We start from the raw sequence: 115,343 nt of genomic DNA, 5'->3' as shown, positions 1-115,343 counted from the left end.
TCCTCTCGTTCTGGTGTGGCCGGGGGTAGTTCGTTCAGGCATCACCGACGATGGGAAGCGATCGGCCGCGGTCGCGATACGTCGCTCGGCGGTAATCGTCGGTGATTGGGTTGTGCTCTTCTAGTTCCGTTGAGTTGTCGTTCGGTGGCTACGCGTGATCGTCACGAAGGGGCGCTGGGAACCAGGGTGTCCGACGAGTCGTCGGCGGCTCCTTCTTTGGTTGCCCGGTCCTTGGTTGGCCGGTCCTTGGTTGGCCGGTCCTTGTTTGGTAGGTCTTTGGTTGGCGGGTCTTTGCTGGCCTGGCCCTGACTTGCATCCTCGGTGGTGTCCCTGTCGACGGCGCCGGACTCACGCAACAGCGCAATCTCGGCCTCGAAGTCCGCGACCGACGCGAATGATCGGTAGACACTGGCGAACCGGAGGTAGGCGACGGAGTCCAGAGCGCGAAGCGGCCCAAGAATCGCCAGCCCGACTTCGTTACTGGGCACCTCGGCCGCACCACTTGCACGAACGGTGTCTTCTACCTGCTCCGCAAGTAGCGCAAGCTGGTCCTCGCCTACTGGGCGGCCCTGACAGGCACGCCGGACGCCACTGATGACTTTGTCCCGGCTGAACGGTTCGGAGACGCCGGAGCGTTTGACGACGGCGAGCATCGCCTCTTCCAGCGTCGTAAATCGCCGTCCGCATCCCTGGCAGGATCTGCGGCGCTTGATCGACTGGCCGTCGTCGACCTCACGAGAGTCGGTCACACGGGAGTCTGAGTGCCGGCAGTATGGGCAACGCATGGCACAACTCCCTTCAACCATTAGCCCTGGCCGACGTCGGCCTGGGGACAATTTGCGGATAACTGTGGGATTGGTTGTGGACGACCGGTGTACGAATCGTGGACAACCCACCCCAACCTGTGGATGAAACACATCCATGTAACTACTATATGTTGTGGTATCAGGTTAAGCCCACCATAGGGAGGTTGCAAGTACTTTGAGCCGAATTCATGAAAGTCGCCGGAACTAGCCGGCTTGGGTCGGGCAACAAACCTCAGTACGCGGGCACGATCAGGTAGTCGCCGGCCGGCAGTGGCGCGTCGACAGACCCACTCAGGCCATTCGCGGCCCGGATGAGCGCGACCAGGTCGGCGCGGTGGGCCGGCGCGGCAAATCGTGAGGCGATGCTGCCCACAGTGTCGCCGGGTTTGACCAGAACTTCCTGAGTCGCCGCCACCGGCGCCGTGCCCGCGCCGCTTGCGTTAACTAGCGCCGACGCGCCGGCGATCACAGTCGCGATGAGCACCATCACCGCGATATGCCCACGCACAGTGAGCCGCGCCCGTCTGGCGGCTCGCGTGACGGGGCGGACGTCTGCGGCCACCGGAATCATCGTCGACTCGAGGTTGCGGGCTGCCTGCGCCTCCACACGAGCACCCAACACCTCCACTCGAGCACCCAAACCAACGTGCGTCTCGGCAGCTAACTGCACATCAGACCGACCGCCAAGTGGCACGGCGAATCGGCTGACCCGACGCGATCTCGCATCTGCCCGGCAAGTTGATACGACAGACGGAACCAACGGTGGCAACTCCTCGCCGGCCGCGTCATCGACGCCGGACCCACGAGCGGACTCGACGCGCGAGCTTGGCGGCGTCGACTCATCCAATCGCGATACTGAGTCAGCCGAGCCGCCCAAACGTCGCAAGCCGAACTTGGCCAGCGCACCGGAGACTTCCTCCCGACCGCCAGACCGCGTAGACAGACCGATCGCAGGAGCCGGCGGCTCGACACGAACCTTCGCCCGGGAGAACGACCCGAACGAAGCTCGATGACCGACCGCAGCTCCTCGTCGGACATCCGGCTGAGCGCGGCTCGCGCGATCGGCGCGCTCTTCAGCGCCGCTACCGACCACGTCGCCGTCCTCAGAAAGGGCGAACATTTCGGCCTGCGCGGGCCGTGCGGCCGCAGCGCGGCCCGACTTGCGGTTACGGTGTGGACCGTTGCGATGTGCCTTCGTGGTTTGCATAGTCATTGCTTACTCCTCGGGGCCGACAATTCTGGACGAGTGCGCGCGGACGGCCCATGGACCCTGCCAACGCGGCCTATCCACAACCGGTCGGAACGCTTGCATCCGCACGTAGTACGGGTGTACTATCGAACCTGCGTACTAAGTTATACACACACAAAATCAGAATGTCGATAGGTTTCGGCGAGTCGCACGTACATTAGTTCGAATCGTTACGTAGAGTCATTGAGCACGCAAGCACGGAGAGGCCGCCAGTTCAAACAGGCGGCAAGCAGACACCGACGGTACGCACACACAGACGGTAAGCACACAGTCAGGCAGCTCATACAGAAGTCCCGCGGAGTGAGAGGTTCACATGCCCAGCAAAAAGGTCAACTCAACAGACAAGAGCGCGACCACTAAACGCGCGACAGGCGTGGGCGGCGAGAAGGCCGACGATGCCACAACCGGTGCGCGGAAGGCTGTCGCCGGCGCGAGCGCGAAAACATCGACGAAGCCGGCCGCTAAGCGAGCGGCTAAACGCGCCGCCCCGAAGGCGACTGCCGACGGCGCGAAGTCTGAAGGCACCGTCCATCAGTTCCCCGAGGCGCCGGACGAGAGTGGGCTCACGGTCCGGCAGCGCAAAGTGATGGACGTGATTCGCGCGTCAGTCCGCACTCGCGGCTATCCGCCAAGCGTGCGTGAGATCGGTGAGGCTGTCGGCCTCGCGTCCCCGTCCTCGGTCGCTCATCAGTTGCGCGCGTTGCAGTCGAAGGGATTTCTGCGCCGTGACGCCAATCGTCCCCGCGCGGTCGACATCCGCACGCCCGCGCAGGCTGCGGGCGATGCCGCGGTCATTCCCCGCTATGACGCCCGGTTCCCGACACCCTCGTTCGTGCCGGTCGTCGGACGCATCGCCGCTGGTGGCCCGATCCTGGCCGAGCAGGCGGTCGAAGACGTGTTCCCGCTGCCTAAGGAACTGGTCGGCGACGGCACCCTGTTCTTACTCAAGGTCGTTGGCGAGTCGATGATTGATGCGGCGATTTGCGACGGTGACTGGGTCGTGGTGCGTCAGCAGCCCGACGCCAACCAGGGCGACATTGTGGCGGCGATGATTGACGGCGAGGCAACGGTCAAGACGTACCGGCGGACCGACGGACATACCTGGCTTGTCCCGCACAACAAGGCGTTCGAGCCCATCAACGGCGACGACGCAGCGATTCTCGGCCGCGTCGTATCGGTCCTGCGTCGGGTCTAGTCGCCGTGACGAGGCTTGCGCAGGCGTATGGCGACGAGCAATACGCCTGCGCAAGCTAGCAAGATCGCACCGATCACGACGTACGGCAACACGTCGTTGCGGGCAGGTACACGGGCGTCGTCACCGACGGCGACCTGCCGACTAGCGACTGCGTCTCCTGGGGTCGTCGTCACCGGCAACACGCTGAGTGTGGCGTTTTGCCCCTCGCCGAATAGGTAGATGTCATTTGTCTGTGGCGCGAACGCGATTGCCTCGCCCTGCGGAGATGGCGGAAGCGGTATGACTGTCGCCTTCTTGCCGACGAGTGTGCCCGCGATGTCGGGGCTGTCGAGGTCCCAGATATACGCGTCGGTGTACGTGCGGAGCGCGATCAGTGTGTCATCTGCAGAAGCGGCGGCCCCGGTCACGAGTCGTGAGCCGAGCCATCCCACCGGTCCACCAGGAGTATCGGTCTTGTCGATCCGCAGGTCCCCGACCTTGTCCAGCGGCTGCGGCATGTCGGTTGCACCGGGGGCGATGTCCACCGGCTCGGAGCTGCGATAGACGCCGCTGAGACCGGTCAGACTCTTCGTGACAATCACGATGCGTCCGTCCGACTGCACGAACAGCGACTCGGCGTCGTGGGCGCCGTCGGGATAGCGAAAGCGGCGGATCTGCGCGAGGCTGGGATCCGCGGGATCCACTAGTTCGAGCGCGACGCTGTCACGGACGGCGTTATTGTCGCCGATGTCGGCGACGTACAGAAGCCCATTCGGACCGCGTGCTAGGTCTTCGGTGTCACGCGGATCGATCGCCACCACCGAGACCGCGGTCGTCTGGCACTCTTGGTCGAGGTGGAATACCTCGACCTGATCGCCGCTGTCATTGATGATGTCGTAGCCGTCGGGCCGCACGAGCAGGCCGCTGCCTTCGACGATTCGCGAATCAGTGACCGTGCAGACGTCAGTACCAGCGGCGTACGCCGGGGCCGCGGCCGCAGCAGGAACACCGAGCAGCGTGCCCGCCGTAGCGGCAATGAGCGACATCGTCACTCGTGAGGCACCGCGCACCCATCTCCTAATGCGCCTGTCTCCTAGTGTTCATCGACCGGTGACCGGCCGAGCCACTTTGCGACGGTCGCGGCTAACCCGGTCTCGAACCAATCCTCGACCCGCCGCCCCATTTTCGTAACGCTGGCCCGCCGTGCGATCCATAGCAGCACGATGCCCACGCTTGCGCCGGCGATAATGTCGCTGAGCCAGTGATAGTTCATGAACAGCACGGCAAAAGCAGCGATGATCGGCCCGGCGATCGCATATATACAGACCACCCGTCGTACCCATACTGTTGCTATGTAGTCGACGGCGATCCAGGCACCGATGCTGCTCAGCAAAATAGCGTTCGCTTGATGTCCGGATGGATAGGAATCGTTATAGCCGACGGCATGCAGCAGATCTCCGCGCGGATCGGTCGGAAACGTCCGCGCGATAAGGAACTTCGAGGTGTAGATGGCGGCACTCAGTAGCGCCACACCGAGTGCCAGACGCACGAACGGAACAAAGTTGCGAGACTTCACCGCGATGACGATGCACAGCACGAGAATCCACACCAGATTGGTCGCCCGGCCACCCGTCTGACTGAGCACGTACCCGATGGCACTGCCCACGGCAGAATCGCGTAGGCCGACAGTCCGAATCCAACCAGCGAGGACTCCGTCAAAGTGCCGCAGTAAGCCGTCCGCGAGCACGTCGGCGGTAACGAGCGCGAACAGGACCGTGCAGGCTATCGCCAGCCAGCGCGCCGGATACCACGCGCGGTCCGCGGTGGGCCATTGGCTGACCGGAACACGGCGCGGGTCGTCGGCGTCGGGTGTACGGGTCACGGCGAACAGCCTACGCGGGGGCGCGCTCTAGGTCGCCGTACCTCACAGGCCACGCGCGTCGGGTGCGCTCAGCGAGCGAAGGCCTCGAGCGTGGCAGCGACTTGCGGGTAAGCGCGGCCGGTCAGCGCCGTACCGTCTGGCAGGTATTCGGTCGTGGCGATGTCCGCCTCATCATGCAGCCGGGCGACCAGATCGCCGCGCTCGTACGGAATGAGGACGTCGAAATCGATCCGTGGACGCGGCAGCGCGGTCTCGATCGCGAGAAGCAGTTTGTCGATACCCATACCGGTCACGGCGGAGACCGCAATGCTTCCCGGCAAGGATCGCTCGAGACGCTCAATCGCCTCGGGGTCGGCCGCATCGGCCTTGTTAATGACCATGAGCTCGGGAACGTCCTTGGCGCCGATCTGCGCGAAGACCTCACGAACCGCGCTGATCTGCCCTTCCGGGTCCGGATCGGCTCCGTCGACCACGTGCAGCACCAGGTCCGCCGATTCGACTTCTTCCAGGGACGAGCGAAACGCCTCGACCAGCTGATGCGGCAGCGAACGGACAAACCCGACGGTGTCCGCGATCGTGTATTCACGACCGTCAGCGGTCTCTGCGCGCCGCACGGTCGGGTCAAGCGTCGCGAACAGTGCGTTTTCGACCAGCACTCCCGCTCCGGTAAGCCGGTTGAGCAGGGTCGACTTGCCCGCGTTGGTGTAACCGGCGATCACCACGGCGGCGGCATGACTTCGCTGGCGGGAGGCTCGTTTAGTGTCACGGCTCGTCTTCATCGCGGCAATCTCGCGGCGCAACTTGGCGATTCGCTGGTGAATCCGTCGCCGGTCGAGCTCGATCTTGGTCTCACCGGGCCCGCGGCCACCGATACCGCCGCCTTCGGCGCCGACCCGCCCGCCGGCCTGACGCGACATCGACTCACCCCAGCCGCGAAGACGCGGCAAGAGATACTGCAGCTGCGCAAGCTCCACCTGCGACTTACCTTCCCGGCTCTTGGCGTGCTGAGCGAAGATGTCCAGGATCAAGGCGATCCGATCGATGACTTTCACCTTGACGACGCCCTCGAGAGCGGTGCGTTGGGACGGCGACAGCTCATCGTCGCAGATGACCGTATCCGCACCGGTCGCGCGGACGATGTCGGCGAGCTCTCGGGCCTTGCCCGAGCCGAGGTACGTCGCCGGGTCCGGGTTGGTGCGTCGCTGGATCACGCCATCGAGCACTTCCGAGCCGGCCGTCTCGGCCAAGGCGGCGAGCTCTTTGAGTGAGTTCTCCGCCGCCCGCGGGCTCCCGGTGAGATCGAGCCCTGCCAGCACGACGCGCTCCAGGCGCAACTGGCGGTACTCGACCTCGGTGACGTCTTCGAGTTCGGTCGACAGTCCGGAGACTCGGCGCAGCGACTGACGGTCCTCGAGGTCGTAGCCACCGGTGTCGTTTCGTGGCGCGGCCCCGGTGGCATGCTTGTTCGTGGTCGGGTCGATCGTTCGGTTGGTTTGCGTCATCGTCTTCCTATGATCCCACGTCCGCTCGGTAACCGCATCTGAGTTTGATCGCCCACCCACCGAAACCGATCCGGCGCTCAGAATCAGCTTCATGCCCCGACCCGGGGCACGCGTCGCGTGGTCGACGATCCGTTAGCGGCCGCGCAGCAGAACCGTAGACCCTTCCGCAACGATCTCGGCCGGTCCGGTCAGCAGCACCGTCGCGGGACTTACGGCGGTGAGCAGCCGTCCCCCGGGTACGTCGACGATGACCGTGCCTTCGGTCTTGCCGGCATTCGCGAGTGTGGCGTACGCGACCGCGCAGATGCCGGTTCCACACGAACGCGTCTCACCGACACCTCGTTCGTAGACGCGCATCCGCACATGCGCGTCGGTCTCCGACGCCCCCGGGACCTGCTCGAAGAACTCGAGGTTGACTCCCTCCGGGAAGAACGACGCGTCGTACGACGGTGCGCGGGACAGATCGAGACCCGCGACCGCGGCCGGCTCCCCGGAGAGGTCGCAGGCTAGGTGCGGGTTGCCCATCGACACCGCACGCCCGGCGTACTCGGCCTTCGAGTCAAAGGCACGAACGGTGGCCGCCGACGTTCCGAGATCTTCCGCCGGGCCCATGTCAACGGTGATGCGGCCATCCACGCCGAAGCTGACCAGCTTGACGCCGGACCGGGTGATGACCGGTAGGTCGGCGGAGTCGACGAAGCCGAGCCGTTGCAGGTAGCGGGCAAATACGCGTACGCCGTTGCCGCACATCTGCGCCACCGACCCATCGGCGTTGCGATAGTCCATAAACCACTCGGCGTCCTGGACATCCGGCACTCCGGTCTGCTCGTCGGTCTCAGCGCTGCGTCGTACGACCCGGATCACACCGTCGCCGCCGATTCCGGCATGCCGGTCGCACAGCAGGCGTACGTCGGCCTCGGTCAAGGTCAGTCGGCCGTCGGGATCGGGGATCAGCACGAAGTCGTTCTCGGTGCCATGACCTTTCGCGAAGTCGACAGCGAGCTGGGTCGAGGCGGTGTCTATTGGTTGCTGGGCCACTGGTTAATCGTACTCAGCACGCGCTCGGGTAGCGCCTGTTCGGCCGCGTCGCACCAGTGGATCCGCGAGTCGCGGCGAAACCATGCGCGTTGTTTACGGGCAAACCGCCGGGTCGCACTAATCGTCTGCTCGATAGCCTCGGCCTCGGTCAGTTCGCCAGACAGCAGCCGCAGGACCTGCTGATACCCCAGTGCCTTGCTCGCGGTCCGCGTCGCCGACAACCCGTCGGCCTCAAGGGCGCGCACCTCCTCGACGAAGCCCTGCTCCCACATCCGGCACACGCGCAACGCAATCCGGTCGGCAAGGTCCGCCCGGTCCAGCCCGATCTGGACGGCCCGGTAATGCTCAGTGTTCGTCTTCTCATCGGCGGGCAGCTGCGCCTCGAACGGCGCCCCGGTGATCTCTATGACCTCGAGGGCGCGCACGATCCGGCGACCGTTGGTGGAAAGAATACGTTCGGCGGCAGCCGGGTCGAGCCGAACGAGTCGGCGATGCAGCGCGAACGTGCCTTGTTCGCGCAGCTCCGCCTCAAGCCGCGCGCGCACCTCGGGATCGGTGCCAGGGAAATCGAGGTCGTCGATCACCGCCTTGATGTAGAGCCCCGATCCGCCCACGAGCATCGGGATGCGCGACCGCGACCGAATCGCGTCGACGCAGTCACGGGCGCGGGCCTGGTAGTCCGCGACCGTCACCGCGTGCCCGATCGGCCACATGTCGAGTAAGTGGTGCACGATGCCGCGGCGCTGGCCCAGCGGTTGCTTCGCCGTGCCGATGTCCATTCCTCGATAGACCTGCATCGAGTCGGCGTTGATGATCTCCACCGCCTCGGGGCCGCCGAGCAACTCGGCCACATCGAGCGCGAGATCGGTCTTTCCTGACGCCGTCGGCCCGGCGATGACGATGACCTCCGCACTCTGCACGCTCATATCGACACCACCGCCAATTACCTGACTCCCGTTCCGGCTCAACACATCCGCCGGTCACGATAGTCGTCACCGCTGCGCAGACCGCGACCGCGCCAGTCGCGACACCACTCCCCGAGCCGACCCACCGCAACGTGCGCACTCGCACAGTGTGAGAATTACCAAACCGAGCCGAGGGCGGCGCAGGCGCATAACCTGTCGGTCTGCCATCGGGACTTAGCAAATGTCGTACGCCGGAGGTCTCATCGCAATGGTTGCCAGCAACGAGTGGGGTCGTGTCGATGACGACGGCACCGTCTACGTGCGGACTGCCGAGGGTGAGCGCGTGGTGGGGTCGTGGCAGGCCGGCGCGCCCGAAGAGGGCCTCGCGCTGTACACCCGCAAGTACGACGACCTCGCCACCGAGGTGAGCTTGCTCGCGAGCCGTCTCGAGTCCGGTGCCGGCAACCCGCAGCACACCGCAGAGCTCGCGACCCAGATGCGCGCCTCGCTTGCCGACGCCGCCGTGATCGGTGATCTCGGCGCACTGGACAAGCAACTCGGTGAACTGCTTGAGAAGACCTCCGTAAAAAAGGAAGAAGTCGCCGCCGCCAAGGCACAGGCACGCGCGGATGCGGTTGCCGCCAAAGAGGCGCTCGCCGCCGAGGCCGAGCAGCTCTCGACCAGCACCCAATGGAAGGCGAGCGGCGACCGGCTGCGCGCGATCATCGAAGAATGGAAGGCGATCAAGGGCGTCGACCGCAAGACCGACGACGTTCTGTGGAAGCGTTTCAGTAGCGCCCGCGATGCCTTCAGCAAGGCCCGTGGGTCGCACTTCGCCCAGCTGGACAAGCAACGCGAGGCTGCCAAAGAAGTCAAGCTAAAGATCGTCGCAGAAGCCGAGGAACTTTCCACCTCGACCGACTGGGGCCCGACCGCATCGAAGATGAAGTCGCTGATGAGCGACTGGAAGGCGGCCGGTCGCGCGCCACGCGACAGCGAAGACAACCTCTGGGGGCAGTTCCGTGCCGCGCAGGACAAGTTCTTCGCTGCTCGCAGCGCCGTGTTCGACGTACGGGACTCCGAACAGCTCGACAACAAGAAAGCCAAGGAGCAGCTGCTCGACTCGGCCGACAAGATCGACCCCGCGAACAGCCTGGAGGAGGCGAAGTCCGCGCTTCGAGATCTCCAGGACAAATGGGAACAGATCGGGCACGTGCCGCGCGAGGCGATGCGTCCATTGGAAGATCGGCTCAAAAAGGTCGAACGACGAGTACGCGATGCCGAGGACGCAGAATGGAAACGGTCCGCTGCCGAGTCCAACCCGATTCTGCTGAATATGCGCGAGGCGGTGACCAAGGCCGAGACCGCGCTGAGTAAAGCCGAGGCGGCCGGTAACGCCAAGAAGATCGACGAGGCCCGGCAGGCTCTCGACGCACGCCGCGAGTGGCTCGCCGAGGCCGAGAAGTCGGTCCAGAGCTAGGTCGCGCGCCGCACGGTCGGCATCGCGAGAAAGACACCCTTCTCAACGGGCGCATTGTGCCGCGCTTCGTGCGCGTCCCCGCCCCGCGTACGCCGGTGAGTCAGCACGTCGCCGTCTGCGACAAGATGGTGCGGTGCGGCCTGCGTGATCCTGGTCGTGATGACGTCACCGGGGCGGACGGCACCGTCGACTCGCGGGCCGATCGGGGTGAAGTGCACCAGGCGGCCATCGCGTCCACGCCCGCTCATCCGGTCGGTGGCCTTGTCCTTACGTCCTTCACCGTCGGCAACCAGCACCTCGGTCTCGGTGCCGATGAGGTTCTTGCCGAGGTCCCACGAGATCTGATTTTGCAGCTTGACCAGTCGTTCATACCGCTCTTGGACGACTTCTTTGGGCAGTTGATCGTCCATGGTCGCTGCCGGCGTACCGGGCCGGGGCGAGTACTGGAAGGTGAATGCGGTGGCAAACTGTGACTGCTCGACGACGTCGAGCGTCTGCTGGAAGTCCTCTTCGGTCTCACCGGGGAATCCGACGATGATGTCCGTTGTCAGCGCCGCGTCGGGCATCGCTTCGCGGACCTTTCGGACGATCGAGAGATAGCGATCGGGTCGGTAGGAACGGCGCATCGCGCGCAATACCCTCGCCGAGCCGGACTGCAGCGGCATATGCAGCTGATGGCAGACGTTGGCGGTGGTGGCCATGGCCTCGATAACGTCGTCGGTGAAGTCCCGCGGATGTGGTGAGGTGAAGCGGACACGCTCGAGCCCGTCGATTTGACCGCACGACTTGAGCAGCTGAGAAAACGCCGTGCGTTCCCCGAATGACACGCCGTACGAATTCACATTTTGGCCGAGCAACGTAACTTCGAGCGCGCCGTCTGCGACGAGTGCTTGTACCTCGGCGAGGACATCGCCCGGTCGGCGGTCCTTCTCCCGGCCACGAAGGGCCGGCACGATGCAGAAGGTACAGGTGTTGTTGCAGCCGACCGAGATCGATACCCATCCGGCATACGCCGCATCCCGCTTCGCCGGCAGCGCCGATGGGAACTCTTCGAGCGCCTCGAGGATCTCTACCTGGGCCTCTTGGTTGTGCCGAGCACGGTCGAGCAATGTGGGCAGCGATCCGACGTTGTGGGTGCCGAACACCACGTCGACGTACGGCGCCTTGTCCACGATGGTAGAGCGGTCCTTCTGGGCGAGACAGCCACCGACCGCGATCTGCAAGTCGGGGTTGGCGCGCTTCACCGGTGCGAGGTGACTGAGATTGCCGTAGAGCTTGTTGTCCGCGTTTTCCCGGACCGCACACGTGTTGAACACGATCAGGTCCGGCTCTTCGTCCTCCAACGCGCTGCGATAACCAGAGGCCTCGAGTACGCCGGCCAGCCGCTCGGAGTCGTGCACATTCATCTGGCAGCCGTAGGTCTTGATCTGATAGCGACGTCCGGCGCCACCGTTGCGAGGCGCGTGATCGGTGGCAGGAGCCGTCTGAGAATCGCTGGGCAATGAAGTCATATCCCATCAATGGTAAGGCGTCCGTCCGCGTGTCGCGGCGTCGGCTCACGGTCGATTCTCAGCACCGTGCCTTTACGATAGACACATGCTGAAGCGGATCGCGATTATGCTCGTCTGTTTCGGCTTCGTCCTCGCCGGATGCGCCGGCACGCAGTCGCCGCAGAAGTTCAGCAAGCCCAGCGATCACCCGCCCAAGTTCGCCGCCGGTACGACGATGGCCGCGCTGCAAACGGCCAAGAACATCCGGATCGGCGTCAAATTCGACCAGCCCAACCTTGGCTATATGAGCCCGGGTGCGAAGGTTCCCTCCGGCTTCGATATCGAGATCGCGAAGATCATCGCGGCGCACCTCGGGCTGGACGCCGGACAGATCACCTGGGTGAAGACCGATTCGGCGGACCGCGAGAAGTACCTCACCGGTAACACCGTCGACATCGTGGTCGCGAGCTATTCGATGACCCCGCAGCGGCAGTCGGTCGTCGGGCAGGCCGGGCCGTACCTCGTCACCGGTCAGCAGATCATGGTCCGCAAGGACGACGCGGACATCGATACCGCGCAAGACCTCAAGGACCGGAAGGTCTGCACCGTCGCGGGCTCGTCGTCGACCGAGCTGATCGTGAAGAAGTTCCACGCCGACCCGTGGCCGAGCGACTCGTATGCGAAATGCGTCGACGCACTGCTCGACGGTGAAGTGGAGGCGGTCAGTACCGACGGCGCGGTGTTGATGGGCTTCCTGATCAACCACGTCGACGAGGTCAAGATCGTCGGCGAACCGTTCACCACCGAGCGCTACGGTATCGGCTACAAACACGGCGACAAGGCGATGTGCGAGTTTCTGACCAAGACCCTGCTCGCGTCGTACAAGGACGGCACGTGGAGCTCGGCCTTCGAGACGACTCTCGGCAAGACCGGCGTGGAGGCACCCACACCGGCGCAGCCGGACAAGTGCCAGAGCTAGTGCGCGACCTCGGTCGCGCGTGACTCGCGTACGACGGTGACACGGATCTGACCCGGATAGGTCAGCTCGTCCTCGATCTGGGCCGCGACCTCGCGGGCCAGCGTATGCGAGGCTACGTCGTCGACGATCTCGGGTTTCACCATGACCCGCACCTCGCGACCGGCCTGCATCGCGAAGACCTTTTCCACGCCCGGCTTCTGGGCGGCGATTTGCTCGATGCGTTCGAGGCGCTTGACGTAGGCCTCGACGCTCTCGCGGCGGGCGCCTGGGCGTCCGCCGGAGCACGAGTCGGAGGCCTGGGTGAGTACGGCCTCGATTGTCTCGGGCTGCACCTCGTTGTGGTGTGCCTCTATCGCGTGAACCACCTCGGGTGCTTCACCGTACTTGCGGGCGAGCTCCGCACCGATGATCGCGTGGCTTCCCTCGACCTCGTGGGTGAGCGCCTTGCCGATGTCATGCAGGAACGCGCCTCGTTTGACTAGTTCGGTCGGCACGCCAAGCTCCGCGGCCATCGCCGCGGCGATGTGCGCGGTTTCGACCAGATGCAACAGCACGTTTTGGCCGTACGACGTGCGGTAGCGCAGCCGGCCGAGAAGCGACACGATCTCTGGGTGCACGTGGTCGATGCCGACCTCCAGAAGGGCGTCCTCCGCCGCGCGCTGGCAGAGCGCATCGACCTCGATCTTGCTGCGTTCGTACGCCTCTTCGATACGATGCGGATGGATACGCCCGTCCATCACCAGCTTGGACAGCGTGAGCCGGCCGATCTCGCGGCGCACCGGGTCGAAGCAGGACAGCAGTACCGCCTCGGGGGTGTCGTCGATGATCAGGTTGACCCCGGTCGTCGTCTCGAACGAGCGAATGTTGCGGCCCTCACGACCGATGATCCTGCCCTTCATGTCCTCGCTGGGCAGGTGCATCACCGCCACGACGCTCTCCGCGGTCTGTTCGCTGGCGACCCGCGCAATCGCGTCGGCGACGATGATCTTGGCTCGATCGTCGGCGCCCTTGCGTGCCTCGGTCTCGATATCACGAGCCAGGATCGCGCTCTCCCGTCGGATCTGGGCCTCCTGCTGTGCGATCAGCTCGGATTTCGCGGCCTCGGCAGTGAGGCCGGCGATGCGTTCCAGTTCCGAGCTCAGGCCCGACTCGCGGTCCGCGAGTTCGCTCTCCTGCGCGCGTAGCCGTTCGTCACCAGCGGCAAGCTCGAGCTCGCGGGACTCAACCCGGCGCGCCTCGGTGTCGAGGCGTTCTTCACGCTCGGCCAGCCGGCTCTCGCGGCGTTCGGCGTCGACCAGCACGTTGCGGGAGCGCTCGAGGATGCGCTCGGCCTCGCGTTCGGTGTCCTTGCGGCTCGAGAGCAGCATCTCGCTGATGTCCAGCTCGGCCTGGCGCCGCGCAGAGTCTGTCTCGGCATTGATCTCGTTGCGGATGCGCTGCGCGGCCGCGCGGGTCTGCTGGGCCTCGCGCAGCGCCGCGTTACGGATGGCCGTGAGCTCCTGCTCGAGCTCGTCGCGCACCTGATCACGCACCTCGTCTTCTAGTTCGGCGCGGATTCGGTCGCGGGTATGGGTATCGAACTCGTCGGTGACTTGTCGGCGCGCGGTGCGACGGGCCTCGACAAGCGCGGCGGCCTTGGCCTCGTTGCGTCCGGCGCGGCGGCCCTGCTCGTATCCGGCGGCGTGACCTTCTTCGAGACCGGTGGCTCGGCCTTCTGAGAGGATCTCCTCGCGTGCGGCGGCGTCCGTACCGGTAGCCGCCGACGTCGCGGCAGAAGGTGCGACGGCGGGCTGTGGATCGGCGCGACGATCGATTGAGCGCAAAATGCGGTGACCGGTCAGCACGACGGCGACAATGAGAATCACGACCGCGAGTATGAGCACGATGCCCAGTAAGAGTGGCATGTTGCATGCTCCTTCGGTCGATGTAGTGGAACCGAAGAACGCACTGAATAGGGCTAAACCGGCCTCGCGCCCAGGTTGCGCCGTGATGTGGCGGCCCCGGAACGCGGGTACGCCACCGGAATCCTCATCGGTTTAACGAGTCGGTCGGTGCAACTAAAGCTTGCGCGGTAACGGGTAACGCGGATGCGGTTGGTGATGCGGGTTGGTGATGGTGTCAGTACGTCGCCTCATGCTCAGGCAACGAGTTCAGAAGTTCAGTTGGCGGGTTATGTCGGTGGTGACGTCATGCAGTTCAGGTGTATTCAGTCGCGTTCAAGCGGTTATGACTGAGATTATGTCGCCTTACCGCTGGGGTCAAGCAAGGAACGCCTCACGGTGCGTCGCCGGGAGCAGTGTCATCCATAGCGGTGTCATCCATGGCGGTGCCATCCGTAGCATCCCGCAGCGCCTCGTCGACCGCGGCGTAACTGAGTCCGGCGGGGTAGCCACGCCGGGCCAGCATGCCGACTAGCCGGCGCCGCAGACCCTCTTCGTCCTGACGAACCCGGGCTGGGGCGCCACGCAGTTTCGCGCTCGCAAGCTGATAGGCGCGCGCCCGCTCATGGGCGCCGTCGATTTGCTCGAGCGCCTCGTCGATGAGGTCCCGGTCGACGCCTTTTCGTTCGAGCTCGAAGCGCAGCGCGGTACGCGATGATCCACGATTCCGGTGCCGATCCTCGACCCACATCATGGCGAACTGCCGATCGTCGACGTATCTGAGCTCGGTCAGCCGGGCCAGCACCCGCCGAATCGAGTCGTCGGGGTAGCCCTTTCCTTGCATCGCGGTCCGCAGCTCATGCGAGGTGCGCGCCATCGCGGTCAGCTTACGCAGACAGAACTCGGTCCCTAACGCGTCGAGCCGCGCCGGTTCGGTGGGGAGCCCCGGCGGTTCCGCACCGGACGGGCGCGACCGACCGCGACGCGCCCCTACTGCACCGGTAGCCATAGATTGTGACCTCCTAGAAGTCGACTGGCGCCGGCGCTACGTCGTCTTCCTCGAGCGACGGAACGAGGCCCAGCTTCTCTTTGAGTCGCTTCTCGATCTCATTAGTCAGGTCCGGGTTGTCGCGCAGGAAGTTACGGACGTTTTCCTTGCCCTGACCGAGCTGGTCGCCCTCGTAGGTGTACCAGGCACCGGACTTGCGAATGATGGAGTGCTCGACGCCCATGTCGATCAGCGAGCCTTCACGGCTAATGCCGCGACCGTAGACGATGTCGAATTCGGCCTGTTTGAACGGCGCGGCCATCTTGTTTTTAACGATCTTGGCGCGCGTACGGTTGGCGACCGCCTCACCACCATCCTTGAGCGTCTCGATGCGGCGTACGTCGATGCGGACCGAGGCGTAGAACTTCAGCGCCTTGCCGCCGCTCGTCGTCTCCGGCGACCCGAACATCACGCCGATCTTCTCGCGCAACTGGTTGATGAAGATTGCTGTCGTGCCAGACGTGCTCAGCGCGCCGGTGATCTTGCGCAGCGCCTGACTCATCAATCTGGCCTGCAGGCCGACGTGGCTGTCGCCCATGTCGCCCTCGATTTCTGCGCGCGGCACGAGTGCGGCGACCGAGTCGATGACCAACACATCAATACTCCCCGACCGGATCAGCACATCGGCGATCTCGAGAGCCTGCTCGCCGGTGTCCGGCTGCGCTACGAGCAGCGCGTCGGTGTCGACCCCGAGGTTTTTGGCGTATTCCGGGTCGAGCGCGTGCTCCGCGTCGATGAACGCCGCGATGCCGCCGGCGGCCTGCGCGTTGGCGACCGCGTGCAGCGCCACCGTGGTCTTCCCCGAGGACTCCGGGCCGTAGATCTCCACGACGCGGCCACGCGGCAGTCCGCCAATGCCGAGCGCGGCATCCAGCGCCAGCGAGCCGGTCGGGATGACCTCTGCCGGCGCACGAGTCTCGTCGCCCAATCGCATAATTGAGCCTTTGCCGAACGACTTGTCGATGTGAGCGAGCGCGGTTTCGAGAGCCTTCTCGCGGTCTATTCCAGCCATGGGTCTCACCTTCGGGTGCTGCGGTCCACGCGATCGCGGACCTTGTTTGGGGTTCATGTGTGATGTTGTCGAATCTGTGAGTGCGGTCTTACTGAGACGGTAAAGCGTAGGACCGACATTTTGGAGGATGTGCGTACCGCGGTGGATAACCACCGGAGTTACCCACAACTGTAGACGTACACTTGTTCGACGTACAGTTCTAGTGTAAGCGACACGCCGGAAACTTCGCTTTTTCCTCGCGCCGCGCCTGGGTCAGGTCAGCGAACGCGGCACATCGAAGGCCGCACAGACCGCGCGCCACACGACCTTGGGGTCGACGCCGTCATCGATTGCGCGCTGGATGGTCCGATCGCCGAGCGCCGAGAGGACGTGGTCGTGGGCGACAGAAGATGCGTAGACGACGCCAAAATGCGCTTCCATCCGCTCCCAGAAGTCTGTCAGGCGCACGAGTTCGCTTCCTACCAATCATTCGAATGATGCCGACCGACTGATGTTAATCGTCTTCGGCGCGTTCAGGTAACCGGGCGACGAGCCGATGACTGAAGGTCAGACAGCCTGCGGCGTGTCACGGCGGAGGCCGAGCACGAGTGCGACGATCAGCGGGACCGTGAAGAACGCGGCCACCACCGACAGTGCGCCATACCCCCACTGCGCGACAATGACACCGGACGCCGACGCCGCCAGCGCTGCGGCAAGCCCCATCGTCAAATCACTGGCACCCTGGACCGATGGCCGGTCGGTGTCACTGGTCGAGTTCGAGACCAGCAGCGATCCGCTGACCATCGAGGCCGACCAGCCGAACCCCAGCAGAAACAGCCCCACCGCAAGCTGCGCGGTCGCCGAGTCTGCCGCCGTGCCAGCACACGCGCACGCCGCGAGTAACAGCACCGCGCCGAGCATCGCGATCCAGCGCGCGCCGATCCGGTCGGTCAGCCAGCCGAAGACCGGCGAGAACGCGTACATGCCGAACACGTGCCCCGAGATCACGAACCCTACGGCCGCGAGCCCATGGCCGGCGTGCCCGATGTGCACCGGCGTCATCACCATCACCGAGACCATGGCGGCGTGCGCGCCGACGACGGCGAGCAGCCCGATCCGGCCATCGACGGACTTCCAGAGCACCCGTAGCGCGGCGATGACGCCCATCGACTTCGACGCCGGCCGTGCGACGTCGGCAATGGTGGCCACTCGGTGCCGCGCCGCCACGACGTGCAAGGGATCTGGCCGAAGTCGTACGACGACGAGCAAGGCGCCGAGCAGGAAGAACGGCACCGAGACGAGGAACGGTCCGGCGTACGGCGGCAGTCCCAGCCCGACCGCGAGGTGCGAGGTCGGTTCGGCCAGGTTCGGCCCGACGATCCCGCCGGCGGTGACCGCGAAGAGCATCATCGACATGGTGCGTCCCCGGTTGTTCGCGGTCGCGAGGTCGGTGCCGGCGAAGCGTGCCTGCAGGCTCGCGGCCGAACCGGCGCCGAACACAAACATCCCGATCAACGCGATTGCCGCAAGACCGAGGCCCGCACCGATGATGACCAGTACGCCGCCACCGGCGGCGTAAATATAGGTCGAGGCCAGCGACACCCTGCGGCCGTACCGTATGGCGAGCCGGGCCGCCGGTACCGCGACCAGCGCGCCGCCGAGCGTCGAAGCCGCCTGGGCGAAACCAGCCGCGGACTCCGATCCGGTGGTGTATTCGAGGATGAGACCGCCCATCGCGATCCCTGCCGCGACGGCGATCGCGCCAAGGATCTGGCTGATGAACAGCGTCCCGAGAGTGTTGCGCTGGACGGCTGCCTCGTCGTACGCCGCCTCAATCGACACCACGTCGGATGCCACTGGGCGCTGCTTAGACACCGAGCGACCGGCCCACGATCTCTTTCATGATTTCGTTGGTTCCGGCGTAGATCGGCTGGACCCTGGCATCGAGGAAGAACTGGGAGATCGGGTATTCGGTCATGTAACCGTAGCCACCGTGCAACTGTAGGCAACGGTCCGCGACCCGCTTCTGCAAATCGGTCGTCCACCACTTCCCCGCCGACGCGTCGACCGCGGTGTATTCGCCGTCGTTGTGGGAGCGGATCGCCTCGTTGAGAAAGACGCGCGCGATCTGGATCTCGGTGGCCATCTCGGCGAGTTCGAACCGGGTGTTCTGGAACGAACCGATCGGCTGCCCGAATGCGTGCCGCGACTTCGCATAGTCAAGCGTGAGCTCAAGCATCCGCTCGCTCGAGGCGACCGCGGCGACGGCCACGGTGAGCCGTTCCTGCGGGAGGTTGTTCATCAGGTGCACGAAGCCGCGGTCGAGCTCACCGAGGAGGTTTTCCTGCGGCACTCGGACATTATCGAAGAACAGTTCGGCGGTGTCCTGTGCCTTGAGACCGACCTTGTCCAAGTTGCGCCCACGCGAGAAGCCGGGCGTGTCGCGTTCGACCACGATCAGGCTCAGCGCCTTCGATCCGGACGCTTCTTCGTTGGTGCGTGCGACGACGATGACGAGGTCGGACAGGATGCCATTGGTAATGAAGATCTTCGACCCGTTGATGACGAAGTCGGTGCCATCGCGTTTCGCGGTCGTCCGCACGGCCTGCAGGTCGCTTCCAGTGCCCGGCTCCGTCATCGCGATGGCAGTGATCAGATCGCCCGAGCAGAACCCGGGAAGCCACCGCTTCTTTTGCTCCGCCGTACCGAGATGCAGAAGGTACGGCGCGACCACGTCGTTGTGCAGCGTCAGGCCGAGCCCGGTGACCCCGGCCCGGTTAACCTCCTCGCCCACCACGGCGTTGAAGCGGAAGTCGACCTGTCCACCGCCGCCGAACTCCTCCGGCACATCGGTGCCTAGAAGTCCGGCGCTACCAGCGGCCCGCCATACCTCGCGGTCGACCTGTCCGTCCTTGGCCCATTGGGCATGAAACGGTACGGCGTTCTTCTCCAGGAAGGTGCGGACGGTGTCACGGAACGCGTCGTGCTCGGATTCGTAGAGGTTCTGTTTCACGGCTTTCTCTTCCACTTCGCTTGAGGAGGGCCAGCCACCACGCTGGGACCGAAACGTTCGCGGGCAACGTTTCGGTGATCATCGCAGAAGACTCGGATACGCTGCACCGCGACTCCGGCAAGAGCGCAGGCCGATCGTCGCCGAGATCAGAAAAGTGCGCAGTCCACCTTCCGTTCATATGCCGCTTCTACGGTGATCGGATGAACGCGCAGCGTTGGACGGGTCTTGGCTTCGGTGTCGCAGTGCACGTCGCCAGGTTTGGAGTGATCGTCCTCGGACTAGCGGTGGCGCCCGCCCTCGGCATCGGCGGTTGGTACCAGGGCTTGTTCGTGAACGCGCTGTGCTCGCTCTTTGCCGCTGGCCTTGTCACCTATCGTCGGCTCTGGAGGAAGATCGGTCGGGTTCAACGAAGAGCTGACCAGCCGCGGCGTCGTGCTCGAGCGGATGCGCCGCAGCTTCGGCGTGTACTCGTCCGTTGCCGTCACTGCAGCGCTATTCGGGTTGCAACACCTCTCGGCAACGCCGGCGTGTCCCCCAGTGGCGCGGGCTGCGTCACGGCTCCTGCTTCCATTTCGGCTGAGGAGGGGGCCAGCCTCCGCGCGGTGCCGAAGCGTCCGCGGGAGACGTTTCGGTGTCCATCGCAGAAGACTCCGGTACGCCGGACGCCGACGCCGGCTCGTGCTGGAGACCTCGCTTCTGCTCCGCGACTTCGTATGTCGTGGTTCGCTCGTTCGGATCATCCTCGGGGAGCGGCCACTTTGCCAACCCGTCGCGCGGTTCAACGGCGGTCGGTTCAACGGCGGTCGGTTCAACGACTGGCGATTCAATGGCGGGCGCTGCCGCGCTGGGTATATCAGTCACGGGTGTTTCCCCGTAGCGCGGGACGGACTGCTCCGCAGGCGGTTGCGCATAGGTTGGCTGAACCGATCCGTAGGACGCGCCAGAATCTATCGGGCCGGTGGGACCGGTCCCGCCGATCGGGCCTGATGAGGTCTCGAACGCCGAGGCCGCCGGGTGCGCGGCATTCTTCCTAGTTCTGCGCCATCGGAGCAGGCCAAACAGCACCGCGCCGATGATGAGCAGCCCGAGTACGACCGCGCCGATGATGATCCAGTTCGTCGAGTTCGCGTCCTTGTGCTTACTCGCAGTGCTCGCCGACTTGTCCGTAGCGGACGGCGCCGGCGCCGCCGAGGCGTAGGTCGCGGTCAGGTCGTTGGCCTTCAGCGGTTCGACTGTCCAGGTGATCGCGTTGTCCGCGACGGTGCCGTTGGTGTCACCGATCGTGCCGGGGAGGTTGAGCTTGACCGTCGCAGTGACGTTCTTAGCCAGGAGGGCTTTCTGCGCTTCGGTGCCGGCATCGAAGGTGAGGTCGAAGCTGGCAGCGAACGTTACGGTATCGCCGTCGCGGGTGAACACCAGCGCGCCGCCACGGTCTCCGAGCGGAGTGAACGCCGCCGCCTCCTTGAACGTGGCCCGTTTGTACTCGATCTTGTATCCGACCTTCGTGCCGTCCGAGTAAGGACTCACGACAATCGAGTCGGTGTCACTGACCGGCTTGGGAAACTCGATCTTGTTGGACGTGGCAGAACCGGGCGCACCCGACGGGAGCGGCGCCGGCGTCGGCAGTACCTCAACGCCGCCCACTGGCTTGGTTTCCCGGGTCAGGATCACGGTGCCAGACACCCGGTCTTCCTTGGAGACCGTGACGTCCGCGCTGTAGTTCAGACAGCCGCTGAGCAGTATCACGATGAGCGCGGCGACGGTGGCGAGCACCGCCCGGCGAGCGCGCACTGCTGTCGACGCCCGGGATGCCGGGCACACGGGGTTCACTCGTCCATCACTGTGCATTGCGCTACGACGTAACCAAGCCCCACTTTGGCTCCCCTCCCGGCCATCGAATCCGGCTCGGTTCACGAACCGATCGACACAGGCGGCGCAGGATCTTGTCGGGGCCGTGCGGTTGGATAGATGCTGAGGTCCGGCCAGTACGCCGAGACGCCCGCGCGCATGTAGCAAGGAGTTCCAGATCGTTGGACGCCAGCACCCGATGAACGCCGAACCAACCGGCGCGAACGCCGATACCGCACGGGCCGATTCCGAGTACGCCGCCCGTGTACTCGGCAGGTTCGCGGAGCCGACTCGTGAGTGGTTCGGTGCCGCGTTCGATGCTCCCACTCCGGCGCAGCTCGGTGCGTGGGACGCCATCGCAACAGACGCGCATGCCCTCGTCGTGGCACCGACCGGATCGGGCAAAACATTGGCAGCCTTTCTGTCCGCGCTCGACACAATCTCCCGTACGCCGATCCCCGAAAATCGCCAGCACCGATGTTCGGTGCTCTACATCAGCCCGCTGAAAGCGCTCGCCGTCGACGTCGAGCGCAACCTGCGGGCGCCGCTGAGCGGTATCCACAACGCCGCCCGCCGGCTCGGTCTCCCGGACCGACAGATCAACGTCAGCTCGCGTACGTCGGACACCAGTCCGGCGCAGCGTCGTACGTTCGCGCGCACTCCAGGGGACATTCTTGTCACGACGCCGGAGTCGCTGTTCCTGCTGCTGACAAGTGCTGCGCGCGAGGCATTGCGCGGGGTGCAAACGGTCATCATCGATGAGATTCACGCGATGGCAGGCACCAAGCGGGGATCGCATCTCGCGCTCTCCCTCGAGCGCCTCGACGAGTTGCTCGAACGTCCTGCGCAACGGATCGGGCTGTCGGCAACGGTCCGCCCGATCGACAAGGTCGCCGGTTTCCTGTCTGGCACCGGCACCGCGCGAGAGACCATCGTCGTCGCGCCCGCGTCCGAGAAGCAGGTCGACCTCGACGTCGTCGTACCGGTCGAGGACCTGTCCGACCTGACCGATCAGCGCGGCCCGGACGGCGAGCTAGCGCGCTCGATCTGGCCCGCTGTCGACGAACGGATCTACCAGCTGGTCCGCGATCACCGCTCGACCATCGTCTTCACCAACTCCCGGCGTACCGCCGAACGACTGACGTCCCGCCTTAACGAACTCGCGGACGAACACGCACAGACGGACTCGCAGTCAACGGAAACCGGCGCCGTGAGGTCACGGACGCAGGCGGAAATGCGGATGCCGGCGGAAATGATGGCTCAGGCCGGTGTTGGACGACCGGCGGTCGAAGGCGCCGTGATCGCACGCGCCCACCACGGATCGGTGTCCCGCGAACAGCGCACCATCACCGAGGAGGGCCTCAAGCAAGGCACCCTCCCCGCAGTGGTCGCGACCAGCAGCCTCGAGCTCGGGATCGACATGGGCGCCGTCGACCTCGTGGTCCAGGTCGAGTCACCCCCATCGGTCGCGGCCGGCCTGCAGCGTGTCGGGCGAGCAGGTCATCACGTTGGCGCCGCGAGCAAGGGAGTCTTCTTTCCTAAGCATCGCGGCGATCTCGTGACCACCACCGTCGTCGCCTCGCATATGGCACGCGGCGACATCGAGGCCCTGCAGATCCCACAAAACCCACTCGACGTGCTGGCTCAACACATCATCGCGATGCTCGCCATGCGGCCGTATGACGTAGCCGAGCTGACCGCTCTGATCCATCGCGCCGCGCCGTACGCCCACCTTCCAGAATCCGCACTGCACGGCGTCCTTGACATGCTGTCCGGCCGCTACCCCTCCGATGACTTCGCACAGCTGCGTCCGCGGATCGTGTGGGACCGGCACACCGACACCCTCACCGCGCGTCCCGGCGCGCAACGACTGGCGGTCATTAGCGGCGGCACAATCCCCGATCGCGGCCTGTTCGGCGTCTTCATCGCCGGAGGTGATGACGAGCGCGGCGGCCGACGCGTCGGTGAGCTCGACGAGGAGATGGTCTACGAGTCGAGAGTCGGCGACATCTTCCTGCTCGGCTCGTCGTCGTGGCGGATCACCGAGATCACCCATGACCGGGTTCTTGTCGTACCGGCGCCCGGCATGCCCGGCAAGATGCCCTTCTGGACCGGCGAGCAGCAGGGCCGTCCGCTCGAGCTGGGTCGCTCGATCGGTGAGTTCGTGCGGACCTACTCTGGGCTCGACTCCGAGTCTGGCGACACGCTGGCCCGTGAGTCTGGCCTCGACGACTACGGCGTACGCAACCTGCGTGACTACCTCGACCAACAACGCGACGCGACCGGCGTACTCCCCACCGACCGCCAGATCGTCTTCGAACGGTTCCGTGACGAGTTGGGCGACTGGCGGGTCGTCGTACACTCCCCCTTCGGTGACCAGGTCAATGCGCCGTGGTCGCTGATCATCCGTGCGCGGCTGGCCGAACGGTACGGCGTCGACGCGCAGGCCGTGCACGCCGACGACGGGATCGTGCTGCGCATCCCGGACACTGCGGACGAACCGCCCACGGCCGAGCTGCTCGCGATCGACCCGGACGAGGTCACCGACCTGGTGACCGCACAGATCAGCACATCGGCGCTTTTTGCCTCACGCTTCCGCGAATGCGCTTCTCGCGCCCTCCTACTGCCGCGCCGCGATCCGGGCAAGCGATCGCCGTTATGGCAGCAACGGCAACGAGCCGCACAGCTGCTCACCGTCGCATCGCGCTACCCGGACTTCCCGATCATCCTGGAGACGGTGCGCGAGTGCCTGCAGGATGTGTACGACGTACCGGGGCTGGTCGAGATCATGACCTCGATCCGGTCTCGCTCGATCCGGGTCACCGAGGTTGAGACGCCGAGGGCATCACCGTTCGCCCAGTCGCTGCTCTTCGGCTACCTGGCGGCGTTCATCTACCAAGAAGACCTGCCGATGGCCGAACGCCGGGCCGGCGCGCTGTCACTGGATATCGGGCTGCTGCGCGAGCTGCTCGGTCACGCCGAGCTGCGCGAGCTGTTGGATGCCGACGCGATGCACGAGGTCGAACTGCGCCTACAGCGGCTGGACCCGGAGCGGCCGCTGCGCGATGCCGAGGATCTCGCCGACGCGCTGCGGCTGCTGGGTGATCTGTCTGACGAGCAGATCGCTCGGCGAGGAGGCGAGCCATCGTGGGCCAAGTCGCTGCGTGATGCCCGCCGGGCCGTCGGCGTACGCGTCGCCGGCGAGGACCGGTGGATCGCCATCGAGGATGCCGGTCGCTACCGTGACGCGCTCGGGGTCGCGTTGCCGGTCGGCGTACCGGAAGCATTCACGGTGCCGCTCGACGATCCGCTGGGCGAGCTCGTTGGCCGCTACGCCCGCACTCACGGGCCGTTTGGTTTCGCCGAAGTAGCGAGCCGGTTTGGGCTAGGCACGGCGATCGCACGCGTGGCACTGGACCGACTCACCGCCGAGGGGCGACTGTCGGCAGGGGAATTCCGCCCGGGCGGCACCGGATCCGAGTGGTGCGATGTGGAGGTTCTCAGGCTGATCCGGCGCCGATCACTCGCGGCAATTCGAGCCGAGGTCGAGCCGGTAACCACGAGCCGCTTCGCGACATTCCTGCAGTCCTGGCATGGGATCGGCGACGTCCACCGCGGTAGTGATGGTCTGTACGCCGTTATCGAGCAGTTGGCGGGGGCCCCGCTGGTCGCCAGCGCATTGGAGACGCTGATCCTGCCCAGTCGGGTGCGTGACTACTCGCCCGCGATGCTCGATGAGCTCACCAGCCAGGGCGAGGTCGGCTGGTGCGGTGCCGGCGGGCTGCCAGGTGGTGACGGTCTGATCCGGCTCACGACCGCGGAGCTGGCACCGATTCTGCCGCTGCCGTCGCACGACTCATCGCCGCTCGCCGACGCCGTACTCGCTGCACTCCCCGGCGGCCAGGCGATGTTTTTCCGGCCGTTATCCGACTACGTGGGCAGAACCCTCGGCACGCTCATCGAAGATCGGGTGCTGATCGAGCAACTGTGGCAGCTGGTCTGGGACGGCCTGCTCACTAACGACACGATCGCCCCACTGCGTTACCTGCTCAGCGCCGGCGGGACGACCCGCGCTGATCGTCCCGCTCGCGGATCGCGCTCCCGTGGCCGACCCGGGCGGATGGGCCGCGCACGTATGCCGTCAGTGTCCGGTCCGCCCACCGTCACGGGCCGATGGTCCCGCGTCCAGCGCGAGGAGCTCGAGCCGACGGCTCGAGCTCAACTGCTCGCGGACGTACTGTTGGACCGATACGGCGTACTGACCCGCGGATCGGTGCAAGCCGAAGGTATCGCTGGCGGGTTCGGCGGTCTGTATCCGTTGCTCGCCGAATATGAGGACTCTGGGCGGGCTCGCCGCGGCTACTTCATCGATCGGCTCGGCGCGGCCCAGTTCGCGACGCCCGGCGCGGTCGACCGGCTGCGCGCCGAGTCGCCATCCCGCCAGCCAGCGGCGTGCGTCGTACTGGCCGCAACCGATCCCGCGCAGCCGTACGGCGCGGCGCTGTCGTGGCCCGAGCGCGTCGATGCGGACCGAACGCGGGCGGGTCATCGCCCCGGGCGCAAGGCCGGCGCTGTCGTCGCGATCGTCGGAGGAGACGCGGTGATCTATGTCGAGCGCGGTGGCAAGACATTGCTCAGTTTCACCAGGGATGAGGAAGCACTTGCCCGCGCCGCCTCCGCGATAGCGGACGCCGTACGGTCCGGCGCGCTCGGCAAACTCGTCGTGGAACGTACCGACGGCGCGAGTGTGCATGGCGGCGGACCGCTCGCGACGGCGCTCGAGTCGGCGGGTTTTCGACTCACCCCACGTGGGCTGAGGCTGCGGGGCTGAGGTTCTTCCACCGGCCGATCTCCGTCACGGTCGGCGACTTCGGTCTAGAGGGCGGCGTGGATACGTTCGGCGTACTGCTCGGCCTCGCCGTCGGCGTACTTCGTGCGCGGCCAGAAGAACCCTCGCAGGCCGTCGCCCTTCGTGCGCGGTACGACGTGCGTGTGCAGATGCGCAACGCTCTGACTGACGACGTTGTTGACGGCGACGAACGTGCCTTGTGCTCCGAGCCCTGCCGTGATGGCGCGGGTGATCCCTTGCACACTAGCGAAGTACGGCGCGAGCAGGCGTTCAGGAAGCTCCGGCAGGGTGACGACATGCTCACGCGGGACCACCAACGTGTGGCCTTTGAATACCGGTCGACGATCAAGAAAAGCGACCGTGTCGGCAGTCTCGGCCACGATCAGTGCCGGCGCCGTACCCTCGATAATCGCGCAGAAGGGGCAGTCGTTATCCATCCGACCATCACACCATGCCGCGCACACCTCGCCCCGACCGTCCGGACCGGACGCACGGCAGGGCGAGACGGATGAGCGGACATTTGTGACGGATCGCCGGCCATTCGTGACGGATCGCGGGGCGTTCTCCGAGTGCGTACGGGCGGTACAGGTACCCTTATTGCGAGCCGTGACTGGCGCATTCATAAGGTGGGTCCGACCACCGGGGAGCGGCTCCGAACGACCGCCGCGCGCCTGGGTGCCCACCGACTCGAAACCCTGGAGGCGCACCGTGCCTGAGAACACCTCAAGTAACGCCAACGTTCAGTCCTTTGATGCCGAGGCAGCCTCGACCGCCTACCGCAGCGCGCTCGCTGTCATCGAGGCAGTCGAACCCAACATCGCCGGCGCGATCCGCAGCGAACTCGCCGACCAGCGCGCATCCCTCAAGCTGATTGCCAGCGAAAACTACGCCTCCCCCGCCGTGTTGCTCACGATGGGCAACTGGCTGTCGGATAAGTACGCCGAGGGCACCATCGGCCACCGCTTCTATGCCGCCTGTCAGAACATCGACACTGTCGAACAGCTAGCGGCCGATCACGCGAAGGCGCTGTTCAATGCGCCGCACGCCTACGTCCAGCCGCACTCCGGCATCGACGCCAACCTAGTCGCTTTCTGGGCGATTCTCGCGCAACGCATCGAGTCCCCGGCCCTGGCCGAGGCCGGCGCTAAACACGTCAACGACCTGTCCGAAGACGACTGGCAGTCGCTGCGCAAAGCGCTCGGCGACCAGCGGGCGCTGGGCATGTCGCTGGATGCCGGTGGGCATCTCACCCACGGATTCCGTCCCAACATCAGCGGCAAGATGTTTCATCAGTCCTCCTACGGCACCGACCCCGAGACGGGTCTGCTGGACTACGACGCCGTACGGGCGACCGCCCGCGAGTTCAAGCCTCTGATACTCATCGCCGGCTACTCGGCGTACCCCCGGCGCGTCAATTTCGCCAAGATGCGCGAAATCGCCGATGAAGTCGGCGCCACCCTGATGGTCGACATGGCGCATTTCGCCGGGCTCGTTGCCGGCAAGGTCTTCACCGGAGACTTCGATCCGGTACCGCACGCGCACGTGACCACAACGACCAACCACAAGTCGCTGCGCGGACCGCGCGGCGGCATGGTGCTGTGCCAGCCCGAGTACGCCGATGCCGTCGATCGTGGCTGCCCGATGGTCTTGGGTGGGCCACTCGGACAGGTAATGGCCGCCAAGGCCGTCGCTCTTGCCGAGGCCCGGCAACCGGCGTTTCACACCTACGCCCAAAATGTCGCGGACAACGCCACCGCCTTGGCGGACGGCCTGTCGCGGCGCGGCGTCAATCTCGTCACCGGCGGTACCGATAACCATTTGTGCCTGCTCGATGTCACCTCGTTCGGCCTGACCGGTCGACAGGCGGAGTCGGCGCTGCTGGACTCGGGCATTGTCACTAACCGCAACGCGATTCCTCGCGACCCGAACGGCGCCTGGTACACGTCCGGCGTACGTATCGGTACTCCTGCGCTGACCTCGCGTGGCTTCGATGCTGCCGAGTTCGACCGGGTCGCCGAGCTAATCGTCGACGTACTGTCGGCCACTACCCCGACCGCCGCGCCGTCGGGTGGTACGTCGAAGGCCAAGTACGTGCTGGCCGAGGGTGTCGCGGCCAAGACGCATGCCGCTGCCGACGAGTTGCTGGATGCGAACCCGCTCTACCCGGGCCTCGACCTCAACTGAGCTAAGACTCTTGCCCGGTCGGCTTACGTTTGGGCTTCTGGCGGGACGCCTTCGGCGGGCCGTACGACGGCGGCAGACTCGCGTCGGCCCCCGGGTCGACGGTGGCGCGCGAGTCGGGCCGCGCGGGGCGCGAGTCGAGCTGGGCGTGATTAGCCGACGGGTTAGAGACTTCGCGAAGACCCTCTGCCAGCGCGTGCAGGCCGTCTGCGGCGTCACGTGCCTTGGCGGCCGGGGTGATCTCGGGGGCGCTGCTATCCAACTCGGCGACGACAGACGCGGCGCCGGCGACCAGCCGTTCGTGCGCACTGACACCGTCCTCGAGCCGCTGGACGATTTTGTCCAACGAGGCACGGATGCCCCCAGACTCGTCGAGCTCGGTGCCGTCGGTAGCGCCGCTCTCAGCAAGAGTGCGTTCGAGCAGGACAGCACGCCGCGCCTGCCGTTCGAGCGACTGTTCGGACTCCCGGGCTATGGCGCTGATGTCGGGGGCGATCTCGCGCAGGTCCGGCAGCAGCTGTTGTAGCAGTCGGCGCTGCGCTCGAAGCTTACGGATCGGCTGGTACGCCGCAGAGTTCTTCGGCGGCAGCGACTGTGGCGCCTCTTCGCGCTCCTCGTATGACGGTACGTCGATCGACACCGGCGAGAGCTTTTCCTCTAGCGCGTCCGCGCGTTTGCCCGTCTTGCGTGCACGGGTGCCGGTCAGCCCTGCCCCGGTACCGAGCGCGACCGCTCCCACCCCCATCGGGATCGCTAGTGCCGCCTGACCGTCGTTGACCGCCGCGGCCGCACCCCCGGCGAACCCGATGGTGCACAACCCAAAAAGACCGCTCGCGGCGATCTGGCGGACTCGCTGGTGACGCAGTCGCCGGACCGGACGCATCCGAATTCGCTCGTTGCGACCGGTACGTCGTTCGTTGATCGACTCCGTCGTCGCCTTGACCGACGCGGACAGGAGATTCTTGAAGTCGCTCGCGATTTCCTTGCCGCCCGGCGGCTGCGGCTTGCCCGAAGGCCGGTCCGACGACGGCTGGCGTGCATCGTCTTGGACGGGATCTTGCGGCCCGTATCGATACGGACCGCGGGTCGCCCAGCCGCGCGTTCGGCGTGGCCCACCATGGCCACGCCAATAGTCGTCATGCCGGTACCGTCGGCCATCCTCGTCCGGATGGCGGGGATTGCGGATGTTTTCGGAGATCTGGTCGGCGATGGATGCGGCAAGGTCGCGCCACGAGTCCTTGCGATTTGCCGTCATCCTCTAGGTCTCCACGTACGCTGCGTCAGCTGCTGGCCGGTGGATTGGCCTGAGGTGTGCTGGGCTTGGTGGCCGCTGGCTTCGGCGCGGCCGGCGCCGCTTCGGCCGCGGGTGTGGCCGGAGCTGCGGGCTCTGCCGAGAGCTGATTACCGCCCATGCTCGCGCGAAGCTGATCGAGTCGTGCGTGGCCGGCCATATCCAGGGTCGACTTCTCGACCTCCATCATGCGGCCTTCAACAGAGGTTTCGGCGAGCTCAGAAGCGCCGAGCGCGTTGGCATAGCGTCGTTCGATCTTGTCGCGAACCTCGTCAAGAGACGGCACATTGCCTGGCGCGGACAGCTCACCCATGCGGTTGAGCGAGGCCGAGACCTGTTCTTGCATCTTGGCCTGCTCGAGCTGGCTGAGAAGCTTAGTGCGCTCGGCTATCTTGGTCTTGAGGCGCATCTGGTTTTCCTCGACAGCCTTCTTGGCCTTCTCGGCACCGATCAACGCGGCATCGTGCATCTGCTTGAGGTCCTCCATCTGCTGCTCACCAGCGACGAGCTGGGTAGCAAACACCTGAGCGGTATCCTCGTACTTTTTGGCTTCTTCTTCGTTTCCTTCAGCGCGCGCCTTGTCCGCCAGTGTCAGAGCCTGGCGGGCGTTGCCTTGCAACTTCTCGACCTCGCTCATCTGGCGATTGAGCTTCATCTCCAGCTGGCGCTGGTTACCGATGACCTGCGCGGCCTGCTGGGCAAGTGCCTGATGCTGGCGCTGCGCATCCTCGATCGCCTGCTGAATCTGTACCTTGGGGTCGGCCATCTGGTCTACCTTGGCGCCAAACGAGGCCATCAGGTATTTCCAGAGCTTGACAAACGGGTTGGCCATATTAGGTCGTCCTCCTGAACGATCGCCAGTCTACGAGCGAAAGAGATATATACGTACCAGCGTAGCGCTGTGAGCGAGATGGTTTCATGTGCCTAACGCGCGCAGGTCAGGACGGGTTCCTGTGAGCCAACGGTACGACGACCCAGAACCAGGCACAATCCGATTGCGCGGCGACTCCTTATGTGAGATCTCGACCGAGCACCTCACGGGTGTAAGTCTCGGATTCCTCGAGGCCGGCGCGAATGTCGCTGAGCTCTTGGTTGAGCGCCTCAATGGTCCCTTCGCCGCTGAGATTTTGGACAGTCACGCTCGTCGCTGACATCGCGATCAGCTCGGCGATGTGACTATTGAGGCTTTCCAGACCCACCGTCGCCGACTCCATCCGGGCTACGAGACCGTCCCGCGCGGCGTGCAGGCGCTGAAACGACTGCAACTGCTCGTTGACCGAGCGCAGCGAGTTGGAGGTCTCGATACTCGACTCGTCGGTCAGCCCGCGGTTGGCCTCGGCCTGTAGACGCGACTGCTGTTCTGTCAGCCGAGCCAGTGGTATCCGGTCCAGACCCTGTTCGAGCGCGGCTACCTGACGAGACAGTCGGCCGATCGTCTCGAGCGTGCCACTTGTCTGGATCGCGACGGAGTCGAGCTGGTCTTTGAGATAGGAATCACTTGCGCTGGCGATCAGCGCATCCCTCTTGCGGGTCGCGTTTTGGGCGCGTCCCAGCCACACCTCGGCTGGGCTCCCGCGTTTGGGCAGTGGTCCTTCAAGCGGTGCCATCGAGTCCGGTTTATTTCGGTCTACCAACGCAGAACCGCCGACCTTGGCGCCGTATGCGACTGCCGCTACGCCCACACCGACGATTGCCGCGACCGGCTCGCCCGGGATCGCGGCGAACGCGAGCCCGCCAAGCACCACACCACTGAGGGCTGCCCAGCCATCGGCAAACCTATTACGTCGACTCATCCGTGCGTCGAACCGCCTTAGACGCCGACGGTCTCGCGCTCGTCCTGACCAAAGATCAACTTGAGCTCGGCAGAATGTGCATTGAGCTCGTCGTCGAGATCGTCGACATCGATAACCTCGTCGACCGGGACATCTTGGGCCCGGACCGATACGAAGTCACGATGACGCAAATCGGTACTGGCATCAGACAGCAGGTCGGCCAACGGCAGCTCAAGCGCGTCACAAATGGACGACAACAGCTCCGATGATGCCTCTTTACGGCCGCGTTCGATCTCCGAAAGATACCCAAGACTCACTCGGGCGGAGGCCGACACGTCGCGCAGCGAACGCCGCTGGTGTTCGCGGTGCGCCCGCAAATTGCTTCCGATTACTTCGCGAAGTAGAAGCACGTCGTTACCTCCTCATCAACTCTCATTGCCACCTCGCTCACGTGACCACTCGTCGAACATCAAATGCCCTGAATATCACGTGATTGTGCGGCTATTACAACCCTACCCTGTGCCGATTACGACTGAGTAAACGGCGACTCCCCAATTCGGCCGTCCGGCACTCTGACTTACAACGACCGTAGATGCGAACTAATTCCGGGTCCGACCGATTAGTCGATCCGACCGGCCAGCCACTCGAGCGCAGTGAGAACGGTCTGGTGCCGAATCTGGTCGCGGTCGCCTTTAAAGCGGTATTCGCGCGCCTCGGCGGGCTGCCCCGGTAGCTGCAGACCGAGCCAGACGGTTCCAACCTCGTGGCCATCCTGCTTGTCCGGGCCGGCGACGCCGGTCGTGGCTATCCCGACGGCGGCGCCGGTACGCCGGATCGCACCGCCCGCGAGACTGCGTGCCGTGCTCTCGCTGACCGGGCCGTCTTGGGCGAGCTGCCCTGCCGGGACGCCTGCCAATGTCGCCTTGAGCTCCGTTGCGTACACCACCAGGCCACCGCGGACCACGCCGCTGGCCCCGGGTATCGAGGTCAGGGCGGCACACAAAAGCCCGCCGGTCAGTGATTCCACGGTGCCGATCGTCAACCGCATCCGCGCGTAACCCTCGATGACGCGCCGCGCCGCGTCGTACGTCGGATCGGCACTCACATGTCCTCCGGCACGATCCGCGTAGACGGCAGGTTTTTGGGGAGGGCGGGAGGTAGATCTTTGGGGAGGGCGGGAGGCAGATCTTCGGGGAGGGCGGGAGGCAGATCACTAGGATCGATGGGCGCGAGCGGCTCGTTGCGATTGCGCGTACGTCGCAGCCGGATCGCACGGAAAATGTAGTCGATCCCGGTCGCGACGGTCAGGATTATCGCGATACCCATCAGCCACCAACGCAGCGACGCGAGGAAACCGCCAAAGGGCAGGACATACATCCAGATCGCCAGCGACTGCGCGAACGTCTTGGCCTTGCCGCCGCGGCTCGCCGGAATCACGCCATACCGGATCACCAAGAACCGCAAGAGAGTGACGCCGACCTCACGGACCAAGATCACGATCGTGACCCACCAGGGAAGCTCGGCCAGAATCGACAGACCGACCAGCGCAGTACCCATGAGTGCCTTGTCGGCGATTGGATCGGCCATCTTGCCGAATTCCGTCACCAGGCCCCGAGCGCGCGCGATGTCGCCGTCGTACTTGTCGGTGATGACCGCCAGCGCGAAGACGACGGCCGCCGCAATCCGCCAGCGAGTATCTGCGCCGTCCTCTTTGAGCAGGAACACTGCGAACACCGGCACGAGGACCAGCCGAAGAGTCGTCAGCCCGTTCGCGATATTGAACAGGCTGACCTCCCGTGCCGGGGGCGTGGCGTGCTCTGCGCTCATGTGCTAACCGTGGCCGATCGGGGGCGTCGCGATGAGGTCGACGCCGTCAGTCTCCACTACCTCGCAACGCACGATGTCGCCGATTTTGATCGAACCGGGAGGGAACCCCTCAACCATCGTCGTACCGTCGACTTCGGGCCCCTGGTGTTCGGCGCGGCCTTCGACATAATCGGGCCCGATGTCCTCGACCAGTACCTCGATGATCTGGCCGATGCGGTCTTCGGCGCGTTGCGCGGTGAGTTCTTCGGCGAATGCCGTGATCCGCTCTACCCGCTCGTCGATGACCGACTGATCAAGCTTGTCGTCGAAGCCCGCCGCCGCCGTACCGTCCTCATCCGAGTAACCGAATACGCCGACCGCATCGAGCCGTCCATCACTGAGAAACCGCTCAAGCTCGAGCAGATCTGCCTCGGTCTCGCCCGGAAACCCCACGATAACGTTGGTGCGGATTCCCACCTCGGGAGAAATGACCCGTGCACGCTCGATCAGCGCGAGGAACGCGTCGGTGGACCCGAAGCGCTTCATCCGGCGCAGCACCGACGCGCTGGAGTGCTGGAACGAAATGTCAAGGTAGGCCGCCGCGTTCGGCGTACCGAGCAGAGTCTCGAGCAGCCCCGGACGAATCTCCGCTGGCTGCAGATAAGCGACCCGGAATCGCTCAAGGCCGTCGATCTCACCGAGCCGCGGGATCAGCGCCTCAAGCGAACGGACGTCGCCGAAATCCTTGCCGTACGACGTGGAGTTCTCGCTGACCAGGACGACCTCTTTGACACCGTCCTCCACCAGCCAACGCGCTTCGTCGAGGACCTGCTCGGGCGTGCGGGAGACAAACGATCCACGGAAAGTCGGGATCGCGCAGAAAGTGCAGCGCCGATCGCATCCGCTGGCCAGCTTCAACGGCGCCGTCGGGCCGCCCACCAGCCGCTTGCGCATCACCCGAGGACCCGATGCCGGCCGACCGAGGTTTTCATCGGCGTGTCCGGGCAGCGACAGTGATTTCGCCGCTTCGGGCCGCTCGACGGGACTGATCGGCAGCATCGTACGGCGGTCGGTCGGCTTGTGTGGGACCAGCGGCCGGCCGGCGATGACGTCGTCGAGACGATCGGAGATGTCGACGTAGTCGTCGAACCCGAGTACGGCGCCTGCTTCGGGGAGCTGGGCGGCGAGGTCTTCGCCGTAGCGCTGAGCCAGACAGCCGACGGCGACCACTTTGGCCCCAGAATCGGCCGCGGCCAGCACGGCGTCGATCGAGTCTTTCTTGGCTGCGTCGATAAAGCCACAGGTGTTGACGACTACGACATCAGACTCACCATCTTCGGTGAGCTCCCACCCTTGCGCGGCGAGTCGGCCGGCAAGTTCCTCGGAGTCGACGTCGTTTCGCGCACACCCCATCGTGACCAGGGAGACGCGGCGAGGAGTACTGACGGAGTTAGTCACCGTACAAGAATAGGTTGCGGCCAGACCGCATGCCGCGCGGGCGAGATCATTGTCAGTCGTTCTCGCCACGCAACGATGCCAGGACGTCTGGGAGCTCGTCTGGTTTGGCGAGTACGTCGCGCGGTTTGGAACCTTGTGACGGCCCGACGATTCCCCGAGTCTCGAGGATGTCCATCAGTCGGCCCGCCTTCGCGAACCCGACCCGCAGCTTGCGTTGCAGCATCGAGGTCGACCCCATCTGGCTGGTCACTATGAGCTCGACGGCCGCGCACACGTCCTCAAGGTCACCGCCGATGTCCTCGTCGACCTCCTTCTTCGCCGTGGGTGCCGCGGTCAGTACCTCGTCGCGGTATTCCGGTTCGCGCTGTTCCTTCGCAAACGTGACGATCTCTTCGATCTCCTCGTCCGACACGAAAGCGCCCTGCAGTCGCTGTGGAGAGTTCGCTCCAGGGCCGAGGTAGAGCGCGTCACCTTTACCAATGAGCTTTTCGGCTCCGACTTGGTCGAGGATGACCCGGCTGTCCGTCGCCGAGGAGGTCGTAAACGCCAGCCGGCTCGGCACGTTGGTCTTGATTAGACCCGTGACCACGTCGACGGACGGCCGCTGCGTGGCAAGAACCAGGTGGATCCCGGCGGCCCGCGCTTTCGCGGTGATCCGCACGATGCAGTCCTCGACGTCACGCGGCGCGACCATCATCAGGTCGGCGAGCTCGTCGACAACCGTGACAATGTAGGGATACGGCTTGTACTCGCGCTCGCTGCCGGGCGGCGCGGTGATTTGCCCGCTCTTGACCTTGCGGTTGAAGTCGTCGATATGACGCACCCGCGAGGCCTGCATGTCCTGATAACGCTGCTCCATCTCCTCGACCAGCCAGACCAGCGCGTTGGCCGCCTTCTTCGGGTCGGTGATGATCGGCGTGATGAGGTGCGGGATACCTTCGTACGGCGTCATCTCGACCATCTTGGGGTCGATGAGGATCAGCCGCACCTGGTCAGGTGACGCGCGCAGCAGCAGCGAGACCAGCATTGAGTTGATCGCCGAGGACTTACCTCCGCCGGTGGCGCCGGCGACCAGCAGGTGCGGCGTCTTGGCGATATTGGTGGCGACGAACCGTCCCTCGACGTCTTTGCCGAGGCCAACGAGCAGCGGATGGGTGTCGGCGATGGTTGTCGGCGCGCGCATGACGTCACCGAGGCTGACCATCTCCCGGTCGGTGTTGGGGATCTCGATACCCATCGCGGACTTGCCCGGGATGGGCGCGAGAATACGCACGTTGCTGTTGGCGACGGCGTACGCGATGTTGTCCTGCAGGTTCTTGACCGTCGAGACCTTGACCGACGGTCCGAGCTCGACCTCGTAGCGGGTGACGGTCGGCCCGCGGTTGAAGCCGACGACGTCAGCGGCGACCTTGAACTGGTCGAATACGCCGTTGATGGCATCGATGGTGTCGTCGTTGGCCTTGGTGTGCGTCTTGTGCGCCGGACCGGTCTTCAGCGCCGACATCGCCGGTAGCTTGTACTCCCCCTCCGGGGTCTCGATCGTTAGCTGCTCACCTTTGCCGGTCGGTGCCGGTCCGAGCGCGGACTCACCGAAGCTCGCGGTCTCGGCGTCGGCCGAGGCCCCGGGGGCCGGAGGTACGACGGTATCGGCAGTAGTGGGCTCTGCGGGCACGGCCATTGCTTTGCGTTCGCGCCAGGGCTTTGACGGTTTCTCGGCGGATGACTCGGCAGCCTCCGGGTCGGCGGCAGCCTCAGCGTCCTTAGTGAGGCTGGACTGTCGACGCCGCGACGAGCGGCGTAGCCGCATGCTGGACAGGTCCGCCTCCCCCATTTCCTCCGGCGACGCGGCGTGTACGTTTTCTTGCTCGGCAGCGGCCGCATCCGATGCGGGTTGGCCGAGCAACCACCGCCACAAATCACGCAGCCGGCTGGGCACGAGCTTGACCGGCGTGGCGGTGAGGACCAACAGTCCGAACACGATGATCAAACCGAGCACGATGACACCGAGGACCGCACCTACGTTGCTGGTGAACGGCGCGGCGGCCACGGCGCCGACCATGCCTCCTGCCCGGTAGCGATCAGATGGAGCGTCCGGTGAACCAAATCCGATGTGGAACAGGCCGAGGACCGGCACGATAGTGCAGACCCAGCCGACCGTGAACCGACCGAAATGTTCCGGTTTGCCCGGGGTGCGGAACAGGTGCATGGCCACACCGACGAGCAGGACCGGCACGAACGCCGCCGCACCGCCGGCCGCCCACCGAAGCGAGTGGTCGAAAGCGTCGCCGACAACGCCGCCGGCCTGCACCCACACGCCGAGCGCGCTGAGGACGGCGAGGACAATCAGTAACAGTCCGGTGGCATCGCGGTGCGCAGCGCGGGCCCGCGCTTGCGCAAGTCGCGCTTCCTGCTCGGCCTCGGCTTTCGCTGTGCGCGGCGCTTCGTCAAGGTCGTCGCGGACCGCCACGATCGCGGTGTGGTCGCCCACCCGGAACAGACCGGCGACCGCCTTGGCGATGGCGGTCCAGGCCGCAAGCAACAGACGCCCGACGCCCGCGCCCGCGCGCGACAGCGTCGAGGTGCCCGACGTGCGAGCCGAGCCAGAAGGTGAGCCTCCTCCACGCGGCCGTCGGGTCGGAGTCGCACGCTTGCGGGACGAACCGCTGCGCGCCTTGCTCCGGCCTTTGGGTTTTGTGGCAGGGGCCTGACGAGTTGCCATAACCTCCACCCTAGTCGCCGTGTACATCAATATCCCCATCAGTCACACGCGTGTCATCACTCACGCCATCGTCACATGCGTCTTCGCTCGATACAAGTATTTCTTTGCAAAGATATCTTTGCATGCTGTAGTGTGATGCCTCGTGACCGAACCGCGCCGTATCGACACTCAGGGCCTCAAGGCCCTTGCCCACCCGTTGCGCGTCAAGATCCTGGACCTCGTCAGTGATCTCGGCGAGGCAACCGCGACGGTCCTCGCCGAGCGGCTTGGCGAGTCCAGCGGCGCCACGAGTTACCACCTGCGCCAACTCGGGCAACATGGTTTCATCGAGGAAGTCCCCGATCGCGGTACCGCCCGGGAGCGATGGTGGCGAGTCCCGAAATCCGGCTGGGAAACGCCCGCACGGGTGGTTGGCGACCTCCCCGCCGCTGCTGCAGGCATCATCACCCACTCGATGGTCGAGGGCCACGCAGAACGGTTACAACAGATGCTCGACGCGGTCGGCGACCTTCCTGCGCCGTGGTCCGGGGCCGTCGGCTGGCGACGTGGATACACCGAACTCACGGCCGACGAGATGCACAGAATGCGTGACGAGGTGTACGCCGTACTCGACCGATATCGCAACCGCGAACCGCATCCGGGCTCCCATCGAGTCAGCATCGAGTTCATCGGTTTCCCCATTGGCGTGCCAGTTGCCGACGATGAGTAAGCCCACCCTGGGCAGATCCTTCTGGCTGCTTGTCGGCTCGACCGGCCTGTCCAACCTCTCTGACGGCGTGCGAATCGTCGTACTTCCTTTGCTGGCGACCACGCTTACCCGCGATCCGGTGGCTATCTCGGTGCTCAGCGCGATTGCGTTCTTGCCCTGGTTGCTGTTCGCGATCCCCAGTGGCGCGGTGGTCGACCGCATTGACCGGAGTACGGCGATGGCATGGTCGAACTTCGCGCGCACGGTGGTCGTCGGCTCGCTGTGCGGATTCATCGCCCTCGACCAGATCTCGCTCGTCGTCCTGTATGTCGTGGCGCTGCTGCTGGGGATCATCGAGACCGTCTACGACAGCGCCGCGCGCGCCTCGCTCCCTGAGGTCGTCGAGAAGAAGGACCTCGAGCGCGGCAACGCGTGGATCACCGCCGCCGAAAATGTGATGCAGACGTTCATCGGCCCGCCGTTGGGCGCCGCCCTCTTCACGTTCGCCGTTATCGCGCCGTTCCTACTCGGCGCGGCCGGATGGTTTGTCTCGGCAGTTCTCATCCTCGCCGTTCGAACCCGGCGGCCACAACGGGCCGAGAAGGTCCGCCTCAGCGCCGATATCAAGGTCGGGATGCGGTGGCTGTGGCGGCACGACTTCATGCGCCGCTACACGCTGCTGTGCGGCCTGGACTCCTTCGTCCACGCCCTCGTCAGCGGGCTTCTCGTACTGTTTGCCCTGGAGACGCTGCGGATCGGGCCGTCCGGAGTCGGCCTGTTCTTCGTCGGCGCCGGTGTCGGCGCGCTTGTCGGATCAGTCCTCGCGCCGTGGCTGACCAGACGCGTCGGCCGCACCAACGCCCAGGCCGGCGCCCTGATCTTCGTCGCGCTGACCACCTTACCGATGGGCTTGACACACAACGCGTGGGTCGCCGGGACACTGTTCTCGCTCACCGGCACCGGTGTCACGGTGTGGAACATTAACTCGATGTCGATCAGGCAGGCGCTCATACCGACGCACCTGTTCGGCCGGGTGCAGGGCGGCTACCGCACGCTGATCTGGGGCCTGATTCCGATCGGTGAGGTCACCGGCGGATTCATCGGCAAACACACCTCGCTGTCGACCGTGTTTGTGTTGTGCGGCGTACTCGGTCTCGCGACCGGAGCCTTACTGTGGCGGCTACTTTTCAAGCACCGCCACGAAATCGCCGCGGCGTACCGCGACGACTCGCTTGTGAAGAGCTAGACCTCGAGAACGGTCGGCACGATCATCGGGCGACGACGGTGCGTGTCGGCGACCCACTTGCCCAGCACGCGGCGCGCGGCCTGGGCAAGTCGATGCGTGTCAGTCACGCCGTCTTCGAGCTGGCGCTGGACCTCGGCATCGACCAACGGGCCGGCCACTTGCACGACCGCAGGGTCATCGGCGAATCCCCGGGCGGTCACGTGTGTCGGCCGGACGATCATCGCGTTGCTCGTCGATACGACGACTGCGCACGCGATAAAGCCTTCGTCGCCGAGGATCCGCCGATCGCGCAGCGCGTCCTCCCCGACCTCACCGACAACGTTGCCGTCGACGTACACCATGCCGACCTCGATCTGGCCGGTGATCCGGGCCTGCCCGTCGATGAGATCGATGACGTCGCCGTCGTCGGCGAGCACGATGTTTTGCTCCGGTACGCCGGTCTTCGCGGCGAGCCTGCCGTGTGCACGCAGGTGCCGCCATTCGCCGTGCACCGGCATCACGTTGCTGGGCTTGGTCATATTGAGCAGGTAGAGAAGCTCTCCTGCCGGTGCGTGACCGGAGACGTGCACGAGCGCGACTTCCTTGTGCACGACCTGCGCGCCGATCTTGTTCAGTCCGTTGATGACCTTGAAGACGGCGGTCTCGTTGCCCGGCACCAAGGAAGACGCGAGGATGACGGTGTCCTCAGGGGCAATGCTGATCTGACGGTGGTTGCGGGCCGCCATCCGCGCGAGCGCCGACAACGGCTCGCCCTGCGAACCGGTCGAAATGATGACGACCTTGGACGGCGGCATTTGAGCGGCTTCGTCGATGGAAACCGTCAAACCTGGCGGAACGTTGAGGATGCCGAGGTCGGTGGCTACGCCCATGTTGCGCACCATCGAGCGGCCGACGTACGTCACCTTGCGACCGTGCGCGTGTGCCGCATCGAGCACCTGCTGCACTCGGTGCACATGCGAGGCAAAGCACGCGACGATCACTCGCTGCGTCGCGTCCCGGATGACCCCATCGAGTACCGGACCGATGGCCGACTCGGGGGTAACGAAACCGGGCACCTCGGCGTTCGTCGAGTCCGACATCAGCATGTCGATACCCTCGAATCCCAGCCGCGCAAATCCGGCCAGGTCGGTGATGCGGTTATCGAGTGGAATCTGGTCCATCTTGAAATCGCCGGTGTGCAAGACAATTCCGGCGCCGGTACGGATGGCGACAGCCATCGCGTCCGGGATGGAATGGTTGACGGCAAAGAATTCGAGCTCAAACGGGCCAAAGGTCACCCGGTCGCCCTCGACGACTTCTTGCAGCTTGGGTTTGATCCGGTGCTCGCGTAGTTTCGCGGCTATCAGCGCGTTGGTGAATCGCGAGCCGACGATCGGGATGTCCCCCCGGTCACGCAACAGGAAGGGCACGCCGCCGATGTGATCCTCGTGCCCGTGGGTGAGCACGATTGCCTCGATGTCATCGAGTCGATCGTCGTACGCCGACCAGTCGGGCAGGATCAGGTCGATGCCAGGCTGCTCGTCCTCAGGGAAAAGGACACCACAGTCCACGACCAGTAACCGTCCGGCGTACTCGAAGACCGCCATGTTGCGGCCGATCTCGCCGAGACCGCCGAGCGCCACGATCCGCAGGCCGCCATCTGGAAGCGCCGGCGGGGCGGCCGGTTTAGCGCTGTTCGGCCCGGAAGATTGGCTCACGCTGTGCGTCCGATGGAGGACGCGGCGTGGTCGGCCGTGAGGCCACAAGGTTTAAGAATGCTCATCATCTCTTCGGTTTCGGCTGCCGAGGCGGGCAGCAATGGAAGCCGGGTCATAGGCGAGTCGATCAGACCTCGCGCGTGACACAGGGCCTTGGAACGGATCGCGCCTTGCGACTGCTTGCTCATAATCGCCTCGACAGCAGGAATCAACCGGTTGTTGATCTCGCGAGCAGTCTGCAGGTCACCGCGATCCACTGCGGCGATCATGTCACGGTAGTCGCCGGCGAAACCATGCCCCACCACGCTGATGACACCCACCGCGCCGACCGCGAGCCACGGCAGGCTGAGGGCGTCATCGCCCGAGTAATAAGCGAGGTCGGTCGTGGCCATCACCTCGGCCCCGGCAAACAGGTCGGCCTTCGCGTCCTTGACCGCGACAATTCGCTCGTGCTCGGCCAGCCGCTGCAAAGTTGCGGTCTCGATCGGCGTACCGGTCCGGGCCGGGATGTCGTAAAGGACGACCGGTAGGCCGATAGCGTCGGCGACCGCGATGAAATGCGCGTGGACGCCCGACTGCGGGGGCTTGTTGTAGTAAGGCGTGACTGCGAGGACGGCGTCCGCGCCAGCGCTCTCGGCGTCCTTGGCCGACTGGATCACGTGCGCGGTCTCGTTGCCGCCGACACCCGCTAGCAACGTTACTTTTTCCCCGACCGCTGAGCGCACCGCTTTGAGCAGGTCTACCTTTTCCCGCTCATTGGTCGTGGGCGCCTCGCCCGTCGTACCCGAGATGCACAGTCCGTCGTTGCCGTCGGCGACGAGTTGCACGGCAAGTCGTTCCGCTGACGCGAAGTCGATAGCTCCGTCTGTAGTGAATGGTGTGACCATCGCGGTAAGGACGCGCCCGATAGGGGCCTTGGTCGGTGTACTCATACGCTCTAGGTTACCGCCTCCAGTTTCGGCCGATCACCATCCGTGTACGGGGCGTTCGATGTTTTTCCTCGCGATCCGTTGGCTTGTCCGCAGCCCATCTAGCGACCGGCTCCCTGGCGGACGCGGGACCGGGATCAGAAGCCGCGAGAGGCGGCCTGTAGCGCCGCCACTGCGTCCGGGTCACCCTCGAGGCTGACCTTCGACTGCGCGTCGCGACCAAACGTGAACAGCACGACTTCATCCGGCGTGCCCTTGACGGTGACGACCGGGGCGCCGGCCACCGTCCGGACAGCACGCGTCGTTCCGTCGAGGTAGTCCAACGTGACCGAGACCGGGGACTTGCGATAGTTCAACTTGCCCAAAGGGCCCAACCGCGCCTTGAGTTCGGCGTACCGAAGTCGGTCTGCGGCCCGCGGCTCCCAGGTCGACGCCGCCCGGCGTACGTCTTCGTGGTGCACATAGAACTCCACTGTGTTGGTGTTCTTGTTAACCAGATCGATCCGCATCGGCGACCACACGGGCGGACCGCTGCGGATGGTGTGCACCACGCTCTCCCATGGCTGTCGGGCGATGTCTCCTTGGACTCGCTTCCTGCGCGCGGCCAAGAAGGGCAGTAATGCGCCGGCAGCCGCGTCCGGGCGGCGCTCCCGGATGATCAGATGTGCGGCGAGATCGCGAGTTCGCCAGCCTTCACAGAGAGTGGGCGCATCTGGGCCGACCGACAGAAACAGGTCGCACAGCGCATTTCGTTCCTGATCGGCAAGATTCATCGATTGCCGCCCTTTCTCGTTGTTGCGCTCATCGTTTCACGACTGGCCTCTCGGATGACGAAATTAGGTCTCGGAGACGAGGGGGCTCGACGCGATCTGAGTGCCGTCCGGCAGCGTCGCGATGACGAAGTCGGCGAAGACGTTAGCGGCAACTTCCTTGAGCTTGTGCAGGCATCTGATCGCCACGTCGCGCAGCTCCGCATCGGCCTGGTCCGTTCCCCGCATCGCAATAAAGTGGCGCCAGGCCCGATAGTTGCCCGTGACGACGATCCTGGTCTCCAGCGACCCTGGCAGTACGGCGTGTGCAGCCTGACGGGCGCGTTTGCGCGGGACACGCTGATTGCCGGCCTGCGTGAGCTTCTGCTCGAGGCCTTCCAGAAGCTCCTCGTAAGCGCGCTCGGCGGACTCGGTCGCCGCTACGAACTTGGCGTGCAGCTCGGGGTCCTCGGCGATTATCGACGGCTCGACGTACGCCCCTTGCACGTCAGGCATGTAGCGCGGCGAAAGCTGGCTGTATGAGAAGTGCCGGTGCCGGATCAGCTCGTGCGTCACCGACCGCGAGAGGCCCGTCAAATACATCGTCACTACCCCGTGCTCCAGCACAGACAAGTGGCCGACATCGATGATGTGACGCAGGTACCCCGCGTTGGTTGCCGTGGACGGATTCGGCTTATCCCAGGACTCGTAGCACGCTCGACCGGCGAACTCCGCAAGCGCCTCCCCGCCCTCGGCGTCTGTCTCCCATGCGATGTCCTTCGGCGCGAAGAACTGCGAAGCGGCGATGACTTCGACTGTTGGCGAGGTTATCTGGGTCACGCACGAACTCCTCATGTGCTGCGGCTACGTCTTCGCTAACCTACCGCTACCCGACCAAGGCGTGGCAGCCGACGAATCGCGGCACACTGTCTACCGCGTGTAGTACGTCTCTGGAGATGGAAACCTGTTAGCCTCCGGTTGTGTTCAAAGTGATGTTCGTCCTTCATCTCCTATTCGCCATCTTCGCCATCGGGCCGCTCGTGCACGCCGTGACGACCGCCGGCCGTGGAATCCGCCAAGGCGACGCCGGCGCGACCGCGTCGGCCGCCCGCATGACGCAGATCTACTCGTATGCCTCGATCCTGGTGATCGTGTTCGGCTTCGGCCTGATGTCGGCGAAGTCGCCGTACTCCGGCAAGACCGTCGCGTCATTCGGCGAGACCTGGATCTGGCTGTCGGCACTGCTGTGGCTGGTCGCCGCCGCACTCGCCTTGGGCATCATCGTGCCCGGACTGAAGAAAGCAACGACGCTGATCGGTGGCGGCGACAGCGCGAAGTCCATCGGCGGGCGGGTCGCAGCCTGCGGTGGCGTCGTCGCGCTCATCTTCGTCGTAATCGTCGTACTGATGGTGTACCAGCCGGGTTCCTAATCTGATGGTGTACCAGCCGGGTTCCTAATTCCACGATCCGTCACTGCCGCACCGCACGCCCGAACTTGGTTGCCTTCAAACGCGCTAAACACGGACGGTGCCGCTTCGGCCTCCGTCCGCTCCCCTGTAACGAATCGTCACATCTGTGCCGTTGCGCAGCGCGGAACATTGGCAACGTGCTGCGAAACAGCACAAATGTACGATTGCGTGTCCCTGTGGCCGAATTTACCGCGCGCACCGCGATCAACTGCATCGCGCGGCCAGTACGACGGATTACATGGCGGAGGTGGACGGGAATCGAACCCGCCTAGCCGAGATACTCGGCTACTTCGGTTTTGAAGACCGAGAGGGCCACCAGGCACCTGTACACCTCCAAGGTCAATCACCCTAGTTCATAGGCCCGTCACTGCATCATCGGCGCGAGCCCAAGCTCGGTTTGTTCCAGGGTCAGGTTGCGGTGTCCGACGAGCAACTCAATCAGATGCTCGACGTCGCCGTTCTCGAACGCGTCAATCTGTTCATGGTGGTCTGCCACCATCCTTTCTCGAAACTGCGCGTCGTAGCGATGCACGAAGCGATACGCCGATGTGAGGCGCCACAGCCGCTCCAGCTCGCGAACCATGAAGTCCAGGCCGGAGGCGCGAAACATCGCGAAATGGAAATCGTGATTGGCTTCTATCACTGCGGCCACACCACCGGACTCAAATCCGTTGGCCACGCGATCGTTGATTTCATTGAGTTCCCGAATCACATCTGCGCTCGGGCGAGGAGACTTACGAAGTAGGGAGTTCTCGACGGCTTCTCGCATGTAGTAAGCCTCGCGCAGATAACTCAACTTCAGCTTGGTCACGGTGTATCCCACGTACGGCTCGTGCGTGACGATTCCCTCGTTTTCTAGCACTTTGAGCGCTTCGCGCACGGGGACCCGGCTTACGCCCAGCCTGGTTGCAAGGTTCTCCTGGCGGATCTGCTGACCCGGTAGAAACTCGCCGCGCGTGATCATCGCGTGGACCTGCGTGGCGACGTGGGCCGAAGCATTCGCGGGGACCGTCTCGTACTTCGACACATCGGCTCCGTTGGACTCGTCATTTCGTTGTTAAATCGCCCTTGCTGAATTCATAAGTCTAATGCCGCGAGTTGGTTCGCGGTCGCGCTCAGTCAGCATCATGCGCGGTCTTAATCGGGGCGACAACGACATGACGCCCGTCGGCAACCCGCTTGGTCCTACCGACGCGCGCAAGGTATTCCATCAGCGGGACCGCGACCCGACGCGTCGTGCCCAGTGCCTCCCGAGCCTCGCCCAAGGTGAATGGCGCCTCGAACTCGGCGAACCGCGAAACTGACCGGTCAATCGTCTCGGGCGTCAGATAGATCCCTGACGCCAATGAGACGAGCTCCCCGTGACGGCACAGGGCAGACAGCTCTCGCGAACTCAGCCCCAACTCTCGTAGCGCTTCCGCGTCGGGCGCATGAAACGGGTTGTCCGCGATGGTCGTCATGAATTTGCGCAGCCCTTCTTGCAGCGTCGGGGTCATCGAGGTGTGGCGTTCGTCGACGACGAAGCCGTCGATCACCTGCGCGCCCGGAACCTTCGCCAATACCGCATGCAGCACATCAAGATGCGGTAGGTCGAGCTGCTGCCGCGCCGTCTCGATCGACAACCCGCGAGAATCGGGGTTACGCCGTAGGTCGTCGTCGATCAGCGCGACAATCTGTTCTACGCGCTGCTGGAGATAGTTGGGGTCGATGCACCAACCCCGCGTCGCTTTTGGCAAGTCGGCGCATCCCATGCGGGACAGCTCATCGGCGCGCACGATCCCGCGATCGCGAACAAGTACCCGTGCGTCTGCTACCGCGCCGTAGTCGATCAGTGCCGCGGCACGCGCGGTCGCGGCGCCGCGACGGGTGAACCGTGGCACAGCGGTGTCAAGCACTGTCGCCGAACCGAAGATCACTCGCCGTCCCGGGTCACGCAGCACGAGCCGATCGCCGATCCGCAGCGGAAGTGCCGTGTCGAGAGTTACCCGCACGAATTCCGCGTCGAGGCGACGCACGCGACAGTGAACTGCGGCCGTGCCAATATGCGCGGTGCATTCCTGCGGAACAGACAGACCCGCCGACAAGTCGCTCACGTGCAGTCGGGCATCGACGACGTTCGAGCAGTCGAAGCGATCAGGAGTCAGAAGCAGGGAACCGCGTTTCGCTTGTGTCGCAGGCACATTGCGCAGATTCACGGCCACTCGGCGTATCCCGACGTACGATTCTTCCCTACTGCCAGCCGATTCCAGCGCGCGAATGCGGACGCGTGTTGTGGAGGCATCGTGTACGTCGTAGAGCTCGAGGTCTTGCCCGGTGCGTAAGGTTCCGTCGGTCAGCGTCCCGGTGACCACGGTGCCCGCGCCGCGGATCGTAAACGCGCGATCAAGCCACATCCGCACGTCGCCGTTCGAGTCTGGCGGTCGTAGCCGTTCAACCAGACGAGCGAGCCCGGTCCGAAGGTCATCAAGGCCGGCGCCGGTGGCCGCGCTCACCGCGACTGATGGGATATCCGCTAGACCGGACTCGCCGAGGTGTTCCCGTGCCTCTGCCTCCGCGAGTTCTGGATCCATCAAATCCGATTTCGTGATGACGAGGATCCCATCACGTACGCCGAGGGCATCGAGCCCCTGCAGGTGCTCACTCGACTGCGCAGACCAGCCCTCGTCGGCGGATACCACGAACAACACAGCCGGCACGCTCCCCGCACCTGCGAGCATCGTCGACACGAACCGTTCGTGTCCCGGTACGTCGACGAACGCAACCTGTACGTCGTTCGATAAGACGCTCCATGCAAACCCGAGGTCGAGAGTCATTCCGCGGCGCTGCTCTTCATCCCACCTGTCCGGCTCGATACCGGTCAGCGACCGAATGAGTGCGGACTTCCCGTGATCGACGTGACCGGCGGTCGCGAACACGAAGCTCTTGGCCGGGCCCGTCACGTCATCACTGCCAGCGCGCCGGCGCCCAATAGCCCGGCGCACACGCTGCACGCCATGATCGACAGGCTCGCTCGCGACCCGAACGATCGCCACGTCATCACCGATCCTGGCAGACTCACCGCAGGCAGCGTGATCAGCAAGGCGCCGATCACTGCTGGACTGACCCCGGCCAATGCCAACGCGATGAGAATCGGTAGCTCGCCGGCTGTCGGAAGCACCAGCAGCGTGCCGAGTACCGCGGCCAGCACCACAGGGAGAAAACCACTCGTACTCGACGCGATCGCCGTAGGTTCAGGGATCCAGCCACGCACGGCGCCCAGTAAGAACACCACGATGAAGTACTCCGGGATCAGGATGGCGACCATCTTGGCGAAGGTCATCACAAACCGCCGTACGGACGGGCCTGCCTCGCTCTCGGTGACCGCATCCACGTCCACCGCGCGCATGGTGTCCGTGCCGCGAAACAGCCGACCGACAACGGCCCCTGCACCCACGACCAGCACCACGCCCACGACCGCTCTGGTGGCAACCCACTGCCACGGCGCGACAACGGCGAGAAATACCAACACCGCAGGGTTGAGCACCGGGTTGCCCAGCCAGTAGGAAACCGCGCCCGCAAGACTCGCTCCACTCTTACGCAACGACCTGACAACCGGAGCCGTGCAACACGTGCACATCATGCTCGGCATCGCTGAGACCGCACCTGCGACTGCGCTGGAGAGAGTCCGCTGGCGAGACAGCAACGATACGAAGAAGCTCGGCTTCACCAACACCTGGATGGCGCAGCCCAAGAGCAACGCGACCAGCAGCGCCTTCCAGATTGACTCGGCGTACGCCGTCGTGAACGACCAACCGGCTGCCCACGACGGGGCGTCTCCGGACTCGACGCCGCCAGCGTTGAGGATATTGGTCCCGGCCCATGCATGAGAACCGGCCGCACCAGTCGCCTTGCCCCAATACGGAACCCATTTCGCCCAGGCCAAACCTGCGACCGCGATTGTCGCGGTGATCAGCGCGCCCTGGATCCAGCGCCGACGCGGCACGACCTGTACAGCCGCCGTCACAACGCACCTACCCCGGTGGCGGTCAGAGGTCTGGTTACCGACCTACTGCCACCTTTCCAAGTCGGCAAGTACGTCATCTTGATACCCGTACCGCCGGCCACGAGGACGCGTAGGTCGCTTGCTTTAGTAAGCATGTCCACCGTTCCGTTGACCTCCAATCCGAGCTCCCTCGATCGCCGTTCTAGGAGCTCTGAGGTCAGGCTCCTGAGCCTCTCGTAAATCTGATTCAGGTTCACCCCCCACTTCTCGAGCAGCGCAACAATTTCCGGAGGAACGACAAGTATCTCGTCATTAGGAAGCCTTTTGAGCGGGGCTCCCATCGCTAGGCGGGCGGCGACAACACTCTCGGCCAACGGTCTGAGAATGTCCTCGGCAACGTTGCAGTCGCCAAGCGGCAAGACTTCAGCGGTGCCGCTGAACGCGAATACCGTAACCGCGCTCTCGGATCCGTGAAACGAGCTGAGCGCGGACGTCACCTCATGGGCAAAGCACATGCCGACCTTGCCGGGTTGGCCCATAGTGGCCATATCTAGCTCCCCCGGCGTAGCGCCGCCAACCCCCCTCAGCACCAACGAGACTGCACGACCGATCCGCACATTGGGATGGGCAGTACCGTCCATACAACCGCTGCCACTATTCAGTCCAAGCTGCCGGCAGACCGGCCCGTGAACTGCCACCCCGACGGCCGCTGTGCCGGTGGTCGTCTGTACGCCGAGAAGATTGAGCTGCTCTTCGAGACAGGCGTGCACCGCGGTCAGCACGATCGGAAACTCCGCGGGCGAAATTCCAGACATCACTGAGAAGTACGCCGTTTTCCACGCGGTCAACTCCGCATATAGCGGTGGGACCAGCCCGAGATTCGACTCCGGCTGATCAACAGTTTCGAGCATCGCATCGATTCGCCGTTGGGTCGGCGGAATGACGGGCAGTCCGTCCCCTATGCCCTCGGCGGTGAGCTCGTGGAATACCCGTTCGGCGTCGATGTCATCGGTGAAGACTCGAAGAACACCCGACGAGCTCATTGCGAGGACCGCAGGAATTCCGCCGCTCGCCGGCCCGCCGTCAGTCCGTCACCAATCGCCGCTGCAACGTACTCGGCCGCTCCCTCGCGGACGTCTCCCGCGGCAAACACGCCTGGCGATGTCGTCGCCATTGAGGAGTCGACGCCGATCACCCCCTCATCGGTAGCGACCCGCGGGAGCACCCCAGAGTTCGGTGACTTGCCCACATACGGAAACACCCCGGCGGCGTCAATGACCGACCCATCACTCAACTCGAGCCTCTCAAGCACCGAATCACCACGCAGAGCCACCACAGACACCCCTTCGCGGACTTCAATGCCTGACGCGTCGGACAGTTGCTTGGCTCGGAACGTCGACCACCGCGGCGTTGCCGGTGAAATCAAGGTGACCACGTCCGCGAACTGGGCCAGTTCGATCGTCTCTTGCGCTGCCCACTCGTCCGAACCCACGACGACCGCGCGCTTGCCCGAGTACATAGGGCCGTCGCAACTTGCGCATTCCGACAGCCCGCGCCCGAGGAACTCGCTGGCCTCGTCGAAATCAAGTTTGCCGGCCGATTTGCCGGTAGCGATGATCACGGCGTCGGCGGTCAACTCGCGTCCAGCGGTCCGCACTAATTGCGGTTTACCCGGTTCAATCGCCTCGACTTCTCCGTACGCGATTTCGACGCCGAGATCCATGATCGACTCGAGGAGAACGCCGGACACCTCCGCACCGCTCGTCTCTTTTGGTATGCCAGGCAGATTTGCGATATGAGGCAGGTTTACGATTTGGCCTCCGGGAAATAGCTTGTCGAAAGCGATGCACGACAAGCCCGCCTCGGCAACTACCTGCGCGGCGCTCATCCCCGCGATCCCTGCACCTACAACTATTACGTCCCAATGGGCGTCGTTCATGCGTCTCCTCAACAGGCACGACAAACCGCCATTGGGCCCGCAGGCAACCAAGCGGTCAGTCGCTAATTATCTTCTCGGTGATCACCGCGGTACCGCCGAAGGACGGCACCCACGCTGAATGTTTTCCAAATCCGCCGGCAACCGCGACATTGATCATGTCCGGACCGGTACTCACGGTGTATTCGCCTGCCACCGTTTCTATGCCATGGTCTGCAAACTGTTGCTTGTTTTCCTCCGAAATCCGCTCCGCTGGGATGCGGGCATTGTCAAATAGCCACTCACGAATCGTGTCCGGATTCCAGTGATCCCGGGCTAACGTCGCAGCGTGCTCGATGCCGAACAGCACAAAGTGCGGGCCTCGTACGTACGACTGGTTCGAGCCGGGCTGCCCCATGACCCCTGCCACGGTCTGCAAGATCCCGATACCTGTATTGCTGCCATGATCGTTGATGTTGTGCGGGCCCTCCGCGGCCATGGCTGTCACGGTGCTGTCGCCGGACGCATAGCCGGCACGCACGTGATACGGCTGCCACGGCGAGTCTTCTTCATTCTCCCCGAAGCAGTAGGCGTATTTCGCGGGCGATCCCTGAGTCGATCGGTCCATGACTCCGGGAATCGCGCCACCGACATTGCGCAGAATGAGTTGCAGTGCACGGCCAATTACCGCATTGGCTCGAGTGCCCTGGCCGAGGCAGTTAGTCCCGCAGTTCAGCTCAACCGCGTCGCGGACAGGGCCATTGACCATCATGAATTGCGCGCAGGGATGTGTTGTCGCGAGCGTGCCGTGCAAGTTGTACGCCTCCGACGCGACGGCCCGCAGTCCCGCCAAGACAACCGGAAAGTCAACCGGGCGGCAACCGGCCATAACCGCGTTTGCGGCGAACGATTCGATCGACCCGGTTAGCCGGCTAGGCGGTAGTTCGGGAAGAGCACCGTAGTTGGAGGTCGCCTCGATCATCCGATCCACCAGTTCGACGGTCGGCGGTACGACAGGGAGGCCGTCGCTCCATCCTTCGCCTAGCGCGTACTCAAACCAGTCCGCACCGTCCATCTCGGGCACGTCCAGCAATTGCTGATCAGCCACGATTTCCCTCCTCTCGTACTCTTGCGAACTCACTTAGGAATCCTTCGATACCCTCCGTGATCCGCTCTTGAAGCTCTGTCTCATTTAGTCCGCCAATTGGATGCCCGACGACGATGAGTTTTGGCTCAACGCCTCGGCTCTTGGCCTGTGCCTTCACAAGCGGCAGGAATGGCTTGGTGACTACCACAAATGCCGTCACGCCTCGGTTCTCGAGCTCGACTGAATCGTGGAAACTCCACGATGAGCAAGAGCCTCAATCACCCGAGGCGAGTAAGGCGAACCGATAGCGCTCGGCAAGCCAGTCGTAAGTCTCGGTTTCACCAGCCACCGCTGCGTTGGGTTTTGATACGAAGCCGACTTCGGGCACACCGAGGGCCGCAACGGCCCCGGCGGCGATTCCGTTGAGCAAGTTGGACGCGTTGGGTTTGGAGTTTGAGTAGAGGCAGATGGTGTCGGTGAGCGCCGAACTCGCATGCACGGCAAGATGCCCGGTAGCGTCCCGAACCCCGTACGTCGGGTTGTAGATCTTCATTCACTCACTCCGTTCGCCGATGCGGCTGATTCTCACTCGCGGTGCCACGAAACGCTATTGACCTAGACACTGGCACGCCCTGGACATGGTTCTGTACGTAGCCCCTGGATTGGTTTCTACTTTCGTTGCCGGCCACAACGATGTCGATACAGTCGGGAGTCGGGCACATCGGAACGTGTCGACTGGCATCACCGACCGGCCCATAGCTGGCCGCTAGCTCGCCGCTTTCGACCATCTTGTCCACGGAGAAACTGGTCGAGCCAACCTGCCACGCGTAGCGGTTCAAGTCATCGACCGAGATGGTCATGTTCTGGGCGAGGTAACGGCGCAGGTCGTCTTTTCCGACCCCGTGCTCCTCAAGTGCGCGCGCGATGCTCGGGCCGAGTACGAGCACCGGATGCCATTCACCGAACTCGAACCCGGTGTAGGACCAGGGCCCCATGGCGTTGCCGAAGATGAGCGCTAGCGTCCTCAGGTGGTCTTCGGCCGTGTCGCCGCCGGTGTAGATCGGTGCACTGATCGTGACGCAGCTTCGCACTGACACGACACTCTCGGCACGGTCAAAACCCTTGTCTGCTCGAAACGACGACCAGCCGAGATCTTCAACGGCACGATCGTTCTCGGCGAGCACTGCGTTGAACGACGTCGCAATCGCTCCCTGATCCGTGTGGTCCGGCGCGATCCGCAGACCAGGCACATTGCGCATATACAGGCGAACGAACCTCCCGACACTGGAGTTCGCTTGTCGCCCGATGCGCATCACACCGGTTCCTGAGTTGAACCCGAGTGCATTGACGACCGGACCGGACAGAATCACCAGCGGCTCCCACCCGGGAGTCGAGCCGGCATCCTGGATCCGAAACACCGGGTCAAGGAGACATTCAACAATTCCGACGAGCACTGGCATGTACTCGGGCCGGCAGCCTGCCATGACCCCGTTGACTGCGACATTCCATATCGTCGCCTCGCGAAGGTCCGGCAGCAGATGGCCCATGACTTCATCCGGCGGCCGATCCGTGTGGCGGAGAAATTCGTTGGCGGCCTCAATCGTTGGCGGAATGATCGGGAGCCCATCAGTCCAGCTCTTCTCGTGGAAGAACTCTTGGACTTCAGCGAGCGAACCAGAGAACACCACCTCACGGTCCGTGGGCTCGGCGTCGTCATCTGGCACGTCGTCGCTTATGGTCGCAGTGCTCTTGAGCAGTCCGTCAACCACTTGAGGTGCGACAGTTTCGGACATCTTGCGGAGGAAGACCTCGGTGTCGTCAGTGAGAATGACGCCTGGATAGGAGACGATCGGCACGTGCGAGATGCCCATGGAACGCCCGATGGCGCGGCCCATCCCTTCGAATCCAGCCCCGCCAATTGCCAGGGCTGATATTCCGGCTCGTTCGACCGTTGCGCAGGCCCGCATCACGGCAGGCATACAGCTACCTCAAGCGCCTACCGCGGCAATCACAAGGTCCACCTTGCGCGTATGCAGCATCTCGGGAAGTTGCTCGAGAATCCGTTTCTCCGCGGCCATGGACGCGTGGAAGTTGCCAAACTCCTCATGCGATACGAACGTGACATCCGAGTATCGGGACGTAATTTCTGCCTCGATAGCATCGAACATCTCGGGCCCCCTGAACAGGTAGTCCCAAAGAAACGCGACTGTTTTCCCGTCAAGGCTGTTGGGTCGATCATGCGCTTCTACATTTTCGATACCTCGGCGACCGAGCGGCCAGACAACGTCGTATGAATCAGCCATAGTTGGTAGTACCCCTATTCCTCCGCGTGAATTTCTCGACCGGTGCGGTCACCTAACAACGATCCGACCAGGGCCACGACCAGACAGCCCACGACGGCCATGCTGACGGCGTATGAGTATCCCTGGCTCACCGCGATCGCGCCGCCGATGATGGTGCCAAGACTCGACAGGCCCCGGCCGACGTTGTAGGCGGCCGCCGAGCCCAGCGCCCTGATCCGAGTGGGAAATAGCTCGCCGAACCATGCGCCGAAGATTCCAAAATAGCCCAAGAAGACCGACGCGAGCCAATACAGAATGACGTAAGGCTGAAGCGACGCCCCGAGAGCCGCGATCACAAACATCACGCCAAACGTCAGTGCCTGTAACCCAGCAAACCACACGCAGACTCTGCGTCGACCATATCGATCCGACAGCCAGCCCGCGGCAATAAAGCTGACGAACGAGATGGCCGCCGCGATGTAAAGCACGTTGCTTGATTCGCCCTTGGTCATGCCCAGATCTTCTCGGAGGAGTGTCGGCATCCAAGTGGTAGCCGTGTACGGGACCCATTGGGCACCGAACGCGACAAGGACTCCGAGCAGGAGTGTCTTCCGGTTCTCCTTCATGAAGATCTGGACCCACGCCGAGCGGCGAGCTTTGGCCTGAATCTCATCGGAGAGTTTTCCGTCGGCCTTGAGCCGCTGCAGCTCTTCCCACTGCTTGGACTCGGGGCAGGTAAGTCGGATCCACACGCACGCAAGCACGGGTGCGAGTCCGATCAGGAAAGCCCACTGCCACTCGACGACGACCTGCGAGACCAAGATCGCCAAGGCGTACGCAGGCCACAGCGACGCCTGGATCAAAGACCCCGAGAAACCTCGACGCTTGGGCTTCCATACCTCGTTGATCCAGGCGAACCCGACTGCCCACTCACCCCCAGTGCCCAACCCCGCGAAGAAGCGAAGAAGGACGAAGACCGCAAACGGCGGCGTGAAGACGATGAGGCCGGTCGCTACCGAGTAGATAAGAATTGACCAGATGAGAGTGGCACGCCGACCGAACTTGTCGCCGAGCCAGCCGAAGATCAGGCCTCCAACGGCCGAGCCAACCAACTGCACCATCAAGGCCGCGCTGAAGGTGCCCGCGTCGACGTTGTAGTGCGCCATGATCGCCACCGACAACAGCGTCGGCAACATGAAGTCGAAATACTCAAGACCCCACCCGAGGGACGCCGCGGCTAGTACTCGACGGCGTTGCTTGGGCGTGTATGTATCGGCAGATGCCGCAACCTGAGCCTCAAGTGTTGCCGGATCGGTCGACATATGTCCTCCAAGCGAGATGGATCCGAAATTGAATCCAATTCATCGAACACCTTTGTACAGGTCTGCATACAGTGGTGTCAACGACGGCGCCGATCAGGAACGGCCCGCAAGACACAGGAGCGGGCGACTTTTCAGTAGTCAGGCCGGAAGGTGCTGCGCGAGGTCGCCGACGGGCCTTACCTGTACGCCGCCTAGCCCCATCCACTGCGCCATCAGCGTGAGCTCGTCCCACAGCTCTGCCGCGACGAAGCTGGTCGGTAGCTCGCAGTCTTGCTCCAGGTGTGCGCTCTGCACGACCAGAGCACCCGCCTGCCGGTCGGCCTTGAGATCGACGCGGGCGGCAATCTGCTCGTTGATCAGGAACGGCAGCACGTAGTAACCGTGCACTCGCTTGTGCTTCGGCACGTAGATTTCGATCCGGTAGCGCGCGTCCCACAGCGACTCGGTTCGCGCACGCTCCCAGATGAGTGAGTCAAACGGCGACAGCAGGGCGCGGGCCGGCACCGCACGCGGCATGCGGGCATCGCGATGCAAGTACCAGACTCCGTCAACGCCCTTAACTGTGACCGGCGCGAGCACGCCATCCTCGACCAAATCCGCTATATATTCGGAAATCCCGGCCGCGGGCAGTCGGAAATAGTCTCGCAGATGTGTCGCCGTCGCGATCCCGTGAGCCTGCGCCGCTAACTCGACCAGTGCGCGCCGGGCATCGTCCGCATCTGGTGTAGGGACGTCGAGAATCTGCTGTGGGATCACCCGCGCGGTCAGGTCGTAGACCCGCTCGAACTGCGAGTTTCGCCGTACCGCGGTGATCTCACCGCTGTGGAAGAGGTATTCAAGAGCTACTTTGCCGTCGTGCCAGCTCCACATCTCACCAGGGACTTTGTTAGGACGGTCGGGCGCGAGCACACTGGCGGTGATCGCACCATGCTCCGCGACGTACTCCAGCGCCTCGTCAAGAATCCTGGGGTTGCGCGACTGCACTGCATTTAGACGGCCCCAGGCATTTTCCTCCGCACGACGCATCCGCCAGCGCAACAGCGGGTGATGCTCGACCGGCGAGTACGAGGCCATGTGTGCCCAATATTCGAAAACGTCCCGCTTTGGTGATGCCATCGCGTCGAGCACCGCGCGGTCGTAGCGGCCGAGCCGTGAAAACGCGGGCAGGTAGTGCGCGCGAGACAGCACATTGACCGAGTCGATCTGCAGGACCTTGACCCGGTCGAGCAGCCGCTTGAGATGCCGGCGCGTCACCGCGGAGGTTGGCGCGCGGTCGGCGAAGCCCTGGGCGGCAAGCGCGACCCTTCGGGCCTGCCGCACCGAGATCGAGTCTCGCCGACGCGGGCTAACGAGCGGCGCGCTCACGCCAAGAGACTGTCTATAGGCCATGACGACCATTGTGACGGATGGAACCGACATGTCCGACCGTGCGGGCGTGTGCGCCATCCAGACGGATCGATAGATAGGCTGTGGAGATGGCCGATACTCATGTGCGCGAGTCGCGCGAGGATGACGCGAACGAACTCGGCCGGATCCACGTCGCGACGTGGCATCAGGCGTACGACGCAATCCTGCCGCCGGCCGCGCTAGAAATCATGACCGAGGAAAATGCGGTGGCCGCCTGGCGCGATGCCATCACCGATCCACCCACGAACGGCCATCGGGTGTTCACGGCGTACGAACGATCCAGCACCGGCGAATCGACGGTCGGGTTCATCGCGTTGGCACCGCCCGCCGAGGACGAGGAAGACATCACCGCACCCACCGCCGAAATTGTCACCCTCCTGGTCGAACCGCGTTGGGGCCGCCGCGGCCACGGGTCCCGGCTGTTGTCGGCAGCGGTGACCGTGGCTCGACAAGGAGGTGCGGCGCACCTGATTTGCTGGGTCATCGCACGCGACACAGTCACCGCGGGGTTCCTACGCTCGGCAGGGTGGGAACGCGACGGTTGGACCCGGACGCTCGACGCCGGCGGGCAGCCGACCGACCAGTATCGCTTCGCCACCGACATCGCCGAGGCCAAGCCCGCCGCCGACGAACGACCGCAGCTTCCCATTGTCAGTCCCGAACACCCCACCGCAGATGGCTGACAAGCACCTGCGCACCGACCGGGTGCTGCGCCACGTCCTGGTCGGGCCGGCCATCCGGCTCATCTCGCGGCTCGACGTGGAGGGCGGTGAGTTCGTGCCGCTCAACGGTGCGGTGATCGTCGCCGCCAACCATCTCTCGGCGATGGACGGCGTCGTACTCCCCCTGGCCGTTGGTCGTCCAGTGACGTTCTTAGGCAAGGCGGAGTACTTCGAGATGCCCGGAATCAAAGGCAAAGTCGTCGCGTCCTTCATGGAGCGTATCGGCACGATTCCGGTAGATCGGGCCGGAGGTCGAGCCGCCGTACTGTCCCTCGAGGCTGCCCAGCAGGCGCTGCGTGATCATCGCGCGTTCGCCATCCACCCCGAAGGCACTCGCTCCCCCGACGGTCGTCTCTACCGAGGGAAGACCGGCGCCGCCCGGCTGGCGCTGTCGACCGGATCGCCGGTCCTGCCGTGCGGGATCATCGGTACCGATCGGCTCCATCCAGTCGGCAACCGGCTTCCGCGTCCGGCAAAAGTCGTCGTACGGTTCGGCCCACTGATCTATCCGTCCTCATACGCCGAGGGCTCCATGGCCGTGCGTAGCCGGGTGCTGACCGAAGACATGATGAAGGCGATCGCGACGCTCTCCGGGCAACAACTCGTCGACAAGTTCTCCCCTGGTCCGGTTCGCAAATCCCCCCGTCGATGACGGATCGCGGGACTTTCGTGACGGATCGCGGGACTTTCGTGACGGATCGCGGGACTTTCGTGACGGATCGCGCGATGGTCAGTCGAGGCCCATCAGCGGCTCGATGCCGACCGTGAGGCCTGGGTGCGCGGCGATGTTGCGTACGCCGAGCAATACGCCGGGGACAAACGAGGTGCGGCTCATCGAGTCGTGCCGCACCGTCAGCGTCTCCCCCTCGGTGCCGAAAATGACCTCCTGATGGGCGACTAAGCCACGAAGGCGCACCGCATGCACCCGGACTCCGTCCACCTCGGCACCGCGCGCACCGTCGAGCTGGGTCGACGTGGCGTCCGGCATCGCGTCGAGGCCAGCATCCTGACGAGCGGCGCCGATCATGCGCGCGGTGCGCGTAGCAGTACCGCTCGGCGCATCGGCCTTGCCCGGGTGATGCAGCTCGATGATCTCGGTCGACTCGTAGAACTTCGCCGCCATCTCGGCGAAGCGCATCATCAGCACCGCGCCGATCGCGAAGTTGGGTGCGACAAGGACGCCGACGTCGGGCTTGCTGCCAAGTCGCTCGGTCAAGGTAGCGAGTCGCTCATCGGTGAACCCCGTCGTACCTACGACGCAGTGAATCCCCCGGTCGATACAAAACGCCAGGTTGTCCATGACGACGTCGGGGTGTGTGAAGTCGACGATGATCTGGGCACCATTGTCGACCAGATCCTGCATCGGCACGCCCTGGTCGACCTCCGCGACAAGTCGCATCCCATCGGCGGCCCGGACGGCGGCGCATATCTCACGGCCGACGTTGCCGTGCGCGCCTACGACACCAACCCGTAGTTGATCGGCGTCCTGAGTCGAGGTAGGCATGTGCGGTCCTCCAGGTCATGCGTGCGGTCAGTCAGACATCACGCGGTCGAAATCAGTTTCCTTGAACGGCCCGACCACAGCGAGACACTGGGGGCGGGTCAGCAGATCGGCCGCCAGTGACGACACCTGCGCTGCGGTCACCGACGAGAGCTTGTCGATTAACCACGGTACGTCGACATGGTCGCCATACGACACTTCGCTCTGGCCAAGCCGGACCATCCGTGAGCCAGTGTCCTCCAGCCCAAGCACCAACGATCCGCGTACCTGACCGATCGCGCGGGCGATTTCCTCCTCCGACAGGCCGTTGGCGGCCACGTCGGCGAGCTGCTCGCGGATGATCTTGACGACCTGGCGGACCTTCTTGGGTGCGCAGCCGGCGTACACCCCGAAGAGTCCCTCACCGGCGAAGAGCGTGCTGTAGGCATAGACCGTGTAGGCCAGTCCGCGGTTCTCCCGGATCTCTTGGAACAGTCGCGAGCTCATGCCGCCACCGAGCGCCGCCTCCAGAATGGCGAGCGCGAAACGGCGTTCGTCAAACCGATCCAGCGCCCGAGTTCCGAGTACGACGTGCGCCTGTTCGGTGCGGCGATGAGTGACGCGAATCCGCCGCTCGGGATCGCCGAACCCGCCTCCGTCCGTGTGTCGCACGGGCGCCGGCTCGGCCTCGCTGTCGATAGCCGAGGTAAAGGCGCGGCGTACCGACGCCACGACGGCGCCGTGCTCCACCTTCCCGGCAACCGACACCACCATGTTCTCCGGCCGGTAGTGCTTCTTGTAGAACGACGCGATCTGCGCGCGGGTAATCGACTCGATTCGTTCGACGTCACCGAGGATCGAGCGCGCGAGCGGGTGAGTGCCGAAGAGCGTCTCGTGAAACAGCTCGTGCACCAGATCCATCGGGTCGTCATCGCGCATGGCGATCTCTTCGAGTACGACGAGACGCTCGTTGTCGACATCGGCGGACCGCATGGTTGCCCCGAGTACGACGTCGCTGATGATGTCGACTGCGAGCGGCAGGTCGCTTCCGAGGACGTTGACGTAGAAGCACGTGCTCTCACGCGCGGTGAACGCGTTCATGTCGCCACCGATCGCGTCGATCTCCGAGGCGATCTGCAAGGCCGACCGCCGCTTAGTTCCCTTGAACAGCAGATGTTCGAGGTAGTGCGCGGAGCCGGCCTGGGCGCGGGTCTCGTCGCGCGAACCGACGCCTACCCAGATACCGACAGTGGCCGAATGTGCGCCGGGGATCGACTCGGTAACAACACGCAACCCGCCGGGGAGGACGGTACGGCGTACCGTACCGCCGTCCGGCGGGTTGAACAGTGTGCGCGTCGACGCGCGGCGGAGCTTAGTCAGCGGACCGGACTATTCGGCCGGCGCCGCGGCCGGCTCGGCATCGTCCTGCGCCACGACCGGCACGAGGCTGATCTTGCCGCGCTGGTCGATGTCGACAATCTCGACCTGGATCTTGTCGCCGACATTGACGACGTCCTCGACCTTGCCAATGCGTTTGCCGCTGCCAAGCTTCGAGATGTGCACGAGGCCATCCTTGCCGGGCAGGAGCGACACGAACGCACCGAACGGCGCGGTCTTGACGACGGTGCCGAGGAAGCGCTCGCCGATCTTCGGCAGCTGCGGGTTGGCGATCGCGTTGATGCGGTCGATCGCTTCCTGAGCAGACTCGCCGTTGTCGGCGCCGACGTAGATCGTGCCGTCGTCTTCGATGGTGATCTTGGCGCCGGTCTCGTCCTGGATCGCGTTGATCATCTGGCCCTTAGGTCCGATGACCGCGCCGATCTTGTCGACCGGGATCTTGACCGAGGTGACGCGCGGTGCGTATTTCGACATCTCGTCGGGAGCGTCGATCGCCTCGTTCATGACCTCGAGGATGTGCAGGCGTGCCTCACGGGCCTGGGAGAGCGCCGACGCGAGCACCTCGGACGGGATGCCGTCGAGCTTGGTGTCGAGCTGGATCGCGGTCACAAACTCCTTGGTACCGGCGACCTTGAAGTCCATGTCACCGAAGGCGTCTTCGGCGCCGAGAATGTCGGTGAGCGCGGCGTACTGCTGCTTGCCATCGACCTCACCGGAGATCAGGCCCATGGCAATACCCGCAACCGGCGCCTTAAGCGGGACACCCGCGTTGAGCAGTGCCATCGTCGATGCGCAGACCGAGCCCATCGAGGTCGAACCGTTGGAACCGAGGGCCTCGGAGACCTGACGGATCGCGTACGGGAACTCCTCGCGGCTGGGCAGCACCGGCAACAGTGCGCGCTCGGCGAGCGCGCCGTGACCGATCTCGCGACGCTTCGGCGAGCCGACGCGGCCGGTCTCACCGGTCGAGAAAGGCGGGAAGTTGTAGTTGTGCATGTAGCGCTTAGTGCGCGAGGCGCCCAGGTTGTCGAGCTTCTGCTCGAGCGCGAGCATGTCGAGGGTGGTGATGCCCATGATCTGGGTCTCGCCACGCTCGAACAGCGCCGAACCGTGTACGCGGGGTACGACGGCGACCTCGGCCGAGAGCTGACGAATATCCGTCAGTGCGCGGCCATCCATCCGGATGCCCTCGCGCAGCACGCGGTCGCGGACGAGCTTCTTGGTGATCGCGCGAACCGATGCAGAGATCTCGCCGCTACGGTCCGGGAACTGCTCGGCCAGCGCCGACTTGGCGTCGTTCTTGATTTCGTCGAGACGGTCTTCGCGCTCGCCCTTCGACACGATGGTGAGTGCCTCGGTGAGGTCCTTGGTCACCTTCGCCTCTACGGCGTCGTAGACGTCGTCCTGGAAGTCGAGGAAGATCGGGAACTCGGCGGTCTCCTTGCCGGCGACCTTCGCGAGCTCGCTCTGCGCGCGGCACAGTTCGGCGATTGCTGGTTTCGCTGCTTCGAGACCCGCGGCGACGACCTCTTCGGTCGGGGCCTGCTGGCCACCGGCGATGAGCTCGATGGTGGCCTCGGTCGACTCGGCCTCAACCATCATGATCGCAACGTCAGGCTTGCCGTCGACATCGACGACCCGCCCTGCGACGACCATGTCGAACACCGAACGCGCGGACTCGGCGACGGTCGGGAACGAGATCCACTGGCCGTCGACGAGGGCGACGCGGACGCCGCCGATCGGGCCGGAGAACGGCAGGCCGGCGAGCTGCGTCGACATCGACGCGGCGTTGATCGCGAGTACGTCGTACACGTGGTCGGGGTTGAGCGCGAGCACGGTGATGACGACCTGGACCTCGTTACGCAGGCCCTTGACGAAGGTCGGACGCAGCGGGCGGTCGATCAAGCGGCAGGTCAGGATCGCATCTTCGCTGGGGCGTCCTTCGCGCCGGAAGAACGATCCGGGGATGCGGCCCGCGGCGTACATCTTCTCTTCGACGTCGACCGTCAGCGGGAAGAAGTCGAGGAAGTCGCGGGGCTGCTTCTGTGCGGTGGTGGCCGACAGAAGCATCGTGTCGTCATCGAGGTAGGCGACGGCGGAGCCGGCGGCCTGCCGGGCAAGTCGCCCGGTCTCGAAACGGATGGTCCGGGTGCCGAACGAGCCGTTGTCAATCGTCGCGACTGTTTCGCGGACGGTGGGCTCGTCGATGGTGGTGGTTTCAGACAAAATTTGTCCTCATTCTGGTGCAGGCGTGTACGCCTAACGCAGACGAGGGATCGTGGAGTGCGACAACCGGTCTTCGATCGAAGCCAGCGGATCGGTCTGGACGGATGTCCGGTGCGTTCCGTTGGCCACCACCGAGGGCCAGTGTGCGTCTCGATCACGTCATCTGCGTCGTACACGCGAGGTGGTGCCCCAACGCCGATTGGCGGGAGCGGATTCAATTGTCACGTGGGCGGATGCCCTCCGTGTGAAACAGGGAGTGACCCGCGTGTCGGATCACTCCCTGAAAGCAGCTAGCGGCGCAGGCCGAGCTTCGCCAGCAACGCGCGGTAGCCGTCGAGGTCGCTAGCCTGCAAGTATTTGAGCAGACGGCGGCGTCGGCCGACCATCAGTAGCAAGCCGCGGCGGCTGTGGTGGTCGTGCTTGTGCTGCTTGAGGTGTTCGGTGAGCGACAAGATGCGGTCGGTCAGCATCGCGATCTGCACCTGAGGCGAACCAGTATCGTTTTCGCTGGTCTTGTTGTCGTTGATGATTTCAGTCTTTTTCTCAGCACTGAGCGGCACGAATGTATCTCCTAGGGTTTCGATCGCGTGTCCCCTGGTCTGCTTCACAGAGGAATGTGACTCGACACGCTGCCGTGCACAGATGGCGCACGATCACGGTCAATGATAGCAGCCACCCCGCCGCGGTGACAGTCACGGCGGCGTGACCTTGCTATCTACTGGTCGCTACCTACTCGCAGCTGTCTAATCGCGCCCGCCCGCTTGGCCGCGGACCCGCGTAGCAGGTCGGCGTTAGTCCGTGGCCCCGGGCAGCAGGTCGAGCGTGCGCTCCATGATCAGCGCCCAGTCCTCATCAGCGGGAACGTGCCGCATCCCCTCGATCTCAAGCAGTTGCGCCGAGGGCAGCGCTGCCGCCAGTGCACGGCCCTGAGAGGGCGGGATCATCCGGTCCTCGGTGCCGACCACGACCAGGGTCGGCACGGTGAGCTCGGCGACGTACGTGATCGGCGAGCAGCCCGTCCACTGTCCGTCGGTCAGCGTCGCGTCGTAGTAGGTCCTCAGCATGTCGCGGCCGGTATCCCGGTACGCCGCGGGGAGATCGGTGGGGCTGCTGACCATCACTAGCCCGGCGGCACCGCCGGCATTGGCGACGCCGACCGCACCGATCAGGCCGCCCATCGAGAAGCCCAGCACCACCGTGCCGGTGACCGAAGGGCGCGCGTTGAGCATCCGAAGCGCGGCCCCGAGATCATCGTCGGCGTGCAAGCCGTACTCGTCCTCGCCATCGGACCCTGGCCATCCGCGCAGGCCGAGGCTGACCGCGTTCCACCCGCGCGCGTGCAGGTCTCGGGCCCGCCCGTAGTGGTACGACGCATCCTGCCCCCAGCCGTGCAGGAACAGCACGGCTGGGGCGGGATCACTTGCCCACCAGGCATAGCCGCCGAGTTCGGCGCCGTCGGTGTTGGGATCGCCGGATTGCACGGTGACCGGCTCAGCGTCAGTCGCGGCCGGCAGCGGGCCGTACGGATTGACCGCGTCGTCGACGAGGCTCTGCTCCGAGTTGAACGTCACGAAGCGTCGCCCGAAAGCCCCAGAACGGTGCGGGTGCGGCGTACGTCGTCCTCGATGGCGGGGATTAGCTCGGCTTCAGAGGTGAACTTGATCATTCCGCGCAGTCGTTCAATGAAGTCGATCTGCACTTGTTCGCCGTACAGGTCACCGTCGTAGTCGAGCAGGAACGCCTCGACGCGGCGTTCTTGACCGGAGTACGTCGGGTTGGTGCCGACCGAGATCGCGGCGGGCTTCGGTACGTCGCGCACCTGGACCCATCCCGCATAGACGCCGTCGGCCGGTAATGCGGTGTACATCGGCGGCCGGAGGTTCGCGGTCGGGAACCCGAGCCCACGCCCACGCATGTCGCCGCGTACGACGAGGCCCTCGATTCGGTGTGGTCGGCCAAGAGCCGCGGCCGCCTCACGCATCTGGCCGGCCGCCACGCACGACCGTACGTACGTCGAGGAGACCGTGTGGCCGCCTTCTCCGACCAGGTCCAGGCTTTCTACATCGAAGCCGAACTCGCCGCCCAGCTCCTTGAGAGTCTCGACGGTGCCGGAGGCCTTAGAACCGAAGGTGAAGTTGTCACCGACGATCACCTTCGTCGGGTGCAGGTGCTCGAGCAGGATCTCGTGCACGAACTCCTGTGGGTGCAGCTTCGAGAAGGGAACGGTGAACGGTACGACACAGAACGCGTCGATCCCACACGCCTCCGCCAGTTCGGCCTTGCGCTTGAGGCTCGTCAGGATCGGCGGGTGCGACCCCGGTTTGAGCACCTCACGCGGGTGCGGATCGAAGGTCAGCAGCAGCGACGGTACGCCGAGCCTGTTGGCCTCGGCGACGGTCTCCTTGATCAGCGCTTGGTGACCGAGGTGAATTCCGTCGTACTGTCCGATGGTGATGACGCAGCGACCCCAGCCGGCCGGCGCATTGTCGGCGTGACGCCAACGCAACATAGTGCTTATCCGATCTGTTGGCTTATCCGATCTGTTGCTAGCCGATCTTGTGAATCCAGTTGTGGGTGTCGGGCGTCGTTCCGTGCTGCACCCCGAGCAGTAGCTGACGCAGCTTGGCCGTCACCGGGCCCATCTCGGTGCTGATGTCGAAGTTGCCGGTGCGCGCCTTGACGCTGCCGACGGGTGTGATGACTGCGGCGGTGCCGCACGCGAACGACTCGCTGATGTCGCCGCTGGCCACCCCGTCGCGCCACTCGGCGAGCGAGATCTTACGTTCGGTGGCGCGGATCCCGAGCTCGCCGGCGGCCGCCAGCAGCGACTCGCGGGTGATGCCGGGAAGCAGCGTGCCAGTCAGGTCGGGAGTCACAATCTCGACGTTGTCCGGGTCCTTGCCGTAGACGAAGAACAGGTTCATGCCGCCCATCTCTTCGACGTACTTCCGCTCGATCGCGTCGAGCCACACCACCTGGTCGCAGCCTTCGTCCGCGGCCTGCTGCTGGGCGAGCAGGCTAGCGGCATAGTTGCCACCGCATTTCGCCTCGCCGGTGCCACCGGGTGCGGCGCGCACGTAGTCTTCGCTCGCATAGACCGACACGGCCTGCACGCCGTCGCTGAAGTAGCCGGCGGCCGGCGAACCAATGACGCAGAAGTAGTACTCGTTGCTGGGTCGCACGCCGAGGAAGCTCTCTGAGGCGAACATGAACGGGCGCAGGTAATAGCTCATCTCCCCGCCCTCGGGGACCCACGCGGAGTCAATCGTCACCAACGCATCGCATGCCGCGACGAATGCATCCTCCGGGAACGGCGGCATGGCGAGGCGACGCGCGGACTTTGCAAATCGCGCGGCGTTGGCCTCCGGGCGGAAGGACGCCAGCGTGCCGTCGTCTTGCCGGTAGGCCTTCAGCCCTTCGAAGATCGATTGCGCGTAGTGCAGGATGGCGTTCGCCGGGTCGAGCGAGAACGGCTGGTAGGCCTGGATTTTCGCGTCGTGCCAGCCGTTCTGCACATCCCATTTGACTAGCACCATGTGGTCGGAGAAGTGACTGCCGAAACCCGGACTGGCCAGAATCGCGGCTCGCTCGTCGTCACTGCGCGGGTGCGCGGACACGTCTACGGTCAGCGGGAGCCCGTCGGCCAGTTGCGTTGGCAGATTGACGACTGTCCCGGACATGGGCGCTCCCTGTTGGTACGCCGCCGGCGTACGCCGGGCGGCCTGAGTTGGATTCACTGCGAATCCTAACCGCGCGGGGTGTCGAACGGCGTCGTGGGCTGGCCAATCAGGCCGGTTTGAACACCACGATCGGTTTGCCGTGCGCGTTGATAAGGGCGACGGCGGCGCCTTCCGGATCGATAGCGCCATAGGTGATGTCGCCGTCACCGGCCGGCGTGAGCCGGCGCCCGAACGATAGTTCGCGCGCCTCATCGGCGTCCACGCGTCGCTGGGGAAAGGACCGGGCGACCGCGTCATCCAGGCTGACTACGACCGGATTGGCCCGCTCACCGAGCTCTTCCAAGGACAGCGCGACGGACTCGTCGAAATCCCCCGTCGCCGTACGCCGCAGCGCCGTGAGGTGCCCGCCGACCCCCAGTTCGGCGCCGACGTCACGGGCGATGGCCCGGATGTAGGTGCCCGAACCGCAGCGCACGACGATATCGACGTCAACCTCGCCGCGGGTACGACGTACGTCGTGAACCTCGATCGCATGGATCTGGACCTCGCGCGGCGTGAGTGGCACCGCCTCGCCGCGGCGTACCAGGTCATAGGAGCGTCGTCCACCGACCTTGATGGCCGAGACCGCTGACGGAACCTGGCTGATCAGCCCCGTTTGACCCTGCAGGCCGGCGCGGATTTGCTCGTTGGTGATGTGCGCGGCGTCGACGCGATCGACAATCTCGCCGTCCGCGTCATCGGTGACGGTCGTCGTACCGAGCCGGACCGTGGCGGCGTACGTCTTGTCGTGACCCATCAGGTAGCCGAGCAGTTTGGTCGCGCGTTCGACCCCAATCACCAGGATCCCGGTTGCCATCGGGTCCAAGGTCCCGGCGTGGCCGACCTTGCGGGTGCCGGCGATGCGTCGTACCCGAGCGACCACGTCATGCGAGGTCATACCGCCGGGCTTGTCGATGATGATCAGCCCGTTGTCAGCCATGCGCGACTCGTCGCTCCTGCGCGGCGCCCAACGCGTACTGCGCGGTCAGCTGGCCGAGTTCGACCGCTCGGTCGATCTTCGCGACGTCCCGGGTGAAGCCGCGTACGCCGGCCGACTCGGGATTGGCCATCACGTAAGCGTGGGCGTCGCTCGCGGCCAGGTCGCGTATCGACTCGGTGTAGTGGATTCGGTCCTGCAGCATCGAGCCGAGGCCGTTGGCGACCCTGTTGACCGCGTGCTTCTTGGCGATTGAGCCGAGGGTGATGTCCGCATGGTTGAGCTCGGGAGCGCTGCGGGCGACGAGCGCGAGCACATGGGTGGCGCCGTCGTTGACGGCCCGCATCGCGGCGAGAGGTTCGGTGACCGATCCGTCGATCCAGCTGCGCCCATTGAGCTCGACCGGCTTGCCGGCAAACCCGGGCACGCACGCGGTCGCGCGGAACGCGAGCCGCCATTTGTCCTCGGTGTCGAGATTTTCCAGCGCGTACGAGGCCATGTCGTCCACCGCCGTAGCGATGATGTGCAGGGGTACGTCGTGGGTGACCGTGTCTGACCACGGGATCGGCTTCGTTTGAGTGAGGATGTGGTCGATGAGGTGATCCAGCGACATGACCGGCTCGCGCTGCCACAACCGGCGAAGGTCGAGAAACTCCGGTTTGGACATGTCGTCGGAGAAGACCCGGCTCGCCTGGTCGGCAAGCCCGTGAACGACCGACGCCGCGATGAACGCTCCGGAGGACGTGCCGTATGCGACGTCGAAGGCCCGGCCTAAGCCTGCTGACTGCAGTGCCCGCGCCATTCCGCCGGTCGACCCGCCGCGCATGCCACCGCCGCTGACCACGAGCGCGATCCGGAAGTCGTCGGTGCGCTGGCCAGGTTCGCTGCCCTCGTCGCGTCGCCGCAGCAACGCCTCGAGTACGTCGAAGTCCGCCGGCAGGTCCAGGGGTTCGGGACGACGGCGAAGGGGGCGGCTGATGGGCATGATCCAATTATCCCAGCCATGCCAGGGAAGTGTGGGTACGTCGAGCGTGACCCTCGACGTACTGAGGACTTGCTAGTCCTGCCTGATGACTTGCGTCGACCCCATTGACCGAAGGCATTGAGCAGGACCACCTTGAGGGACCGGAGCCTTCCAACGCGGCCCGGACTGTTACCGCTCCGAGCCTGGAACTGTCACCTATGTCCTGATGCAGAACTGCCACCTATGTCCTGACACATCACAACGCGGCCTGTGAACAACCTCAAAATTGTCGTACACCTGTCCTACCATCGAGACATGCGTAGGAGCCGGAGAACACCCCACGACCCGATCGGCCTGATCAACGATGACGACGTGCTCTACGGCGGAGAGTTCACCACCGCAATCGCCACCCTGAGCACACTCGAGACGGACGCGGCACGTCACCACCACGCCGAAATCACCGCCATCATCACCGCGCACCGTAACTGCGCGCAGTTCCTCGAAGCCGACGCCGACCCCGCCGCAGTCCGCGCACACGGACCGAACTGGCGCGGAGACACCTGGCTCACCGCGCGGCAGATCCTGCTCGCCGAATACGCGCCCGCCTGCGCACTCAGCCTCAGCACCGCCAGCAACCGGATCAACCACGCCCTCGCCGCGCACACCAACCACCCCGACGCCGTCACCGCGCTACTGCACCCCGCGAGCGGGATGACTGAACAGAAACTCCGCATCCTGATCCGCGAAACCGAAGCACTGCACCATCAACAATGCGCCGAACTCGACGCGATCGTGCTGCCACACGCCGCAGGAGAGAACACCACGCAATGGCGCACCCGGATACGCGCAGCCCTCCTCGCGGTCCTCGGCACACCGATCGCCAAGAAGATCCGTAAAGCGCGGCAGTCGCAGCGGTACGTCGCGATCAGCCCCGACGGCGACATCGCGCACCTGCTCGGTGAACTACCCCTCGCCCAAGCACAAGCGTTCAGCACGGCCCTGGATGACCTCGCCGGCGACGCGGCACCCGGGGACACCCGTAGTCACCAGCAGCGCCGCGCCGACGCGCTCCTGACCTGCGTGCTCGGGCCGGCCGCGTTCACCCGCGACCACTGTGGCGACCCGGGCACGGCCTGCTTCGACGCGGACGGGCAGTACACGCTCACCGACCCCGCCGAGACCGAACAAGTCACCGAAATGTGGGACCTGATCCGGCAACTATCCGCGTGCATCGACTTCACCCTGCCCCGCACGCCACGGGTGACCGTCGACGTCACCATCCCCGCGAGCATTCTGGCCGGTGCCGACCTCGCCGGCCGCGCCACGACGCAGGCCGGCCCGGCATGCCCGGCCTGCGGCAGCCACCAACCCGACGCCACCACTACCAGGCATGGCGCCACCACCGATGGCACCGATACCGCCGATCTCCGCGCGCATGCGGTGATCAACGGACTCGGCCCCATCGACCCCGACCTCGCCCGCACGCTCGCCACAGACGCACGGTGGCGACGGATCGTCAACGACCCGATCAGCGGGATCGTCTACGACGTCGGCACCACTCGCTACCGGCCACCAGCAGCAATGCGCCGCCGCGTGATCGCGCGAGACGGCGTCTGCCGCTTCCCCGGCTGCACCCGTAAAGCGGTCTACTGCCACCTCGACCACGTCACCGCATACCCCCACGGACCCACCGCCGATGCCAACCTCGCCGCACTCTGCGAATTCCACCACCGCATCAAACACCAGACCGGATGGACACCGACCCTCCGCCACGACGGGCGTATCGACTGGATCAGCCCCACCGGCCGCAAATACACCACCTACCCCATCAACCGACAAGCACCACCCCGCAAACGCGCGAAATAACGAGCACCGGCCAATGGCCCCACTTAGTGGAACTTTCGGGACGCTGGCGCACCAAACTTTCCGGTCGGGCGGCTACCCACCCGAGTCTGTCGACGGAACCAATTGACGACGTACTATCTACGGACACGACTGGCGCGGGTAGGTGAACTACCGGGGAGTGCAATTTCGTGAAGCGTCGACCGCCTGGGTGCTTCTCACTGACACAAGTGAGAGGTACGACGTGAGCGCGACATTGATGGACGGCACCGCACTGGCCGCGAAACTGCTCGACGAGACGACGTCCCGGGCGCAGCAATTTCTCGCCGACGCCGGCCGTAAGCCCTGCCTGGCAACGGTTCTCGTCGGCGACGACCCCGCGTCGCGGACCTACGTGAAGATGAAGATGAACCGCAGCGCGAAGGCCGGGATCGAGTCGGTGCGCAACGAGCTGCCAGACACGACCACGACGCGAGAGCTGGTCGACCACATCGAGGCGCTGTCGGCCGGCCCTGCGATCGACGGCATCCTGTTGCAGCATCCGGTGCCCGCACAGATCGACGAACGCGCGGCGTTCGAAGCCATCGCGCCACACAAGGACGTCGACGGTGTCACGATGCACTCGTTCGCGAGCATGGCCTTCGGTGATACGGGCTTTCAGTCGTGTACGCCGGGCGGCATCATGCGGCTGATCGACGCGTACGACGTCGACCTGACCGGCGCGCGGGCGGTCGTGATCGGCCGCAGCCCGATTCTGGGCAAGCCGATGGGGATGCTGTTGCTCGGACGGGACGCGACGGTCACCTACTGCCACTCCAAGACCCGCGATCTGCCCGAGATCGTCGCCGGGGCCGACGTCGTGGTCGCAGCGGTGGGCAAACCGGAGTTCGTGAAGGGCGCGTGGATCAAGCCGGGCGCCGTCGTCATCGATGCCGGTTACAACCCTGGCAACGTGGGCGATGTCGAGTACGCCGGTGCGGCCGAGGCCGCTCGCCTCATCACGCCGGTGCCCGGCGGGGTCGGGCCGATGACGATCGGCGTACTACTGGCGCAAACCGTGGACGCGGCTTATCGACGCGCCGCGAGATCCTGAATTAGGCTGGGCATCATGCCAACCTCCCCCGCCACGCCGTACGAAGACCTGCTGCGGCTGGTCCTCGACGGCGGCACGCCCAAGTCCGATCGCACCGGCACCGGCACGCGTTCGGTGTTCGGTCACCAGATGCGATTCGACCTGTCGCAAGGTTTTCCGCTGATCACGACCAAAAAGGTGCACTTCAAGTCGATTGCGATGGAGTTGCTGTGGTTCTTGCGCGGCGACAGCAACGTGCGCTGGCTGCAGGACCGGGGCGTGACGATCTGGGACGAGTGGGCGGCCGAGGACGGCGAACTCGGGCCGGTGTACGGCGTGCAGTGGCGTGCGTGGCCCACCCCGGACGGCGGGCACATCGACCAGATCACCGGCCTGCTGGAGACTTTGCGCACCAATCCCGACTCGCGGCGAATGATCGTCTCGGCCTGGAACGTCGGCGAGATCGCGCAGATGGCGCTGCCGCCCTGCCATGCGTTCTTCCAGTTCTACGTCGCAGATGGCAAACTCTCCTGCCAGCTCTATCAACGCAGTGCCGACCTGTTCCTCGGCGTGCCGTTCAACATCGCCAGCTACGCGCTCCTGGTGCACATGATCGCGCAGCAGGTCGACCTTGAGGTCGGCGACTTCGTGTGGACCGGCGGTGACTGCCACATCTACGACAACCACGTCGAGCAGGTCACCGAACAGCTTTCGCGGGCGCCGTACCGCTACCCGACGCTCAAGCTGCGCAAGGCCGCCTCGCTGTTCGACTACGAGTACGACGACATCGAGATCGTCGGCTACGAGCACCATCCGGCGATCAAAGCGCCGGTCGCGGTCTAGATGGTCGTCGGCCTGATCTGGGCGCAGGCCCGGGACCGGGTGATCGGACGCGACGGCACCATGCCGTGGCACCTGCCCGAAGACCTCGCACACTTCAAGGCCACCACCAGCGGCACGACGGTGGTGATGGGCCGGCGTACCTGGGAATCGTTCCCGCCGAAGTTTCGCCCTCTGCCCGGCCGCACCAACGTCGTCATCACCAGCCAGCAGGACTGGGCCGATGACGGTGCCGTCGTCGTACATTCCCTGGAGGAAGGGCTAGCCAGCGACACCGACGTGTGGGTCATAGGCGGCGCCGGGGTGTACGCCGAGGCGCTCCCGCACGCCGACACGATCGTGGTCACCGAGATCGACGAAACGTACGTCGGCGACACCCTCGCGCCGGTCATCGGCGCGGACTGGATCGTCACCGACGCGAGCGACTGGCACACGTCGAAGACGGGTCTGCGTTACCGGTTCGTCGGCTACCGCAGGGCCGAAGCCGACAGCGCCTGATCTCTCTCAGGTGAGTGCAGTATGCTTTTTCACGTGTCGAACCGTTGGTATGCGTATTTTTCGTTGGCTCTGGAGGAGCCTGCGTCTGACTAACGCGCATCGACACAACCTTCAGAGCCAGCCGGGCAGAGAGAAATCTCTGCCCATCGTCATTTCCATGGCGGGCTCTGCAAGGGCTCGCCCACGCAGACGGGACACCACTTCGTATGAATTCCCCAGCCAACACGCACGTTTCGACTTCGAACCTGCGCGTCAGCGAGTTTGAGCCGCTACCCACGCCGCAGGAGCTGCTGGCCGAACTGCCGCAGTCCGAGGCGCAAGCCGCCGTCGTCGATCGGGGCCGACGTGACGTACGAGCGGTCATGGCCGGCCTCGACGACCGGCTGCTCGTCATCGTCGGCCCGTGCTCGATCCACGACCCTAAGGCCGGCCTGGAGTACGCCGAACGTCTCGCCGGTGAGGCTCAGCGGCACGCCGGCGAGCTGGTCATCGTCATGCGCACCTACTTTGAAAAACCACGAACAACAGTCGGCTGGAAGGGCCTGATCAACGACCCGCACCTCGACGGCAGCCACGACATCGCGACCGGGCTTCGGGCGGCCCGCTCGTTCCTGCTCGACGTAGCCGCGCTGGGACTCCCGTGCGGGACGGAATTCCTCGAGCCAATCAGCCCCCAGTACGTCGCTGACCTCGTCAGCTGGGGCGCCATCGGCGCGCGTACCACCGAAAGTCAGATCCACCGCCAACTGGTGTCCGGCCTGTCGATGCCGGTCGGGTTCAAGAACGGTACGGACGGCGGCCTGCAGGTGGCGCTCGACGCGTGCGCGGCTTCCGCCGCGGCACAGTCGTTTCTCGGCATCGATCAAGGCGGCCGCGCCGCACTCGTCAGTACGGCGGGTAACCCAGACACGCACATCATTCTGCGCGGCGGCAAGGACGGGCCCAACTACTCGGCTAACGACGTCGCCGCCGCGACACAGCGCGCCGCCTCCGCTGGCATCAACCCGCGGTTGATCATCGACGCCAGCCACGCCAACAGCGGCAAGGACCACATTCGCCAGGCGCTGGTGGCAGGCGAGATCGGCGCCCAAGTCGCGTCCGGCAGCACCGCGATCGGCGGCATGATGCTTGAGAGCTTCCTCGCCCCCGGCGCGCAGAAGCTCGAGGTCGCGACGACGCGCGCGGCGGACCTCGCCTACGGACAGAGCGTGACCGATGCCTGCATGGGCTGGGATGCCACGGTCGACGTGCTGGAGCAGTTGGCGGATACCGCCAAGTCGCGCTGAGACCGCTTCGCCGGTGCCGGCGGGCTAGTGTGCGTCGGCGATCATCCACTTGTCGCCGCGCACCCGCCACCAGCCGACGACAAGCCGGGCGACGATAAAACTGGTCAGACCGAGCCAGATCCCGCCGATCCCCCAATGGAACTTCAGCGCGCAGATCGCCAGCGGAATATAAACGAAGACGCTTGCGATGATGGTGATGGTGCGTAGGATCGCGACGTCTCCGGAGCCCATCAGGATGCCGTCGACGGCGAACACGTAACCGGCCAGTGGCTGCATTCCTACGAGCCACCACCACATGATCGCGGTCTCGGTCAGGACGCCGGGGTCGGACGTGAAGATATGCGGCGCGAATGGTCCGATCGCGAGCAGAATGATCGCCAGCAGTACGCCGGTCGCGACACCCAGCCGTCCGATGATCAACGCGACCCGCCGCGCGTGATCCTTGTTGCCCGCCCCGAGCGCCTCGCCCACCAAGGACTGGGCCGCGATCGCGACCGAGTCGAGAACCAACGCGCACAGCATCCACAGCTGTAGCCCGATCTGGTGGGCACCCAACGTCTCGGTGCTCATCCGTGCCGCTACACCGGCCGCCGCGGCAAAAGAACCCTGCAGAGCCAGCGTCCGGATCAGCAGATCCCGGCCGGTGCGCAACTGCGCCCGCATCACCGGCCAGTGCGGCGTGCGGCGTACCGGTCCGTGGGCCTCTTTGAGCAATGCCCGGATGAACAGTCCCCCGCCGATCAACTGCGCCACCACGTTGGCGACCGCCGAACCCATCAGCCCCCAGCCAAGGACGTAGACAAAGATCGGCAGTAGGACGAGCGAGATGCCGAACGCCGCGACGACGTACGTCGTGGGCTTGCGGGTTTCCTGGACGCCGCGCATCCAGCCGTTGCCGGCTAGGGCGAGCAAGATTCCCGGCGCACCGAGAATCGCCAGCCGCATCCAGGACTCCGCATCCGCGACCGCGACCGGGTTATCGCCGCCGATCAATCGCGCGATCGGGCCGGCCAGGATCTGCACGGCAAGGATCGCGAGGAGCCCGATCGCGACCGCGAGCCAGGATGCGTTGACACCTTCTCGGACCGCGGCCGCTCGATCGTTACGTCCGTAGTGCCGGGCCGCGCGGCCGGTGGTCCCGTAGGCGAGGAAGTTGAACTGGCCGGAGACCTGCGCCAGCACGATCCCGCCAATCGCCAGCGCGGCGAGCTGGGTCGCGCCGAGGTGACCGATCAGCGCTGTATCGACAACCAGGTAGAGCGGCTCGGCGGCCAGCACGATCATCGCCGGCAGCGCCAGATGCACGACCCTGCCTACGGAGATGTCTGGTCGCGTGCTCACCACGGCATCATTCCATTGCCCGCTTCGGTCCCCTCACCAACACCCAGCGACGCGCCGTTAATGGGATCCACATGGTCACAGGGAGCCGACGTCGGGCGCGAGGCCAAGTAACGTAGAGGTGTGACGACGCGACATCCTCCTGGTCTTTGGCTCCCCACGGCCTCGGGCGACGACCAATACATGGGGCCGTACCGCGTCATCAAGAAGGTCGGTTCGGGCGGCATGGGGATCGTTTACCTCGGCGCGGATCCCACCGACAAGCCAGTCGCCATCAAGGTCCTGCGCGAACACATCGCCGAAGATCCCGCCGCCCGATCACGGCTGCGGCGCGAGCTCGACACGCTGCGCCGGGTCCGGCATCGCTGTGTGGCGGGCGTGGTCGACGCCGACCTCGAGAACGACCCGGCGTACATCGTCACGGAGTTCATCTCCGGGCCGCAGCTGGACACCTACATCGACGACGTCGGTCCACTAAGCCGACCCGGGTTGGTCAACCTCGGTCACGGCCTGAGCGGAGCACTCGATGCGATCCACGACGTCGACGTCGTACATCGCGACCTCAAACCGGGAAACATCCTGCTGTTCGAGGAGCGGCCGGTCGTGATCGACTTCGGTATCGCACAGCTCGCCGACGACGTACGGCTAACGGTCACCGGACTGTTTGTCGGTACGCCGGGGTACGTCGCGCCCGAGGTCATCGCGGGCGCGCGTTCGACGCCAGCCACCGACTGGTGGGGCTGGGCGGCGACCTTGGCGTTCGCGGCGACCGGCCGCCCGCCCGCCGGCAAGGGACCGATCGAGGTCGTCCTGGATCGCATCAGCCGCGGCAGACTCGACCTCGAAGGTATCGACGAAGACCTGACGCCGCTGCTTGTCGACTGCCTACATCCAGATCCTGCGGCCCGACCCGGCGCCGCCGAAATTAAAACCCGCTTCGGCCGGTTCGCGGCCGGACAGTCAACCGCGGATGAACGACGTACTGCGATGGCTCACCCGGACGTGCGCCCTCCGGGCCCCGCCCGGTCTACCGGGGACATGGCGCCTCGCCAGCCCACTGCCCTGCTCGACCGGCCGGCACCGATCGTCGCGCCACACACGAGCCCGCCGCATACAAACCCGCCGCACACGAACCCGCCTCCCGTCAACAGACCGCCGAACGCCGGGCCCGCTACGCCGTACCTCGAACCACCACCGCCGGAGCCCACGACTCCGCCGCCGGCGCCGTACGGTCGAACCGGGACGATCGCGGCGTACGCGTTGCTGCTGATTGCAGTGACAGCCGCGATACCGTTTGTTGGGGCGGGCGTTGCACTGCTGAGCGCCGCGGTCGCACGGTTCGTCGACGGCTCCGTGGAGAGCATGCACTGGCGACGTTCGTTCAACGGCCCCAAGCGGTCGAACATCGTGAAGGAGATCGTGGCAAGTCCGTGGCGGATGGTCACGTCTTGTGTGCTCGCGGTCGGCAGCATGCTCGTGCCGTACGCCGTCGCTACCGGCCTTATCTTCGCGGCGTCGCAGTCGATCCACCGCAGCGGCGGGCGGTTTGACCAATACATCCAGAATGCCGTGATCGGGATCGCGATGGCTATCGCCATGCTGATCGCATGGTGGGGCCCGGGCGGCGCGTCATTACGTCGGGCCTCGCGCCGTACCGCGAATGTCTTCGCGCCGGGAAGTTTCGGCGCGGTCGTGTGCGTCACGGTATTCGTGCTCGGTGCGGCGTTCATCGGGATTCTGGTGCTCAGCTTCCCGTCACTGAGCTGGTGGCCGCTGCTGGACGGTCCACTCTCCTTCACCTGACGCCTACGACCACACGGCGGCGGCTGGACTTCAGAGGCTGGTGTGCCCGGTCTCGGTCGTGGCTTCATCCGAGTCCGGGGCGTCGTCGAGGCCATCGTCGGTGCCAGGCTCGATATAGGGGTTCTCCTCGCCGGCGTACGACTTACCCTCACGCACCTGCGCGACCTCCGCGTCTGCGGCCCGCGCCTTCGCCAGTAGATCGTCGATGTTGCGGGCGTGTTCGGGAATGTCGTCAGACAGGAACGTCAACGACGGCGTGTACCGTACGCCGGTCCGCTTACCGACCGTCGTACGCAGCACTCCCTTGGCCGACTCGAGCGCCCGGGCGCTCTCGGCCTTCTCTTCTTCGGTGCCGAAAACCGTGTAGTACAGCGTGGCGTCCCGAAGGTCGGCAGTCAGCTTGCTCGCGGTAATAGTCACCAGCCCGAGACGCGGGTCTTTGACCTCACGTTCGAGCGTCTCAGCGACAATCTCGCGGATCCGTACTGCCAGTCTGCGGGCGCGGGGCGCGTCGGCCATCGCGCGTCTCCTCTTCTTGCTTTCTCAATAATGTTCCACCCGGCACCTCGCGGCCGGGCGGCCGTACGGCGATCGGCCGGTCCAAGAAGGCACCGGCCGATCGCGTACGTCGTTAGCTACGCGGCTTCTCGCGAAGCTCGTAGGTCTCCACCACGTCATCGACCTTGATGTCGTTGAACGAGCCCAGTCCGATGCCACACTCGAAGCCCTCACGGACCTCCGTGGCGTCGTCCTTGAATCGCCGCAGCGAGTCGATCGTGAGGTTCTGCGCGACAACGGCGCCGTCCCGGACGAGCCGGGCCTTGGAGTTACGCCGAATCTCACCTGAACGCACCAGCGCGCCCGCGATGTTGCCCCACTTGCTGGAGCGGAACACTTCGCGGATCTCCGCCGTACCGAGTTGGACCTCTTCGTACTCGGGCTTGAGCATGCCCTTGAGGGCCGCCTCGATATCGTCGATCGCCTGGTAGATGACCGAGTAGTAGCGGATATCGATGCCCTCGCGCTCGCCCAGCTCGCGGGCCTTGCCTTCGGGCCGCACGTTGAACCCGAGGATGACCGCATCGGACGCGATCGCCAGGTTGATGTTGGACTCGGTGATCGCACCGACGCCGCGATCGATGATGCGCAGCGACACTTCGTCACCCACCTCGATCTTCAGCAGTGCGTCCTCGAGTGCCTCGACCGTACCGGAGTTGTCACCCTTGAGGATCAGGTTGAGGTTGTCAATCTTCCCCTCGGCGAGCACCTTGTTGAGGTCCTCGAGTGATACCCGGCGCCGCGACTTGGCCAACTGAGCATTGCGTTCGCGGGCCTGGCGGCGTTCGGCAATCTGGCGCGCGACGCGGTCTTCGTCGACGACGAGGAACGTGTCACCGGCGCCGGGCACGGAAGTGAAGCCGATGACCTGCACTGGCTGCGCGGGACCGGCCTCCTTAAGGTTATTGCCGTTCTCGTCCAGCATCGCCCGCACTCTGCCGTGCGCGTCACCGGCAACGATGGAGTCACCGATCCGCAGCGTGCCACGCTGCACGAGCACCGTTGCAACGGCACCACGGCCGCGGTCCAGGTGCGCCTCGATGGCCACGCCCTGCGCTTCCATGTCCGGGTCAGCGGTGAGCTCGAGCGAGGCGTCCGCGGTCAGCAACACCGCTTCGAGCAGCTGCTCGAGACCTTCCCGCTTGAGCGCCGAGATGTTGACGAACATCGTCTCGCCGCCGTACTCCTCAGCGACCAGGTTGTATTCGGTCAGCTGCGAGCGGATCTTGTCCGGATTGGCGCCCTCTTTGTCGATCTTGTTGACCGCGACCACGATCGGTACGCCGGCCGCCTGCGAGTGGTTGATCGCCTCAACCGTCTGCGGCATGACGCCGTCGTCCGCCGCGACCACCAAGATCACGATGTCGGTCGTCTTCGCGCCACGCGCACGCATGGCGGTAAACGCCTCGTGACCGGGCGTGTCGATGATCGTCAACGTGCGGTCCTGGCCCTCATGCTCGGTGCGCACCTGGTAGGCACCAATGTGCTGGGTGATGCCACCGGCCTCGTCGCGCTGGACGTCCGTCTTGCGAAGCGCATCGAGCAACTTGGTCTTACCGTGATCGACGTGACCCATGACCGTCACGACCGGCGGACGTGAGACCGCATGGCCATCGTCCGCATCCTCGCCGAACGTGATGTCGAAGGTGTCGAGCAACTCGCGGTCTTCGTCCTCGGGCGAGACGATTTCGAGCTTGTAGTTGAGTTCCTGGGCTAGCAGCTCAAGCACTTCGTCGTTGACCGACTGAGTAGCGGTCACCATTTCACCCAGGTGGAACATCACCGTGACCAGCGACGCGGGCTGTACGTCGATCTTATCGGCGAAATCAGTCAGCGAGGCACCGCGCGGCATCCGGACAACCGAGCCGTCGCCACGGGGCATCTGTACGCCACCGATCGTCGGCGCGTCCATCTGATCGAACTCTTGTCTGCGCTGCTTCTTGCTCTTGCGCCCGCGAACCGGACCGCGTGAGCCGGGACGCCCGAAGGCACCAGCCGTGCCGCCTCCGCGACCGCGGCCGCCACCGCGGCCACCGCGGAATCCGCCGCCACCACCGCCTGGACCTGAGCGACCGGGGCCGCCGGACCCGCCGCCTGGACGTCCACCGAGGCCGGGTGCCGGACGCCCGGGCATCGCACCCGGGGTCGGGCGACCAGCGCCACCAGAACGTTCACCGGGACCACCTGGACGCTGGCCGGGGCCCCCAGGCCGCTGGCCCGGACCACCGGGGCGCGGAGCTCCCGGACGCGGTGTTCCCGGACGAGGTGCGCCGGGGCGCGGAGCTCCCGGACGAGGCGCGCCGGGACGCGGCGCCGCGGGAGGAGCCGGACGAGCACCCGCCGGTCGCGGCGCGGCCGGACGTGGTGCTGGAGCCTGACTCACGCCGAAGGGGTTGTTACCGGCCGACCGCGGACGCGGCGCCGGGGCCGCTGCGGGCGCGTCGGACTGCGGCGCACCGGCTTCCTTTTCGGGCGCGGGTGCCGGGGCATCTTGCGCCGCTGCTGGGGCTGCTGCGGGCTTGGGCGCGACCGGACCTGGCGTCGCGGCTGGCCGTGGGGCCGGGCGCGGGCCCGGAGTGACGGACGGCGCGGATGCGGCAGGCGCTGCCGGTGCCTCGGCTGGTGCCGCGGGCGGCGCGGCCGAAGCGGTGGGCGCCGCTGGCGCGGGAGCAGCCTGTGGTGCGGCGGCCTTCTTTGCCGCGCCGTTCCCCGCGCTGGGGAACTGTTCCTTCAGTTTGCGCGCTACTGGCGCCTCTACTGTCGAGCTTGCGCTCTTAACGAACTCGCCCATCTCACCGAGCTTTGCGAGTACATCTTTACTCTTCACGCCGAGCTCTTTTGCTAGCTCGTGTACGCGGGCCTTGCCTGCCACGGGTCTCCTAGTCTCGAAGCCGCAGCGGGTTTCCGCGACCTCGTTTTTTAGTTATGAAACACAGTCATCGCTGCTGCTTCATCGGGTTGCCTTCATCGGGACGCCTTGCTCATTGCTTGTCCATACCAGTTCCGACCTTCCGGTGCTGTTGAGGCGTGCTTTTAACGAGGGTGCTAGTTGGGCGCGAGATGATGCCCGATTGCTTCTTCGACGGCCTGTACGTCGAGTGCGCCGGTTACCCGGAGGGCTCGCGGAAACGCTCTGCGTCGTACGGCTTGATCGAAACAGTCACGTGCCGGATGCAGGTGTGCCCCGCGGCCCGGCCGACATCGACGTCGATCGACAACGGCGACGAGCGCCGAAGCGGTCCGATCAACGACAATGCGCATCAAATCGTCGGCATCGGCCCGCCGTCGACAACCCACGCAGGTGCGAGCGTTCACAAAGCACTCCGGTGGGCGGGACGACAACAGGCGCAATACCGCATTTCATCGTACCCTGAGTCCGCCTTCAAGGCGAAGGAGGTTGTCTGCCGCGAACGGCGGGCGACTCTAGGCCTGCTCCTCCGGTACGGCGCTCTCCACCTCGGCGTCGCTGCGGATGTCGATCCGCCAGCCGGTAAGTCGCGCCGCGAGCCTCGCGTTCTGGCCTTCGCGACCGATCGCCAGGGACAGCTGGAAGTCCGGGACGATCACGCGTGCCGCGCGCGCGAACCGGTCGGTGACGTGTACGGCGACGACCTGCGACGGCGACAACGCGCTGGCCACGAACTCGGCCGGGTCCTCGGAGTAGTCGACGATGTCGATCTTCTCGCCGTTCAGTTCGCTCATCACATGACGAACGCGCGCACCCATCTCACCGATACACGCGCCCTTAGCGCTGACGTCCGGCGAGTGAGATACCACGGCGATCTTTGTGCGGTGACCGGCTTCGCGGGCGATGGAGATGATCTCGACGGTCCCGTCGGCGATCTCCGGTACTTCTAGCGCGAATAACTTGCGCACCAGGTTGGGATGGCTACGGCTGACGGTCACCTGAGGCCCGCGCATCCCGCGCACGATCGACACCATGAGCACCTTGAGCCGGGTGCCGTGCGTGTAGTCCTCGCCGGGCACCTGCTCGGACTGCGGCAGCGCCGCCTCCAGCTTCGGGGTCAGTCGTACGGCGACGACGCCGCGTTGATTGCGCATCGCGTCCGCTTCGACTACGCCGCCGACCAGGTCACCCTCACGGCCGGAAAACTCGCCGAACGTGTGCTCTTGTTCGGCCTCGCGCAGCCGCTGCAAGATAACCTGTTTTGCCGTCATCGCAGCGATTCGGCCAAAGTCGTCGGGCGTATCGTCCCACTCGCGCGTGACGTTGCCTTCTACGTCGGTCTCCTGGACCATCACCTGGACGAGGCCGCTTTTGCGGTCGATCTCGATCCGGGCACGAGCCTGTGCCCCGTCGGTATGCCGGTACGCCGATAGCAGCGCGGTCTCAATTGCCGACAGCACCGTCTCAAAGGAAATGTCCTTCTCACGCTCGATTGCGCGTAACGCCGAAATGTCTACGTTCATGGCACTTCCCCTTAGGAACCCTTCGGCTTCTTCTGTTTCTTAGGCTCTTTGGGCATCTTAGGTGCTTTGGGCTGCTTCGGTGCCTTTGCGAACTCAACCTGGACTTTTCCTGGTGACAGACCGTCGACCGTATAGCACCGCTGCGCGCCATCTACATCCAGCGTCACCTGCTCGTCCTGCACAGACATGACTCGCCCTTGGATCGGATTGCCCTCCGTCGTACACGCGACCAGTCGACCGGTGGCGCGCTTCCAATGTCGCGGCGTCGTCAGGGGACGATCTACGCCGGGCGATGTCACTTCGAGCGTGTACGGCGCGCTGCCGATGTCGTCATCGCGATCGTCGAGGGCCGCCGAGATCGCGCGGCTCATCGCGGCGATGTCGTCGAGTGAGACACCGTTATCGCCGTCGACGACGACCTTGACGACCGTACGACGACCGGCCTGGCTCACCGCCAGATCGTCGAGGTCGAAACCCGAACCGGTCACGACGGGGCCGACTATCGCGCCGAATTGCTCTCGGTCGCGGCCGGAGGAAGCCTGGGGAGACTTTGAGTCTGATCGCACTGCTCACTCCTAGCAATTGTGGATGCGCACCGCGTACGCAATTGTGCGCCGTAGCCTACCGGCGTGCCCGGCGAATACGGAAACCCGGTTGGTGGCAAACTTGTCGCGATGCTCCCCTCCGCCAGTTCCCCAGCGTCGCGGCGCAGCTTTCTGTTTGCCGCCGCGGCTTCGTGCGTGATGATCGTGACGGCGTGCACCGGTCGACCGGCTGGCGAGGACGTAAATACGAAGAAAGCGCCCGACCCGCTCGAGGCGGTGCTCACGTCGCACACCACCCTCAGAGACAAGTACGCCGCCGCGCTGGCGGCCGCACCAACCTTGGTGCCGCTGCTGACGCCGCTGCATGCGGAGTCCGTCAAGCATGTCGACGCACTCGCCGCGGCGATGGCGCGGAAGCCTCCGGCCGCAAGCCGTTCGTCGGAACCTTCAGGCCCTGCGGGTTCGGCGAAACCCGTCGACCCGGCCGGTGTCCTCGTCGAGCTCCGCGCATTGGAGACCGCGACGCAACAGCAGACCACCACGCTCGCGACCACCATCAAAGCGCAGCGCGCGCCACTTCTCGGGTCTATCGCCGCCAGTCACGCGTGTCACCTCGTGGTGCTGGGATGAGCACCGCGGTTGGTGCTCAATGAGCAAAGAGCAGGTCGACGCGCTGCAGGCGGCGCTTCGGGCCGAACACGCGATCATCTGGGCGTACGGCGACATCGGTGCGCACGCCGCCGTCCAGCGCCAAGATCAGGTCGCCTCCGTCGAGTTACGGCATCGGCAGCGCAGAGACGCGATCCAGACCCTTCTCGTCGCCGCGGGCGCGGTCCCTGACCCGAGCGAGCCGGCCTATCAACTTCCCAAGCCAGTGACTAACCCCACCGACGCCATCGAGGTCGCCGGGATGCTCGAGGACAAGGTGGCGGCGGCGTGGCGGTATGTGCTCGGCCGGTCGACAGACCTCGACGTACGCACGCTCGCGGTCGACTCGTTGATCGACGCGGCAACCCAGGCGCTGCGCTGGCGGCAAGTCGTCTCTGGCACCCAGGCCACGACTCAGGCATTCCCAGGCTTCGATGAGTAGTGTCGAGGTGCCGTTCGGACGGCTAGCAGGCTGGCTACGCAGGTTCGTGACCCGCAATGGCGACATTGTCTCGTTGGAGTACGCCGAGCACACATTGATCGCTACCACTAGCCGAGGCGGGTCGGCGCAGGTCACCGGTGCGTGGGATGCGCTGGCCGTCGCCGACCCCGGGCCGGGCCATGGCATTGAGGACATCGTGACCGCGTGTGCCCCGCCGCACCACGCCGCGGTCATTCTGGTGCGCCGGGGCGGCTTCTCACTCGGGTTAGTCGACATGGACGGTGCCGAGCTCGACGTACGAGCCAGTAAGACTGGAAGCACCTACGTGCAAGGCCGGACGGCGGCCGGCGGGCAGAGCCAGCAGCGGTTCGCGCGGCGGCGCGCCAACCAGGCCGACAAGCTGGTCAAGTCCGCTGAGACCGCCGCGCAGCGAGTATTTTCCGACGTCGGACCGCTGGATCTGCTGATCACGGGTGGAGATCGTCCGCTCATCGACGACCTTCTCGGCCGGCCCGCACTATCGTGGTCACGGTCGGTCGAGCACACCGCACATGTGCCCGTGCCGACCCCCAAACGGCGAATTCTCGACGACGCCGTGACCGCCGCTACCTCGCTGCGGATCCAGGTCGACAACGCCCCTGAAGGAGACCTCACGCAATGACCGAGCCGGTCACCGACGAACAACGCTGCGCGATCCGTTCCCTCGCGCTCGCCGAGCCGCATGCCGCAACAGCGGGTCCCGCGCGTCGCTATTTGGTGATCGAACACTCCGGCGCGTGGGGCCGGGACGCGGTAATCGAGAACGACCTTGACGACAAACTGACCGCGGCCCTGAAACATCTCTGCGACCAGCACGCGGTCAAAGCACTGATGATGCGCCGGCCTGGACGCGTCGCAGACCGCGCTCACGCCTCCGGACGAACCGTCTTTGCCGCGACCGTCACACCACACCGAGCACTCGTCAAGCTCTCCCTCGACGATCCTGACGATTTGCTGCACCTCGAATGGGATTCCTTTGACAGCGGCGATCTACTCGCGCTGCACACTTCGGCCGTGACCCTCGGCGAACCTGTCGCGTTGGTATGCGCGCACGCCAAACGAGACCGTTGCTGCGCTATCGGCGGTCGCCCGATCGCCGCCGACCTCGGTCGCGAGTTGCCAGGTCTCGTGTGGGAGTGCAGTCACCTAGGTGGGCACCGATTCTCGCCGACGGCGCTAATGCTTCCGCTCGGAGCGGTCTACGCACGACTCGACGGCGGCACCGCCCGCGAGATGTACGACGCCGCCCGCAACTCTGAGGTCATCCCGCATCTGTTGCGTGGTCTGAGCCGCTATGAGCGTCCGTTGCAGGCGGCCGACATTGCCATACGAACGATGCATTCGTTGAGCGGGATCGACGCCGTGACCTGCACCGAGGAATACGTCGACTGCGACACGACCGGTGTGGTTGCGCGGACGTCGACGGGCCGGATGTTTCGCTGCGGCGTCGAGACCCACCGGTTAGATCCGGCGCGGCCGGAGTCCTGCGGCAAGAGCGACGCACACCCGCTCAGTCACACGGTCACCTCGATCGAGGAACTCTCCCACCGTCCTGGATGAGCCGCACAAGTTGTCTTGTCCGGCCGCAGCACCAGGCGCGTCGCCCGCGCTAGAACAACACTGACGCGAACTCTCCGACCGTGCGGAATCCGATGGCCGTATAAGCCTTCTGAGCCGCGACGTTGAAGTCGTTGACGTAGAGGCTGACAACACTGGCCCCGCGCTGCAGGCTGTGGTCGACGACGGCGCCGGTGCCCCTACGGCCCAGTCCCTGCCCGCGCAGCGCCGGGTCGACCCAGACGCCTTGGATCTGCGTCACTCCGCCGGCTACCGCGCCGAGCTCAGCCTTGAAGCTGACCCGGCCGTCATCGATCCGCAGGTAGCAGCGCTGCTGTTCGATGAGTTCGTGGACGCGGCGACGATAACTCGCCCCGCCGTCGGCGCCCATGGGTGATATCCCGATCTCTTCGTTGAACATCGCGACCGCGGCCGGAAACAAGACCGCGAAGTCAGCGCTAGTCGCAAGCCGAACGCCCGGGTCCGGTGTCACCAACGACGGTTGCGCAGTGCTCATCAGCGGTTGATGCCAGCGGATGGCGCGAGCGAGTCCCCAGTGCTCCTCGAGGATGTCCCACAGTTGGTGTACGGCGCTGGAATCGCCGACAATCGACGAGCAACGGCGCCCCTCCTGGAGCGCGAGCTCGGCGTACGAGCGTACGGCGGTGCGCCCGGCTTGGATCGGGATCAGGTTGGCGCCGGACAGGCAGATCGACTCGAGATGCATCCCGCCGAAGCCCCATAGCTTTCCGCCAAGCTGACGTGGATCAATTCCGCCATCGGTCATCCGCGAGCCGACCAGCACCGATTCGACTGGGTCTATCGCGAGCACTCGGCGTACTGCTCGACTATCCGCGGCGCCGAGGACACGCGCCTGACCGATACCTAACACGCTAGGAGACGCTGACGGACGGTTCGCCGGACTCGACATCGGTACCCATCTCATCGGCGAGCCGCATCGCCTCCTCAATGAGAGTCTCGACAATCTCGGATTCGGGCACGGTCTTGATGACCTCGCCCTTAACGAATATCTGACCCTTGCCGTTGCCTGAAGCGACCCCCAGGTCGGCCTCTCTGGCCTCGCCGGGTCCGTTGACGACGCAGCCCATTACGGCGACCCGTAGCGGCACCTTGAGCCCTTCGAGCCCGGCGGTCACGCGGTCGGCGAGTGAGTAGACATCGACTTGGGCGCGCCCACACGACGGGCAGGAGACGATCTCAAGGCCACGTTTGCGCAAATTCAGCGACTCGAGAATCTGGAGTCCGACCTTGACCTCCTCGACCGGCGGCGCGGACAGCGACACTCGGATCGTGTCGCCGATGCCCTGGCTCAGCAACGCACCGAACGCGACGGCCGACTTGATGGTGCCCTGGAACGCCGGACCGGCCTCGGTCACTCCGAGGTGCAGCGGATAGTCGCATTGCTCCGCAAGCAGCTGGTAGGCGCGCACCATCACCACCGGATCGTGATGCTTGACCGAGATCTTGATGTCGCGGAAACCGTGTTCTTCGAACAGCGAACATTCCCAGAGCGCCGACTCGACAAGCGCCTCGGGCGTCGCCTTCCCATACTTCTCTAGTAACCGCTTGTCGAGGCTGCCGGCGTTGACGCCAATGCGGATCGGCGTACCGGAGTCGTTGGCGGCACGGGCAATTTCGGCGACCTTGTCATCAAATGCCTTGATGTTGCCCGGGTTGACCCGGACCGCCGCGCAGCCGGCGTCGATCGCGGCGAACACGTACTTAGGCTGGAAGTGGATATCAGCAATGACCGGGATCTGCGACTTTTTGGCGATCGCGGCGAGCGCGTCGGCGTCGTCCTGGCTGGGTACGGCGACCCGCACAATCTGGCATCCTGCGGCGGTGAGCTCCGCGATCTGCTGGAGCGTCGAGTTGATGTCGGCGGTCACCGTCGTCGTCATCGACTGCACCGACACTGGCGCTCCGCCGCCCACCAGGACCCCGCCCACATCGATCTGGCGGCTCGCCCTGCGTGGGGCGAGTGTCGGAGGCGGTAACTCGGGCATCCCGAGGTTGATTGAACTCATGACCTCATGCTACTTCTCGTCCCGACACATCGGCAGACCCGAGAGCTCACGCCCAGCACTATTGGCTCATCAACGTGACCGGGTTGACGATATCCGCGACGACCAGCAGCACCGAGAAGGCGATGATCACGACCGCCATGACGTAGCCCACGGGCATCATCTTGGCTACATCGAGTGCACCAGCGCGCGGTTTGCCACGGATCCGGTGCACCCCGTTTCGCACTCCTTCTGCGAGGGCGCCGGCGGCATGGCCGCCATCCAACGGATACAGCGGTACAACGTTGAACAAGCAAAGAACCATGTTCAGGCTGGCCAGCAACGACAGGAAGTACGCAATCTTCTCGCTCGTCGACTGCGGCAGGTCGAAGATCTCACCCGAAATACGGCCTACGCCGACAAGCCCGACCGGCCCGTTGGGGTCGCGCTTCGCGCTACCGAATGTGGCGTCGATCAGTTGTGGCACCCGCTGTGGAATCTCGATCAGCCGCTGCGCCGATAGGCTCAGAAAATGCCCGACCTGCCCCGGCACTTCGGCGATGGACTGCGTCGTCAGTGGCGTGGTCGGCGAGATACCGAGGAAGCCAACGGTGACGTACTTTTTCGAGTTGCTGTCGGAGACCACCTTGTTCTCCATCGGCGTCACGGCGAGCGTGACGGCTTTGCCGTGCCGTTCTACGACGAAGTCGAGGTCCTTGCCCGCCGAGACGCGGATCTTGTTGCGTACGTCGTCCCAGTTGCCGGTCGGCGTGCCGTTGATGGACTTGATCTTGTCGCCGGGTCTGAATCCGGCGTCGGCGGCCGGGCTAGCGGGAGGGAGCTCGCAGCCACCTTGACCAATTGTGGGACATGGCTTGCCAGTGGAATCGATCGGCGTCTTGCAGTCCTTCACGCTCGAGGTCGCGGGCAGGACGCATTCGCTGATCGACGAGACCGTCAGCGACGGCTGCTGTACGCCAATGCCGCACAGGATGATCGCGAACAGGATGAAGGCAAGGATCAGATTCTGCAGGATGCCAGCGACCATCACAATGACACGCTGCCACCACGGTTTGGTGTAGAAGGCACGGGTTTCGTCGCCGGGTTGGAGTTCCGCGGACGACTGCGCCCGGATATCTTCGATCATCTTGCCGATTCGGCTGGATGCCTTTGGCGCGTCCGGTTTCGGAGGCGGGATCATCCCAACGATGCGGACATAACCGCCGAGCGGGATCCACTTGAGCCCGTACTCGGTTTCGCCTACTTTTTTGGACCAGATGGTCGGGCCGAATCCCACCATGAACTGGCTCGCGCGCATCCCGAATGCGCGCGCGGTGAGGAAATGACCGAGCTCGTGGAACCAGACCGAAAACAGCAGCCCGACAATGAACAGCAGTACGCCCAGGACATAGATCATCCGCGGCTCGTCCGCCGGTCGGCGTACCGCGCGATGTGTTCACAAGCCAATGCCCTGATCCAAACCTCGAGTTCGACTACGTCGCTGTACGACGCAGGATCTGCCGCGAGGTTCCGCGCGGCGTGCGCGGCCTCGACCACTTCTTCGACGACCGCGACAATATCGGCAAAACCTATGCGTTCGCTTATAAACGCGGCCATTGCCTCTTCGTTGGCCGCGTTGTACACCGCCGGCGCCAGGCCGCCGACCTTCGCGACGTCTCGGGCGAGGCGTACGGCGGGGAATGCGGCGTCGTCGAGCGGCTCGAACGTCCACGAATGCGACTGGGCCCAGTCCAGCGGTGGTATCGCGTCCGCGACCCGGTCCGGCCACCCCAGCGCGAGCGCAATCGGCAGTCGCATGTCCGGTGGCGAGCACTGCGCGATGGTCGATCCGTCGGCGAACTCCACCATCGAGTGCACAATCGACTGCGGATGCACGCTCACCGTAATGTCTTCGGGCGCGATTCCAAATAACAGGTGCGCCTCGATCAGCTCTAACCCCTTGTTGACGAGCGTCGCGCTGTTGATCGTGTTGGACACGCCCATCGACCAGGTCGGGTGTGCCAGCGCCTGCTCGAGCGTGACCCCCTGTAGGTCGCCCGCAGACTTGCCTCGGAACGGACCTCCGCTGGCGGTGAGGATAAGGCGACGTACCTCTTGGGCACGGCCGGCGCGCAGGCACTGCGCCATCGCAGAGTGTTCGGAGTCGACCGCGACTAACTGACCGGGCGCGGCCGCGTCGAGCACGAGTCGTCCGCCCGCCACCAGGGATTCCTTGTTGGCCAAGGCAAGCGTCGTACCGGCTTTTAGGGCGGCAAGGGTCGCGGCCAACCCCACCGATCCGGCGACCGCGTTGAGTACGACATCGCAGGGTGTGGACGCGATTTGCGCGGTCGACTCGGGGCCACCGATGATCTTGGGCATGCGGTAGTCGCCAGGAGTCAGATGACGTCGCTGAGCTTCGGCGTACATGCCGAGTACGACGTCCTCGACCGCCGTACCGTTAGCGACCGCGACCGTCTCGACGCCGAGGTCGAACGCCGCCCTCGCCAAAGAAGCGGGGTGTCGGCCCGAGGCGCTGAGCCCGACGACCCGGAACTTGTCGCGGTTGCGCAACGCCACGTCGATCGCCTGAGCACCAATCGAGCCTGTCGCGCCAAGGATGACGACATCGCGCGGAGAATTCACGCTGCTCATTGTCCCTCACAACGCAGCGGGGCGCGCACCCCGCCGTAGAGATGGCTCTCTCACCTTGCCGTTCGGACGCTGTGTGACGATCGCCGCCCGACATGCGCTGACCTGGTCACGCGGGGCCGTCAGGTCGATGGGATGATGTTGCTAGTAACTGCCCGTGCAAGGAGGACCCGTGACCAATAACCCTGTCATCCCTGACAACGATGTGCATGCTCAGCTGCTGGATGAGCCCAACGTCGAGGGTCCCCGGCACATCGCGACCGATGACGCACCCTGGGAAGCCGCTCACGGCCTGACACACGACGCGGGCGACGACGACCCGGCGCTCTGGGGCTGGCACCACACGTTCGGCAAAGCCGCACGCGGTGCTGGCTGGATCATCGCAGTCATCCTGCTGGTGATGTGCATCGGCAACCACGAAGGGCACGTCGAGGACCTGTGGCTCGCCGTCATCGCACTGATTATGATCGCCATCCTCATCTATGACATGGTGCGTCGCCGTAAATCCTGGCGCAGTTAGTTCGTCCGGCGCGTACGCACCTGACGGTCCGTCGTTGGGGCATCCTGAAAACCAAGAAATCCCCGCATCACAATGATGCGGGGATTTTTTCGTGCGCGATACGACCTCGGAGCGCCTAGGAGTCAACCGCTGCGCTCGTTACCCCGGCGTCGCGGGCCAGCGCAATAAGTTCGAGGGTCTGCGCCACCGCGACCTGCCGGTAACCGCCAGGCTGCTCGCGGAACGACAAATCCATGATCTGCTTCGCGGTCGGGGCTTCCGGACCGGCTAGATCAGCGCGCAGAGTATCCATAGCGGCGTCGACGTCGTCAATCGCGAAGCCCAGAACGGCGCGACTAACCCGGGGAAACCGATCCGCGTAGTGCGGCGGCGCGGCCATATCGATCACTGATCCTGGCCGGTCGGCGGGCAGATCCTCTTCACGCAGCTGACTTTCGGCGGATTTGACCTTGGGCCGCACCCGCTTGAGCCACTCGTCGACTTCATCGGAGTCGTACGCCGACGCGCCGCGCTCCTCGTGGAACACCATGATGCCGAGATCGGCCGCGGTGACTCCGTCACCCTCGGGTTTGCCTTTCAGCTTCGCGATGATCAAGTCGACGAAGTTGTCGACCTCGTCGTGGTTATATCCCTTACGCCCCATCCGGGGTTTGGAGAATTCCGGTCGTGAGACGAGCAAACTACTTCTCCTCTTTGGCGGCCAACTGTCCGCAGGCGCCGTCGATTTCCTGGCCGCGCGTATCGCGCACCGTGGTCGAGATGCCGGCAGCCTTCATCCGACGAACGAACTCGCGCTCGACCGGCTTGGGGCTGGCATCCCATTTGCTCCCCGGCGTGGGGTTAAGCGGAATGAGATTGACGTGCACCCATCCTGGGCCACCGCGCGACCGCAGCCGTTTGGCGAGCAGGTCCGCGCGCCACCCCTGGTCATTGATGTCGCGGATCAGCGCGTACTCGATCGAGATCCGGCGGCCGGTGTGTTCGGCGTAGTCCTTCGCGGCGTCGAGAACCTCGTCGACTTTCCAACGGTTGTTGACCGGCACGAGGGTGTCGCGCAGCTCGTCGTCGGGGGTATGCAGCGACACTGCAAGCCGGACGTGCATGTTTTCGGCGGTCAATCGTTTGATCGCCGGGACCAGTCCGACCGTCGAGACGGTCACACCACGCTGCGAGATGCCGAGACCCTCCGGAGCCGGCGAGGTGATCCGGCGTACCGCCGACATCAACCGGTTGTAGTTCGCCAGCGGCTCGCCCATCCCCATGAACACGACATTGCTCAGCCGCCCCGGGCCACCGGGAATCTCGCCCCTGGCCATCGCGCGCGCCGCGGCAACGACCTGCTCAACAATCTCAGCGGCGGACAGGTTGCGGGTCAGTCCAGCCTGGCCGGTGGCGCAGAACGGGCACGCCATCCCACAGCCGGCCTGGCTCGAGACGCATAGCGTCGTGCGGTCCGGGTAGCGCATGAGCACGCTCTCGACCAGGACGCCATCGAAACATTTCCAGAGCGTCTTGCGCGTCGTACCGTCATCGCACGTCAGATGGCGGACGACCTCCAGCAGCGGCGGAAAAAACTCGCTCGCGAGGTCGGCACGCTCGGCGGCGGGGATATCGGTCATCGAGTCGACGTCGTCGCTGAGCCGACTGAAGTAGTGGTTGGACAACTGCGTCGCTCGGAAGGCTGGGTAGCCCTTGTCGGCCAGCGCCGTACGCCGGCCTGCCAGATCGAGGTCGGCGAGATGACGCGGCGGTTTCGCCCCGCGCGGAGCATTGAAGACAAGCGGAAGTGATGACATAACGCCCTACAGTCTCTCACGTAAGAGCAGCAGCGTAGGTCACACTGAACAGCCCGGTATCGTCTGCGGCAATGACATCCCACACGCCGGCATCTGACACGCCTACGTCCGACACGCCTGAGTCCGACCCGCCTGAGAGCGCACAGTACGACGAAGGCACCCGTCCGGCGTACGCCCCACCCATCGGTGTCGGCCCGCACCCGCAGCCCTGGCCGGACGATCCACGTCTCGACCCGGAACTGCTCGCCGACGGTGACCGGCGCAACGTGATAGATCGCTATCGATACTGGCGGCTCGAGGCGATCGTTGCGGACCTGGACACCCGGCGACATCCCTTCGAGATCGCGATTGAGAATCTCGCGCACGACATGAACATCGGCACGGTCGTGCGGACTGCCAACGCATTTTTGGCTCGTCGGATACACATAGTCGGGCGGCGCAGATGGAACCGACGCGGCGCGATGGTGACCGACCGCTACCAGCACATCGTGCATCATCCCGATCCCGAGCAGCTTCGCGAACACGCCGAGCGCGAGGGTCTGCAGATCATTGGGATCGATAACTTGCCGGGTTCACGGCCGATCGAGCACGCCCGGCTTCCGGAACGTGCCATTCTGCTGTTCGGCCAAGAAAGTACCGGTCTGAGCGAAGAAGCGGTCGCCGTCTGCACGAGCTTGTATTCGATCAGCCAGTACGGCAGCACCCGGTCGATCAATGCCGGTGTCGCGGCCGGCATTGCCATGCATACCTGGATCCAGCAGCACGCTGCCCCGGTCGACTAGCTCACCGGGACGAACACCGACAGCAGCACAAAGGCGACCGCTGCCGACGGCAACAACGAATCAAGCCGGTCCATGACACCGCCGTGCCCGGGCAACAGCGTGCCCATATCCTTGACCCCGATGTCACGTTTGATCATCGACTCCCCGAGATCACCTAGCGTGGCAGTCGCGGCGATCGCCAACCCGTAGAGCAGGCCCTTCCACCAGGTCGCCTCGAACGCCAACGTAAACATCAATACGCCGAAGACCGCCGATCCGACGAGCGACCCGCCCAGCCCTTCCCAGGACTTCTTTGGCGAGATCGTCGGCGCCATGGGATGTTTGCCGAACAGCACACCGGCGATGTATCCGCCGGTGTCACTGCACACGACGGCGGCGATGAACGCGATTACGCGGGTTGCGCCATCATCTGGTACGGCGAGCAGGACAGCGAATCCGGCCAGGAACGGCACGTAGACGGCGATGAAGACCCCCGCCGACGTCGCAGTGAGATAGCCGTCGGCCGAATCAGCCATTCGCCATACGACCACGGCCAGCACGGTGAATAGCAGGCCGATCGTCAAACCGTCGATGCCTCGATACCAGGCCAGTGCGAGCATTGCGAGGGTGCCGATGAGCAGCGGCGAAATCGGTACGAGCGCGCCGGTCGTGCCGACCGCGCGCACGATCTCCCACACTCCGATGCACGCCGCGAGGGCGATCAGAATGACGAACGCCGGTCGGTAGACATACAGCAGCGTGACGGCCACCGCGCCGAGCAAGAGCCCGATACCGATTGCCGCACCGAGATCACGCCCGGCCCGGCCACCAGACTTCGGTGGCGGTGCGGCACCGGGGATTTGCGGTGGCATACCGCTGGATGGCGCCGCCTGATCTGGCGACTCGGCCGAGGTCGGGGGCGCTGACTCGGCCGGCGCCACGGGTTCGTGCGGCGTCGGACAGTCGGCGGAGGTTGCGGAAGATTCAGACACAGGCATCAGTCAGACGACGTGGCGCTAGACCTCAAGAAGCTCCGCTTCTTTACGCTTGACCACGTCGTCTACGGAGGCGATGTATTTGCTCGTCGTACCCTCGAGCTCCTTTTCGGCGCGGGCAACGTCATCTTCCCCCGCCTCGCCGTCTTTCTTGATCTTGTCGAGCGTCTCCATCGCCGTACGCCGGATGTTGCGGATCGAGATCTTCGCGTCCTCGCCCTTGGAGCGGACGGACTTGGCCATCTCCTTGCGGCGCTCCTCGGTCAGCTGCGGGAACACCACCCGGATGAGCTGCCCGTCGTTGCCCGGGTTGACACCCAGATCACTGTCGCGAATCGCCTTCTCTATCTCGCCGAGCTGGCTGGCATCGTACGGCTTCACTACTGCCATGCGGGCCTCCGGAATCGAGATCGTCGCAAGCTGCGGCAACGGCGTCGCGGCGCCGTAGTAGTCGACGTTGATGCGCGAGAACATCGCCGGCTGCGCGCGACCGGTGCGGATCGTTGACATGTCGTCTTTGGCCACTGTTACGGCCTTGTCCATCTTTACCTCGGCCTCAAGAAGGGCGTCATCAATCATCGTTTTTCTCCTCGCGAGACCTGTGATGCGGCATTGCTGATTACTGTTCCGATCTTCTCACCTGCGACGGCGCGAGCGATATTGCCCTCCTTGAGCAGGTTGAAGACGACGATCGGCATGTTGTTGTCCATGCAAAGACTGATCGCGGTTGAATCCGCGACCTTGAGCTGTTGCGCCAGAACGTCGGTGTATGCCAGTTCGGTGTACATCAGAGCGTCCGGGTCGATCTTCGGGTCGGCGGTATAGACCCCGTCCACGTCGTTCTTGGCCATGAGGAGTACCTCGCAGCCGATTTCGAGGGCACGTTGCGCCGCGACGGTGTCGGTCGAGAAGTACGGCATTCCGGCGCCGGCGCCGAAGATGACGACTCGGCCTTTCTCAAGGTGTCGAATCGCGCGCCGCGGGATGTAGGACTCGGCTACTTGACCCATGGTGATTGCGGTCTGGACTCGCGTATCGATCCCCGACTGTTCACAGAAGTCCTGCAGCGCAAGGCAATTGAGGACGGTGCCGAGCATGCCCATGTAGTCGGCGCGCGCCCGCTCCATGCCGTGCTGCGACAGTTCCGCGCCGCGGAAGAAGTTGCCACCGCCGACGACGATGCAAACCTCGGTGCCGGCGGCCAGCACCGCTTTGATCTGGCGCGCGATATTGGTGATGATGATCGGGTCGATGCCAAGGCGGCCACCGCCGAACGACTCGCCGGACAGTTTCAGAAGTACTCGTTTATAGGCCACTCGCGTCCTACCGTCCCTCTACTTGCATCGAAGTTGCCTGAAGAATCATCGCGCATACGAAGAGGGGCCGCCATCCCCGGTTATCGGTTTGGCGGCCCCTCATTCGTGAAATCCGTTCTCGAACTATGTCCTGACCGGCTCGCGCGCTACTTGACTTCCTCGCCGACTTCGTACCGAGCGAACCGAGTGACTGCCACTCCGCTGGCATCCAGAAGCGCCTTGACGGTCTTCTTCGAATCCTGCACCGAAGGCTGCTCGTTGAGCGTGTTGTCCTTGAAGTAGGAGTTGACCCGGCCCTCGATGATCTTGGTCATCGCCTGCTCAGGCTTGCCTTCTTCACGGGCAGTCTCTTCAGCGATACGCCGTTCGTCAGCAACGATGCTCTCGGGGACCTCGTCGCGGCTCACGTACTTCGGCCGCATAGCCGCGATCTGCATCGCGGCACCACGTGCGGCCTCTTCGTCGTCACCGGTGTACTCAACGAGTACGGCGACCTGTGGAGGTAGATCGGCCGCGCGGCGGTGGAGGTACGACGTTGTCGCACCGTCGAACCGGACGACCCGGCGCAGTTCAAGACGCTCTCCGAGCTTCGCCGACAGTTCCTGCACGATGTCGGCAACGGACTTGCCGTTGACGTCCTGCGAGAGGGCACCTTCGACGTTGTCGACCTTAGCCGCGGCCAGTGCACCAACGATCGCTTCGCCTGTCGACACGAACTCGTCGTTTTTAGCGACAAAGTCGGTCTCGCAGAGCAACTCGATGAGCACGCCGTCTTTGATCGTGACGAGGCCATTAGATGATGTGCGCGCCGCGCGCTTCCCGACATCCTTGGCGCCCTTGATGCGCAAGATCTCGACAGCCTTGTCGAGGTCGCCGCCGGTCTCGGTCAGAGCCTTCTTGCAGTCGCTCATGCCGGAGCCAGTGATCTCGCGGAGTTTCTTCACATCGGCAACAGTGAAGTCAGCCATTTTTGCGGTATTCCCGTCTCTTCGCCCGGGGTGGCCGGGCAGTTTTGATATCAGCAGTCGCACTCGGGGTCGGGCGGCAGCAGTACGACGGTAGTCGCGCGCCGCCCGACACCGGACGATTAGTTAGCGGTGGTTTCTTCGGTCTTGTCGCCTGCCGACGCTTCGGTCGGAGCCTCCGCGGCTGGTGCAGCCTCAGGAGCCGGTGCGACCGGTGCGGCTTCCGCAGCGGGTGCAGCCTCATCGGCTGGGGCGGCTTCGGCAGCCGGCGCAGTCTCGGCAGCTGGTGCCGACTCGTCACCCTTGAGGATTTCGCGTTCCCACTCTGCGAGCGGCTCGTTCGCAGCAGCATCATCGCGGTTGGGCTTGTCGTCGCCATCCTTGGCGCCGCCACCGGCATTCGCCGCGCGGGCCAGCAGGCCCTCGGCGACGCCGTCCGCGATCACGCGGGTTAGCAGGCCGGCCGAGCGGATAGCGTCGTCGTTACCCGGGATCGGGTAGTCGAGCTCGTCGGGGTCGCAGTTGGTGTCGAGGATCGCGACGATCGGGATACCAAGTTTCTTAGCCTCGCCAACGGCGATGTGCTCTTTTTTGGTGTCGACAATCCACACCGCCGACGGCACGCGGGCCATATCGCGGATGCCGCCGAGCGTGCGTGCGAGCTTGGTGCGCTCGCGCGACAGGATCAACTGTTCCTTCTTGGTCATGACCGTCTCGCCGCCGGTCTCCTCGATGGCTTCGAGCTCCTTGAGGCGCTGCAGCCGCTTGTGCACGGTCGAGAAGTTGGTGAGCATGCCACCGAGCCAACGCTGGTTGACGTACGGCATGCTGACGCGGCTGGCTTCCTTGGCAATTGCCTCTTGCGCCTGACGCTTGGTGCCGACGAACAGGATCGTGCCGCCGTGAGCAACAGTTTCCTTGACGAACTCGTAGGCGCGGTCGATATACGACAGCGTCTGCTGCAAGTCGATGATGTAGATGCCGTTGCGCTCGGTGAGGATGAATCGCTTCATCTTCGGGTTCCAACGACGGGTCTGGTGACCAAAGTGGACGCCGCTGTCAAGCAGCTGTCGCATAGTTACTACGGCCATTGCCGGAGCACTCCTTAACTGGCTTGCAGGCCGAACACGCCTGAAGCCTCTCGGTTTATCGCGAACACCGGTCGGTGTCGCGCCTAGCGTCCTGACATTGCCGCTCTACTGCCGTTGCTGTAGAGCGGACCAAGTGACTGTCCTTTTCAGAGACGTACTGCCGCGGAAAAGTGGACGCGCGAAGTCGGCCCGCCATCCCTTCCCTACCGGAAGTGAGACGAACCGCTGCTGAAAGTGTACGCGATCGCGCCGGTCACCCTGCATTCGCCCCGACGCCGATGCCACGTCACGCGCCGAGACTTTTCCACAGGCGGCCGCGTCGTCCACAATCTGCCTTATCGATCCAGCACCCGTCGTCTGCCCGATGGTTCAGTCGGGCCATGGACGGACACAACACCACCACAAAAACAACGTCAGCAGCGACGCGTGCGCGCTGGCTGATCACGGTGCTGGCGGCAGTCGCCCTCTTTGCCAGCACGCTGCTGCCCAACGAACCCGCCGCCGCCGGGACGCCGTCGCGTTGGGGTTGGCCGATCGACGGCGCTCATCAAGTCACGCGCGACTTCGACCCTCCGGCGGTCAAATGGGGCGCCGGACATCGCGGTGTCGACCTTGCTGGTGAGGTGTCGATGCCGGTGTACGCCGCGGGCGGCGGCACGGTGAGCTATGCCGGCGTCCTCGCCGGTCGCGGTGTCGTCGCGGTCACCCACCCCAACGGGCTCAAGACGACGTACGAACCGGTCACCGCTTCTGTTGTAGTCGGCGCCGTCGTCACACGCGGCCAACAGATCGGCGCACTCGAGGCCGGTCACGCCGGTTGCCCGGACGCGGCATGCCTTCATTGGGGACTTCGTCGCGGCGAAACCTACCTGGACCCGCTTGGCCTACTCAAGCCGCGCCACGTACGGCTATTACCCAAGAAGTAGTCACCCGACTTGCACAAAGTCCGCCGGGGCCGATTATCCCGGGCGCGTCAGCGAATCGGTGCGAACAGTTGGGCCGCGGGTGCGCGATCAAACAGCAGTCCTATGCGCGTGGATGCGCCTGCTGGAAAGTCGAGCGAAGACGTTCCACCGATACGTGCGTATAGATCTGCGTCGTAGCGAGCGATGCGTGACCGAGGAGTTCCTGGACCGACCGTAGATCGGCGCCGCCCTCAAGCAGATGGGTTGCGGCCGAGTGTCGCAGACCGTGCGGGCCGATATCCGGCGCGCCCTGGATTGCCTGCGCAGCGGCGTGTACGACGCGCCGAACTTCGCGCTGATCGATACGACCGCCCCGGACTCCGAGGATCAGCGCCGTGCCGCTACGAGCTCCAGCAAGTGTCGGCCGGGCCACGTCGAGGTATCGCGCCAGCGCCTCGCGAGCGGGCGCACCAATAGGCACGACCCGTTCCTTATTGCCTTTACCCAGCACGCGTAAAGCCTGCCGTTCGGCGTCGTAGCTACTGAGGTCCAGCCCGACGAGCTCGCTGACCCGGATCCCACCGGCGTACAGAATCTCTAGGATGAGCCGGTCGCGGACCGCCACCGGCTCGTCCCCGACGTCAGGATCGAATAACTGGCTGGCCTGCTGCTGGCTGAGCACTCCGGGCAGCGTCCGCTGCGCCTTGGGCGATGCGAGCTTCTGCCCCGGATCGGCGGACATCAGGCCACGACGATGTGCGAACGAGGTGAACGACCGGGCCGAGGCGGCACGCCGCGACATCGTGGTCCGCGCCGCACCGAGGGTGCGCTGTTTGCCAAGCCACGATCGCAGTACGGCGATATCAAGATCGTCCAGTGATGAGCCGGACATCCGGCGCAGGTGTTCGAGCAGGCTCGCGACATCGGCGCAGTACGCGCGGACAGTGTGCGCCGACACCGAGCGTTCGAGCTCGAGCTCCCGACGAAACGCAGCAAGCGCCGCCGCCATTGCCGGCGGCAGTTCGGTGTCGTCAGGTTGGATCACGCCTTAACAGTGGCCGACCGGTCTGGCCGATGCAACCAACCGCGCCGCCACCGGTTCGAAATCGGCCCCGATCCGTGACGTCGTAACGTGCCGCCCGCGCTCAGGCAAGGTCGTCGACGGTGATTTCGCGGACCGAGCCGCTCGTTGCCAGGTGTATCGGCCAGACCTTGAGGTCGAGCGACCTGCCCCACGCCAGCAGAGCACGTGTCTGTTGCTTGTCTATGGTCGTGATCTGGGAGGTACCCCGTCGTGACAAGGCCATCGCAAAGCTATGCGCGCCGGCGTCGCGAGTTACGTTGCAGATGGACTGGACTCCCGACAAGAACCGTTCATCGAGATCGTCGGGAAGTCCGTCGATAGGTACGACGACCGGCAGCTGGTGGCCGCGTTCGTCGAACCACAGCATCCATACGCTTCGCTGGTCGAAGAACTCGCCGTCGAGGATCAGGTGCCATCGGTCGACCAGGTCCGGGAGGCTGGTCACGTGCGGCGCGTCCACGAATTGCCGCTCAGGGAAGGGATCGGGGGTAGCCGAATCGGCTTCTAAATATGTCATGTTCGCAGCATCGCGAACATCGCCGATCGACGCAGGAAGCTGTCCACAGGCCGCCGCGTTCTCCACAGATCGATCGCCGGGGCTACCGATTCCGGATGATATGTGCTCACTTGGATCTCCTCGCCCGGCGCCATTGTCCGTCTATGCACTCGACCAGGCCCATGAGCTCAAGCTGCGTGAGACCGGCCAAGGCCCGGCTCACGTCGGAGGCGCCGACCTGGGCGATCGACTCGACGGGCGCCGGGCGCCGTACCGGCACAGCCTCCAGAATCGCCCGTACGTCGGCAGACAGCGCGTCTTCGGCCAACACCGGCCCTGACTCGAGCGGTGCGAGGTCGTCACCGATCTGGCCGATCGCATCGATGACGTGCGCGGCGGTGCCGACCGGTATCGCGCCGCCCTCTCGCAGCAGCTGAAGACATCCTCCCGACAGCGCCGACGTCACCGGGCCCGGAACGGCCATCACCGGGCGGCCAAGCTCCCGTGCACGTGCGGCCGTCGACCGTGCACCACTGCGCAGCGCCGCCTCGACGACGACGGTGCCCAGCGAAAGCCCCGCAATCAGCCGGTTGCGCACGAGGAAACGTTGCCGCATAGGCGCCGAGCCTGGTGGAAACTCGCTCGCTAACAGCCCATCGCGGGTGATGGCTTCAAGCATCTTCTGGTTGCCGGCCGGATACGGCCGATCGACTCCGCAGGCCAGCAACGCCACGGTCGGCTGACCGTTGGCCACGGCGCCGCGGTGCGCGGCGATGTCGATGCCGTATGCGCCGCCGCTGATGATCGTGTAGCCACGCTCGGCACAGCCGGCGGCAAGCTCCGCCGCGACGTGCATGCCGTACGCCGTCGCCGCGCGGGCTCCGACCACCGCGACCGATCGTGCGACGAGGTCGGCCAGCGAAGCCCTTCCGCGCACCCACAACGACAGTGGCGGTACGGCGTTCGCCTCCCCACCGGCACACGCCCGCGCCATGCCTGCGAGAGGGTCGCCCGGCCACTCCGGCGAGGCCGGCTCGATGAGCCGGATTCCCTTGGCGGCGGCTTTTTCTAGGTCGAACATCGAGGAATCGTTCTGTGCGCGGGCTCCGGCCGACTCTTGCAGACGCTGCGGTCCATCCCCTGCTCGCAGCTGCGCGGCGACCTCGACTGGCCCGAGGTCCTCGACGTACGCCCAGAGATAACGGTTGCCCGGTTCAATCGTCCGGCCCAGCCACGCCAGCGCGGCCAGCGTCGACCCATCCCCCACCGCCCCGGCCGTCATGCTGCCATCCCGGTGGCTCTGTTACGGAAGCCCAAAGCCTCGGCCACGTCGCCGTACGCGGGCTCGCCGCGACCCGCGAGGTCGGCGATTGTCCATGCCACGCGCAGGGTGCGCTCATACCCACGGCCGGAGATAAGTCCTGCGTCGTAGGCCTTCTCGAGAATCCCCCGCGCCTCACCGGATGGTCGCCAGTGTCGCCGAAGCACGTGGCTCGGCACCTGCGAGTTGAGCACCGCACCGGACTCGGCCCATCGATGAGCAGCCCTTTCGCGTGCCTCGATAACGCGGGCAAGCACGGTCTTGCTACTTTCCTCATTCGTGTCGTGATCGAGCAGTTGATGTCGTGACGCCGGCAAGAGCCCGATAGTCAAGTCGATACGGTCGAGCAACGGCCCGGAGAGCTTCGCCAGGTAGCGTCGCCGCACGATCGACGAACACACGCACTCGCTGTCGCCGGCCGCAGAGGCGCAAGGGCACGGATTCGCCGCGAGGATCAGCTGAAACCGCGCCGGAAAGGTGGTCACCCCGCGGGCACGGTGCACGGTGATCGATCCAGACTCCAGCGGCTGGCGCAACTGGTCAAGCACATGCCGCGCGAATTCCGGCGCCTCGTCCAGGAAAAGCACGCCACGGTGGGCACAGCTCGCGGCACCTGGTCGGATCAGACCGCTGCCGCCGCCAATGATCGCGGCCGCGGTGGCTCCGTGGTGCGGCGCCTCGAACGGCGGAAACCGGCAGAACGGCGCCGATGGGTCGATCATTCCGGCGAGCGAGTGGATCGAGGTCACCTCTAGCGCTTCGTCCTCGGCGAGTGGCGGCAGAATCCCCGGCAGCCGCGATGCCAGCATGGTTTTGCCGGCGCCGGGCGGTCCGCTGAAGAGCAGATGATGTGCGCCGGCCGCGGCGACCTCGAGCGCGCGGCGGCCGACTCCTTGCCCTCGTACGTCGGACAGGTCAGGGACGCTCGGCGCGATGTGGTGGTGCTCGACAGCGACCGACTCGACCGCCGATTCTTCGCCTTGTAGATGAGCAACGACATCCTGCAAGGTGGGCGCGCACAGCACTTCCATGTCGCGACCGTCGCCAAGCGGGATCGTCGCCTCGGCACGGTTTTCACTCGGCAAGATCATCCGGCGAAATCCCGCGCGGCTCGCGGCCAGCAGCGCCGGGAGCGCGCCGCGTACCGATCGCAGTTTTCCGTCGAGCCCGAGCTCACCGAAAAAGACCGTCCCTTCGACCTGGCGCGTCTTGATCTTCTCGTAGGCGATCAGCACCGCGACCGCCATCGCCACGTCGAAGCTGGTGCCGGTCTTACGCACGTGCGCCGGCGCGAGGTTGAACGTCACCTTGCTGTTGCGCCACTTGTGCCCAGAGTTCGCGAGTGCCGCACGGACGCGGTCTCGCGACTCGTTGATGGACACATCGGGCAACCCGACCACCTTGACGCCAGGCAGACCGCCACCGATGTGGCATTCGACGTACACCGGAATCCCACTCACGCCGTCGAGAGCGATTGACAGCGTCGTGCCGAGCACTAGAACACGTCTTTCAGATGCGTGACCTCAGGGCTCTGCCCACGAGGCGCGATGATGCTGATGACGTCGTACCGAACCGAGGTCGCATGCACGCGGTGTTCGCTGATCCAACGCGCCGCCAACGCGTGAATTCTCCGCGCTTTGGCCTCGTCGATCGCCTCGATTGGGTCACCGAACCACGTCGACGACCGCGTTTTCACTTCGCAGAAGACGAGACGCTTTCCGTCCATGGCGACGATGTCGAGCTCGCCGATCGGACAGCGCCAGTTGGCATCGAGTATGAGAAAACCCGAATATGCAAGGTGATTTCGGGCGAGCTCCTCGCCGTACTTACCCAACGCGTCTTTGGCGAGCATCGCCACCACCGTCCTTGTCTGTTGTCAATTGGTTGACAACAAACTGCCCGATGAGATCGCAAACCGCGCACGCGAAAAACTCGAATGTGGACGACACACCCACTTGTGGGTAACTGAGCGGCGTTAGCCGAGCTGCTCGAACAGCGACACGATGATTCCCTCGGGCCCGCGTACATAGGCCATCCGCACGCTGTTCTCGTATTCACCGATGCCACCGACGAGCCGGTATCCGTTTGCAGCGACCGCATCGACGGCGGCCTGAAGGTCGCCGACCTCGAAGGACACGTTGCGCATCCCCAGCTCGTTGGCCATCGCGGCGGGCGATCCGGGCACGTGGTCGGGCTTTACGAAGCTCGACAGTTCGAGCCGTGCACCGTCGCCGGGCGAGCGCAACATCGCGATCTCGCAGTGCGCGCCCGGGATGCCGCAGACAGTCTCGACGAATTCGCCCTCGACAGATCCGGTGCCCTCGACTTCGAGACCCAGTCCGACGAAGAACGCCGTCGCCTCGTCAAGGTCCGCGACGGTGATGCCGACGTGGTCGAAACGTTTGACGTGTGTCATTCGATCCATTCTTCGCTTGCGAGGAAGGCAACACGCCCCGGTGGGTGACCGGACTAGGAGTTGCCGGGTACCTCGAGGTCGGGTTTGTCGAGCTCTTCGACATTGACATCCTTGAACGTCACGACTCGCACGTTTTTGACGAACCGGGCGGGCCGGTGGATATCCCAGACCCAAGCGTCGGACAGTCGCAGCTCGAAGTAGACCTCGCCGCCGGCGTTACGCACTTGGAGGTCGACCGAATTAGCGAGGTAGAATCGACGCTCGGTCTCTACGACGTAGCTGAACTGGCGAGCGATGTCTTTGTACTCACGGTAGAGCTGCAGTTCCAGCTCGGTCTCGTATCGCTCTAAGTCTTCGGCACTCATGGTCGGTGACCTCCTTCAGCGGCCAGTCTCTCATTGCCGCGCCCGGCTAATTCGCTGACCCGCCGTACATTGGCGTAGGTCATCCGATGCTCGGCGCAGGGGCCGTGTGCGGCAAGGGCCGCCTGATGCTCGGGAGTGCTGTATCCCTTGTGTACGGCGAACCCGTACGCCGGGTAGTGCTCGTCTAACTGGGTCATGACCCGATCGCGAGTGACCTTCGCCAGGATGCTGGCGGCGGCAATGCACGAGGCGACCCGGTCGCCCTTCCAGACCGCGAGTGCGGGACCCGGAAGGCCGTCGACCGGAAATCCGTCGGTCAGGATGTACGCCGGAGTGGGGGTGAGCGCGGTGATCGCGCGCCGCATCGCCTGAATGTTGGCTACGTGCAGCCTGATCCGGTCGACCTGCGGCGCCGGGATCTGCACCACGCTCCAGGCGATCGCGCGATCCACGATCTTGGCGTAGAGGTCTTCGCGGACTTTCTCGGTGAGGAGTTTCGAGTCGTTGAGGCCCGGGATCTGCCCGCGCCGGCCGGACGGCAGGATGCATGCGGCGGCGACCAGAGGCCCCGCGCACGCGCCGCGGCCGGCTTCATCGGCGCCCGCGATGTGCACGAACCCGGCCCGTGTCAACGCGGACTCCATCGTGCCGAGCGATTCGCTGCGGCGTACGACGATACGTTCGGGCTGCAGCACCGTCGGAAGGGCAAGGTTGGGCGTCATCGCCCTCGTACTCTACGTCGCCGGCGCGAACCCAAAGCACCGCGGCGTACCTCGCGGGCCACCGAGAACGGCGCGATCAGCAGGACCGCCAGCAACGGGGTTTGGACGGCGATCCCGGAGGCCGGCGGGTTCGTGGGGTACGGCTCGAGAGCGGCAACCTTAGTGTTCGGCGCCGACAACCAGTGGAACCGGTCCAGCGGCCACACGATTAGGAACGCGCGGCCGATCACCGAACTGACCGCGATCGTCCCTTGGTACTGGTCATTGAGGTGGTAGCGCGAGTCGGCCGAACCGTTGCGGTGGTCGCCCATCACGAACAGTCGGCCCTTCGGTACCTTCACCGGTCCGAACTGCTGCTCCTTGTAGGTGCTCACGTCCGCGTTGCCAGGTACGGCGTCCGGAGAGATGTAAATATAAGTCTCGTTCAGCGGCACGCCGTCCACGGTCACTCGATCTTGTGCGTCGCAGCACTGCACGGTCTGGCCACCGACCGCGATGACCCGCTTGACGAAGTCCTTCTCGTCCGGTGGTGCCGCGCCAACCGCGCGCAGTACCCACGTCCACGCCTGGCCGAAGACGTTGGCCGGCTCGTTGTACTTAAACTCCGGCGCCCAGTCTTTGTCGCCCTTGAACACGACAATGTCGCCGGGCTGAGGATCGCTGAACCAGTAGCTCATCTTGTTGACCAGGATCTTGTCGCCCGCGCATCCAGGGCAACCGTGCAACGTCTGCTCCATCGAGCCGGACGGGATGAAGAACGGCTGCACGATGAAGGTCTTGAGCAGTAGCGCTACGACGAAGGCGATCGCCAGCAAGAGCGGCAATTCTTTGAGCCACTGGGCAAAACCGTGCCGATGGCGCTGGTCGTCGTCGGCCCGGTCGCTTGAGTCCGTCAGATCGGCGTCGGGCGAGCCCGATTCGTCAGTTGTCGATTCCTGGGCAGCAACCGGATCCCCGACTTGCGGGCGCGGATCATCCGCGTTGCTGTCACGGTTGTCGCCCTGGTCGTCGGAGGCATCGTCACTCCGGGTACGTTCGGTCATCGTGTCTTAGCCTAGGTCAGCGCACGCTCTTTAGCGGTGAAGGACCTCGTCGTACACCGTGGTGATATTCCAGCACCTATCGAACGGGCGAATCGCGCGCGCCCTCGTGTGCCGCCGACGGTGCGACTCTGCGCGCAACGCCGTGAATACGCGGCAACGTACCCACGCCAGACCCGGGCCCACACGGCTCGTAAGGCGGTGTCCGCAGCGATCGTTGCGCGGCCGTCGAGACTGTATTGATGCGTGGGGCGCCCGGCTTATTACACAGCAACGCCGGATTGCCGGCCGCGGTGCCGCCAACGTCCACGATATATTTCCAGTGTTGGAAGCGGTGTCCCGAGCCCGATGTGCGGACTACTGACGTAGCCGCCATAACGGGAGATCATCCGTCCGACCCGAGCCTGATCGAGCGCGGATGACAGGCTCGGGTCAGCGAAAGCCTCGCTCAGGATCACAGACTGCCAGTGATCAAGAGTTGCTCGATGGCGTCCGGCGCAGAGACCAGCCCGTAGCCGATCAGGGCGGTCGGCACGGCCCAGGCCGCGATCGCTGACAGGTGGCGGGGCGTCCGGACGGCCACCGCGAGAACTGCGATGACCGCCAGGACGGCAAAGCCGATCACCACCTGCCCCTCGGCCGGATAGTTGTCGGTGCGGCGGTAGGCGTCGGCGGCCAACAGGCCAACGGCGACCGCTGCGGCAATAGCGCCGCGGCGGCCATCGGCGCCAATGTCAGCGAAGATAGCGCCGAGAATCGCGCCGACAATCACCGCCAGCACATCCCACTCGGCGAGCTGCACTATGTTCAGCGAGTACGGCATATCCGGGCAGCGGATGCCGCACATGACCTTCTTCCCGACATAGAATGCCAAAACGGCGGCCAGCAGCGCCAGACAAGAGGCCGCTACTGCCGACCGGCGCAGCTGGCGGGCACTGACCAGCGCGACGGTGAGGATCCACAACCCGAAGGTGTGCGAGAGCGGCCGGAAGAAACCGCCTTAATAGGCCCAGGCCGCGAAACCACCAGTCAGCACTCCGGCCAGGATCCCGGCCACCAAGCGCAACCGCGCCGCCGCAGACCACGGGTGACGTAACCGTTGTCGGAAGTGATCGTCCATGCGCCTCCTCGTCCAACCACGCAGGCTATAGCCAAGTATCAGGGTCCAACCAGCCAAGAATCCTGTCACAGCAAGGCGCCGACCGTCTCAACATGATTCGCGCCGTGCTCAACGATCGCGGCGCCCGAATTTGGGACCAGCGTACAGATCCGGTAAGTCAATGATCGGCGACCGCAACAGGAATTACTCAGTCTCGAACATCGTTACGCTGCAGCTCAGGCGGCCGCTCGGTGATGCCACGATCGTGCTCATCGATGCGCGAGGAGTGCGTGGTCGTCGCTCTCCGCACACTAGCATATATCGATGAACGGTATATGCTAGTTGAATGACACACTCGTCGTTACAGACATCGACCTACCTGATCCTCGCGGCACTGGCCGACCAGCCGCGGCACGGCTACGCGATCATGCGTGATGCCACAGAGCTATCTGGTGGCGCGGTGAAGATCCGGGCCGGCACCTTGTATGCGGCGCTGGACCGTCTGACGAACGAAGGGCTGGTGGTCGTCGACCACGAAGAGGTAATCGAGTCGCGGTTGCGTCGCTACTACCGGCTCACCGCTACCGGCGTGGCGGTGCTGACTGAAGAAACGGCGGCGCGGGCCGCGATGGCGCGCGCCACGGGGCGGCGACTTCGCGGACTGAACGCGCACGGGGCGCAGGCACGATGAACGCAACCGAGCCCACGCGACTGGTGGAGGAGCATATCGTCCGGCGTTATCAGCGACTACTGCGCGCGTATCCGCGGTCTTGGCGACAGTTCCGCGAAACGGAGATGCTCGGCATGCTGGTGGAGTCACTGGCCGCGGGCGTCAGGTGGACGTTCGCCGATGCGGCGAATCTCGTCATGCACGGAGTGTTGATGCGGGCGCGGGCGTATGGTTCGGCGGTGACCGATCGGGCCCGGGACGGCGCTCGCCTGGGTAAGGCGGCGACGGCCAGCCTGGTGCCGCACGCCCTCATGTCGGCGCTGGCACTGCTGGCGGTCAGTATCCTCATGGCCTTCACCGGGGCTCGGGTGCCATCGGCGCGGTATGTCGGTATCACACAGGTACTCACCTCCTCCGCCTCGTATGACGGTGGCACGTCCATACCGATCGCGGAACTAGCGGTCAGTGCCTGCGTCCTGGGCGCGGTCGGGTTGAGGATGATGCGCCTACGCGTGGCGCCCGCGGTGTGCTGTGCCGCGGGTGGGGTTCTCGCAATCGGGGCATGGCTGGCCGGGCAGTCGGCCGTGGGTGTGGTGGTCGCCGCGTTTTGCGTGCTGGCCGGGATCGGTGTCCTCAGCTCCGCGCCCGCGCGGCGCAGCCGCGGGGCGTGGGTGTTCCTGCTGCTGATCGGTGCCGCCCTTGCTCATCATGCGGGCTTGTTCGGAACGCGGGTGGAGGTCTCGGTACTGAACTGGCTGGTCCCGGCTGGCGATGGCATAGTGGCGGCGGTCATGATCCTGGGTGCGGCGGTGCTGATTGGTGGCGCCGCCTCCCGCAGGGTCGCGGTCGTGAGTGTCGGGCTGCTCGCGATCGGCTGGTACGCCGCGTTACCGGCGCTATTTGTCTCGGTGTACCCGCCCGCGGTGATCGCTCAGATACTGGGCAACGGCGCCGTGGCGATAGGTGCGGTCGTCGTTGTGGCGATACTCGTCGGTGGCCCGCGTCTCGGTGCCTCGCCACCTCATGAAGCGGCGGCGAGATGAGGGCGCGGGCGGTGTGGGGCCGCGTGAACTGGGCGTGTGCGGCAGCGGCGAATTACGCGCTGCTGCTGGTGTCCGTGGTGATTGCAGGATCGCTGTATGTCGGTGTGACTGCCCGCGCGCCGCGGAACGCCAGCGTCAGTACACTCAACCCGGTGACCGGGCAGGTAGATGTCAGGTTCATTCACCCGCACGCGACGATCTGGACGATTCTCGCCGCGGTCGCGGTTTCGCTGACGGTGCTGGCAGCCGCGTGGCGGGGACACCGACGGCTGGTCGTGCTGCTGGCGCTCGGATCGGCTGTCCCGCTCGCGTTTTTAGCGGCTCGTCAGCTCTACCGGCCACTCGGCTCATTCACCTGGACGGTGCCGCTGGCGCCGACGGCGCTGCTGCTGGTGGGCTTGTTAGTGCTGGTGGGGATCGGTTATCACCGCGGTGAGGTCCGTCGCCTCGCGCTGGGGCCGGCACTCATTTTTATTGCCGGCGCCACCGTCACGTGGTTGTGGCATACCGGTGCGCTCACCGGAAGATCGCCGAATGTTCCGGTGCTCGCGTGGATACCTGGAGGGCCGTTGACTGTCTTGCTGATGGTCGCTGGCGCTCTTGCGCTGGTCAGGTCGACCGACCGGCGTCAGGCGGTAGCCGGGCTGCTGCTAGTCGGCGGGGTTTGGGTCTGCGTGGTCATCACCAATGGGCTGATATCTGCGCCGTTTCTTTCGGTGGACCAGGTTGTCGGACCGGCGCTCAACGTCCTCGTCTTCGTGCTTGTTTTCTGGGCCGGTTTCGCCGTGGCATCCCGTCATCGCACTCGCGGTGTGCCGGAACGGGCAGTCGCTTCGTTCGGCAATTAGACGTGCCGAACGGAAACCGCCCGTGCAGCACTGTTCGCTGTGGTTACCGGCCTGCTCATCCTGTGAGCACTCCGTGGTCCCCGCTGGCCGCTCGGGTTTTGGATCGCTAGCTAGCGGCCCAGTGCGATCTGATCGGTCCGCAATCGGACACCCCAATCATCGAGCAGTCCATATTGGGTCCACACGCACCGTTGCGATTCACGCCGTCCAACCATGTCTGGACCCGAGGACCCATCACGCTCCCAGACGCGCCGCCCATTCATAAATCGCTAGCCGGGAGCGGCGGACCTACGTTTTCTGCCTCGACCAATCCCCCAGTACCTGGACGTCGCGTACGGTCGCCGTTCATCGCGCCGAACTTCTCCCACGCGCGTTGACCAAACGCTAGATCTGCCGTCGACTGAACCAAAGCTTCGAACCGGACACGCTATTACCGGCGAGCGGACGGCAAACGCAAAACGCACGCCGCCCAGGCCCGGATGGACCGTGGGACAAGCGTGCGTGGAGCGGGACGCGCTACTTGAAGCGGCGTTCTTTGATCTTGGCTGCCTTGCCGCGAAGGTTGCGCAGGTAGTAGAGCTTGGCGCGACGGACGTCACCGCGGGTCATGACCTCGATGGCCTCGATGACCGGGGTGTGCACCGGGAAGGTGCGCTCGACGCCAACGCCAGAGCTGATCTTGCGGACGGTGAACGTTTCACGTGCGCCCGCACCGTGGCGGCGAATGACAACGCCCTGGAAGTCCTGGATACGCGAGCGGGTGCCTTCGACGACCTTCACCCGCACCTTGACCGTGTCACCGGGGCGGAACGCCGGGATGTCTTCGCGGAGGGTGTCCGCGTCAATGGAGTCAAGCACGTTCATGGCTAGGTCGCTTCCTTCAGTCATCTGCCCCGGGCCGGCTGGTCGCGCCCGGTGCCTTATGTACGTTGTTCGGTCAAGCTACGCCCACCGTTGGCAGCGTCGTACCGCGCTGCGGTGGCAAGTTGTGGGTGTCGCCGCGCGTGCCGGAATCGACGGATTCCTAAATGGGCAACCCGTTAATTGTGCACTATCGCGACTTCCATTGGTAGCGCGGGGTGGTTCTTGCCCACGTGATGTTGCTCAACGTCGAGCAGATCTCGCGCGACGATGCTACGACCCGGTGTCCGGATCCAATATCTCACGGTCCCGGCGGTCCAACTGCCCGGGTGCGATCTTGTCTAAAAGGTCGGGGCGTCGTACAGCGGTACGACGCAGCGATTCGTCCCGACGCCACCGGGAGATCGCCGCGTGGTTGCCCGAGCGCAAGACGGCCGGCACGTCAAGGTCGCGCCAGCTCTCGGGTCTGGTGTACGACGGTCCTTCCAGCAGCCCGTTGGAGTGCGAGTCGTCGACCGCCGACTCCGAGTTGCCGAGTACGCCGGGGAGCAAGCGGGCGATCGCCTCGATCATGACAAGTGTGGCCACTTCCCCACCGGCCAGGACATAGTCGCCAATGCTCAGCTCGCGGACGGTGACCTTGCGCGCCGCGTCGTCGACTACGCGCTGGTCGATGCCCTCGTAACGGCCGCACGCGAACACGAGGTGCGACTCTGCCGCCAACTCGTGCGCGACGGACTGGTCGAACAACCGACCTGCCGGCGTCGGCACTATCAGCGTCGCGTCAGCAGTGAGGATCTCGTCGAGCGCGTCGCCCCAGATCGTCGGTCTCATCACCATGCCCGGGCCACCGCCGTACGGCGAGTCATCGACCGAATGATGGACGTCGTGCGTCCAACGTCGAAGATCGTGTACGCCGAATGAGATCTGGCCGCGCTCGATGGCCTTACCCACCAGCGACTCATGTACGGGCGCGAGATACCCAGGGAAGACCGTGATGACATCGAGGCGCAGCGACGGGTCGTTCACAGGTCGAGCAGCCCGTCAGGCGGGTCGAGGTAGATCACCCGGGCCGCCCGGTCGACAGTGGGCACGATCGCACGAACGAACGGGATCAGCAGCTCGCGGCGCCCGTGGGAGCCGGCCGGTTTGATCACCAACGTGTCGCCTCCGGATCCGTGCACTACGTCGATCACGACACCAACGACGAGCTCGGACGCGGACTCGGTGTCAGAATCGGTTTCGGACTCGGAAATGACTGCACGCATTCCGACCAGCTCGTGGTCGTAGTACTCGTCGTCATCGTCGATCGCCGGCAGGTCGTCGGTGTCGACCACGAGCATGGTCCCCTGGTACTTCTCGGCGGCAGTACGGTCGGCGACCTCCTTGAAGCCGACGACGAGACGCCCCGACGCGAATCGCATCGAGGTAACCGTCAACGGTCCCCGTTCGGGTGGGTCGGTCACGATCACCGATCCAATGGCGAACCGGTCCTCCGGTTCGTCAGTGCGCAAAGAGACGTTGACCTCGCCACGGATGCCGTGCGCCTTTCCGATCCGCCCGACGACCAACTGCATGCAGACCTCCACGACGTCAATGATGAGAGACCCATCCTAAGCAGGCACTCCCGGCCTTTCACACCCAGAACGCGCGCACGATGCGGACCGCTCGTTCGGGTGCCGGAAAACAGTTGTGGGCAGGCAGATCGAAAGCTCGATCCACCTGCCCACAATCTGGCAGAGCAGTGAGTTGTTACTCGTCGACGTCGACCACGTCGACGCGAATACCCTTGCCGCCGACGGCGGAGACAACCTGACGGAGTGACTTGGCCGTGCGACCGCTGCGGCCGATGACCTTACCCAGATCATCGGGATGCACCCGGACCTCAAGGACCCGACCGCGACGGGTCGTCACCATGTCGACCTGCACGTCATCGGGGTTGGCCACAATCCCGCGCACGAGGTGCGAGAGGGCCTCTTCGAGCACTACTTCTCGTCCTTGGCGGGCTCGCTCTTAGCCTCGTCGCCCTTGGCGCCATCGGCCTTAGGGGCGTCGGCCTTAGGGGCGTCGGCCTTTGGCGCCTTCTTCTTCTTCGGCGTCGTAGCGGTGGTGTCGGCATCGACCTGCGCACCCGCGAGAGCTGCCTCGTAGGCGGCCTTCTTGTCCGGCTTGGGCTCCCTGACCTTCATCGGCTCAGGAGCGGACTCGCCCTTGAAGGCTTGCCAGTCACCGGTCACCTTGAGGATCGCGGCGACCGCGTCGGTCGGCTGCGCGCCGACGGTCAGCCAGTACTGCGCACGCTCGGAGTCGACCTCGATGAACGACGGCTCTTCCTTGGGGTGGTACTTGCCGATCGTCTCGATCGAGCGTCCATCACGCTTCGTGCGGGCATCTGCGACGACGATGCGGTAGTACGGCGCGCGCTTTTTGCCCATACGCATGAGCTTGATTTTGGTTGCCACTTTTTTGTTACTGCTCCATCCGGAAATTCGGGTGAGTCGGCGGTGTGGCGCGTGGGGTTGCGCTGTGGCCACCAACTCGTAAATTGATTCGGGCCACGACTTCGGTAGAGGGCCGGTCGTAACGTCGAACATCAACCACGCCATTCTGCCAGACGGCCCACGCTCACCGGTAGCGGCGTGCCCGATTGCACAGCTTTAGTAGGCGCGGGCCACGACGGCCAGCGCGCCGTCCTCGTCGTCGGACTCGGGTATCTCGCCGTCTGGGCGCACGAGACAGCGCACGGTGATGGCTGATGCGGCCAGTTCCTTCTCTCCCGCGACTCCGAGCGTCGCCCACGGGATCCGCGCGAACCCGGTCGCCGCGGCCTCGGCCGCTTCCCCGATGGTCCGCACGTCGACCGTGTTGTTCTCGCGGTGCGCCAGCGCCTCGTCGTACAGCGCCTGATGATCCTCGTCGAGCGCGCGGGTCACCAAAGCGGCCGCGGACTCGAACGCGATCGGCTCTTTACCGCCGCCGATCCGGCGGGCGACGGTCACCTTGCCCTCTGCGACGTCACGAGGACCGACCTCGACGCGCACCGGAATGCCCTTGAGCTCGGCGTCGACGGCGCGTCGCCCGAACGCCGTGTCGGTGCGGTCATCGAGTTCGACCCGTACGCCGGCGGCCTTCAGGTCCGCGACGATCGCAGCGGCGGCCTCACTGACGCCGTCGCCGTCCTTGACAATCATCACGAGTACCTGGATCGGTGCGAGCCGCGGCGGTATCCGCAGGCCCGCATCGTCACCGTGCGACATGATCAGGCCACCGATCATCCGCGTCGACGTACCCCATGAGGCTGTCCAGCAGACCTCTTGCGTGCCCGACGAGGCGAGGTACTTGATGCCGAAGGCGTTGGCGAAGTTCTGGCCGAGCTCGTGCGAGGTGCCCATCTGCAACGCTTTACCGTCGCGCATCATCGCCTCTAGGGCAAGCGTGTTGATCGCGCCGGCGAATCGCTCGCTGGCCGTCTTGCGTCCGCGGATGACCGGCATCGCGAGCACGTTGACCATGAAGTCCTCGTAGACCTCGCGATGGATGTGGTGGGCGTACGCCGCGGCATCCTCGCGGGTCGCATGCGCAGTATGACCCTCTTGCCACAGAAACTCACTGGTGCGCAGGAAGATTCGCGGCCGAAGTTCCCAGCGCACGACGTTGGCCCACTGGTTCAGCAGCAGAGGCAGGTCCCGGTAGGAGTTAATCCACTTCGCCATGTACTCGCCGATGACCGTCTCAGAAGTCGGACGTACGACGATCGGTTCCTCAAGCTCTTTGCCGCCGCCGTGGGTGACGACCGCGAGTTCGGGCGCGAAACCCTCGACGTGATCGGCTTCTTTCGTCAGGTACGACTGAGGAATGAACAGCGGGAAGTAGGCATTCTTGGCTCCGGCGTCCTTGATCCGTGTATCCATCTCGGACTGCATGCGCTCCCAGATTGAGTAGCCATACGGCCGGATGACCATCGTGCCGCGGACCGGACCGTTGTCGGCCATCTCGGCCTTCGCCACGACATCTTGGTACCAGCGGGGGAAGTCTTCAGACTGCGGCGTCAGGACGCTCTTTTTTGCCATGGCGGCAATCTTACGTGCGTCGGTCTCAGTAGATCCGACCACGCAGTACGACGCAGGCCGGATCGTCGAGTACGCCGAGATCGTCGAGCGGATTGCTTGCGTAGCAAGAGAAGTTAGCCGGCGCGCCCTCCTCGACACCACGCACACCGAGCCATTCGCGCGCCCGCCAGGATGCCGCGCCCAGCGCGTCAAACGCACTTAGCCCGACGCCGTGTAGCGCCTGGACCTCTTTACCGATCGTGCCATGTGGAATTGAGCCGCCGGCGTCGGTTCCGGCGTAGATCGGCACACCGGCTTCGTATGCATTACGGATTCGGGTCGGCATCGATTCATGAAGTGCGAGCATGTGCGCGGCGTACGTCGGATACTTCGTCGCCGCAGCGGCGAACCCCGGGAAGTTGGCGATGTTGATGACGGTAGGCACCAGCGCGGTGCCGCGTTCTGCCATGGTGGCGAGGATGTCGTCGGTGATGCCGGTGCCGTGTTCGATGCAGTCGATCCCGGACTCGATAAGGTCCGGGATCGCTTCTTCGCAGAAGGTGTGCGCGGTGACCTTGGCTCCCAGTTCGTGTGCGCGCTGCATGCCGGCGGTCAGCTGTTCACGGGGCCAGAGCGGGGCCAGGTCTCCCCTACCACGGTCGATCCAGTCACCGACGATCTTGACCCAGCCGTCGCCCGCTTTGGCCTGACGCTCAACCTCGGCGGTGAAGTCCGCGGGGTCGATTTCGACCGCCATTCCGGCGATGTAGCGCTTTGGCCGACCGATATGCCGACCGGCGCGGATCACCTGCGGCATGTCGACGTCGTCGTCCATCCAGCGGGTATCCAACGCCGAACCGCAGTCGCGAAGGGTCGCGACGCCGGCGTCCCGGTCGGTCTCGGCGTGCCCACGGACCTTGGCGTCGTCGAATCCGTGTTCATCGAGGCCGACATGGCAATGCGCATCGACCAGACCCGGCACAATCCAGCCGCCGTTCAAAACGGTTTCAGCGCCAGGGACCGGTTCGAAGCTCAGCACGCCATCGGAGACGTAGATGTCGCGTTCATCATCGCCCGGCAGCAGCACGCCACGGAAGTGCAGCGGCGTGGCCGGCGTACGAGTGCGTCCGGTCATGTGTGCGCTACTCCTTAGGCAGATTGAGTTTTGACAAGTCCGGCAGCTTCATCCCGCCCGGCAGCTGCGGCATCCCACCAGGCCCACCAGGACTGCCGCCACCAAAGCCCGGGGGAAGCCCCATGCCTCCGGGGTTAGGCCGGTGCGGACGCGCGCCGCCTTTCTTACCCTTTTTGCCTTTTTTCCCCTTGGCGGGTTTAGACCGACGCTTCATCCCGGGAAGCCCGAGCCCACCGGTCATTTGCTGCATCATCTTGCGTGCCTCGAAGAACCGGTTAACCAGGTTGTTGACCTCGGCGACGGTGACCCCTGATCCTTTGGATATTCGCAGGCGGCGCGATCCGTTGATCATCTTGGGATTGGCGCGTTCCTCGGCAGTCATCGACCGGATGATCGCCGCCGTGCGGTCGATGTCACGCTCGTCAACACTCGCGAGCTGCTCCTTCATCTGACCGCCACCGGGCATCATGCCGAGGATGCTGCTCAAGGATCCCATCCGCCGGATAGCGAGCATTTGCTCGAGGAAGTCCTCGAGTGTGAACTTGTTGCCCGAGGCGACCTTGTCGGCGAGTTGCTGAGCCTCATCCTCGTCAAAGGTCTGTTGCGCTTGCTCGATCAGCGTGAGCATGTCACCCATGCCGAGGATCCGCGAGGCCATCCGCTCGGGGTGAAATACGTCGAAGTCGTCAA

At 64.8% G+C, this 115,343-nt stretch carries 110 protein-coding genes, 1 tRNA gene, 1 pseudogene and 2 riboswitches (1 of these 114 cut by a window edge); of the genes and pseudogenes, 27 read left to right on the top strand and 85 right to left on the bottom strand.

The window, feature by feature from the left end; all coding sequences use genetic code 11:
* Positions 1 to 161: 161 nt before the first annotated feature.
* A complete protein-coding gene (gene nrdR / locus CLV47_RS04450; protein WP_238145224.1) occupies positions 162 to 749 on the bottom strand; it encodes a transcriptional regulator NrdR in 588 nt (195 codons plus the stop codon).
* 289 nt (positions 750 to 1,038) lie between these two features.
* Positions 1,039 to 2,019, bottom strand: coding sequence for a LysM peptidoglycan-binding domain-containing protein (locus CLV47_RS04445; RefSeq protein ID WP_106347775.1), 981 nt, complete (start codon positions 2,017 to 2,019; stop codon positions 1,039 to 1,041).
* A 349-nt stretch (positions 2,020 to 2,368) separates the two neighbouring features.
* Between CLV47_RS04445 and lexA the strand changes: the two genes are divergently transcribed.
* The gene (gene lexA / locus CLV47_RS04440; protein WP_106347774.1) at positions 2,369 to 3,250 is read left to right on the top strand and encodes a transcriptional repressor LexA; all 882 of its coding nucleotides are present in this window, start codon (positions 2,369 to 2,371) and stop codon (positions 3,248 to 3,250) included.
* On the opposite strand, the gene CLV47_RS04435 is transcribed toward lexA, so the two are convergent.
* From CLV47_RS04435 to miaA, 5 genes are all read right to left on the bottom strand, one after another.
* Positions 3,247 to 4,281, bottom strand: a complete 1,035-nt coding sequence (locus CLV47_RS04435; RefSeq protein WP_146135279.1) for a hypothetical protein — start codon at positions 4,279 to 4,281, stop codon at positions 3,247 to 3,249. The two genes, lexA and CLV47_RS04435, sit on opposite strands and share 4 nt — an antisense overlap.
* Before the next feature lie 41 nt (positions 4,282 to 4,322).
* Positions 4,323 to 5,111 carry a phosphatase PAP2 family protein gene (locus tag CLV47_RS04430; protein ID WP_170110952.1) on the bottom strand — a complete coding sequence of 263 codons (789 nt, stop codon included), beginning with the start codon at positions 5,109 to 5,111 and terminating at the stop codon, positions 4,323 to 4,325.
* A 68-nt stretch (positions 5,112 to 5,179) separates the two neighbouring features.
* The gene (gene hflX / locus CLV47_RS04425; protein ID WP_177557482.1) at positions 5,180 to 6,613 is read right to left on the bottom strand and encodes a GTPase HflX; all 1,434 of its coding nucleotides are present in this window, start codon (positions 6,611 to 6,613) and stop codon (positions 5,180 to 5,182) included.
* A 132-nt stretch (positions 6,614 to 6,745) separates the two neighbouring features.
* Entirely contained in the window at positions 6,746 to 7,651 is a 906-nt protein-coding gene (gene dapF / locus CLV47_RS04420) for a diaminopimelate epimerase (RefSeq protein WP_238145223.1), read from the bottom strand.
* The gene (gene miaA, locus CLV47_RS04415) at positions 7,633 to 8,577 is read right to left on the bottom strand and encodes a tRNA (adenosine(37)-N6)-dimethylallyltransferase MiaA (RefSeq protein ID WP_106347770.1); all 945 of its coding nucleotides are present in this window, start codon (positions 8,575 to 8,577) and stop codon (positions 7,633 to 7,635) included. Before miaA ends, dapF begins: the two co-directional genes overlap by 19 nt.
* Before the next feature lie 247 nt (positions 8,578 to 8,824).
* Here miaA and CLV47_RS04410 point away from each other — a divergent pair, with 247 nt between their 5' ends.
* Positions 8,825 to 10,036 (top strand): DUF349 domain-containing protein, encoded by a 1,212-nt coding sequence (locus tag CLV47_RS04410; RefSeq protein ID WP_106347926.1) that lies wholly within the window; start codon positions 8,825 to 8,827, stop codon positions 10,034 to 10,036.
* Here CLV47_RS04410 and miaB read toward each other — a convergent pair.
* The gene (gene miaB / locus CLV47_RS04405; RefSeq protein ID WP_106347769.1) at positions 10,033 to 11,547 is read right to left on the bottom strand and encodes a tRNA (N6-isopentenyl adenosine(37)-C2)-methylthiotransferase MiaB; all 1,515 of its coding nucleotides are present in this window, start codon (positions 11,545 to 11,547) and stop codon (positions 10,033 to 10,035) included. The two genes, CLV47_RS04410 and miaB, sit on opposite strands and share 4 nt — an antisense overlap.
* Before the next feature lie 85 nt (positions 11,548 to 11,632).
* Between miaB and CLV47_RS04400 the strand changes: the two genes are divergently transcribed.
* On the top strand, positions 11,633 to 12,505 hold the full coding sequence (locus CLV47_RS04400) for a glutamate ABC transporter substrate-binding protein (RefSeq protein WP_106347768.1): 873 nt from the start codon (positions 11,633 to 11,635) through the stop codon (positions 12,503 to 12,505).
* Here the strand turns inward: CLV47_RS04400 and rny are convergent.
* From rny to CLV47_RS22430, 7 genes are all read right to left on the bottom strand, one after another.
* Positions 12,502 to 14,409, bottom strand: coding sequence for a ribonuclease Y (gene rny / locus CLV47_RS04395; protein WP_106347767.1), 1,908 nt, complete (start codon positions 14,407 to 14,409; stop codon positions 12,502 to 12,504). The genes CLV47_RS04400 and rny overlap by 4 nt on opposite strands.
* Positions 14,410 to 14,779: 370 nt before the next feature.
* Positions 14,780 to 15,394, bottom strand: a complete 615-nt coding sequence (locus CLV47_RS04390; RefSeq protein ID WP_106347766.1) for a regulatory protein RecX — start codon at positions 15,392 to 15,394, stop codon at positions 14,780 to 14,782.
* Between the two features lie 13 nt (positions 15,395 to 15,407).
* Entirely contained in the window at positions 15,408 to 16,445 is a 1,038-nt protein-coding gene (recA, locus tag CLV47_RS04385; RefSeq protein ID WP_106347765.1) for a recombinase RecA, read from the bottom strand.
* A 252-nt stretch (positions 16,446 to 16,697) separates the two neighbouring features.
* Positions 16,698 to 16,892, bottom strand: coding sequence for a DUF3046 domain-containing protein (locus CLV47_RS04380; RefSeq protein WP_106347764.1), 195 nt, complete (start codon positions 16,890 to 16,892; stop codon positions 16,698 to 16,700).
* 99 nt (positions 16,893 to 16,991) lie between these two features.
* The gene (locus CLV47_RS04375) at positions 16,992 to 18,281 is read right to left on the bottom strand and encodes an MFS transporter (protein WP_170110951.1); all 1,290 of its coding nucleotides are present in this window, start codon (positions 18,279 to 18,281) and stop codon (positions 16,992 to 16,994) included.
* Positions 18,282 to 18,291: 10 nt separating this feature from the next.
* Positions 18,292 to 19,437 carry an acyl-CoA dehydrogenase family protein gene (locus CLV47_RS04370; protein WP_106347925.1) on the bottom strand — a complete coding sequence of 382 codons (1,146 nt, stop codon included), beginning with the start codon at positions 19,435 to 19,437 and terminating at the stop codon, positions 18,292 to 18,294.
* Positions 19,438 to 19,715: 278 nt separating this feature from the next.
* Entirely contained in the window at positions 19,716 to 19,922 is a 207-nt protein-coding gene (locus CLV47_RS22430) for a hypothetical protein (protein WP_238145222.1), read from the bottom strand.
* On the opposite strand from CLV47_RS22430, the gene CLV47_RS22745 reads away from it, so the two are divergent.
* Positions 19,882 to 20,424: a hypothetical protein gene (locus CLV47_RS22745; RefSeq protein ID WP_420313794.1), complete on the top strand. Its 543-nt coding sequence runs from the start codon at positions 19,882 to 19,884 to the stop codon at positions 20,422 to 20,424. The genes CLV47_RS22430 and CLV47_RS22745 overlap by 41 nt on opposite strands.
* Before the next feature lie 219 nt (positions 20,425 to 20,643).
* On the opposite strand, the pseudogene CLV47_RS22740 reads toward CLV47_RS22745, so the two are convergent.
* A pseudogene (locus CLV47_RS22740) lies at positions 20,644 to 21,285 on the bottom strand (LppM family (lipo)protein); the annotation flags it as partial.
* A gap of 199 nt (positions 21,286 to 21,484) precedes the next feature.
* Here CLV47_RS22740 and CLV47_RS04350 point away from each other — a divergent pair.
* Positions 21,485 to 26,116 carry an ATP-dependent helicase gene (locus CLV47_RS04350; protein ID WP_106347759.1) on the top strand — a complete coding sequence of 1,544 codons (4,632 nt, stop codon included), beginning with the start codon at positions 21,485 to 21,487 and terminating at the stop codon, positions 26,114 to 26,116.
* Between the two features lie 44 nt (positions 26,117 to 26,160).
* Here the strand turns inward: CLV47_RS04350 and CLV47_RS04345 are convergent, their stop codons facing one another.
* Positions 26,161 to 26,571: an HIT family protein gene (locus CLV47_RS04345; RefSeq protein WP_106347758.1), complete on the bottom strand. Its 411-nt coding sequence runs from the start codon at positions 26,569 to 26,571 to the stop codon at positions 26,161 to 26,163.
* A gap of 159 nt (positions 26,572 to 26,730) precedes the next feature.
* A riboswitch (ZMP/ZTP riboswitch) is annotated at positions 26,731 to 26,818 on the top strand.
* Between the two features lie 24 nt (positions 26,819 to 26,842).
* Here CLV47_RS04345 and CLV47_RS04340 point away from each other — a divergent pair.
* Positions 26,843 to 28,318 carry a glycine hydroxymethyltransferase gene (locus CLV47_RS04340; RefSeq protein ID WP_106347757.1) on the top strand — a complete coding sequence of 492 codons (1,476 nt, stop codon included), beginning with the start codon at positions 26,843 to 26,845 and terminating at the stop codon, positions 28,316 to 28,318.
* Position 28,319: 1 nt separating this feature from the next.
* Here CLV47_RS04340 and pspM read toward each other — a convergent pair whose 3' ends face one another.
* From pspM to CLV47_RS04300, 8 genes are all read right to left on the bottom strand, one after another.
* A complete protein-coding gene (gene pspM, locus CLV47_RS04335) occupies positions 28,320 to 29,570 on the bottom strand; it encodes a phage shock envelope stress response protein PspM (RefSeq protein ID WP_106347756.1) in 1,251 nt (416 codons plus the stop codon).
* A gap of 25 nt (positions 29,571 to 29,595) precedes the next feature.
* Positions 29,596 to 30,438, bottom strand: a complete 843-nt coding sequence (locus CLV47_RS04330) for a PspA/IM30 family protein (RefSeq protein WP_106347755.1) — start codon at positions 30,436 to 30,438, stop codon at positions 29,596 to 29,598.
* A 178-nt stretch (positions 30,439 to 30,616) separates the two neighbouring features.
* A complete protein-coding gene (locus CLV47_RS04325; RefSeq protein ID WP_146135278.1) occupies positions 30,617 to 31,399 on the bottom strand; it encodes a hypothetical protein in 783 nt (260 codons plus the stop codon).
* A gap of 17 nt (positions 31,400 to 31,416) precedes the next feature.
* Positions 31,417 to 31,788: a helix-turn-helix domain-containing protein gene (locus tag CLV47_RS22585; RefSeq protein ID WP_106347753.1), complete on the bottom strand. Its 372-nt coding sequence runs from the start codon at positions 31,786 to 31,788 to the stop codon at positions 31,417 to 31,419.
* A 209-nt stretch (positions 31,789 to 31,997) separates the two neighbouring features.
* A complete protein-coding gene (locus tag CLV47_RS04315; protein WP_202862376.1) occupies positions 31,998 to 32,483 on the bottom strand; it encodes a CinA family protein in 486 nt (161 codons plus the stop codon).
* Complete coding sequence (pgsA, locus tag CLV47_RS04310) at positions 32,480 to 33,205, bottom strand: CDP-diacylglycerol--glycerol-3-phosphate 3-phosphatidyltransferase (RefSeq protein ID WP_106347752.1); 726 nt, start codon at positions 33,203 to 33,205, stop codon at positions 32,480 to 32,482. The genes CLV47_RS04315 and pgsA overlap by 4 nt, the downstream gene beginning before the upstream one ends.
* A 3-nt stretch (positions 33,206 to 33,208) precedes the next feature.
* Positions 33,209 to 34,642 carry a 30S ribosomal protein S12 methylthiotransferase RimO gene (gene rimO, locus CLV47_RS04305; RefSeq protein ID WP_106347923.1) on the bottom strand — a complete coding sequence of 478 codons (1,434 nt, stop codon included), beginning with the start codon at positions 34,640 to 34,642 and terminating at the stop codon, positions 33,209 to 33,211.
* A 52-nt stretch (positions 34,643 to 34,694) separates the two neighbouring features.
* Positions 34,695 to 37,361, bottom strand: coding sequence for an FtsK/SpoIIIE family DNA translocase (locus CLV47_RS04300; protein ID WP_106347751.1), 2,667 nt, complete (start codon positions 37,359 to 37,361; stop codon positions 34,695 to 34,697).
* A 142-nt stretch (positions 37,362 to 37,503) separates the two neighbouring features.
* Here CLV47_RS04300 and CLV47_RS04295 point away from each other — a divergent pair, with 142 nt between their 5' ends.
* Positions 37,504 to 38,070, top strand: coding sequence for an ArsR/SmtB family transcription factor (locus tag CLV47_RS04295; RefSeq protein WP_106347922.1), 567 nt, complete (start codon positions 37,504 to 37,506; stop codon positions 38,068 to 38,070).
* Positions 38,063 to 39,295: an MFS transporter gene (locus CLV47_RS04290; RefSeq protein ID WP_170110950.1), complete on the top strand. Its 1,233-nt coding sequence runs from the start codon at positions 38,063 to 38,065 to the stop codon at positions 39,293 to 39,295. Before CLV47_RS04295 ends, CLV47_RS04290 begins: the two co-directional genes overlap by 8 nt.
* Here the strand turns inward: CLV47_RS04290 and CLV47_RS04285 are convergent.
* From CLV47_RS04285 to thyX, 4 genes are all read right to left on the bottom strand, one after another.
* Complete coding sequence (locus tag CLV47_RS04285) at positions 39,292 to 40,917, bottom strand: ribonuclease J (RefSeq protein ID WP_420313793.1); 1,626 nt, start codon at positions 40,915 to 40,917, stop codon at positions 39,292 to 39,294. The two genes, CLV47_RS04290 and CLV47_RS04285, sit on opposite strands and share 4 nt — an antisense overlap.
* A 71-nt stretch (positions 40,918 to 40,988) precedes the next feature.
* A complete protein-coding gene (dapA, locus tag CLV47_RS04280) occupies positions 40,989 to 41,924 on the bottom strand; it encodes a 4-hydroxy-tetrahydrodipicolinate synthase (RefSeq protein WP_106347749.1) in 936 nt (311 codons plus the stop codon).
* A gap of 134 nt (positions 41,925 to 42,058) precedes the next feature.
* Positions 42,059 to 42,694 carry a TIGR03085 family metal-binding protein gene (locus CLV47_RS04275; protein ID WP_106347748.1) on the bottom strand — a complete coding sequence of 212 codons (636 nt, stop codon included), beginning with the start codon at positions 42,692 to 42,694 and terminating at the stop codon, positions 42,059 to 42,061.
* A gap of 63 nt (positions 42,695 to 42,757) precedes the next feature.
* Complete coding sequence (gene thyX / locus CLV47_RS04270) at positions 42,758 to 43,510, bottom strand: FAD-dependent thymidylate synthase (RefSeq protein WP_106347747.1); 753 nt, start codon at positions 43,508 to 43,510, stop codon at positions 42,758 to 42,760.
* 140 nt (positions 43,511 to 43,650) lie between these two features.
* Here thyX and CLV47_RS04265 point away from each other — a divergent pair, with 140 nt between their 5' ends.
* Positions 43,651 to 44,100 carry a hypothetical protein gene (locus CLV47_RS04265; protein ID WP_106347746.1) on the top strand — a complete coding sequence of 150 codons (450 nt, stop codon included), beginning with the start codon at positions 43,651 to 43,653 and terminating at the stop codon, positions 44,098 to 44,100.
* Between the two features lie 278 nt (positions 44,101 to 44,378).
* Here CLV47_RS04265 and CLV47_RS04260 read toward each other — a convergent pair.
* The 12 genes from CLV47_RS04260 to CLV47_RS04200 form a co-directional block, all read right to left on the bottom strand.
* Positions 44,379 to 44,474 (bottom strand) — tRNA-Sec (locus CLV47_RS04260).
* Positions 44,475 to 44,503: 29 nt separating this feature from the next.
* A complete protein-coding gene (locus tag CLV47_RS04255) occupies positions 44,504 to 45,166 on the bottom strand; it encodes a GntR family transcriptional regulator (protein ID WP_106347745.1) in 663 nt (220 codons plus the stop codon).
* A gap of 88 nt (positions 45,167 to 45,254) precedes the next feature.
* Entirely contained in the window at positions 45,255 to 47,078 is a 1,824-nt protein-coding gene (gene selB, locus CLV47_RS04250; protein ID WP_202862374.1) for a selenocysteine-specific translation elongation factor, read from the bottom strand.
* Entirely contained in the window at positions 47,075 to 48,142 is a 1,068-nt protein-coding gene (locus tag CLV47_RS04245) for a permease (RefSeq protein WP_106347744.1), read from the bottom strand. Before CLV47_RS04245 ends, selB begins: the two co-directional genes overlap by 4 nt.
* Positions 48,139 to 49,164, bottom strand: a complete 1,026-nt coding sequence (locus tag CLV47_RS04240) for a hypothetical protein (protein ID WP_106347743.1) — start codon at positions 49,162 to 49,164, stop codon at positions 48,139 to 48,141. Before CLV47_RS04240 ends, CLV47_RS04245 begins: the two co-directional genes overlap by 4 nt.
* Positions 49,161 to 50,060, bottom strand: a complete 900-nt coding sequence (locus CLV47_RS04235) for an NAD(P)/FAD-dependent oxidoreductase (RefSeq protein WP_106347742.1) — start codon at positions 50,058 to 50,060, stop codon at positions 49,161 to 49,163. The genes CLV47_RS04240 and CLV47_RS04235 overlap by 4 nt, the downstream gene beginning before the upstream one ends.
* 55 nt (positions 50,061 to 50,115) lie before the next feature.
* Entirely contained in the window at positions 50,116 to 51,144 is a 1,029-nt protein-coding gene (locus tag CLV47_RS04230; protein WP_106347741.1) for a hypothetical protein, read from the bottom strand.
* Positions 51,137 to 51,676 carry a UGSC family (seleno)protein gene (locus CLV47_RS22735; RefSeq protein ID WP_279240669.1) on the bottom strand — a complete coding sequence of 180 codons (540 nt, stop codon included), beginning with the start codon at positions 51,674 to 51,676 and terminating at the stop codon, positions 51,137 to 51,139. Before CLV47_RS22735 ends, CLV47_RS04230 begins: the two co-directional genes overlap by 8 nt.
* Before the next feature lie 4 nt (positions 51,677 to 51,680).
* The gene (locus CLV47_RS04215; protein ID WP_146135277.1) at positions 51,681 to 53,102 is read right to left on the bottom strand and encodes a hypothetical protein; all 1,422 of its coding nucleotides are present in this window, start codon (positions 53,100 to 53,102) and stop codon (positions 51,681 to 51,683) included.
* Positions 53,103 to 53,111: 9 nt separating this feature from the next.
* Entirely contained in the window at positions 53,112 to 53,426 is a 315-nt protein-coding gene (locus CLV47_RS04210) for a UGSC family (seleno)protein (RefSeq protein ID WP_106347737.1), read from the bottom strand.
* A gap of 14 nt (positions 53,427 to 53,440) precedes the next feature.
* Complete coding sequence (locus CLV47_RS04205; RefSeq protein WP_106347736.1) at positions 53,441 to 54,727, bottom strand: MFS transporter; 1,287 nt, start codon at positions 54,725 to 54,727, stop codon at positions 53,441 to 53,443.
* A gap of 138 nt (positions 54,728 to 54,865) precedes the next feature.
* Positions 54,866 to 56,116, bottom strand: coding sequence for a winged helix-turn-helix domain-containing protein (locus CLV47_RS04200; RefSeq protein WP_106347919.1), 1,251 nt, complete (start codon positions 56,114 to 56,116; stop codon positions 54,866 to 54,868).
* 86 nt (positions 56,117 to 56,202) lie between these two features.
* Between CLV47_RS04200 and CLV47_RS04195 the strand changes: the two genes are divergently transcribed.
* Both CLV47_RS04195 and CLV47_RS04190 read left to right on the top strand, forming a co-directional pair.
* The gene (locus CLV47_RS04195) at positions 56,203 to 56,817 is read left to right on the top strand and encodes a GNAT family N-acetyltransferase (RefSeq protein WP_106347735.1); all 615 of its coding nucleotides are present in this window, start codon (positions 56,203 to 56,205) and stop codon (positions 56,815 to 56,817) included.
* Positions 56,810 to 57,508, top strand: coding sequence for a lysophospholipid acyltransferase family protein (locus CLV47_RS04190; protein WP_106347734.1), 699 nt, complete (start codon positions 56,810 to 56,812; stop codon positions 57,506 to 57,508). The genes CLV47_RS04195 and CLV47_RS04190 overlap by 8 nt, the downstream gene beginning before the upstream one ends.
* Before the next feature lie 78 nt (positions 57,509 to 57,586).
* Here the strand turns inward: CLV47_RS04190 and dapB are convergent, their stop codons facing one another.
* The 9 genes from dapB to CLV47_RS04145 all read right to left on the bottom strand — a co-directional run bounded on the left by dapB (position 57,587) and on the right by CLV47_RS04145 (position 67,601).
* Positions 57,587 to 58,360 (bottom strand): 4-hydroxy-tetrahydrodipicolinate reductase, encoded by a 774-nt coding sequence (gene dapB / locus CLV47_RS04185; protein WP_106347733.1) that lies wholly within the window; start codon positions 58,358 to 58,360, stop codon positions 57,587 to 57,589.
* Between the two features lie 27 nt (positions 58,361 to 58,387).
* Positions 58,388 to 59,629 carry a M16 family metallopeptidase gene (locus CLV47_RS04180; protein WP_238145220.1) on the bottom strand — a complete coding sequence of 414 codons (1,242 nt, stop codon included), beginning with the start codon at positions 59,627 to 59,629 and terminating at the stop codon, positions 58,388 to 58,390.
* Positions 59,630 to 59,725: 96 nt separating this feature from the next.
* Complete coding sequence (locus CLV47_RS04175; RefSeq protein ID WP_238145219.1) at positions 59,726 to 61,960, bottom strand: polyribonucleotide nucleotidyltransferase; 2,235 nt, start codon at positions 61,958 to 61,960, stop codon at positions 59,726 to 59,728.
* 290 nt (positions 61,961 to 62,250) lie between these two features.
* Complete coding sequence (gene rpsO / locus CLV47_RS04170; protein WP_106347731.1) at positions 62,251 to 62,520, bottom strand: 30S ribosomal protein S15; 270 nt, start codon at positions 62,518 to 62,520, stop codon at positions 62,251 to 62,253.
* A gap of 231 nt (positions 62,521 to 62,751) precedes the next feature.
* Positions 62,752 to 63,531 (bottom strand): alpha/beta hydrolase family protein, encoded by a 780-nt coding sequence (locus CLV47_RS04165; protein ID WP_106347730.1) that lies wholly within the window; start codon positions 63,529 to 63,531, stop codon positions 62,752 to 62,754.
* Entirely contained in the window at positions 63,528 to 64,469 is a 942-nt protein-coding gene (locus CLV47_RS04160) for a bifunctional riboflavin kinase/FAD synthetase (RefSeq protein WP_106347729.1), read from the bottom strand. Before CLV47_RS04160 ends, CLV47_RS04165 begins: the two co-directional genes overlap by 4 nt.
* A gap of 37 nt (positions 64,470 to 64,506) precedes the next feature.
* Positions 64,507 to 65,697 (bottom strand): branched-chain amino acid aminotransferase, encoded by a 1,191-nt coding sequence (locus CLV47_RS04155; RefSeq protein ID WP_238145218.1) that lies wholly within the window; start codon positions 65,695 to 65,697, stop codon positions 64,507 to 64,509.
* A gap of 49 nt (positions 65,698 to 65,746) precedes the next feature.
* Positions 65,747 to 66,619, bottom strand: a complete 873-nt coding sequence (gene truB, locus CLV47_RS04150) for a tRNA pseudouridine(55) synthase TruB (protein ID WP_106347727.1) — start codon at positions 66,617 to 66,619, stop codon at positions 65,747 to 65,749.
* The gene (locus tag CLV47_RS04145) at positions 66,612 to 67,601 is read right to left on the bottom strand and encodes a patatin-like phospholipase family protein (protein ID WP_106347726.1); all 990 of its coding nucleotides are present in this window, start codon (positions 67,599 to 67,601) and stop codon (positions 66,612 to 66,614) included. Before CLV47_RS04145 ends, truB begins: the two co-directional genes overlap by 8 nt.
* 294 nt (positions 67,602 to 67,895) lie before the next feature.
* On the opposite strand from CLV47_RS04145, the gene CLV47_RS04140 reads away from it, so the two are divergent.
* The 5 genes from CLV47_RS04140 to CLV47_RS04120 all read left to right on the top strand — a co-directional run bounded on the left by CLV47_RS04140 (position 67,896) and on the right by CLV47_RS04120 (position 73,118).
* A complete protein-coding gene (locus CLV47_RS04140; RefSeq protein WP_146135276.1) occupies positions 67,896 to 69,446 on the top strand; it encodes an HNH endonuclease signature motif containing protein in 1,551 nt (516 codons plus the stop codon).
* Between the two features lie 115 nt (positions 69,447 to 69,561).
* Positions 69,562 to 69,642, top strand: a riboswitch (ZMP/ZTP riboswitch).
* A gap of 24 nt (positions 69,643 to 69,666) precedes the next feature.
* On the top strand, positions 69,667 to 70,515 hold the full coding sequence (locus tag CLV47_RS04135; RefSeq protein WP_272946778.1) for a bifunctional 5,10-methylenetetrahydrofolate dehydrogenase/5,10-methenyltetrahydrofolate cyclohydrolase: 849 nt from the start codon (positions 69,667 to 69,669) through the stop codon (positions 70,513 to 70,515).
* Between the two features lie 15 nt (positions 70,516 to 70,530).
* Positions 70,531 to 71,337, top strand: a complete 807-nt coding sequence (locus tag CLV47_RS04130) for a thymidylate synthase (RefSeq protein WP_106347723.1) — start codon at positions 70,531 to 70,533, stop codon at positions 71,335 to 71,337.
* A complete protein-coding gene (locus CLV47_RS04125; RefSeq protein WP_106347722.1) occupies positions 71,338 to 71,832 on the top strand; it encodes a dihydrofolate reductase in 495 nt (164 codons plus the stop codon). It abuts the gene before it with no gap.
* 206 nt (positions 71,833 to 72,038) lie between these two features.
* Positions 72,039 to 73,118 carry a 3-deoxy-7-phosphoheptulonate synthase gene (locus CLV47_RS04120; protein ID WP_106347721.1) on the top strand — a complete coding sequence of 360 codons (1,080 nt, stop codon included), beginning with the start codon at positions 72,039 to 72,041 and terminating at the stop codon, positions 73,116 to 73,118.
* 24 nt (positions 73,119 to 73,142) lie between these two features.
* Here the strand turns inward: CLV47_RS04120 and CLV47_RS04115 are convergent, their stop codons facing one another.
* The gene (locus tag CLV47_RS04115) at positions 73,143 to 74,459 is read right to left on the bottom strand and encodes an MATE family efflux transporter (RefSeq protein WP_238145217.1); all 1,317 of its coding nucleotides are present in this window, start codon (positions 74,457 to 74,459) and stop codon (positions 73,143 to 73,145) included.
* Between the two features lie 120 nt (positions 74,460 to 74,579).
* Here CLV47_RS04115 and CLV47_RS04110 point away from each other — a divergent pair, with 120 nt between their 5' ends.
* A complete protein-coding gene (locus CLV47_RS04110) occupies positions 74,580 to 76,259 on the top strand; it encodes a serine/threonine-protein kinase (protein WP_146135275.1) in 1,680 nt (559 codons plus the stop codon).
* 30 nt (positions 76,260 to 76,289) lie between these two features.
* Here CLV47_RS04110 and rbfA read toward each other — a convergent pair whose 3' ends face one another.
* From rbfA to rimP, 5 genes are all read right to left on the bottom strand, one after another.
* The gene (gene rbfA, locus CLV47_RS04105; protein ID WP_106347719.1) at positions 76,290 to 76,778 is read right to left on the bottom strand and encodes a 30S ribosome-binding factor RbfA; all 489 of its coding nucleotides are present in this window, start codon (positions 76,776 to 76,778) and stop codon (positions 76,290 to 76,292) included.
* A gap of 112 nt (positions 76,779 to 76,890) precedes the next feature.
* Positions 76,891 to 79,689, bottom strand: a complete 2,799-nt coding sequence (gene infB / locus CLV47_RS04100; RefSeq protein ID WP_106347718.1) for a translation initiation factor IF-2 — start codon at positions 79,687 to 79,689, stop codon at positions 76,891 to 76,893.
* 173 nt (positions 79,690 to 79,862) lie between these two features.
* Positions 79,863 to 80,132, bottom strand: coding sequence for a YlxR family protein (locus tag CLV47_RS04095; protein ID WP_238145216.1), 270 nt, complete (start codon positions 80,130 to 80,132; stop codon positions 79,863 to 79,865).
* A 108-nt stretch (positions 80,133 to 80,240) separates the two neighbouring features.
* The gene (nusA, locus tag CLV47_RS04090) at positions 80,241 to 81,248 is read right to left on the bottom strand and encodes a transcription termination factor NusA (RefSeq protein ID WP_106347716.1); all 1,008 of its coding nucleotides are present in this window, start codon (positions 81,246 to 81,248) and stop codon (positions 80,241 to 80,243) included.
* 11 nt (positions 81,249 to 81,259) lie between these two features.
* Entirely contained in the window at positions 81,260 to 81,814 is a 555-nt protein-coding gene (gene rimP / locus CLV47_RS04085) for a ribosome maturation factor RimP (RefSeq protein WP_106347715.1), read from the bottom strand.
* Between the two features lie 63 nt (positions 81,815 to 81,877).
* Between rimP and CLV47_RS21970 the strand changes: the two genes are divergently transcribed.
* From CLV47_RS21970 to CLV47_RS04070, 4 genes are read left to right on the top strand one after another with little or no spacing between them, the layout of a single operon-like run.
* On the top strand, positions 81,878 to 82,423 hold the full coding sequence (locus CLV47_RS21970) for a hypothetical protein (protein ID WP_170110949.1): 546 nt from the start codon (positions 81,878 to 81,880) through the stop codon (positions 82,421 to 82,423).
* A 19-nt stretch (positions 82,424 to 82,442) separates the two neighbouring features.
* Positions 82,443 to 82,883, top strand: coding sequence for a ferritin-like domain-containing protein (locus CLV47_RS21965; RefSeq protein ID WP_170110948.1), 441 nt, complete (start codon positions 82,443 to 82,445; stop codon positions 82,881 to 82,883).
* Entirely contained in the window at positions 82,876 to 83,544 is a 669-nt protein-coding gene (locus CLV47_RS04075; RefSeq protein WP_146135274.1) for an acVLRF1 family peptidyl-tRNA hydrolase, read from the top strand. Before CLV47_RS21965 ends, CLV47_RS04075 begins: the two co-directional genes overlap by 8 nt.
* Entirely contained in the window at positions 83,541 to 84,482 is a 942-nt protein-coding gene (locus CLV47_RS04070; protein ID WP_106347712.1) for a sucrase ferredoxin, read from the top strand. The genes CLV47_RS04075 and CLV47_RS04070 overlap by 4 nt, the downstream gene beginning before the upstream one ends.
* A 49-nt stretch (positions 84,483 to 84,531) precedes the next feature.
* Here the strand turns inward: CLV47_RS04070 and CLV47_RS04065 are convergent, their stop codons facing one another.
* From CLV47_RS04065 to dxr, 4 genes are read right to left on the bottom strand one after another with little or no spacing between them, the layout of a single operon-like run.
* On the bottom strand, positions 84,532 to 85,371 hold the full coding sequence (locus CLV47_RS04065; protein WP_238145215.1) for a GNAT family N-acetyltransferase: 840 nt from the start codon (positions 85,369 to 85,371) through the stop codon (positions 84,532 to 84,534).
* Between the two features lies 1 nt (position 85,372).
* Complete coding sequence (gene ispG / locus CLV47_RS04060) at positions 85,373 to 86,527, bottom strand: flavodoxin-dependent (E)-4-hydroxy-3-methylbut-2-enyl-diphosphate synthase (protein ID WP_106347710.1); 1,155 nt, start codon at positions 86,525 to 86,527, stop codon at positions 85,373 to 85,375.
* 58 nt (positions 86,528 to 86,585) lie between these two features.
* Positions 86,586 to 87,920 (bottom strand): M50 family metallopeptidase, encoded by a 1,335-nt coding sequence (locus CLV47_RS04055; protein WP_106347709.1) that lies wholly within the window; start codon positions 87,918 to 87,920, stop codon positions 86,586 to 86,588.
* Positions 87,917 to 89,149, bottom strand: a complete 1,233-nt coding sequence (gene dxr / locus CLV47_RS04050) for a 1-deoxy-D-xylulose-5-phosphate reductoisomerase (protein WP_202862373.1) — start codon at positions 89,147 to 89,149, stop codon at positions 87,917 to 87,919. The genes CLV47_RS04055 and dxr overlap by 4 nt, the downstream gene beginning before the upstream one ends.
* 178 nt (positions 89,150 to 89,327) lie before the next feature.
* Between dxr and CLV47_RS04045 the strand changes: the two genes are divergently transcribed.
* Positions 89,328 to 89,675, top strand: coding sequence for a DUF2631 domain-containing protein (locus CLV47_RS04045; RefSeq protein ID WP_202862372.1), 348 nt, complete (start codon positions 89,328 to 89,330; stop codon positions 89,673 to 89,675).
* Between the two features lie 115 nt (positions 89,676 to 89,790).
* Here the strand turns inward: CLV47_RS04045 and CLV47_RS04040 are convergent, their stop codons facing one another.
* The gene (locus CLV47_RS04040) at positions 89,791 to 90,354 is read right to left on the bottom strand and encodes a DivIVA domain-containing protein (RefSeq protein ID WP_146135273.1); all 564 of its coding nucleotides are present in this window, start codon (positions 90,352 to 90,354) and stop codon (positions 89,791 to 89,793) included.
* A 1-nt stretch (position 90,355) separates the two neighbouring features.
* On the bottom strand, positions 90,356 to 91,471 hold the full coding sequence (rlmN, locus tag CLV47_RS04035) for a dual-specificity RNA methyltransferase RlmN (protein ID WP_106347706.1): 1,116 nt from the start codon (positions 91,469 to 91,471) through the stop codon (positions 90,356 to 90,358).
* 71 nt (positions 91,472 to 91,542) lie between these two features.
* On the opposite strand from rlmN, the gene CLV47_RS04030 reads away from it, so the two are divergent.
* The gene (locus tag CLV47_RS04030; protein ID WP_106347705.1) at positions 91,543 to 92,253 is read left to right on the top strand and encodes a TrmH family RNA methyltransferase; all 711 of its coding nucleotides are present in this window, start codon (positions 91,543 to 91,545) and stop codon (positions 92,251 to 92,253) included.
* Here the strand turns inward: CLV47_RS04030 and CLV47_RS04025 are convergent.
* The 5 genes from CLV47_RS04025 to rpsB form a co-directional block, all read right to left on the bottom strand.
* On the bottom strand, positions 92,250 to 93,224 hold the full coding sequence (locus tag CLV47_RS04025; RefSeq protein ID WP_238145214.1) for a phosphatidate cytidylyltransferase: 975 nt from the start codon (positions 93,222 to 93,224) through the stop codon (positions 92,250 to 92,252). The genes CLV47_RS04030 and CLV47_RS04025 overlap by 4 nt on opposite strands.
* A gap of 24 nt (positions 93,225 to 93,248) precedes the next feature.
* Complete coding sequence (frr, locus tag CLV47_RS04020) at positions 93,249 to 93,806, bottom strand: ribosome recycling factor (RefSeq protein WP_106347703.1); 558 nt, start codon at positions 93,804 to 93,806, stop codon at positions 93,249 to 93,251.
* Entirely contained in the window at positions 93,803 to 94,543 is a 741-nt protein-coding gene (gene pyrH, locus CLV47_RS04015; protein WP_106347702.1) for a UMP kinase, read from the bottom strand. The genes frr and pyrH overlap by 4 nt, the downstream gene beginning before the upstream one ends.
* Before the next feature lie 146 nt (positions 94,544 to 94,689).
* The gene (gene tsf / locus CLV47_RS04010) at positions 94,690 to 95,511 is read right to left on the bottom strand and encodes a translation elongation factor Ts (protein ID WP_106347701.1); all 822 of its coding nucleotides are present in this window, start codon (positions 95,509 to 95,511) and stop codon (positions 94,690 to 94,692) included.
* Positions 95,512 to 95,630: 119 nt separating this feature from the next.
* Positions 95,631 to 96,599 (bottom strand): 30S ribosomal protein S2, encoded by a 969-nt coding sequence (gene rpsB / locus CLV47_RS04005; protein WP_106347700.1) that lies wholly within the window; start codon positions 96,597 to 96,599, stop codon positions 95,631 to 95,633.
* A gap of 380 nt (positions 96,600 to 96,979) precedes the next feature.
* Between rpsB and CLV47_RS04000 the strand changes: the two genes are divergently transcribed.
* Positions 96,980 to 97,525, top strand: a complete 546-nt coding sequence (locus tag CLV47_RS04000; RefSeq protein ID WP_106347699.1) for a M23 family metallopeptidase — start codon at positions 96,980 to 96,982, stop codon at positions 97,523 to 97,525.
* Positions 97,526 to 97,625: 100 nt separating this feature from the next.
* Here CLV47_RS04000 and CLV47_RS03995 read toward each other — a convergent pair whose 3' ends face one another.
* The 10 genes from CLV47_RS03995 to CLV47_RS03950 all read right to left on the bottom strand — a co-directional run bounded on the left by CLV47_RS03995 (position 97,626) and on the right by CLV47_RS03950 (position 105,912).
* The gene (locus CLV47_RS03995; protein WP_238145212.1) at positions 97,626 to 98,549 is read right to left on the bottom strand and encodes a tyrosine recombinase XerC; all 924 of its coding nucleotides are present in this window, start codon (positions 98,547 to 98,549) and stop codon (positions 97,626 to 97,628) included.
* A 100-nt stretch (positions 98,550 to 98,649) separates the two neighbouring features.
* Positions 98,650 to 99,105 (bottom strand): hypothetical protein, encoded by a 456-nt coding sequence (locus tag CLV47_RS03990; RefSeq protein WP_146135272.1) that lies wholly within the window; start codon positions 99,103 to 99,105, stop codon positions 98,650 to 98,652.
* Positions 99,106 to 99,211: 106 nt separating this feature from the next.
* Positions 99,212 to 100,366, bottom strand: a complete 1,155-nt coding sequence (dprA, locus tag CLV47_RS03985; RefSeq protein WP_106347697.1) for a DNA-processing protein DprA — start codon at positions 100,364 to 100,366, stop codon at positions 99,212 to 99,214.
* Complete coding sequence (locus CLV47_RS03980; protein WP_106347696.1) at positions 100,363 to 101,901, bottom strand: YifB family Mg chelatase-like AAA ATPase; 1,539 nt, start codon at positions 101,899 to 101,901, stop codon at positions 100,363 to 100,365. Before CLV47_RS03980 ends, dprA begins: the two co-directional genes overlap by 4 nt.
* Entirely contained in the window at positions 101,901 to 102,257 is a 357-nt protein-coding gene (locus CLV47_RS03975; RefSeq protein WP_106347914.1) for a YraN family protein, read from the bottom strand. The genes CLV47_RS03980 and CLV47_RS03975 overlap by 1 nt, the downstream gene beginning before the upstream one ends.
* A 123-nt stretch (positions 102,258 to 102,380) precedes the next feature.
* The gene (locus CLV47_RS03970) at positions 102,381 to 102,821 is read right to left on the bottom strand and encodes a VOC family protein (RefSeq protein ID WP_106347695.1); all 441 of its coding nucleotides are present in this window, start codon (positions 102,819 to 102,821) and stop codon (positions 102,381 to 102,383) included.
* 53 nt (positions 102,822 to 102,874) lie between these two features.
* Positions 102,875 to 103,186: a DUF2469 domain-containing protein gene (locus CLV47_RS03965; protein ID WP_106347694.1), complete on the bottom strand. Its 312-nt coding sequence runs from the start codon at positions 103,184 to 103,186 to the stop codon at positions 102,875 to 102,877.
* Positions 103,183 to 103,908 carry a ribonuclease HII gene (locus CLV47_RS03960; protein ID WP_202862371.1) on the bottom strand — a complete coding sequence of 242 codons (726 nt, stop codon included), beginning with the start codon at positions 103,906 to 103,908 and terminating at the stop codon, positions 103,183 to 103,185. Before CLV47_RS03960 ends, CLV47_RS03965 begins: the two co-directional genes overlap by 4 nt.
* The gene (gene lepB / locus CLV47_RS03955) at positions 103,905 to 104,951 is read right to left on the bottom strand and encodes a signal peptidase I (protein ID WP_106347693.1); all 1,047 of its coding nucleotides are present in this window, start codon (positions 104,949 to 104,951) and stop codon (positions 103,905 to 103,907) included. The genes CLV47_RS03960 and lepB overlap by 4 nt, the downstream gene beginning before the upstream one ends.
* 451 nt (positions 104,952 to 105,402) lie before the next feature.
* The gene (locus tag CLV47_RS03950; protein WP_106347692.1) at positions 105,403 to 105,912 is read right to left on the bottom strand and encodes a DUF6518 family protein; all 510 of its coding nucleotides are present in this window, start codon (positions 105,910 to 105,912) and stop codon (positions 105,403 to 105,405) included.
* A gap of 481 nt (positions 105,913 to 106,393) precedes the next feature.
* Between CLV47_RS03950 and CLV47_RS03945 the strand changes: the two genes are divergently transcribed.
* The 3 genes from CLV47_RS03945 to CLV47_RS03935 all read left to right on the top strand — a co-directional run bounded on the left by CLV47_RS03945 (position 106,394) and on the right by CLV47_RS03935 (position 108,608).
* Positions 106,394 to 106,738: a PadR family transcriptional regulator gene (locus CLV47_RS03945; RefSeq protein WP_106347691.1), complete on the top strand. Its 345-nt coding sequence runs from the start codon at positions 106,394 to 106,396 to the stop codon at positions 106,736 to 106,738.
* Positions 106,735 to 107,760, top strand: coding sequence for a hypothetical protein (locus tag CLV47_RS03940; RefSeq protein WP_106347690.1), 1,026 nt, complete (start codon positions 106,735 to 106,737; stop codon positions 107,758 to 107,760). Before CLV47_RS03945 ends, CLV47_RS03940 begins: the two co-directional genes overlap by 4 nt.
* Positions 107,761 to 107,912: 152 nt before the next feature.
* Positions 107,913 to 108,608 carry a hypothetical protein gene (locus CLV47_RS03935; protein ID WP_146135271.1) on the top strand — a complete coding sequence of 232 codons (696 nt, stop codon included), beginning with the start codon at positions 107,913 to 107,915 and terminating at the stop codon, positions 108,606 to 108,608.
* A 516-nt stretch (positions 108,609 to 109,124) separates the two neighbouring features.
* Here CLV47_RS03935 and rplS read toward each other — a convergent pair.
* From rplS to ffh, 8 genes are all read right to left on the bottom strand, one after another.
* On the bottom strand, positions 109,125 to 109,472 hold the full coding sequence (gene rplS / locus CLV47_RS03930; RefSeq protein WP_106347688.1) for a 50S ribosomal protein L19: 348 nt from the start codon (positions 109,470 to 109,472) through the stop codon (positions 109,125 to 109,127).
* A gap of 270 nt (positions 109,473 to 109,742) precedes the next feature.
* A complete protein-coding gene (gene trmD / locus CLV47_RS03925; RefSeq protein WP_238145211.1) occupies positions 109,743 to 110,498 on the bottom strand; it encodes a tRNA (guanosine(37)-N1)-methyltransferase TrmD in 756 nt (251 codons plus the stop codon).
* Entirely contained in the window at positions 110,495 to 111,046 is a 552-nt protein-coding gene (gene rimM / locus CLV47_RS03920; protein WP_106347911.1) for a ribosome maturation factor RimM, read from the bottom strand. The genes trmD and rimM overlap by 4 nt, the downstream gene beginning before the upstream one ends.
* A gap of 175 nt (positions 111,047 to 111,221) precedes the next feature.
* Complete coding sequence (locus CLV47_RS03915) at positions 111,222 to 111,455, bottom strand: RNA-binding protein (protein WP_106347687.1); 234 nt, start codon at positions 111,453 to 111,455, stop codon at positions 111,222 to 111,224.
* The gene (gene rpsP, locus CLV47_RS03910; RefSeq protein WP_106347910.1) at positions 111,455 to 111,931 is read right to left on the bottom strand and encodes a 30S ribosomal protein S16; all 477 of its coding nucleotides are present in this window, start codon (positions 111,929 to 111,931) and stop codon (positions 111,455 to 111,457) included. Before rpsP ends, CLV47_RS03915 begins: the two co-directional genes overlap by 1 nt.
* A gap of 195 nt (positions 111,932 to 112,126) precedes the next feature.
* Complete coding sequence (gene proS, locus CLV47_RS03905; RefSeq protein ID WP_106347909.1) at positions 112,127 to 113,539, bottom strand: proline--tRNA ligase; 1,413 nt, start codon at positions 113,537 to 113,539, stop codon at positions 112,127 to 112,129.
* Positions 113,540 to 113,564: 25 nt separating this feature from the next.
* Complete coding sequence (locus CLV47_RS03900) at positions 113,565 to 114,653, bottom strand: amidohydrolase family protein (protein WP_106347686.1); 1,089 nt, start codon at positions 114,651 to 114,653, stop codon at positions 113,565 to 113,567.
* A 7-nt stretch (positions 114,654 to 114,660) separates the two neighbouring features.
* A protein-coding gene (gene ffh / locus CLV47_RS03895; protein WP_106347685.1) for a signal recognition particle protein crosses the window boundary here: on the bottom strand, positions 114,661 to 115,343 show its final stretch. Its footprint extends 841 nt past the window's final position; the window shows 683 of its 1,524 coding nt (coding positions 842-1,524); its start codon lies off the right edge, out of view; its stop codon occupies positions 114,661 to 114,663.

Origin of the sequence: Antricoccus suffuscus, from assembly GCF_003003235.1 — a bacterium.
GTDB lineage: Bacteria > Actinomycetota > Actinomycetes > Mycobacteriales > Antricoccaceae > Antricoccus > Antricoccus suffuscus.
This window is presented reverse-complemented; position numbering and strand designations above follow the sequence as displayed.

What these genes read in the sequence shown, in the direction of transcription:
- CLV47_RS04445 (WP_106347775.1), bottom strand. Translation starts at nt 2,019, where the DNA reads ATGACTATGCAAACCACGAAGGCACATCGCAACGGTCCACACCGTAAC.
- lexA (WP_106347774.1), top strand. Translation starts at nt 2,369, where the DNA reads ATGCCCAGCAAAAAGGTCAACTCAACAGACAAGAGCGCGACCACTAAA.
- hflX (WP_177557482.1), bottom strand. Translation starts at nt 6,613, where the DNA reads ATGACGCAAACCAACCGAACGATCGACCCGACCACGAACAAGCATGCC.
- miaA (WP_106347770.1), bottom strand. Translation starts at nt 8,577, where the DNA reads ATGAGCGTGCAGAGTGCGGAGGTCATCGTCATCGCCGGGCCGACGGCG.
- CLV47_RS04410 (WP_106347926.1), top strand. Translation starts at nt 8,825, where the DNA reads ATGGTTGCCAGCAACGAGTGGGGTCGTGTCGATGACGACGGCACCGTC.
- miaB (WP_106347769.1), bottom strand. Translation starts at nt 11,547, where the DNA reads ATGACTTCATTGCCCAGCGATTCTCAGACGGCTCCTGCCACCGATCAC.
- CLV47_RS04400 (WP_106347768.1), top strand. Translation starts at nt 11,633, where the DNA reads ATGCTGAAGCGGATCGCGATTATGCTCGTCTGTTTCGGCTTCGTCCTC.
- rny (WP_106347767.1), bottom strand. Translation starts at nt 14,409, where the DNA reads ATGCCACTCTTACTGGGCATCGTGCTCATACTCGCGGTCGTGATTCTC.
- CLV47_RS04390 (WP_106347766.1), bottom strand. Translation starts at nt 15,394, where the DNA reads ATGGCTACCGGTGCAGTAGGGGCGCGTCGCGGTCGGTCGCGCCCGTCC.
- recA (WP_106347765.1), bottom strand. Translation starts at nt 16,445, where the DNA reads ATGGCTGGAATAGACCGCGAGAAGGCTCTCGAAACCGCGCTCGCTCAC.
- CLV47_RS22745 (WP_420313794.1), top strand. Translation starts at nt 19,882, where the DNA reads ATGCGCCGCAGCTTCGGCGTGTACTCGTCCGTTGCCGTCACTGCAGCG.
- CLV47_RS04350 (WP_106347759.1), top strand. Translation starts at nt 21,485, where the DNA reads ATGAACGCCGAACCAACCGGCGCGAACGCCGATACCGCACGGGCCGAT.
- CLV47_RS04345 (WP_106347758.1), bottom strand. Translation starts at nt 26,571, where the DNA reads ATGGATAACGACTGCCCCTTCTGCGCGATTATCGAGGGTACGGCGCCG.
- pspM (WP_106347756.1), bottom strand. Translation starts at nt 29,570, where the DNA reads ATGACGGCAAATCGCAAGGACTCGTGGCGCGACCTTGCCGCATCCATC.
- CLV47_RS04330 (WP_106347755.1), bottom strand. Translation starts at nt 30,438, where the DNA reads ATGGCCAACCCGTTTGTCAAGCTCTGGAAATACCTGATGGCCTCGTTT.
- CLV47_RS04325 (WP_146135278.1), bottom strand. Translation starts at nt 31,399, where the DNA reads ATGAGTCGACGTAATAGGTTTGCCGATGGCTGGGCAGCCCTCAGTGGT.
- pgsA (WP_106347752.1), bottom strand. Translation starts at nt 33,205, where the DNA reads ATGAGCGCAGAGCACGCCACGCCCCCGGCACGGGAGGTCAGCCTGTTC.
- CLV47_RS04300 (WP_106347751.1), bottom strand. Translation starts at nt 37,361, where the DNA reads ATGGCAACTCGTCAGGCCCCTGCCACAAAACCCAAAGGCCGGAGCAAG.
- CLV47_RS04290 (WP_170110950.1), top strand. Translation starts at nt 38,063, where the DNA reads ATGAGTAAGCCCACCCTGGGCAGATCCTTCTGGCTGCTTGTCGGCTCG.
- dapA (WP_106347749.1), bottom strand. Translation starts at nt 41,924, where the DNA reads ATGAGTACACCGACCAAGGCCCCTATCGGGCGCGTCCTTACCGCGATG.
- CLV47_RS04275 (WP_106347748.1), bottom strand. Translation starts at nt 42,694, where the DNA reads ATGAATCTTGCCGATCAGGAACGAAATGCGCTGTGCGACCTGTTTCTG.
- CLV47_RS04240 (WP_106347743.1), bottom strand. Translation starts at nt 49,164, where the DNA reads ATGAGCTCGTCGGGTGTTCTTCGAGTCTTCACCGATGACATCGACGCC.
- CLV47_RS04235 (WP_106347742.1), bottom strand. Translation starts at nt 50,060, where the DNA reads ATGAACGACGCCCATTGGGACGTAATAGTTGTAGGTGCAGGGATCGCG.
- CLV47_RS04215 (WP_146135277.1), bottom strand. Translation starts at nt 53,102, where the DNA reads ATGCCTGCCGTGATGCGGGCCTGCGCAACGGTCGAACGAGCCGGAATA.
- CLV47_RS04210 (WP_106347737.1), bottom strand. Translation starts at nt 53,426, where the DNA reads ATGGCTGATTCATACGACGTTGTCTGGCCGCTCGGTCGCCGAGGTATC.
- CLV47_RS04205 (WP_106347736.1), bottom strand. Translation starts at nt 54,727, where the DNA reads ATGTCGACCGATCCGGCAACACTTGAGGCTCAGGTTGCGGCATCTGCC.
- CLV47_RS04200 (WP_106347919.1), bottom strand. Translation starts at nt 56,116, where the DNA reads ATGGCCTATAGACAGTCTCTTGGCGTGAGCGCGCCGCTCGTTAGCCCG.
- CLV47_RS04195 (WP_106347735.1), top strand. Translation starts at nt 56,203, where the DNA reads ATGGCCGATACTCATGTGCGCGAGTCGCGCGAGGATGACGCGAACGAA.
- CLV47_RS04190 (WP_106347734.1), top strand. Translation starts at nt 56,810, where the DNA reads ATGGCTGACAAGCACCTGCGCACCGACCGGGTGCTGCGCCACGTCCTG.
- dapB (WP_106347733.1), bottom strand. Translation starts at nt 58,360, where the DNA reads ATGCCTACCTCGACTCAGGACGCCGATCAACTACGGGTTGGTGTCGTA.
- CLV47_RS04160 (WP_106347729.1), bottom strand. Translation starts at nt 64,469, where the DNA reads ATGTTGCGTTGGCGTCACGCCGACAATGCGCCGGCCGGCTGGGGTCGC.
- truB (WP_106347727.1), bottom strand. Translation starts at nt 66,619, where the DNA reads ATGGCTGACAACGGGCTGATCATCATCGACAAGCCCGGCGGTATGACC.
- CLV47_RS04145 (WP_106347726.1), bottom strand. Translation starts at nt 67,601, where the DNA reads ATGCCCATCAGCCGCCCCCTTCGCCGTCGTCCCGAACCCCTGGACCTG.
- CLV47_RS04140 (WP_146135276.1), top strand. Translation starts at nt 67,896, where the DNA reads ATGCGTAGGAGCCGGAGAACACCCCACGACCCGATCGGCCTGATCAAC.
- CLV47_RS04130 (WP_106347723.1), top strand. Translation starts at nt 70,531, where the DNA reads ATGCCAACCTCCCCCGCCACGCCGTACGAAGACCTGCTGCGGCTGGTC.
- CLV47_RS04125 (WP_106347722.1), top strand. Translation starts at nt 71,338, where the DNA reads ATGGTCGTCGGCCTGATCTGGGCGCAGGCCCGGGACCGGGTGATCGGA.
- CLV47_RS04120 (WP_106347721.1), top strand. Translation starts at nt 72,039, where the DNA reads ATGAATTCCCCAGCCAACACGCACGTTTCGACTTCGAACCTGCGCGTC.
- rbfA (WP_106347719.1), bottom strand. Translation starts at nt 76,778, where the DNA reads ATGGCCGACGCGCCCCGCGCCCGCAGACTGGCAGTACGGATCCGCGAG.
- nusA (WP_106347716.1), bottom strand. Translation starts at nt 81,248, where the DNA reads ATGAACGTAGACATTTCGGCGTTACGCGCAATCGAGCGTGAGAAGGAC.
- CLV47_RS21965 (WP_170110948.1), top strand. Translation starts at nt 82,443, where the DNA reads ATGAGCAAAGAGCAGGTCGACGCGCTGCAGGCGGCGCTTCGGGCCGAA.
- CLV47_RS04075 (WP_146135274.1), top strand. Translation starts at nt 82,876, where the DNA reads ATGAGTAGTGTCGAGGTGCCGTTCGGACGGCTAGCAGGCTGGCTACGC.
- CLV47_RS04070 (WP_106347712.1), top strand. Translation starts at nt 83,541, where the DNA reads ATGACCGAGCCGGTCACCGACGAACAACGCTGCGCGATCCGTTCCCTC.
- ispG (WP_106347710.1), bottom strand. Translation starts at nt 86,527, where the DNA reads ATGAGTTCAATCAACCTCGGGATGCCCGAGTTACCGCCTCCGACACTC.
- CLV47_RS04055 (WP_106347709.1), bottom strand. Translation starts at nt 87,920, where the DNA reads ATGATCTATGTCCTGGGCGTACTGCTGTTCATTGTCGGGCTGCTGTTT.
- rlmN (WP_106347706.1), bottom strand. Translation starts at nt 91,471, where the DNA reads ATGTCATCACTTCCGCTTGTCTTCAATGCTCCGCGCGGGGCGAAACCG.
- CLV47_RS04030 (WP_106347705.1), top strand. Translation starts at nt 91,543, where the DNA reads ATGACATCCCACACGCCGGCATCTGACACGCCTACGTCCGACACGCCT.
- frr (WP_106347703.1), bottom strand. Translation starts at nt 93,806, where the DNA reads ATGATTGATGACGCCCTTCTTGAGGCCGAGGTAAAGATGGACAAGGCC.
- tsf (WP_106347701.1), bottom strand. Translation starts at nt 95,511, where the DNA reads ATGGCTGACTTCACTGTTGCCGATGTGAAGAAACTCCGCGAGATCACT.
- rpsB (WP_106347700.1), bottom strand. Translation starts at nt 96,599, where the DNA reads ATGGCCGTAGTAACTATGCGACAGCTGCTTGACAGCGGCGTCCACTTT.
- CLV47_RS04000 (WP_106347699.1), top strand. Translation starts at nt 96,980, where the DNA reads ATGGACGGACACAACACCACCACAAAAACAACGTCAGCAGCGACGCGT.
- CLV47_RS03990 (WP_146135272.1), bottom strand. Translation starts at nt 99,105, where the DNA reads ATGACATATTTAGAAGCCGATTCGGCTACCCCCGATCCCTTCCCTGAG.
- dprA (WP_106347697.1), bottom strand. Translation starts at nt 100,366, where the DNA reads ATGACGGCCGGGGCGGTGGGGGATGGGTCGACGCTGGCCGCGCTGGCG.
- CLV47_RS03975 (WP_106347914.1), bottom strand. Translation starts at nt 102,257, where the DNA reads ATGCTCGCCAAAGACGCGTTGGGTAAGTACGGCGAGGAGCTCGCCCGA.
- CLV47_RS03970 (WP_106347695.1), bottom strand. Translation starts at nt 102,821, where the DNA reads ATGACACACGTCAAACGTTTCGACCACGTCGGCATCACCGTCGCGGAC.
- CLV47_RS03965 (WP_106347694.1), bottom strand. Translation starts at nt 103,186, where the DNA reads ATGAGTGCCGAAGACTTAGAGCGATACGAGACCGAGCTGGAACTGCAG.
- CLV47_RS03960 (WP_202862371.1), bottom strand. Translation starts at nt 103,908, where the DNA reads ATGACGCCCAACCTTGCCCTTCCGACGGTGCTGCAGCCCGAACGTATC.
- lepB (WP_106347693.1), bottom strand. Translation starts at nt 104,951, where the DNA reads ATGACCGAACGTACCCGGAGTGACGATGCCTCCGACGACCAGGGCGAC.
- CLV47_RS03945 (WP_106347691.1), top strand. Translation starts at nt 106,394, where the DNA reads ATGACACACTCGTCGTTACAGACATCGACCTACCTGATCCTCGCGGCA.
- CLV47_RS03940 (WP_106347690.1), top strand. Translation starts at nt 106,735, where the DNA reads ATGAACGCAACCGAGCCCACGCGACTGGTGGAGGAGCATATCGTCCGG.
- rplS (WP_106347688.1), bottom strand. Translation starts at nt 109,472, where the DNA reads ATGAACGTGCTTGACTCCATTGACGCGGACACCCTCCGCGAAGACATC.
- rimM (WP_106347911.1), bottom strand. Translation starts at nt 111,046, where the DNA reads ATGCAGTTGGTCGTCGGGCGGATCGGAAAGGCGCACGGCATCCGTGGC.
- proS (WP_106347909.1), bottom strand. Translation starts at nt 113,539, where the DNA reads ATGGCAAAAAAGAGCGTCCTGACGCCGCAGTCTGAAGACTTCCCCCGC.
- CLV47_RS03900 (WP_106347686.1), bottom strand. Translation starts at nt 114,653, where the DNA reads ATGACCGGACGCACTCGTACGCCGGCCACGCCGCTGCACTTCCGTGGC.